A 91,501-nucleotide genomic window follows, 5' to 3' on the forward strand; every position below is an offset into this window, starting at 1 on the left:
TAGAGGCAGGCAATACGGCAGCGCTGTCGCGCCAGCTGGCCCGGAAGCACCCTGCCGATGTGGCCGATTTGCTGGAACAGATCAGCGGCGAGCAGCGCCGGAGACTGCTTGCGATGTGGTCGGGGGAGATTGACGGCGACATCCTGTCGGAGATTTCGGATTCGATCCGCGAAGAGGTGATCGAATCCTTGCCGGCTTCGGTGGTGGCCGAGGCGATGCGCGATCTGGATACCGACGATATGGTCGATATCCTTGAGGATCTGGAAGAGCCCGCGCAAGAGGCCATTCTTTCTACGCTGGACAAGGCCGACAGGCTGGCGGTGGAACAGGCGCTGGCCTACCCGGAATATTCCGCGGGCCGTCTGATGCAGCGCGAGGTGGTGACCGCGCCCGAGCACTGGACGGTGGGCGAGGCCATCGATTTCCTGCGCGCCGAGGAGTGGCTGCCCGACCAGTTCTACCATGTGGTGCTGGTCGATCCGCGCCAGCATCCGGTCGGCTATGTGACGCTTGGCAAGCTTCTCTCCTCGCGCCGCGACGTGGCCCTGCGCGGGTTGGCCGAGGAAAGCTTCCGCACCTTCAGCGTGTTTCAGGAGGAGGGCGAGGTCGCCTATGCCTTCAACCAGTATCACCTGATCTCGGCCCCGGTGGTGGACGAGGATGACCGGCTGGTCGGCGTCATCACCATCGACGACGCGATGAACGTGCTGGATGAGGAGCATGAGGAAGACGTGCTGCGCCTTGCGGGCGTGGGTGAGGAAAGCTCGATCTCCGACGGCGTGATCGAGACGGTGAAGCAGCGCACCCCCTGGCTGCTGGTGAACCTGCTGACCGCGAACCTTGCCGCGCTGGTGATCTCGCAGTTCTCGGGCACGATCGAGGCGATCGTGGCACTGGCGGCGCTGATGCCCATTGTCGCCTCGATGGGCGGCAATGCAGGCACCCAGTCGCTGGCGGTGGCGGTGCGGGCGCTGGCGACCAAGAACCTCACCAGCTCCAATGCCGGCCGGGTGGTTCGGCGCGAGGCGATGGTGGGCGCGATCAACGGGGTGCTGTTCGCGGTGATCATGGCGGGGGTCGGGTATTTCTTCTTCGGATCCTTGCTGCTGGGGGCGGTGATCGGCATGTCGATGGTGATCAACCTGATCGTGGCAGCGCTGGCGGGGGTGCTGGTGCCACTGGCGCTGGACCGCTACGATCTGGACCCGGCGCTGGCCTCTGGCACCTTCGTCACCACGATGACCGATGTGGTGGGCTTCTTCAGTTTCCTCGGTTTGGCGACGGTGATTTTACTATGAATGCTTTGATGGACCAGAAGACGGCGGCGCGGGCAGAGGCGCTTGCGGATCGCAAGGCGGCCTTTGCGGGCGGGCAGGGCAGCGCGGCGGACCGTCTGGCTGCCGTGCTGGCACCCTGCCGCGGGCAGGTGCTGGCCGGCTACATGCCGATGCGGACCGAGATCGACCCGTTGGCGGCGATGGCCGCGCATCTGGCGGCGGGGGAGGGCGGTCGGGTATGCGTGCCTGTTATCGCCGGGCCGGGCCAGCCGCTGCGCTTCCGCGAGTGGACGCCCGAGGCAGCGATGGAGCCGGGAGAGTTCGGCGCCTTGGTGCCGGCGGCGGGCGCGTGGCTGGTGCCCTCGGTGCTGATCGTTCCGCTGCTGGCCTTCGATTGGCGCGGCTACCGGCTTGGTTATGGCGGCGGCTTCTATGACCGGACGCTGGAGGCATTGCGCGCCGCGGGGCCGGTGATCGCCGTCGGCTTCGGCTTCGCCGCGCAGGAGGTGGAGGAGGTTCCGGTGGAGCCGACCGACCAGAAGCTGGACCTGATCGTCACCGAATGCGGGGTGATCCGGCCGGGGACGTGAGGAACTCTTATCGTCCGCGCGGGTTCGGCGGGCAGGACTGGAGGGGCGATGAAGGCAACGGCGATCCTCGAGACGGTGATCTATGCCGCCGATCCGCAGGCGGCGGCTGAGTTCTATATTCAGGTATTCGGGCTGGAGCCTGTGCAATCCGTGCCCGGTCGCTTCACCTTCCTGCGCTGCGGCGGGCAGATGCTGCTGATCTTCAACCCCGAGGCGACCCGCGATCCCGCCCACCAGAACGGCATCCCCGCACATGGCGCGACGGGGCCGGGGCATCTGTGCTTTCGTGCCGAGACTGCCGAGGAACTGGAGGCTTGGCGCAGCCGGTTAGCCGACCTTGGCATCGCTCTCGAGCATGACCAAGTCTGGAAGACAGGCGCCCGCTCGATCTACCTGCGCGACCCGGCCGGCAATTCGGTCGAGATCGCCGAGGCGGCGATCTGGGGGCTGTGAAGGGCTAACATTCGCAAGCTGACAAGACCGCGGGGGGCTTTCTGCCCCCCACACCCCCTGAGGATATTTTTACAAGGCAAAGGAGAAGAGGGGGTCAGTTCTCGATCTGCACCGTTTGGCGCAGGGTGCCGGAGGCGGCGTCGAAGATCAGGATCTCGTCCTGATCTGTGACCACCGCATACCAGCCGGGGCCGACGGTCACCGCACGGCCGGTGGTGCCAGCTGGCAGGGTGATCTCGGCGGGCAGCACCGGGCCGGCGGGTTCTTGCGAGAAGCGGATGACAAGGATCGCAAGGATCGCTAGAAGCCCGACGATCATCACCCCGGCAAGCGCCGTCACCAGTGCCTTCAGGAAACGCAGTTCCGGCAGCGCCGGGGCCGCCTCGCCCCCGTTCGGAGTATCTTCCTTGTCAGGCATCGCCCCCCGCCTTCTGCATGTCGTCATCGGGCCGGACCCGCCCGAGCGCCTTGATAAGGCGCTGGCGCGCGAGGTTCCAGAGGAATGGGCGCTGTCCCGGTCAAGGCTGACCAAGATGATCGCCGAGGGCGCGGTCAGCCGCGGCGGCGTGGTGCTGACCGACCAGAAGGCGCGGGTGGCCGAGGGCGACCGGATCGACCTCGCGCTCGGCGCGCCAGAGCCGGTGGAGACCGAGGCCGAGGACATCCCGCTGTCGGTGGTCTGGGAGGATGACGACCTGATCGTCATCGACAAGCCCGCCGGGCTGGTGGTGCATCCGGCGCCGGGCACGCCCTCGGGCACGCTGGTCAATGCGCTGCTGCATCACTGCGGCGAGAGCCTGCACGGCATCGGCGGCGAGCGGCGGCCGGGGATCGTGCACCGGATCGACAAGGACACGACCGGGCTGCTGGTTGCGGCCAAGACTGACCGCGCGCATCACGGGCTTGCCGCGCAGTTCGAGGCGCATACGGTGGATCGGCATTATCTGGCGCTGGTCTATGGCGTGCCCGACAAGGCCGATCCGCGGTTGCGCGGGATCAAGGGCGTCAGCTTCGAGGCGGGCGGGATCTTGAAAGTGGCAACGCAGCTGGCGCGGCACAAGACCGACCGGCAGCGGCAGGCAGTGGTGGAACATGGCGGGCGCCATGCCGTCACGCGGGCGCGGCTGGACCGGGTGTTCGGCACGCCGCCGACCCTGGCGCTGGTGGATTGCTGGCTGGAAACCGGGCGCACCCATCAGATCCGGGTGCATATGGGCCATGTCGGGCATGGGCTGGTCGGCGATCCGACCTATGGCGGGCGGCGCAAGCCCGCGGCCCGAAGCCTTGGCGAGGCGGCGGCCGAGGCGGTAGCGGCCTTCCCGCGGCAGGCACTGCACGCGGCCACACTGGGGTTCGAGCATCCGGTGACCGGCGAGGCGCTGTCCTTCTCGGCCCCGCTGCCGCCAGATATGGCTGACCTGCTGGCGCTGCTGCCCAAGGCATAGGCGCACATAGGTATCCTTCCCCCTGAGATCACCCTGCGCCCGCGCACAGCCACATAAGCGTGATAGCGCTGACATGGGGCTGGCGCGGCGACGGGAGGAACTGCATCCTGCGTTGAACCGTTCGGTACACTAACAGCGGCCCCTTGAAAGCGGGCCGCGCACTTCCCAACTTCACCGGTCCCGATCCGCCCCTTGGCGGCAGGGGAACAGGGGATCAGACAGATGAGCACCTATACCAACCTACCCGCACCCAGCCCCGAACAGGGGATGAACCGCTACCTTCAGGAGATCCGCAAGTTCCCGCTGCTGGAGCCTGAAGAGGAATACATGCTGGCCAAACGCTGGGTGGATCACGAGGACAGCTCGGCCGCGCACCGGCTGGTCACCTCCCACCTGCGGCTCGCGGCCAAGATCGCGATGGGCTATCGCGGGTACGGGCTGCCGCAGGCGGAAGTGATTTCCGAGGCGAATGTCGGCCTGATGCAGGCGGTCAAGCGCTTCGACCCCGAGCGCGGGTTCCGGCTGGCGACCTATGCGATGTGGTGGATCCGCGCCAGCATCCAGGAATATATCCTGCGCTCCTGGAGCCTGGTGAAGCTGGGCACGACCTCTGCTCAGAAAAAGCTGTTCTTCAACCTGCGCAAGGCCAAATCCAAGATCGGCGCGCTGGAAGAGGGCGACCTGCGCCCCGAGAATGTTGCGCAGATCGCCAAGGATCTGAACGTGACCGAGGCCGAGGTCGTGTCCATGAACCGGCGGCTGTCGGGCGGCGATGCCTCGCTGAACGCGATGGTCGGGTCGGATGGCGACAGCGCGACGCAATGGCAGGACTGGCTCGAGGATGAGGATGCCGATCAGGCCGGCGACTATGAGGCGCGGGACGAGCTGGAAGCCCGCCGCGCCCTGCTGGTGCAGGCGATGGATGTGCTGAACGAGCGCGAGAAGGACATCTTGATGCAGCGCCGGCTGGAAGACAGCCCGGCCACGCTGGAAGACTTGTCGGCGCAATACGAGGTCAGCCGCGAGCGGATCCGCCAGATCGAGGTGCGGGCCTTCGAGAAGCTGCAAAAGCGGATGCAGGAGCTGGCCCGCGACCGCGGGATGCTTGTCACCGCCTGAGCCTGAAAGCCCGCCCACTCGGCGGGCCTTCTTACGCTTGCGCGAAGGTCAGCCGCTTCGGGCAGGTGCAGGTTGCGCTTTGCTGCGGTGCAGCTAAGTTGCGCCTGGGGATGAGGCGGCAGGCCCCCGGTGGCCGCTCTGACAGGACAAGGCGAAATGAACGCGAACGTAATCCGGCAACGCCTGATCGGGGCGGTTTTGTGCCTGTCCTTGCTGGCCCTTGTCGCCGGCACCGTGCCCGTGACCCTGGCGCTGCTGTCCCCGCTTGGCACGATGGCGCGGGTTCTGGACAGCGTCGCGCCGCAGATGCTGGGTCTGGCGCTGGCGCTGGCCCTGCTGGCTGCCCTCCTGGGGGCCTGGCGGGCTGGGGGCGTGGTGGCCGTTCTGGCGTTGGCGCTGGTTGGCTGGTTCGGGCTACAGCACGCGCAACGCTCGCTGCCGCTAGCTGCCGACCTGCAGCCGAACGTGCGGATCCTGTTCTTCAATGTTCTGTTTGATAACACCGCCAATGCCGAGCGGATCGCCCAGGCTGCGCGCGAGTCCGGGGCCGATGTGCTCGCATTCGCCGAAAGCAGCGCGCTGTCGGCGGTTCTGCCAAGCTTGCGGGCGGACTATCCCTACATGGCCGGTTGCGAGAGGCAATGCCAGACGGTGGTCTTGTCCAAGGTGCCGCTGGAACCCACCGTTCCTGAGGCGGGTGCGATGGCCTGGGGGGAACATCTTGCCAGCGTGACGGTGACGCCGCCGGGCGCCGCGCCCTTCACCCTCGTCGTGGCCCACAAGCTCAAGCCCTGGTTCGCGGGCCAGGTGGAGTTTCAGGATAAGCAACTGCGATCCCGCTTGAACGACGTCGCCGGCCCGTTGGTGCTGGTGGGGGATTTCAACGCCGCCCCGTGGAGCGCGCCCTCGCGCGCGCTGATCGACGCGACCGGCCTGCGCGCGCCGCGCCTGCCGGTGCCGACATGGCCGGCCGAGGCCGGGCGCTTCGGGGTGCCGATCGACAATATCTTTGTGCGCGGCGGCGCGCGGCTCACGGACCTTGCGCCCTTCGGCGATGATCTTGGCTCCAACCATCGTGGTCTGCTGGCCGAGGTGGCGATCGGCGGCTAAAGCCTCCGACCGCCACCCCAAAGCACGATCAGTCCTCCATCGCCTCCAGCTCGTCGATCATGCCCGCGATCATGCCAAGCCCCTTGTCCCAGAAGGCTGGGTCGCTGGCATCGAGCCCGAAGGGCGCCAGCAACTCCTTGTGGTGCTTGGACCCGCCGGCGCGGAGCATGTCGAAATACTTCTCCTCGAAGCCCGGCAGCCCTTCCTCGTAGGCGGCGTAAAGCGCGTTAACCAGCCCGTCGCCGAAGGCATAGGCATAGACGTAGAAGGGCGAATGCACGAAGTGGGGGATGTAGGACCAGAAGGTCTCATACCCCTCCATGAAATCGAAGACCGGGCCGAGGCTTTCGGCCTGGATGCTCATCCACAGCGCGTTGATGTCTTCGGGGGTCAGCTCGCCCTCGCGCCGGGCGGCGTGCAGCTTGCATTCGAAGTCATAGAAGGCGATCTGCCGGACGACGGTGTTGATCATGTCCTCGACCTTGCCGGCCAGCAGGATCTTGCGCTCGGCGGGCGTCTTTGCCGCCTCCAGCAGCTTGCGGAAGGTCAGCATCTCGCCGAACACGCTGGCGGTTTCGGCCAGCGTCAGCGGGGTGGAGGCGAGCATCTCGCCCTGGCCCGCTGCCAGCACCTGATGCACCCCGTGGCCAAGTTCATGCGCCAGCGTCATCACGTCGCGCGGTTTGCCAAGGTAGTTGAGCATCACATAGGGATGCACCTCGGTGACCGTCGGGTGGGCAAAGGCGCCGGGGGCCTTGCCCGGCTTCACGCCCGCATCGATCCAGCCCTTGTCGAAGAAGGGCTCGGCCAGCGTTGCCATTTCCGGCGCGAAGGCGGCATAGGCATCCATCACCATCGCCCGGGCGGTGGGCCAATCCACCACCTTCACATCCTCGGTCGGCAGGGGGGCATTGCGGTCCCAGATCTGCAGCCGGTCCAGCCCCAGCCATTTGGCCTTCAGCGCATAGTAGCGATGGCTGAGGCGCGGATAGGCCGCAACCACCGCATCGCGCAGCGCCTGCACCACCTCGGGCTCCACATGGTTCGACAGGTGGCGGCCATATTGCGGGGTCGGCATCTTGCGCCAGCGGTCCTCGATGTCCTTTTCCTTGGCCAGCGTGTTGTGGACGCGGGCAAACAGCTTCACGTTCCGCGCAAACACCGCCGCCAGCGCCCGTGCCCCCGCCTCGCGCTTGGCGCGGACCGGGTCCGACAGCAGGTTCAGCGTCGCCTCAAGGTTCAGCGGCTCGGCCTCGCCCTCCACGTCGAACATCAGGCCGGCCATCGTCTCATCGAACAGCCGGTTCCAGGCGGCGGCGCCGACGGTGGACTGGTCGTGCAGGAACTTCTCCATCTCGTCCGACAGCTGGTGCGGGCGCATCGCGCGCATCCGGTCGAACACCGGGGTATAGCGGGCCAGATCGGCGCTTTCTTCCAGCAACGCGGCCAGATGCTCATCGGGCAGGCGGTTGAACTCCAGGCTGAAGAACACCAGCGGCGTGGTGAAATTCGTCACCTTGTCCTGTGCATCGGCCATGAACTTCGCGCGGGTGGCATCGAGCGTGTTCTGGTAATAGCGCAGGCCCGCATAGGACATGATCCGCCCCGCCACCGTCTCGATCCGCTCATAGCGGTGCACGCAGGCCAGCATGGCATCTGCGTCGAGATCCGCCAGCCGCCCCTCGAAATCATCGGCGAAATCGCGGCAGGCCTGCTCCAGCCAGACTATGTCATTGGCGAATTCGGGCGCATCCGGCGCAGGGTAAAGGTCGGTCAGGTCCCATTCGGGCAGATCGCCAAAGCCGCCGCCGGCGGCCGGGTTTGCATCATGCAGCGGGCGGGGAAGGCGGATCGGCATCGGGAAACCTCATCTTTGTGCAGCCCCAGACATAGGGGCGCAGGGGCGCGGGGTGCAAGGGTGGCTTACCGCCCCGCGGCCCGCAGATTGCGCGGCTAGCGCCGCGCATTGAGCAGATCGCGCGCCGTCTCCAGCGTATCCGCCTCCGCCGCGGGCTTGTCGCGCCGCCAGCGCAGCATTCGCGGAAAGCGCAGGGCGATGCCAGACTTGTGGCGCGGGCTTTCCTGAATGCCCTCGAAGGCGATCTCGAACACCAGTGCCGGCGTCACCCGCCGCACCGGGCCAAAGCGCTCCAGCGTGTTCTTGCGCACCCAGGCGGTGATCTCGCCGAACTCGGCATCGGTCAGGCCGGAATAGGCCTTCGTCACCGGCACCAGCTCCTCCCCCTGCCACAGCGCGAAGGTGAAATCGGTATAAAGGTTTGCGCGGCGGCCATGCCCGGCCTGCGCATAGACCATCACCGCGTCGAAGGTCATCGGGTCGAGCTTCCACTTCCACCAATCCCCCCGCTTGCGCCCCACATGATAGGGCGAAGCGAGGCGTTTGATCATCACCCCCTCCGCGCCTGCCGCTGCCGCATCCGCCCGCAGGGCGGCCAGCGCAGGCCAATTCGCGAAGGGCAGGGGCGGCGACAGCCGGAAAGGCGCACTGGCGGGCACATTCTTCGCCAACCGCCGCAGCGCCGCCTGCCGCGCCGCCAAAGGCTCCGCCCGGATGTCGCGGCCCTCATCCTCCAGCAGGTCATAGGCCATCAGGATCACCGGCGTGTCGGCCAGCAGCTTCTTCGAAACCGTCTTGCGCCCGATCCGCTTTTGCAGGGCGGCAAAGGGTAGCGGCGCGCCATCCCCCTCCGCCGAGAACGCCAGGATCTCGCCATCGATCACCGTGCCATTGGGCAGCCGGTCCGCCAACTCGGTCAGCTCGGGGAAGCGGTCCGTCACCAGCTCCTCCCCCCGCGACCACAGCGTGAACCGCCCGCCGCGCAGCACTGCCTGCCCGCGGATGCCGTCCCATTTCCAGTCCGCCGCCCAGTCCTCGGGCGGCCCGAGCGCCTCTGGCTCCTGCTCCAGCGCATGGGCGAGGCAGAACGGATAGGGCCGCGCCAGGTTGGCGCCGGGGTCATTGGTCAGCACCAAAGCGGCAAAGGTGGTCGTGTCCGGCGTCCAGTCCCCCATCAGCCGCAGCGCGATGTCCGGCTCGGCAATCCCCGTCGCCTGCGCCAGCGCGCGGGTCATCAGCCCCTGCGCCACGCCCATCCGAAAGCCGCCGGTGATCAGCTTGTTGAACAGGAATCGCTCGGTCCCCTCCAGCGCCGTCCAGGCCTCCAGCACCGCCTCGCGCCGCTCGGGCTCTGGCAGGGCGGCAAGGCCGCGGATGCGGGTGATCCAGTCGGTCAGCGTCGCCGCCTCGGGCAGCGCCGGGGGCGGCAGGATCAGCGCAATGGTCTCGGCCAGATCGCCGGTCACCGCATAACTTTCCTCGAACAGCCACCCCGGCAGCCCCGCCACCTCCGCCGCCCACTCCGCCAGCCGCGTGGCATTCACCGCCCGCTTCGGCCGCCGCCCCGACAGCAGCGCGATGGTCCACAGCCGGTCCTGATCCGGCGCCTCGCGGAAATAGGCCGCCAGCGCCGCGGTCTTCTCCGACGTCCGCGTGGTCGTATCCAGCGCAGCGAACAGTGCAGCAAACCGCTTCATCGCGCCGCCCCCAAACCAGACACCCCTTGCCCTTCGTTTTGGCCCAAATATCCCGGGGGGAGTCTCCGCAGGAGACGGGGGGCAGCGCCCCCCTTCTGCTCTCCTTTGCGGGCAGCGCCTCCCTCCGCAGCCAGCCGCGCACTCATTCGGTAACCTCCGCAGCCGCCTCGGCCTCGTCCCCCTGCCAGTCCGTCGCCACGATCCCCGCATCATAGCCCTGATCCGCCAGCCAGCGCCGGAACACGGTCGTATAACCATGGGTCACGAATACCCGGCTGGCCCCCGTCTCGCGGATCGCGGTGTTCAGCCCGTCCCAATCGGCATGGTCGGAAATCACGAAGCCCCGGTCCACCGACCGCCGCCGCCGGATGCCGCGCAGGCGCATCCAGCCTGACGCGAAGCCTTCCGAGGCCGGCCCGAACCGCCGCGCCCAGGGCGTGCCAAGCGCGGCGGGCGGTGCCAGCACCAGCGCGCCCGGATGCGACTTGGCATCCACCCCCGGCACCACGCGGATCGTCTCGGGCAGCATCAACCCTTGCAAACGCAGGATCGCAGTCATCTCCTCCACCGCGCCATGGGTCAGGATCGGGCCGATGCCGGGATCGAGCCCCGCCAGCAGCCGTTGCGCCTTGCCAAGACTGTAGGCCCCCAGCACCGAGGCGCGGCCGTCGGCGGCATTCCCGGCCCACCAGCGGTTCACCTCGGCGCGGATCTCGGCCTCGGGGCGCCAGCGGAACACCGGCAGGCCAAAGGTGCATTCGCTGATGAAGGCATCACAGCGCACCGGCTCGAACGGCTCCGACAGGCCATCGGGAGCGATCTTGTAATCCCCCGACACCACCCAGACCTCGCCCGCCACCTCCACCCGCACCTGTGCCGATCCCGGCACATGCCCGGCCGGGTGCAGGCTGACGGTCGCCCCGCCGATCCGCAGCGGCACCCCGAACTCCAGCGCCTGCGCGGTGATCGGGCCGAGCCTGTGGCGCATCGCGGCAAGGCTGCGCGGGGTGGCGAGGTAATGGCCCATGCCGGACCGGGCATGGTCGGAATGGGCATGGGTCACGATCGCCCGGTCCACGGGGCGCCAGGGGTCGATGTAGAAATCCCCCGCCGGGCAGTGGATGCCCCGGTCGGTGAAGGTAAGAACCGGTTCGCGTGCCATTCCCTGAACTTAGGCTGCGCGCCGGCAAAGGGAAGCCGCTCAGGCGGCCATGCGCCTCGGCCTGCGCAGCCGCAGGCCCGCGCGCATGTTCAGCCCCAGCAGCGCAAGGTTGACCAGCCCGGCCAGCATCTCCAGCCGTTGCAGCCAGAAGAACCGCTCCTCGACCATGCCCTTGCTGGCGAGCCACCACAGCGCGATGGCCAAGGGCAGCAACACCAGCAGGCCGTTGGCGGCGATGACCCGCATCCGCCGGGCCTTGGCGGCGATCTCGGGGCGCTTCCAGCCGCGGCCCATCACGGCCCCGCTGATCCCGGCGCCGGCCATCGCCGGGACCAGCACCAGACCGACACCCCAGAGGATGGCGACCCGCGCGGCGAGGATGTCTTCGGGGTAGCCGCTCGCCTCGGCCCGCCACAGCAGGGCCTGGAAGGCGAGAATCGTCAGCATGGCAGTACCACCGGCGGCGGCGTGGAGTTTGGCTTTGACGGGACGGGACAGCATGGCGAGTCGCTCCAAGTAAATAGGATGCTATCCATATAGGGGTTGCATAGCGTGCTATGCAAGTGACAGATGGCCGCATGGATTTCGACAAGACACGCTCTGCCGGCTACCTCGCGAACCACCTTGCGCGGCTCTTCGCGCAGCATCTGGCCGCCGGGATCGCCCCCGTCGGCCTCGCCCCCGCGCAGTTCATGACGCTGCTGGAGCTGTGGCGCGAGGATGGGCTGACCCAAGCCGAACTTTGCGCGCGGCTGGATGTCGAGCAGGCAACGATGGCCGGCACCCTCGGCCGCATGGCCCGCGACGGGCTGATCGAGCGGCGGGCGCATCCGGTGGACCGCCGGGCGCAGACGGTGCATCTGACGAGCCGGGCCCGCGCGCTGGAGGGGCCCGCGACCGCCGCGGCGCAGGCGGTGAACGCACAGGCGCTGAGCGCGCTGCCCGAGGCGGATCGGGAGCCCTTCGTGGCCTCCCTGTCCCGGATCGTCGCGGAAATGCGGCGCCGCAAGCCGTGATCGTGCTCGAAATTGCACAAATATCGGGCATCTGCCCGAATTATGGCAACACTTTGGCGGGCATCGGCGTTAACATCATGCAGCGCCTTCCCCTGTCCGGCGCTGCTGCCTAACACTTGGGGAAACGCCCCTGAATCGTCGGGGGACAACAGGGCGGGACATCGGCACGAGTGATGGCGACCGAGTATTTCAACGAAATGTATGAGGGGGGCGCTGTTCGGGCGCCCTATGCGCGGCTTGAGGACTGGATGCAATCCATGCCTGCAGAGCTGCGGCAGATGAAACAGGCCGAGGCGGAGGATCTGTTCCGGCGCATCGGCATCACCTTCGCCGTCTATGGCGAGGGCGGCGATCCGGATCGGCTGATCCCTTTCGACATGTTCCCGCGGGTCTTTGCGCAGGACGAATGGCGCAAGCTGGAACGCGGCATCAAGCAACGGGCGCGGGCGCTTAACGCCTTCCTCGTCGATGTCTATGGCCGGGGCGAGATCGTGAAGGCGGGCAAGATCCCCTCGCGCCTTGTCTACCGCAACGAGGCGTATGAGAAGGCCGTGTCGGGCTTCGTGCCTCCGCGGGGCGTGTTCAGCCATATCGTAGGCATCGATATCGTGCGCACCGGGCCGGGCGATTTCTTCGTGCTGGAAGACAATTGCCGCACGCCAAGCGGCGTCAGCTACATGCTGGAAAACCGCGAGATCATGATGCGGATGTTCCCGGCGCTGTTCCAGAACAACCGGATCGAGCCGGTGGACAACTACTCCGACCTCTTGCGCCGCACGCTGGCCAGCGTCGCCCCCGCGAAATGCGACCGCGATCCGACCATCGTGATCCTGACCCCCGGGCACTTCAACAGCGCCTATTACGAGCACAGCTTCCTCGCCGACCTTATGGGCGTGGAACTGGTCGAGGGCGCGGACCTGTTCGTGGAAAACGGCTTCGTCTGGATGCGCACGACCGAGGGGCCCAAGAAGGTGGACGTGATCTACCGCCGCATCGATGACAGCTATCTTGACCCGCTGTGCTTCCGCCCGGATTCGATGCTGGGTGTGCCGGGGCTGATGGATGTCTATCGCTCGGGTGGCGTTACCATCTGTTCGGCGCCGGGGGCCGGCGTTGCGGATGACAAGGCGGTCTATACCTTCGTGCCCGACATGGTGCGCTTCTATCTGGGCGAGGAGCCGATCCTGAAGAACGTGCCGACCTGGCAATGCGGCAAGGAGGACGATCTGAAATATGTGCAGGCCAACCTCAAGGAGCTGGTGGTGAAAGAGGTCCATGGCTCTGGCGGCTACGGGATGCTGGTCGGGCCGAAATCCACGCCTGAGCAGATTGCCTATTTCGCCGATCGCATCGCCAAAGACCCAGACAATTACATCGCACAGCCGACGCTGGCGCTGTCCACAGTGCCGACCTTCGTGGAAGAGGGCGTCGCGCCCCGCCATGTCGATCTGCGGCCCTATTGCCTTGTGGGCGAGCGGATCGAGCTGGTGCCGGGCGGCCTCACAAGGGTCGCGCTGAAGGATGGCAGTCTGGTCGTGAACTCGTCGCAGGGCGGCGGGGTCAAGGACACCTGGGTACTGGCGGAGTAGAGATCATGCTGAGCCGGACCGCCGACAACCTGTTCTGGATTGCGCGTTATATGGAGCGCGCCGAAACCATGGCCCGCCTGCTGGAAGTGGGGGCGCGCATCGCGCTGCTGCCCTCGGCCGGGCACGGATACCGCAGCGAGTGGGACAGCCTGCTGCAAGCCTCGGGCACCGCCGCGGGCTTTGCCAAGAAATATGGCGATCCGGTGCAGCGCAACATCGAGAGCTATCTGTTCTTCGACCACGACAACTCCTCCTCGGTCGCTTACTGCATTAGCCGCGCCCGTGAAAACGCCCGCATCGTGCGCACCGCGCTGACGACGCAGGTGTGGGACGCGCTCAACACCGCCTTTCAGGAAATGCGCCAGCTGGAACGCACCCCGCGCTCGCAGCTGGAACTGTCGCGGCTGACGGAATGGACCATGCGCCATGCCGCCATGGTGCGCGGCGCCATCGACGCAACCTTGCTGCGCAACGATGGCTGGGATTTCCTTGGCCTTGGCTACAAGCTGGAGCGGGCCGACAACACCTCGCGGCTGATGGACGTGAAATACTACGTGCTGCTGCCGCGCGCCGATTACGTGGGCTCGGGTCTCGACAACTACCAATGGACCACGCTGCTGCGTGCGATGTCCTCGCACCGGGCGTTCCACTGGGCCTATGGCGGCGACATCACCGCCGGCAAGATCGCGCATTTCCTGATCCTGAACCCGCAATGCCCGCGCTCTCTGATCACCTCGATCGAGGGCGCGACCGGGCATCTGGACCGGCTGGCCAAGGCCTATCACACCACGACCGAGGCGCAGAGCCGGTCCCGCGCGCTGCTGGGGGAGCTGTCGGAGATGACGGTGGACGACATATTCGAGGAAGGCCTGCACGAATACCTCAGCCGGTTCATCGGCGATGTCGGCGAGGTCTCGCAGCTTGTCGGCGACATTTACCTCAGCGGGATAGCACGATGATCCTCACCGTCTCTCATACCAGCATCTACAGCTATGACGCCCCCGTGCGCGGCGCGGTGCAAAGCCTGCGGATGACGCCATCGGTCTGCGACGGACAGCGCGCGATCCGCTGGAATATCGAGGTTGTCGGCGGCACCCGCGGTGCCAGCTTCCGCGATGGCGCCGGGGATTGGGTCGAAGGCTGGTCGCTGCGCGGCCCGGTCAGCGAAATCACCGTGAAGGTCACGGGCGAGGTCGCTACCACCGACATGGCCGGCGTGCTGCGCGGCCATCGCGAGACGGTGCCGCCCGAATCCTACCTGCGTGAGACGGGCCCGACCCGGGCCGATTCCGGGCTGATGACGCTGGCGCAAGAGGCCGTCGCCGGCGCCACCGACGCGCTGGACCGCGCGCACCGTATCGCCGCCGCGATCAACGAGGCCATCGCCTACCGTCCCGGATCGACCGACGCCCATGGCACCGCCGCCGAGGCGCTGGCCCTGGGCGAGGGCGTCTGCCAGGACCACACCCACGCCATCATCGCCTGCGCCCGTTTCCTCGACATGCCGGCGCGCTACGTCTCGGGCTACCTGCATGCCGGGCAGGAGGGCACGCCGAACGAGGCCTCACACGCCTGGGCCGAGGTCTGGATCGACCGGCTGGGCTGGGTCGGCTTCGATGCCTCCAACGCCAACTGTCCCGATGCGCGCTACATCCGCCTCGGTTCGGGCTTCGATGCCGGCGATGCGGCGCCGATCCGGGGTGTGGCGCATGGACGCGTCGCCGAATCGCTGGATGTGACGGTTGCGGTCGAGGCCGTGCAGCAATAGGGTCGCAGCGGGGCGGAGCAGACCGGGATACTCCCGGAGACGGATTTTCGAGGCATTGAGATGACCTATTGTGTGGGCCTTCTGTTGAACGAAGGCATGGTGCTTCTGTCCGACACCCGGACCAATGCCGGGCTCGACAACATCGCGACCTACCGGAAGATGTTCATCTTCGAGGAGCCCGGCGAACGGGTGATCGCGATCCTGACAGCCGGCAGCCTGTCCGTGACCCAAACCACCATCGCCAGGCTGCGCGAGGCAATTGACGAACCCGATGCCGATGCCGGCCATTCGATCATGCTGGCGCCGACGATGCTGAAGGTGGCCGAGATCATCGGCAACACCCTCGCCTCGGTCCGGCAGGACATCGACGAGAAGATGACCGCCGCCAAGGTCAGCACCTCGGCCAGCATGATCGTGGCCGGTCAGCGGGCGGGCGGCGCGATGCGGATGTTCCTGATCTACCCGGAGGGCAATTTCATCGAGGCGACCGATGACACGCCCTTCCTGCAGATCGGCGAGCACAAATATGGCAAGCCGATTCTCGACCGGGTGGTGAAACCCGCCACCTCGATCTCCGAGGCGCAGAAGGCGGTGCTGCTGTCGATGGATTCGACGCTACGCTCAAACCTGTCGGTCGGGATGCCGCTGGATCTTGCCGTGATCGAGAAGGACGCCTGCCGGGTGACCGCCCGCCGCCGGATCGAAGCGGGCGACCCGCAGTTCAAGGAAATGAGCGAGGCCTGGTCGGTCGCGTTGCGCGAGAGCTTCACCCAGATCACGATCTGAGGGCGTTCAGCCCCCGGCCGCAAACAGCGTGGCGGCGCCGTTGTAGAAGCGGCGGCGCGCGGCTGGCGTTTCCATCATCATCTCATGTTCGGCACCGGGGATCACCTCCAGCCGTCCGCCCGGCCAGCGCGCTATGATGCTGCGGATGCGGCCCGTGTCGACCACCCGTTCATTGCCGCCCATGATACACAGGCAGGGCAGGGCGGGCGGCGGCATCGCCGCCAGCGCCCGCGTCTCGCGCAGCGCCTCCAGCAGCCAGTGCAGCGTCGGCCCACCAAGCGCGAGCTCGGGATGCGCGCGAAGCTGGCGCTGCATGAAGGCATACATCGCAGGATCGGTGGTCAGCACATTGCCGGGTGCCTCGGTTGCCAGCACATAGGTCACCGGGCCGGTGGTTGGCGCATAGACATGCCCGCGCCGCGCCATCCGCGCGCCGGTGCCGACTGCCCAGGCCAAGGGCCGCGCCGCCGCATGGATCTTGATCCCCCACATCGGGGCCGAGAACACGGCAGAGCGGACAGGCAGCCCTTCATGCAGGGCGCGCAGGCCGATGCTGCCGCCCATCGAATGCGCGATCAGATGGAACGGTTCGGGCAGGCCCGCCTCACGCGCGGCCGCGACCAGTTCGGGCACGTCGAGCTGATACTCACCAAACCGCCCGACATGCCCGCGGGCCGGGTCGGCCAGCGGTCGGTCGGCCAGCCCTTGTCCGCGCCAGTCGATGCAGGCCATCGCATAGCCGCGCGCGGCCAGCTCGCCCGCAGCGGGGCCGTATTTCTCGACATATTCCGTACGGCCGGGAAACAGCAGCACCGTCCCCTTCGCGCCGTCAAGCGGCCACAACGCCACCCGCACCCGCACGCCATCTGCGCAGGTCCGCCACAGCGCGATGCCCCCGGCGGGGGCATCGGCAATGTCTTCATGCAGCGGGGCGGGCTGGCCTGCGTCCATCAGGACAGCAGCGCGCCCAGTTGCATCGCCATGCCCATATTGCCATCGACGGCCAGCTTGCCGGTCATGAAGGCAGCTGTGGGGTTGGTGTCGCCGCTGAGGATGCCCTGAAACGTCTCGGCAGACGCGGTCAGCGTCACATCGGCATCGTCGTCGCCGGCGCGGGCGCCGTTGCCGTCGATCATGATGGCGCCTTCGCCCTCGATCACGAACTTGGCAATTCCGGCAAAGCCGTCCGACAGCCGGTCATTCAGTGCGGCCACGGCCGAGGTGATGATCTCGCTCATTCGCATCCTCCAAAAGTGATGGCCGGGCTCTCGCATTCCCCGGCGCATGCGTTACACTTGTCCATGTTATGCGTATTTTGACAGCCTTGCACAAATATGCCGTGACGGCAGGACTGGCCCTGCTTCTGGCGGGCCCGGTGGCTGCGCAAGTGGCAGACACCGAAGAGTTGCTGCGCGAACTTGCCGATCCCGCCACCGAGGATTGGCAGCGTGTCGAATCCGATCTGTTGCGCGAATGGTCGAAATCCGGCTCCCCCTCGATGGATCTGCTGCTGCAACGCGGGCAAGAGGCGCTGGAGGCGGGCGATCCGCTGGCGGCGCTGGAGCATCTGACGGCCCTGACCGACCATGCGCCGGATTTCGCCGAAGGCTGGAACCTGCGCGCGACGGCCTTCTTCGTCGCCGGCCAGTTCGGCCCGGCGCTGGAGGATATCCGCCAGACCCTCGCCCTGAATCCGCAGCACTATGGCGCGCTCGCGGGGCTTGGCATGATTCTCGAACAACTCGAACGCGAGGAGGACGCAGCGGCGGCCTATCGCGCGGCCCTTGCGGTCAACCCCCACCAGCCCGATCTGAACGAGGCGCTTACCCGGCTTGACCAGGCCACCGGGGGCACGGAACTCTAGGAGCCTTCGGATCATGGCGAGCGAGACGAGGATCACGGCGGTCCTCGGGCCGACCAACACTGGCAAGACCCATTATGCCATCGAGCGGATGCTGGCGCACCGCACGGGGGTGATCGGCTTGCCGCTGCGCCTGCTGGCGCGCGAGGTCTATGACCGCGTGGTGGAAAAGCGTGGCCCTTCGGTGGTAGCGCTGATCACCGGCGAAGAGCGGATCGTGCCCGAGCGCACCCAGTACTGGGTGTGTACGGTGGAGGCGATGCCCGAAGGAATCGGCGCCGATTTCGTGGCCATCGACGAGATCCAGCTGTGTGCGGACCCGGAGCGCGGGCATGTCTTCACCGACCGCCTGCTGCGCTCGCGCGGGCTGCTGGAGACGATGTTCCTGGGCAGCCACACCATGCGTGGGGCGATTGCGGCGCTGGTGCCGCGGGTGCAGTTCGTGGGGCGCGAGCGGTTTTCGACGCTGACCTATAATGGTTCGAAAAAGATAAGCCGGATGCCCCCACGCAGCGCCATAGTCGGGTTTTCGGTTGAAAATGTCTATGCCATCGCCGAACTGATCCGCCGCCAGAAGGGCGGCTGCGCGGTGGTCATGGGTGCGCTCAGCCCCCGCACCCGCAACGCGCAGGTGGCGCTCTATCAGAACGGCGACGTGGACTTCCTCGTCGCCACCGACGCCATAGGCATGGGCCTGAACCTCGACATCGGCCATGTCGCCTTCTCCGCCACCGCCAAGTTCGACGGCCGACGGATGCGGCACCTCTTCCCGCATGAGCTTGGCCAGATCGCAGGCCGCGCCGGCCGCCACACCCAGGCCGGCACCTTCGGCGTGACGGGCGAGGCGAGCGCGTTCGACGAAGACCTTGTGGACGCGCTGGAAAACCACCGTTTCGCCCCGATCAAGCGGCTCAGCTGGCGCAATTCGGCGCTGGAATTCGGCACCGTCGAAAAGCTCATCGCCTCGCTGGAAGCATCCACCAATGACGAATGGCTGACCCGCGCCCGCGAATCCGATGACGTGCTGGCGCTGAAAAGCCTGATCGAGGCCGGGGAGGTCCGCGGCCGAGTCACCGGCCCCAAAGACGTGAAGCTCCTGTGGGACGTTTGCCGCATCCCCGACTTCCGCGGCATCTCGGGCGCCGAACATGCCACCCTGCTGACGCGCATCTTCGGCTTCCTGCGCGACGATGGCCATGTGTCCGACGATTGGCTGGCAACGCAGATCAAACGCATCGACCGGACCGAGGGCGATATAGACGCATTGTCCAAACGATTGGCGTTTATCCGCACATGGACCTACATCGCGCAGCGCAAAGGCTGGGTTTCCGACGAAAGCCATTGGCGCGGCGAGACGCGCGGGGTAGAAGACCGCCTGTCGGATGCGCTGCACGGTGCCCTGACCCAGCGTTTCGTGGACCGGCGCACCAGCGTATTGCTGCGGCGGCTCAAGCAGAAGGAGAGCCTTGTGGCCGAGGTTAACGACAAGGGCGAAGTGACGGTCGAGGGCGAGTTCGCCGGCCGTCTCGAAGGTTTCCGCTTCCAGCAGGACGCAAGCTCGTCCCCCGATGCGGCGCGCACGCTGCGGCAGGCGGCCTATGAATCGCTGCGCCCCGAGTTCAGCCTGCGGGCCGACCGCTTCTACAACGCGCCCGATACGGAGCTGGATTTCACCGAACAGGGCGGCCTGATGTGGGGCAGCACCGCGGTGGGCAAACTGGTCAAGGGCGCCGATGTGCTCAAGCCCGGTGTCGAGGCGTTTGTGGATGAAGAGGCTGGCACCGACGTGACCGAGAAGGTCAAGCGGCGGCTCCAGCACTTCATCGACCGCAAGACCAGCACCCTGTTCGAGCCGCTGCTGGCGATGAGCCGGGATGAGACGCTGACCGGGCTGGCCCGCGGCTTTGCCTTCCGGCTGGTGGAATCGTTGGGAGTGATCCCGCGCGAGACCGTGTCCGGCGAGGTGAAGGAGCTGGATCAGGAAGCCCGCTCCGCCCTGCGCAAGCATGGCGTGCGCTTTGGCCAGTACACGATTTTCCAGCAGGCACTGCTGAAACCGGCCCCGACTCGGCTGCGGCTGGTGCTGTGGAGCCTTGCCAACAACCTTGACGAGTTTCCGCAAAGCCCGCCCCCCGGGCTGGTGACGATCCCGAACATTCAGGACGTGCCGAAGACCTATTACACCCTGTCGGGCTACCACCCCGCAGGCACCCGCGCGATCCGCATCGACATGCTCGAACGGCTCGCGGACCTGCTGCGCGCCAAGGACAGCCGCGCCGGCTTCGAGGCGACGGCCGACATGCTGTCGATCACCGGCATGACACTGGAGCAGTTCGCCGACCTGATGGGCGGCCTCGGCTACAAGGGCGAGAAGGCCGAGCGCGCGAAGGGGAAACCCGAGGTGAAGGCGGAGGCCAAGGTGGAGGCGAAGGCGGAGGCTCCGGCCGCTGCGGAGCCTGTGGCCGAAGCTGCGCCCGAGGCCGCTCCGGCCGAGGCGCCTGAGCCCGGCACCCAGTCCGGTGCCGAGGCTGCGGCAGAGACCTCTCCCGAGGCTGTCGAGGCCGCGGCGGAGGAGCTGGGAGCGGAGCCTGTTGCTGAACCGGTTGCAGAGCCTGTCGCCGAGCCGGAAGCGGCTGCCGAACCCACCGCCAACCCGATTCCCGAGGGCGAATCGGCCGCTCCGGCGGCGGAGCTGGAAAGTTACTACACGTTCACTTGGGCCCCGCGTCCGCGCGGCAACCGCGGCGAGCCGCGGGGCGAGCGTGGTCCGCGCCGCGAGGGTGCTGCCCCGCAAGGCCAGCGCCGCGAGGCTGCCGCTCCGGGTGCTGCACCGACTGGCGATCGTGCGCCGCGCGAAAAGCGCGAGCCGCGGCCTCAAGGTGATCGTCCGCAAGGGGATCGGCCTCAGGGAGATCGTCCCCAAGGCGACCGTCCTCAGGGCGACCGCCCCCGCGGCGAGGGCAAGCCGCGCGAGGACCGCCACGGCGGCAAGCCCGCGGGCAAGTATGGCGACAAGGGCGGCAAGCCCCGCAGCCGCGAGGAAGACCGTCCCCGCAGCTATGAGGCGCGCCCGCCCAAAGAGCAGAAGATCGACCCGGACAACCCCTTCGCCATTCTGGCAGCCTTGCGCGACCGGAAGTAACCCTTGCCAGAGGCGCGGCTGACGCTTCGTCTCGACAAATGGCTGGTCTTCGCCCGGTTGGCGCGGACCCGGGGCACGGCGGCTGCGCTGATCGAAGCGGGGCACTTGCGGGTCAATGGCCAGCGGGTGCTGCGCCCGGCGCATCAGGTGGGGAAGGGGGACACCCTGACCCTGCCGCTGGGGCCCCGGGTGCGACTGCTGCGGATCCTCGCTTGCGGCACCCGCCGCGGCCCGGCCGCCGAGGCGGCCGCGCTCTACCTGGACCTTGACGCGCCTCAGGAAACGCCTGTGCCGCGCCAGCCCGAAGGCCCGGAACACGCGTCCTGATCCGTGCCCGAACGCCGCAGCGCCCGTCTTTCCTGCGCAGCCGCGCTTGATCCCTGCCGCGGCGCCGGATAACACCCCTGAAAAGCCAGAGCTTCGTGAAGGCCCGCCATGACCTATGTCGTCACCGACAACTGCATCGCCTGCAAATACACCGACTGTGTTGAGGTCTGTCCGGTGGACTGCTTCTACGAAGGTGAGAACACGCTGGTGATCCACCCCGACGAATGCATCGATTGCGGGGTCTGCGAGCCGGAATGCCCCGCCGATGCCATCCGCCCCGATACCGAGCCGGACATGGACAAGTGGGTGGAATTCAACCGGAAATACTCCGAGATGTGGCCGGTCATCACGCAGAAGCGCGATCCCTTGCCCGAGGCGGCCGAGCGCGATGGCGAGAGCGGCAAGCTGGAGAAATACTTCAGCGAAGCACCGGGCCAGGGCGACTGAGTCGCAACGATTCGGGCCGAGTCGCGGGGGCCGGTACGGGTTTGGGCTTGGCGCGCTGTTGCACAGCACCCTGCAGGGGCTTGAGATTCCACGCACTCCTGCCGCCGCTTGGGCGCGTGTAAACTCATTTTCCGCGCCGCTTTGAAATCGCGGAATTTTCTGCTATATTTCCTTCACAATGGACCTGGATACCTGACACCATCCGCGGCGCTGCTCGCCCGTGAGGTGGTTTCTCAGCGCCAAAATGAAGTTGATTGCGGGGGCCATCGCGCCGCCGCGGTGGGATTTCTTGGCTTTGAGGCATGGTGCCGTGCAAGGAAACGACTGAATGACCAAGACCAAGAAATCCGATTTCCGCCCCAACGACTTCGTCGTCTACCCGGCGCATGGCGTCGGCAAGATCATGTCGATCGAAGAGCAGGAGATCGCCGGCCTGAAGCTGGAACTGTTCGTCATCTCGTTCGAAAAGGACAAGATGACCCTGCGCGTGCCGACCCACAAGGCGACCGAGATCGGGATGCGCTCGCTCTCGACCCCCGACGTGGTGACCCGCGCGCTGGAGACGCTGAAGGGCAAGGCCAAGGTCAAGCGGGCGATGTGGTCGCGCCGGGCGCAGGAATATGAACAGAAGATCAACTCCGGCGACCTGATGGCGATTGCCGAGGTGGTCCGCGACCTGCACCGCACCGACGACCAGCGCGAGCAGTCCTATTCCGAGCGCCAGCTGTATGAAGCGGCGCTGGAACGTCTGACCCGCGAAGTCGCCGCCGTGTCGGGCGTGGACGAGGCCGGCGCCGCGAAGAAGGTCGATGACGTGCTGGTTTCGCGCGCCGCCTGAGGGTTGCGGACTAGAGATAAGAGGGCCGCGGGGCGATCCGCGGCCCTTTCTGTTTCTCGGCTTCGCATCGGTCGGTGTGGGCGGGAACAGGCGAGGCATTGCCTCGCCCCGCTCGCGCGAGACCTGTCCACCAGAGCCGCTGGCATCAGAGACCGACTGAGGCCAGCCAGACCTGGCGGGCGAGAAGCGCCCGCCAGGTCGGGGCGGGCGCTGGCCGGGCCCTTTGGGGCCTGTGCAGGTTGAAAGGTCGCGGCGTGGCGAAGGCGATGGCCTTTGCCAAGGAGAGCAGGGCAGGGAGAAACCAAGTGGCGCCAGCGGCACCGCCCCGGCACTCCCTCTCACCCCGCCTTCTTCTGCCCCTCCTGCGCCGCGAAATGTTCCGTCAGCGCCGCTTCCAGATCGCGGCTCAGCTCCTGGCTGCGGGCGAGGTATTCGGCATTCTCCTCAACCGGGATCCCCGGCTTCCAGACCTGCGCCAGATCTCGCACGGCCGCCCGGTCGAGCTTGAAGAAGATCCGCTCGGCCTCGGCGGCCTCGAAATCCGACAGGCCCGAGTTTTCCAGCACATAGCGCGCCGCCCGCAGGCTGCTGTCGAACAACTCGCGCACGATGTCATTGGCCCCGGCCTTGTAGAGCTCGAACACATGCACCCGGTCGCGGGCGCGGGCGATGATGTGCAGGTCGGGCCGCATCCGCCGCGCATAGCTGACCAGCCGGATCGCCGCCTCTTTGTTATCAAGGCACACCACCAGGATCCGCGCCTTCTCCAGCCCCGCCGCTTTCAGCAGTTCGGGCCGGGTCGGATCGCCGAAATAGCCCTTGAAGCCGAATTTCCGCATCAGCCGGATGGTGGCAAGGTCATGGTCCAGCACCGTGGTCTTGAAGCCAGACATGGTGACCATCCGGTTCACCACCTGCCCAAAGCGGCCGATGCCGGCGATGATGATCGGCTCTGGCGCGTCGATGTCATCGGCCTTGACGGGCTCGGCGCTGTCGGTCAGGCGGCGGGCAAGGTAGTCGTGCAAGATGAAGAACAGCGGCGTCAGCAGCATCGACAGCGCCACCACCATCATCAGCACCTGCGCCGTGCCGCTTGGCAAGATCCGCTGGCCGAGCGCGAAGGAGATCAGCACGAAGCCGAATTCCCCCGCCTGCGCCAGCCCCAGCGTGAACAGCCAGCGGTCGCGCCCGTGGATCCCGAAGATCCGCGCCAGCACGTATAGCACCGCGCCCTTGGCCCCCATCAGTGCCAGCGTCAGTCCGATCAGCTGCGCAGGCGCGCTGAACAGCAGGCCCGTATCGATCCCGGCGCCAACGGTGATGAAGAACAGCCCCAGCAGCAGCCCCTTGAAGGGCGCAATGTCCGACTCCAGCTCGTGCCGGAACTCCGAGTTCGCCAGCACCACCCCTGCCAGGAAGGTGCCAAGCGCCGGTGACAGGCCCACCAGCGTCATCAGCGAGGCGATGCCCACGACAATCGCCAGCGCCAGGGCGGTATTGATCTCGCGCAGCCGCGCGGCATGGACCCAGTGGAAGGCCGGGCGGATCAGGTAATGCCCCGCCAGCACCACCGCCGCCACCGCGCCAAGCGTCACCAGCGTGACGCCCCAGCCGGGCAGGCTCTGGATCATGCTGACCGCAGCATGTTCCCCATGCGCGGCATCGGCCTGCGCCAGCGCCCGTGCGCCGGGCAGCGCCAGCAGCGGCAGCAGCGCCAGCATCGGGATCACAGCAATATCCTGCGTCAGCAGCACCGCAAAGGTGGACCGCCCGCCCGCCGTCTGCATCAGCCGCTTTTCATCCAGCGTCTGCAGCACGATAGCGGTCGAGGACAGCGCAAGGATCGCCCCCACCGCCAACGCCACCCGCCACTCCTGCCCGAAGGCCAGCAGCAGGGCGGCGACCAGCAGCATGGTGCCCACCACCTGCAGCCCGCCAAGCCCGACCAGCTTGTCGCGCATTGCCCAGAGCGCCCGCGGCTCCAGCTCCAGCCCGATCAGGAACAGCATCATCACCACGCCGAATTCGGCAAAATGCTGAAGGTCGGCCATTTCCGATCCGACCAACCCCAGCACCGGGCCGATCACCACGCCCGCCAGCAGATATCCCAGCACCGAGCCGAGCCCGAGCCGCGAGGCAATCGGCACGGCGATCACCATCGCGATCAGGTAGAGCGTGGCCTGGAAAAGGAAGGCGTCCATGTCGGTCCGGTCAATGAATTTGCAAGGCCCGGGGCGGGATGCCGGTACAGCTTAGGCGGGGTGCCGTTTGATTGCCAGCCGCCAACAGGCGCGGCGGCGGGCTAGTTTCGCATCATTTGACGGGGTGCGCCGGTGAGATCAACTTTGCTGGAGCATCCGCAGCACATGGGTGCGCCCGCCCTTGACGTAGGTCAGCTGCCCCTCGCCGATGGCGGTGACCTGCCCGCCATCGATCCGGTCGCCGATCTTCACGCGCAACATCCGCCCGTTGGATAGCCGCACAAGTGCCCGGCGGCTGGAGGACGCCCCATAGACCCCGATCAGGTTGATCTCGCGCAGCGAGATCGCGCCCGAGATGGTGGCCTGCTTGGCGACAGAGGCGGTGGTCGGGATGCTGGGCGCCGCCGCGATGGGTTCGGGCTCGTCCATCTCCTCGGGTTCGGGCGCCGGGGCCACCGCCGCCTGCCGCGTTGGCGCGGCGGCGGGGGCGACCGGGGCGGGTGCGGCCTGCGGGGGCGGGGCCGCAGCGGCAACCACTGGCGCCGTGGTGGCGGCCATTGCCAGCGCCGCCTCGATCCCCTGCGAGAAGTCCTGCGGCCGGCTCAGCGGCTTGCGAGAGCTGGTGACGGCACTGGGGGTGGCGCTGGCAAGCTCTGCCTGCAGCGCCGCCATCTCGGCCGCGCGCGCCTCTTCGGCGCTGCGGGCGGCCGCGGCGGCGGCAACGGCGACGGTGCTGGCCGCGCGCGGCTTGAACGGGGCCAGCGCCGGATCAGCGGCCAGCGGAACGCTCAGCGCTGCGCCGTCGCCGGGGTCCGCCGCCGGGGTGGCTTCGGGTGCGGCCTCGGCGGGCACTTCGAGCGTGGCAGGGCGCGGCAGCGGCTTTCTGCCCTCCAAAGCAGGATCGGGGACAGAGCCTTCGGGTTCCGCCGCAGCCTCTTGCGGTGCGTCAGCCTCTGCCGCAGCCTCAACGACTGCAGCCGGTCGCGTGGGCGGCACCCGTGCCGGGGCGCCCTCGACCACAGTCACGCCTTCGGGGGTCAGCGCGCCATCCGGGGTGGCGACGATCAGGCCGTTCTCGCCGAACTGGAAGCCCGTGCCATAGGGCAGGGGCGGTTGCGGCGGGGCGGGCAGGGCGTCTGCTGTCAGCGTAGCGGTCTCGGGCAGGCCCTCGGCGCTGCGCGTCGTCACAGCGGGGTCGGCGGGGCGGGGCGGCAGGCCTTCTTCGGCATCCGGCACCGGGCCACCAGCCACCGCGGCCGGTACGTCTGGCGCGGCGGTGGCGATGTCTGCGGCGGCGAGCCCATTGGCCAGATCGCCAGCCGCACCAACGCCGGCCGCGGCAATCGCGGCGGCAGCGGCGGCATCGGGCGCGGCGGCGTTGCCGGACACCGGCGCCTCCTCGGGGGTGGCCGCCAGATCCTCGGCCAGTTGCTCAGCCAGAGTGTTCGCAGCCAAACCGTCCTCTGCCGGACCGTCTGCCAATTCGGGCGGCACATCCTCTGGAAGATCGACCGGCAGGTCCGTCGGCGCCTCGGCCATGTCGTCCGCGGTGCCTTCCGGCATCTCCATCGCCTCGAGCCCGCCATCGGCGGCAATCTCGGCCTCGGTCATCGCATCGGCCTCGATGGCATCGACGGTCGGCACATCTTCGAAGGCCGGTGTTTCGGCCAGCGCTTCGACGGCGGTGGTGCGGATCGGCGCGGCGGCCAAGGGCTCGGAAGCCGGCGCCTCGGCCGTGGGGGTGCCGTCCAGCAGGCTGGACCACAGCGCAACGGCCAGCATGAGGAACACCAGCACCGCCGTCAGGATCAGGCCCATATAGCGAGGCTTGCCACGCACCGGCGCCGCGCGGCGCGCGCCAAAGACCGTCAACGCCTCGGCTTCGGACCCGGTGCGGACTCGTGGCGCGGCGGGGCCCGGCGTCACATCGACGCGGCGGCTGGTCCCGCGGGCGGTCTTGGCGGCCTTGGCCATCTTCCCGGCGGCGATCACCGCCTTGCCAAGGCCCGAGGCGCGGGCGCGCGTCCGGCTGGCGGGGTCCGGCTTCGGCTCGGGCCGCGGGTCAGCGGCAATGCCAAGCCGCGGCGAGATGACCGAGCCTGCGCCACCGGCCAGTGGCTTGGCCGGACTGGCGCGCCCCGGTTCGGCCGCCGCCGCGCCAAGGCGCAGGCGTGGGCCGGGCATTGCGGGTGACAGCGTTGCCGCTGCGGCAAAGGGGGTCAGCACGCCATCGGCGTCGATCTCGGGGCGGGGCGGGGCGGGCTCGCCCGCGTCCTCTGCCTCATCCTCGACCGCAAGGAAGGGGGCCTCGTCGGATTCGTCCGCCGCCGCCGGGTCATTTGCGATGTCAGCCTCGGGCTCGTCTTGAACCGGCGCCTCGACCTCGGCCTCTTGCTCTGCAAGGGGCGCCTCGACCGAGGTCTCATCCGCTCCGCCGAAGTCCCCCTCGGCAGAGGGCGCGTTCTCTGTTGCGAGCGCTTCAGGCTCGTCCGGCGCGCTTGCGACAAACCCGAAGCTGGCCTGCCGCGCAAGGGCTGCAGCGGCATCCGCCTCGGCCTGGGCTGCCGCCTCGCGGTCGCGCCGTTCTGCGCGGGCCCGGCGCCGTTCGGCGCGCGCGTCGGTCCCTGCTCCGGGCGCTTCCGGCGCGGTGTCGGATGCCTCGGACGGTGTCTCGAGCGCTTCGGGCGCAAGCGGCAGTTCGGGCATCGCGTCTGCGGAAGGCTCCCCGGCCGGTTCGGCCAGAGGCGCTTCGACCACCGATTCTTCGCCCAGGTCGGTCGCATCGGCCGGCAGTGCCTCGGATGCGTCAGCGGTGCTGTCTTCGGCCGGCTCTGCAAAAGCAGGCCCGGCGCTTCCGGCGTCCGTTTCCTCTGCCGCGGCATCCACGGCCACCTCGGCCGCGTCGTCTCCCGGCATCTCTGGCGCAGCGAGGGCCGTCGTGACGATATCCTCGTCGCCCGCCTGCGCAACCTCCGCGGCCAACACGGCGTCTTGCGCGGTTTCCCCCACAGCCTCGGCCACCTCGTCAGCCATCACCTCCGCCACGCTGGCAGCGACAAGGCGGGACAGGTCGGCATCGCCGGCAATCCGCACCGGATCCTGATCGCGCACCAGCCGCTCGCCCTCGGGGATATAGCTGCGGGCCTTCGCGGTCTGGCCAAAGAACGGCTCGCCGGCAAAGCTGCCATCCTCGGGCATCGCCACGAAGGAGACCGGGTTGAACCGATGCTCCTGCGCGAAGGCCTCGGCCTCCTCCAGCGTTTCGCGCGCGACGACGGCCACGTTCACCCGCCCGCCAGTACCCGACCAGTCGAAGACCAGATCCTCGGCGGCATAGGGGGTGCGCCCTTCCAGCGCGCGGGCGATCTGCCGGCGGCGGTTGGCGGCGTCCGGCCCCGGCGCCTCGACCGCCGTATACAATATCTGCGAGGCGGGCAGGATCAGCTTGGTCGCAAAGCCCCGTGGCGCAAGGCCAAGCGCGGTCTTGCGCAGGTAGCCAAGGGCAGCCGGCACATCGGGATCGTCCAGCGCCACGGCCCCGACCAGCAGCCAGCCGCGGGAGGTGCGGTGCAGCAGGCTGATACCGTCGGGCGAAAGGTTCAGGGCAAAAGCTGGTTTCATTCCATGGCTCTGGCTGGGGGCGAGGCCCGGGAAAGGCGGTGCCGCAGGCGTCCCCTGTCCTACAGCAGGTTTTCGCACATGTGAAGGAAAACGGCCCCATGGCGGCTTGCGATGCGCAGCAACACGCCCAATGTGATGCCAGTCAAACCGGAGGACAGAATGCGCATTTTCAACGTGGTTGCGATGGCCCTGGCACTCGGCGCGGGGGCCGGTGCCCCGGCGCTGGCACAGGCCGATGAGGGTCACATCACCGTGACCGGCAATGGCAGCGCCGAGGCGGCGCCGGACATGGCATCCGTCAGCCTCGGCGTGGTGACCGAGGCGGCAACGGCAGCCGAGGCGATGGCGGCAAACTCTGCCGCGCTGGCCGAGGTGATGGCCACCCTGACCGGCGCGGGCATCGAGGCGCGCGACATCCAGACGAGCGGCCTGAGCCTGAACCCGGCCTATGAGGACAACTATCAGGGCGGCCCCGAGGGCCCGAAGGTGCGCGGCTTCATCGCGCAGAACAACGTGACCGTTCGGGTGCGGGCGCTGGACAGCCTTGGCGGGGTGCTCGACGCTGCCGTGGGGCAGGGCGCGAACAACCTCTATGGCCTGAGCTTCGGCCTGCAGGAACCGGAGCCGAAGATGGACGACGCCCGCCGCGATGCCATCGCCGATGCCCGCCGCAAGGCAGAGCTTTACGCTCTGGCCGCAGGGGTGACGCTGGGGGAGGTCGTCTCGATCTCGGAGCAGGTCAACTATGGCGGCCCGATGCCCGAGATGCGGGCGGCGAGCTTTGCCAAGGATTCCGGCGTGCCGGTGGCCGAGGGCGAGCTGAGCCTGACCGCCTCTGTCACAGTGGTCTATGACCTGAACGACGACTGACGGAATGGCCCGCCCCTGTCATGGGGGCGGGCCAACCTCTCAGGCGGTTGCGGCCGCCAGCGCCTGATCCAGATCGGCGATCAGGTCTTCGACATTCTCGATGCCGATCGACAGCCGCACCACGTTGGGCGCCGCACCCGCGGCCTGCTGCTGCTCTGGCGTCAGCTGACGGTGGGTGGTCGAGGCGGAGTGGATCACCAGGCTGCGGGTGTCGCCCAGGTTCGCCACATGGCTGAACAGCTGCAGCGCATCGACCAGCTTGACGCAAGCCTCGTACCCGCCCTTCACCGCGAAGGTGAACAGCGCGCCGGCGCCCTTCGGGCAGATCTTCTCGACCCGGCCATTCCACGGCGAGGAGGCAAGGCCGGCATAGGTGACGAAGTCCACCCGTGGATCGTTCTCCAGCCACTCCGCCACCACCTTGGCATTGGCGACATGCTTCTCCATCCGCAGGCTCAGCGTCTCGATCCCCATCAGCGTGTAATGCGCCGCTTGCGGGTTCATGGTCATGCCCAGATCGCGCAGGCCAATGGCGATGGAGTGGAAGGTGAAGGCCATCCCGCCAAGCGCCTCGTGGAACTTCAGCCCGTGATAGGCCGGTTCCGGCGCCGAGAGTGACGGGAACTTGCCCGAGGCCGACCAGTCGAAGGTGCCCGCATCGACAATCGCGCCGCCGGTGACGGTGCCATTCCCGGTCAGGTATTTCGTGGTCGAATGCACCACCAGCGTCGCGCCATGCTCGATGGGGCGGCACAGGTACGGGCTGGCAAGGGTGTTGTCCACGATCAGCGGGATGCCGGCCTTGTCCGCAATCTTGGCGATAGCCGGCAGGTCGGTGACATAGCCGCCGGGGTTGGAGATCGATTCGCAGAACACCGCGCGGGTATCATCGTCGATGGCGGCGGCGACCGCGGCCTCGTCATCGAAATCGACGAAGCGCGCCGACCAGCCGAAGCGTTTGAAGGTCTGGCTGAACTGGGTGATGGTGCCGCCGTAAAGCCTGGTCGAGGCGACGATGTTCAGCCCCGGCCCCATCAGCGGGAACAGCGCCATGATCTGCGCCGCGTGGCCCGAGGAGCAGCAGACCGCCCCGACCCCGCCCTCCAGCGCCGCAATCCGGTTCGCCAGCGCGGACACGGTCGGGTTGGTCAGGCGCGAGTAGATATAGCCCACCTCCTGCAACCCGAACAGGGCCGCGGCGTGATCCGCATCGCGGAACACATAGGCCGTGGTCTGGTAGATCGGCACCTGCCGGGCGCCGGTGGCCGGATCGGGCGCCGTGCCCGCGTGAACCTGAAGTGTGTCAAAGCCTTGGGTCATGCCGTCTCTCCTCCCGTCATCCGCACCGCGGACCATTTCGGCGGCAGGCTAGGGGAAGCCGGGGCAGCGCGCAACGGCGGGGAGGGGAACGGAAGCCGGGGGCGGGGCACGCCAGCGGAACGGGCGTTCGGCGGCGAAAGCGGCTCTCCGAACCAAGCGCCGCCCGCGCCGTGGCAGTGCGGACGGGCGGTCTTTTATTGCCGGGTCCGTTCAAACCTCCGGCGCGCGTTCCAGCGGCGAGGCGCGGCCGAACAGTCGGGGGATCTCCATCTTCGGGCAGCGGTCCTCGACCACGGCCAGCCCGGCGGCGCGGGCCGTCTCGGCCGCCTCGGCATGGGCCACGCCAAGCTGCATCCAGATCGTGCGCAGATGCGGCAGCGCGGCCATCGCTTCTTCCACCACCCCGGGCACTGCGTCGGATCGGCGGAAGATGTCCACCATATCCACCGGCACGTCGGCCGGGATGTCCGCCAGCCGCGCCACCACCGTCTCGCCGAGGAACGTCTTCCCGGCCTGCCCCGGATTGACCGGAATCACCCGGTAGCCCTGCGTGCGCAGGAACTCGGCGACGTAATGCGAGGGGCGGGAGGGATCGGGCGAAAAGCCCACCACCGCGATCACCCGGGTGGATTGCAGCGTATCGCGCAGGAATGTGTCGGTCGTTGTCATGTTGGCTCCGGCTGAATGCCCGCCAAGAAAAAAGCGCCCGGACGGTAAGCCCGGGCGCCAGTGGCGGAACGAGGGACAGTGAAGAGAAACACGACAGTTCCGGTGTCGCCTTCCAAGACTAGATGTAGGAGAGCAAATGTGACGTTAAAGACACCATCGCGGAGTCGTGATCTTTTTCCGTCTTGCGCGCGGTTGCGCCTGCGGACGCGGGGTGCCGTCACCGGTCGCGCAGCTTCTTCCACGCGGCATCGGCCTGCGCGATCAGGCCGGGGTCCTGCACGATCCGCGCCATCGCCTCACGGCTTTTGGCCAGATAGAGCTTGCCCTCGCGGATCACGAACAGGTCGGGATTGCCGGGGCGCGGATCGCCCGCAATCACCGATTCCGGGCAATGGCCTCCGTAACGGGGCGCATAGGCCGAGGGGTTCATCTCGAAGGTGGACAGGTTGTTGCCGGTCGCAAAGAACCACACTGCCCCCCGCCATTTCAGCGCGTGATCGGCAGAGCCGGCGACGGCGCGGCCATCGGCGAAATAGGCCACCGCATCCCGCCCCGCCAGCGCCACGCCAGAGGCTGTGGCAATGGTGCGCTGATCGGCCAGCGCAGGCATGGCAGCGCCGCTCAGCAGCGCCACAAGCAGCAAGCTTCCGGGGCGAAACCGGGCGAGGAAGGGGCGACGCGGCAGCATGGCAGATCTTCCGTTCGGGTGTTCAGGGGTGGGCATCAAGGCAGCGCTCGGCGCGTCAGCTGTCGGCGCCGGACAGCCGAGACAATGCCAGCCTGCCCCGGCCGGGGAAAGCCCACGAAAGCACACCTTAGCGTGTGGCCGCCGCATAAAGCGCAATCGCCGCGGCATTGGACACGTTCAGCGACCCAAAGCCCCCCGCATAGGGGATCTGCGCCAGCCGGTCACAGGTCGCCCGCGTCTTCTCGCGCAGGCCCGGCCCCTCGGCCCCCAGCACGAGGCCCACCGGACGGCTGCCGACCTCGGCCAGCGCTTCGGCCAGCGTCACATCCGCCTCGGCGGCAAGGCCGATCAGGATGTAGCCCGCCGCCTTCAGCTCTTCCATCGCATCGGCCAGATTGACGACGCGCAGATAGGGCTGGCGTTCCAGCGCGCCGCTGGCGGTCTTGGCCAGCGCGCCGGTCTCGGGCGCGGCATGGCGGGCGGGGGCGATCACGGCCCGGGCGCCGAACACCTCGGCCGAGCGCAGCACGGCCCCCACATTATGCGGATCGGTCACCTGATCGAGAAGCACCACCAGCGGATTGCCGGGCCCGTCGATGCAGACCTCGGACACGGGGCCCCAGCGCAGCGGCTTCACCTCCAGCGCGGCGCCCTGGTGAACGCTGTCAGGTTGCAGCGGCACCTCGACATCGAACTTGCGGGCATCGACGATCTCGGGCTCGATGCCAGCGGCGGTCACCGCCTCGGCCAGCTTGTCATAGGCGTTCTTGGTCAGCACCAGTCGGATGCGCTCGCGCTCCGGGTTGGACAGCGCATCGCGCACCGCGTGCAGCCCGAACAGCCACACGGTTTCCGCCGCGGCCGCCCGGCGGGCGCGTTCCTTGTCAATCACCCAGGTGGGTTTCTTCATGGCGCAAGCCCCCGTTCCTACCGGCGTTCCGACAGCAGCGGACAATGGCCCGTGCAGCCGCCGCTGGCAAGGCCGAGGCAAGCAGAGCCCCGGAAATCCGCGCGAAAATGCTGCTTGACGCCCCCCGGGCTGTTCGGTATCCCCCCGCCAGCGTCGGGCGACGTGCTGCAAGGTGCGGCAGCGGACTGTAACTCCGCCGGGGAGACCCACGCCTGGTTCGATTCCAGGGTCGCCCACCATTTTCCCGGTTCCGACGCATCCAAGCCCTCACTCGCATCCGTCAAGAAACCCGCGCTGAAGGCTCGTGACCGCCTTCCCGTTGCGGCATGTTGCGCCTATACTGCACTGCGGCAGCGCTTCCGCTGCGCGAGTTCAGCCGCTGATCGGGACCCCAAGAATGGCCGCACGCAAGCCCAAACCGCGCGCCTTCAACGTTCTCGCTGTCGTCCAGCAGGGGCGACTGGAATATGAGGCCGTGGTGCTCGCCGCCAGCTTCCGCGCGCAGAATCCGGACTTCGCCGGCCGCCTGATCCTGGCAGAGCCGCAGCCGGGGGCACGCTGGAAATCCGATCCGCGGATCTCGGATCCGGTGCGCAAGCTGTTGATTTCGCTGGGGGCAGAGATTCTACCCTTCGAGAACCGGCAGTTCGGCCAGAGCTATCCCTATGGCAACAAGATCGAGGCACTGGCGGCTTTGCCCGCCGATGTGCCCTTCGTGTTCTTCGATACCGACACGCTCTTTACCGGGCCGCTGGCCGACGTGGCTTTCGACTTCGACCGTCCCTCTGCCTCGATGCGGCGCGAGGGGACATGGCCCGAGGTGCCGCTGTACGGGCCGGGCTACAATGGCATCTGGAAGTCGCTCTATGACCGGTTCGGTCTCGATTTCGCCAGCTCGCTGGACCTGAGCCAGCCGGACGAATACTGGGCCCGCTACCTCTATTTCAATGCCGGCTGGTTCTTCTACCGCGATCCGGCGGCCTTCGGGCAGCGGTTCCTTGACTATGCCGTGGCGATCCGGAATGAGCCGACCGACGCGCTGGCCTCGCAATCGCTGGACCCCTGGCTCGATCAGGTGGCGCTGCCGCTGGTGATCCATGGACTTGGCGGCGGGCGTCCGGGGCCGGGTCTGGCGGGGCTGGATGGTGACGTGAGCTGCCATTACCGAACCTTCCCAATGCTTTATGCGCGGGAGAGCGACCTTGTGGTCGAGGTGCTGGAAGAGGTGACGGCGCCCAATGCGGTGAAGAAGGTGCTGAAGGACTGGGAGCCGATCAAGAAGATCGTCTATCAGGGCAAGGGCGCGAAGGTGCGGGCGATGTTCGACCGGGATGACCTGCCGCGGCGCGAGGCGATGATCCGCAACCGGATCAAGGCCGAGGGGTTGTGGTTCCGCTGAGGTCGGAAAGCGCTGGGTTATCAGGGCGTTGCGGGCGGTTCTTCATGCAGGGGCGCTGATGTCGCTTTTGTCAGGAAGCGACGATTTGTCATAGTTTGCAGAGACTTAAGCGCCGTTCTTCACCCACGCGCGGCCTTCTCGGCAATCCCCGAAACGCCCTCGCGGCGTTCCAGCTCCGCCATGACCTCCGCCAGCGTCACGTCGCGGGCGGCGAGCATGACCAGCAGGTGATAGAGCACGTCGGCGGCCTCGGCGGTCAGCTTGGCGCGGTCGCCCTTCACCGCCTCGATAATCGCCTCCACCGCTTCCTCACCGAACTTCTCGGCGCATTTTTCCGGGCCTTTATTCAACAGCTTGGCGGTCCAGGAGCTGTCCGGATCGGCGCCCTTGCGGGACTCGATGGTGGCGGCGAGGCGGGTGAGGGCGGTCATGGCAGCCTCATCGGGATGCCGGCGGCGGCCATGTGGGCCTTGGCCTGCCGGATGGTGAAATCGCCGAAATGGAAGATCGAGGCGGCGAGGACGGCGGAGGCGTGGCCTTCGGTGACGCCTTCGACGAGGTGATCCAATGTGCCGACGCCGCCAGAGGCGATGACGGGGATCGAGACCGCATCGGCGATGGCGCGGGTGAGGGGGAGGTTGAAGCCGGCGCGGGTGCCGTCGCGGTCCATGCTGGTGAGCAGGATTTCACCGGCGCCCTTGGCGGCGACGGTTTGCGCGAACTCTACGGCGTTGATTCCGGTGGGTTTTCTGCCGCCATGGGTGAAGATTTCCCAGACGCCGGGGGCGACGGTCTTGGCGTCGATGGCGACGACGATGCATTGGCTGCCGAAATGGTCGGCGGAGCGAGCGACGACGTCGGGATCGGCGACGGCGGCGGAGTTGAAGCTGACCTTGTCGGCCCCCGCCAGCAGCAGGGCGCGGACATCCTGCGGGGTGCGCACGCCGCCGCCGACCGTCAGCGGCATGAAGCACTGCTCGGCGGTGCGGGTGACAAGGTCATACATTGTCCCGCGATTCTCGTGGGTTGCGTGGATATCGAGGAAGCACAGCTCATCCGCGCCAGCGGCGTCATAGGCCTTGGCCGCCTCCACCGGGTCGCCGGCGTCGCGCAGGTCGACGAAATTCACGCCTTTGACCACGCGGCCATCGGCGACATCGAGACAGGGGATGATGCGGGTTTTCAGCATGGCTCGGCTCCGGGGGATTGCCTGTTCATAGGAGGCCGGGCGGGGCGATGCAAATGGCATGTGGGAACCATGCAGACCCTATGCAGATGCCATGCATACGAATTGCCGTATCGCCCAAGGCGGGGGCGCTGCCCCCCGGCGGCCGCTGGCCGCTCCCCCCGGGATATTTTGGCCAGCAAGAAGCGGGAAGGGGGGAGAGGTTTTCAGGCGCGGAGTTCGGCGAGGGCCTTCGGCAGGTCGATGGCGCCGTCATAGAGGGCGCGGCCCGAGATGGCGCCGTTGAGGGCGGCGCCGCAGTCGCGCAGGGCGATGAGGTCGGCGAGCGAGGAGACCCCGCCCGAGGCAATGACCGGGATATGGACGGCATGGGCGAGGGCCGCCGTCGCGTCGATGTTGGGGCCGCCCATGGCGCCGTCGCGGTCAATGTCGGTGTAGATGATGGCGGCGACGCCGGCATCCTCGAAGCTGCGGGCAAGGTCCGTCACCGTGACATCGGTTTCCTCGGCCCAGCCTTTGGTGGCGACGCGCCCGCCGCGGGCGTCGATGCCTACGGCGATCTTGCCGGGGAAGGCGGTGGCCGCCTCGCGCACCAGCGCCGGGTTCTCGACCGCCACGGTGCCGAGGATGACCCGCGAGAGGCCCTTGGTCAGCCATGCCTCGATCGTGGCCATGTCGCGGATGCCGCCGCCGAGCTGGCAGGGCACTGACACCCGCGCCAGGATCGCCTCGACCGCGGCGGCGTTGATGGGCTGGCCGGCGAAGGCGCCGTTCAGGTCCACGAGATGCAGCCATTCGCAGCCTGCAGCCTCGAAAGCGGCGGCCTGGGCGGCGGGGTCGTCGGAGAAGACCGTGGCCTTGTCCATCTCTCCCTTCAGAAGCCGGACGCATTGACCGTCTTTGAGGTCGATGGCGGGATAGAGGATCATGGCCGGTTCCTTTGGACGGGGTCTGTGCGCGCCTCTTGCCACAGGCGGGGGCCGATTGCAAAGCCGGGCAGGGGCGGCGCGTGGCCGCGGGGGGCGGGGCGGCGGAAAGTCACCAATTGGGGAGAACGCCACGTCATGCTTGCCGGAACGGGGCAGCGGGGATGATGATCGCGGCAAGGATGAGGACATCCGCGTTTCAGGGAGGAGACGTCATGAAAATTCTGGCTATTGCCGCGGCTTTTGCGCTGTGTGCCACTGCTGCCCTTGCCGATCCGGTGGAAGGCATGTGGAAGACCGAGGTGGATGATGGTGCCTATGCGCATGTCGCCATCGCGCCCTGCGGGGCGAAACTGTGCGGCACCATTGCGCGCACGTTCAATGCGTCGGGCGAATATGCCTCGCCCAATATCGGCAAGCCGATCGTCTGGGACATGGTGGCCAAGGGCGAGGGCGCCTATGGCGATGGCAAGATCTGGCAGCCTTCGACCGACAAGATCTATCGCTCGAAAATGGCGCTGTCGGGCAACAGCCTGAAGGTCTCGGGCTGTGTCGGGCCGATCTGCAAGGGGCAGACCTGGAGCCGGGCGAACTGAGGCTCGTCTTCAGTCCGGGATCAGGTCGGCATAGACGAAGCCGTCGCGCTGGACGGTTTCGCCAAGGGTAACGGGGATCGGGGCCGAGAACATCGGCCCCGCCACCACGGCGGTGTGGAACTCGCCGCGCTCGCCGCAGGGATCGACGGTTTCGGGCAGGTCGGCCAGCAGGCTTTCGTCGAAGCGGCGGCCGGCGAAGCTGGGGTCCAGATGCCGCGGGTCGACGGTGACGAGGCGGGCGTCGATGCCGGCGGCGATCATGTCGCGCGCGAGGGTGTAGGTCGGGCGACCCCAGAGCGGGAAGATCGCCTCGACGCCAAGCGGGCGCAGCTTTTCCTCGCGATAGGCGCGGACGTCTTCGAGGAAGAGATCGCCGAAGACCATGTGGCGGACGCCCAGGGCGGCGACTTTTTGCATCGCGGCGGCCATCCGGGATTCGTAGTCTTCATTCGAGCAGGGCCAGGGCAGCGGCACCTCGATCAGCGGCAGGCCGAGGGCTTCGGCTTGCCGGGCCAGCAGCGCGGCGCGGGTGCCGTGCATGGCGACGCGGTTGAACGCCTCATTGGTGGTGGTCAGCACGGCGACGACATCGGCGAGACCGAGTCGGCGCGCTTCGACCAAGGCAAAGGCGCAGTCCTTGCCCGAGGACCAGCTGAGGACGGCGCGAGGAGGTGCGGGGGCGGCCGCGCTCATGGCCGCCAGGTCAGGAAGTTGGCGATCAGGCGCAGGCCGGTGGCCTGGCTCTTCTCGGGGTGGAACTGGGTGCCGACGATATTGGCGCGCCCGACAATGGCGGTGATCGGGCCGGCATAGTCGACATGGGCCAGCAGGTCCGCCGGGTGGGCGGTGCGGAAGTGGTAGGAGTGGACGAAATAGGCGTGATCGCCGGTTTCGATGCCGGCCAGAACCGGGTGGGGCGTGTCGATCACCAGATCGTTCCAGCCCATATGCGGCACCTTCAGGGCGGGATCGGCGGGGGCGATGCGAACCACTTCTCCATCGATCCAGCCGAAGCCGGTGGTGTCATGGTATTCGCGGCCCGTGGTCGCCAGCATCTGCATGCCGACGCAGATGCCAAGGAAGGGGCGGGCGCGCTGCGTCACCGCCTCGTCTATGGCCTCGAAGAGGCCGGTATGGTCGTTCAGCGCCTGACGGCAGGCCGGAAAGGCACCGTCGCCGGGCAGGACGATGCGGTCAGCCTTGGCCACCATGTCCGGGTCGGAGGTGACGATGACGTGGCCGCCGCCGGTTTCCGCCGCCATGCGCTGGAAGGCTTTCTCGGCGGAGTGCAGGTTGCCGGAGTCGTAGTCGACGAGGACGGTGAGCATGTGCGGCTCCTTTGCCTTAGAGCGCGCCCTTGGTCGAGGGCAGGGCCCCCGCCATCCGCGGATCGGGCTCCACCGCTTCGCGCAGGGCGCGGGCGACGGATTTGAAGGCGGCCTCGGCGATGTGGTGGCTGTTTAGCCCATGCAGGCGGTCCACATGCAGGGTGATGCCGGCATGGGTGGAGAAGCCCTGGAAGAACTCGCGCACCAGTTCGGTATCGAAGCGGCCGACGGTGGCGGTGGGGAAATCGACGCTCCACACCAGATAGGCGCGGCCCGAGAGGTCGAGCGCGGTGCGGATCTGGGTGTCGTCCATCGCCAGCAGGAAGGAGCCGTAGCGGCGGATGCCGCGCTTGTCGCCAAGGGCGGCGGCGAGGGCCTGGCCGAGGGTGATGCCGACATCCTCCACCGTGTGATGGTCGTCGATATGCAGATCGCCCTTGGCGGCGATGGTCATGTCGATCAGCGAGTGGCGCGAGAGCTGGTCCAGCATATGGTCGAAGAAACCGATGCCGGTTTCGTTGTTGTAGGCGCCGGTGCCGTCGAGGTTCACGGTGACCGTGACCTCGGTTTCCGCCGTCTTGCGGGTGATCGTTGCCGTCCGCATCGCTGCCTCCATGCCTTGGTTGCCGCCTTATAGGCTGCGGGTGCGGCGCTTGGGAAGGGCATGTGGCAGAAATGCAAATGGCCCCGAAGGGCCATGTCACATCCGGCATGGGGTTGCCGGATCACTGGAGCGGGCGAGGCGATTCGAACGCCCGACCCTAACCTTGGCAAGGTTATGCTCTACCCCTGAGCTACGCCCGCACTCCGTGGCGCGTCTGATAGCGCTGCGGCGGGCGGGGTGCAACAGGAATTTTGCCGAGGGCGTGTCGGCTCAGAGGCGGTCCATGAGGGCGCGGGCGGCGGAGGGGTTGCGGGCCTTGGCGCCGCTGATGACGTAGAGATAGACGTCGCGGGTGTTGGCCCAGTCCTTCGCCTGCGCGGCCCAGGCGTCCAGCGCCTTGGGGGCGTAGCCGAGGAGGTGGGTGTCCTCGGTGCCCATGATCCGGGCGTAGACGAAATCGGCCGTCGGTTCCGCGATCCGGGGGTAGGGGGAGTCGCCGGCGATGACGATTGCCACGTTGTGGGCCTTGGCGAGGGCGGCGGCCTCGGCGGCGACGCTTTTGTCGTGGAACGCCTCGTGGCGGAGTTCGAGGGCGTGGCGGAGGGGGAGGCCGTCGATGGTGCTGGGGAGTAGCGCGAGGAAGGCGGCGAGATCCTCGGGGTCGAAGCGCTTGTTCGGCGCGAACTGCCAGTTGATCGGCCCGAGTTTGGATTGCAGGCGGGTGAGGCCGCTCGTGAGGAAGCGACGGGTGCTCTCGCCGGCCTCGGCCAGCACCTTGCGGCTGGTGGTGTAGCGGGGGGCCTTGAGGGCGAAGACGAAATCGTCCGGCGTCTGGTCGTGCCAGTTCTGGAAGGTCTCGGGCGTCTGGGTGCGGTAGAAGGTGCCGTTGACCTCGAGGGAAGTGAGCTGGCGGCTGGCATAGTCCAGTTCCGACTTTTGCGGCAGGCCTTCGGGGTAGAAGTTGCTGCGCCAAGGCGCGAAGACCCAGCCGCCGATGCCAATGCGGATCTTGCCGGTGGAGGGGGATTTGCGCTGCGTCATGGCTGGCAACGTGCTGCCGAGGGCGGGGTTCCGGGCGCGGCGGCCCAAAACGAAAAACGGCCCCCCGAAGGAGCCGCGTTTTCACTATCGGAACTGGAGCGGGCGAGGCGATTCGAACGCCCGACCCTAACCTTGGCAAGGTTATGCTCTACCCCTGAGCTACGCCCGCACCGGTTCCGGTGACGGCGGATTTAAGGGCTGACGCGCGGGGCTGCAAGCGGAAAATGTGGGGGCGCGCCAGGATTGGGATAGGTCACGCCGCTGGAGACGCCGGGGGGCCGTCTGCCCCGCAAGCAGCAAGAGAAGCGGGGGGCCGTCTGCCCCCCGCGCCCCCCGAGGATATTTGGACCAAAACGAAGAGGGAGGGGCGTGAGGGGCGCGGGAGGCGCGATTGGTTGGCCTGTGGGGCTGTGGCCGGCCAAGGCGGGGGGCTGTCTGCCCCCTCGGCCTTCGGCCTCCCCCCGAGGATACTTGGGCCAGCAAGAAGCTGGGGTGCGGGTTTGCCGGATGAGGACGGGCGCGAGCAGCTTGGCTGCGCGGCCAGAGCCCGCTCCTGGTCTCTCTTCTTTGTCCAAATATCCTCGGGGGGTGCGGGGGGCAGACGGCCCCCCGCCGCTTTTAGTTGGGCGCTACGCCTCGCCCAGTTCCACCAGCAGATCCTTGGCGTCGATCTGGGCGCCGGGGACCACATGCACCGCCTTGACGGTGGCGGCGCGGTCGGCGTGGATGCCGGTTTCCATCTTCATCGCCTCGATGGTGAGGAGCAGATCGCCGGCGTTGACCTTCTGCCCCACCGTCACCGCTACGCTCGCGACCGAGCCGGGCATCGGCGCGCCGATATGGGCCGGGTTGCCCTCGGCGGCCTTGGGGCGGGCGGCGGTCTTGGCCTTGACCATGCGGTTGGGCACCTTGATGACGCGGGGCTGGCCGTTCAGTTCGAAGAACACCTTGGCCTCGCCCTCATCCGTGGTTTCCCCCAGCGTCTGCAGGCGGATTTCCAGCGTCTTGCCGGGGTCGATCTCGACCGAGATTTCCTCGCCCGGGGTCATCCCGTAAAGGTAGGCATGGGTCGGCAGGGTCCGCACCGGGCCATAGGCGATGTGGCGTTTCATGTAATCCATGAACACCTTGGGATACATGAGGTAGCCGTTCAGATCCTCATCATCGATGGGGAGGCCGCCGAGATCGGCAGAGACCTTGGCGCGCACCGCCTCCAGATCGACCGGGGGCAGGTGCTTGCCGGGGCGCTCGGTGGAGGGCGTCTCGCCCTTCAGCACCTTCCGCGCGATGCCGGCGGGCCAGCCGCCGGGGGGCTGGCCGAGATTGCCGCGCATCATGTCCACCACCGAGTCGGGGAAGGCGACGTCGGTGGCCGGATCCTCGACCTGCGCGCGGCTGAGGTTCTGGGCGACCATCATCAGGGCCATGTCCCCCACGACCTTGGAGGAGGGCGTGACTTTCACGATATCGCCGAACATCTGGTTCACGTCGGCATAGGTTTGCGCGACCTCGTGCCAGCGGTCTTCGAGCCCCAAGGAACGCGCCTGCGCCTTGAGGTTGGTGAACTGGCCGCCAGGCATTTCGTGCAGCCAGACCTCGGAGGCGGGCGCCTCCAGCCCGGATTCGAAGGCGCGGTACTGGTGGCGGACGGCTTCCCAGTAGTTCGACATCTCGCGGATGGCGCCGATATCGAGGCCGGTGTCGCGGTCGGTGTTGCGCAGCGCCTCGACAATCGAGCCAAGGCAGGGCTGCGAGGTGCCGCCCGAGAAGGCGTCCATCGCCGCATCGACGGCGTCCACGCCAGCCTCTGCCGCGGCGAGGATGGTGGCGCCGGCAATGCCGCTGGTGTCATGGGTGTGGAAGTGGATCGGCAGGCCGACCTCTTCCTTCAGCGCCTTGATGAGGATGCGGGCGGCGGCGGGTTTCAAGAGGCCCGCCATGTCCTTGAGCCCCAGCACATGGGCGCCGGCATCTTGCAGCTCTCGCGCCATCGCCACGTAGTACTTGAGGTCATACTTGGCGCGGGCGGGGTCCAGCAGGTCGCCGGTGTAGCAGATCGAGGCCTCGCAGACCTTCTCCGCCTCGATCACCGCATCCATCGCGACGCGCATGTTCTCGACCCAGTTCAGGCTGTCGAAGACGCGGAAGACGTCGACGCCGGTTTTCGCCGCCTGCGCCACGAAGGATTGCACCACATTGTCGGGGTAGTTGGTATAGCCGACGCCGTTGGAGGCGCGCAGCAGCATCTGGGTCATCACATTCGGCATGCGCGCGCGCAGGTCGCGCAGGCGCTGCCAGGGGCATTCCTGCAAGAAGCGGTAGGCGACGTCGAAGGTGGCGCCGCCCCAGCATTCGACGCTGAAGAGCTGTGGCAGGTTGGCGGCATAGGCCGGGGCGACGCGGATCATGTCGATGGAGCGCATGCGGGTCGCCAGCAAAGACTGGTGCCCGTCGCGCATGGTGGTGTCGGTGATGAGGAGCTGCGGCTGCGCCGACATCCAGTCGGCGACGGCCTTGGGGCCCTTCGCCTCGAGCAGGGTGCGGGTGCCGGGGGCAGGCTCGGCGCGCAGCTTCGGCACCCGGGGCTTGCGCGCCTCGGCGGGGGGCTTGGGGCGGCCGGCGGTTTCGGGATGCCCGTTGACGGTGATGTCGGCGATATAGGTCAGGATCTTGGTGGCACGGTCGGCTCGGGCGCGGAAATCAAAGAGCTCTGGCGTCGTGTCGATGAATTTGGTGGTGTAGGTGTCGTTCAGGAAGGTCGGGTGCTTGAGCAGGTTGATGACGAAGTCGATATTGGTGCTGACACCGCGGATACGGAACTCGCGCAGGGCGCGGTCCATGCGGGCGATGGCCTGTTCGGGCGTCTGCGCCCAGGCGGTGACCTTGACCAGCAGCGAATCGTAATAGCGGGTGATGACGCCCCCGGCATAGGCCGTGCCGCCGTCGAGCCGGATGCCCATGCCGGTGGCCGAGCGATAGGCGGTGATGCGGCCATAGTCGGGGATGAAGTTGTTCTGCGGGTCTTCGGTGGTGACGCGGCATTGCAGGGCATGGCCCTGCAGGCGCACCTCGGCCTGGCTGGGAACCCCGGTCGCCTCGGCCAGCGTCTTGCCCTCGGCGATCTTGATCTGGGCCTGCACGATGTCGATGCCGGTCACTTCCTCGGTGACGGTATGTTCGACCTGCACCCGCGGGTTCACCTCGATGAAGTAGAACTGCTGGCTGTCCATATCCATCAGGAACTCGACCGTGCCGGCGCATTCATAGCCGACATGGGCGCAGATGCGGCGGCCAAGGTCGCAGACTTCGGCGCGTTGGGCATCGGTCAGGTAGGGGGCGGGGGCGCGTTCGACGACCTTCTGGTTGCGGCGCTGGACGGTGCAGTCACGTTCATAGAGGTGGTAGATCTCGCCATGGCTGTCGCCAAGGATCTGCACCTCGACATGGCGGGCGCGCAGGATCATCTTTTCGAGATAGCCTTCGCCATTGCCAAAGGCGGCCTCGGCCTCGCGCCGGCCCTCGCGGACCTTCTCGATCAGCTCATCGGGGCCATTGACCGGGCGCATCCCGCGCCCGCCGCCGCCCCAGCTGGCCTTGAGCATCAGCGGGTAACCGACCGCCGCCGCCTCGGCCTTGATCGCGTCGAAATCCTCACCCAGAACTTCCGTGGCCGGGATCACCGGCACGCCGGCCTCGATCGCCACGCGGCGGGCGCTGGCCTTGTCGCCGAGGGCGCGCATGGTCTCGGCCTTCGGCCCGATGAAGGTGATGCCGGCGGCCACGCAGGCCTCGACGAAATCGGGGTTCTCGGACAGAAGGCCATAGCCGGGATGGATGGCGTCGGCGCCGGATTCTTTCGCCACCCGGATGATCTCGGGGATCGAGAGATAGGCGGCGACCGGGCCCATGCCTTCGCCGATCCGGTAGGCCTCATCCGCCTTGAAGCGGTGCAGGCTCAGCTTGTCTTCCTCGGCGTAGACGGCGACCGTCTTCTTGCCAAGCTCATTGGCGGCGCGCAGCACCCGGATGGCGATCTCGCCGCGGTTGGCGATCAGGATCTTCTTGAACTCTGGCATGGTGTCCCCCGGTGCTGCGAAAATAGGCACGGCCTTTCGCAAACCATCCGAGATGCCGCGGCGCAGCGCAAGAGCCGCTACGAGGCGCTTTGCAAGATTTGCATGAGTTTCAGGGGGGATGTGCAAAGCAGGTCGGTGATTATCCTGCGGTTGCAAGATGTTGGGGGGCGCGAGCGACGGTGGTCGGCCTGCGCGAACATTCCAAGAACTTGACTTTTCCCCGGCCGCGAAGGGCGCTAGAGTGCGCGCATGAGCCGATTTGATGAAGATGATGCCTTCGAAGGCGCCGCCGCCGCTGTTCCGCAGAGCCTGTCGCAACGGGCGATGGCGGGGGCTGCGGGCGTTCGCGGCACGGCCTATCTGGATGACCTGAACCCCGCACAGCGCGAGGCGGCCGAGGCACTGGATGGCCCGCTGCTGATGCTGGCCGGCGCAGGCACCGGCAAGACCAAGACGCTGATGGCCCGGATCGCGAATCTGGTGGCGACGAACCGTGCGCGGCCGAACGAGATTCTGGCGGTGACCTTCACCAACAAGGCCGCGCGCGAGATGCGCGACCGGCTGGCGAATGCGCCGTTCGGGGTGCTGGAGCCGCTGCGCTGGATGGGCACGTTCCACTCAATCAGCGTGAAGATCCTTCGCCGCCATGCCGAACTGGCGGGGCTGAAGTCGAGCTTCACGATTCTGGATACTGATGACCAGATCCGGCTGATGAAGCAGGTCATCAACGCCGCCAATATCGACGAAAAGCGCTGGCCGGCGCGGCAGTTGGCCGGGATCATCGACGGCTGGAAGAACCGGGCGCTGACGCCGGGCAATGTGCCCAATGCCGAGGCCGCCGCGTTCGGTAATCGCGGGACGGAGCTTTACACCGCCTATCAGGACCGCCTGCGCAGCCTGAACGCCGTCGATTTCGGCGACCTGCTGCTGCATGTGGTGACGATCTTTCAGGCCCATCCGGACGTGCTGGCCCAGTATCAGCGCTGGTTCCGCTACATCCTTGTCGACGAGTATCAGGATACCAACGTCGCCCAATACCTGTGGCTGCGGCTGCTGGCGCAGGGGCACAAGAACATCTGCTGCGTGGGCGATGATGACCAGTCGATCTATGGCTGGCGCGGGGCCGAGGTGGGGAACATCCTGCGGTTCGAGAAGGATTTTCCGGGCGCCAAGGTGATCCGGCTGGAGCAGAATTACCGCTCGACCCCGCATATCCTCGCCGCCGCCTCCTCGGTGATCGCGCAGAATGCCGGGCGGCTTGGCAAGAGGCTGTGGACCGAGGAACAGGCCGGCGAGAAGGTGCGGCTGATCGGCCATTGGGATGGCGAGGAAGAGGCGCGCTGGATCGGCGAAGAGGCCGAGGCGCTGCAGCGGGGCTCGCGCCGGATGGGGCCGGTGTCGCTGAACGGGCAGGCGATTCTCGTGCGCGGAAGCAGCCAGATGCGGGCCTTCGAGGACCGCTTCCTGACCATCGGCCTGCCCTACCGCGTTGTCGGCGGCCCGCGATTCTATGAGCGGGCCGAGATCCGCGATGCGATGGCCTATTTCCGGCTGGCGGTCAGCCCCGAGGATGATCTGGCGTTTGAGCGGATCGTGAACACCCCCAAGCGCGGGCTGGGGGACAAGGCGCAGCAGGTGATCCAGATGACCGCCCGCGCCGATGGCACCAGCCTGCTGGAGGGCGCGCGCTATGCGGTCGCCGCTGGCAAGCTTGGCGGCAAGGGCGCGGCCGAACTGCGGCGGTTCGTGGAGAATGTGGACCGCTGGCACAAGGCGATTGCCGCGGCGAGCCCGGCAACGGCGCGCAGCCCGGCGGATGATGATGACGAGCTGATCGAGCTGGAGGACGCCTCGGTTCCGCCCGCGCATGACCATTCCCATGTGCGGCTGGCCGAGGAGATTCTGGAGGATTCGGGCTACATCGCCATGTGGCAGAACGACAAGACGCCCGAGGCGGCGGGGCGGCTGGAGAACCTCAAGGAGCTGGTCAAGGCGCTGGAGCAGTTCGACAATCTGCAAGGCTTCCTCGAGCATGTGGCGCTGATCCTCGACAATTCCTCGGAGGAGGAATCGGAGAAGATCACCATCATGACCCTGCACGCCGCCAAGGGGCTGGAGTTTCCGGTGGTGTTCCTGCCGGGCTGGGAGGACGGGTTGTTCCCCAGCCAGCGGTCGATGGATGAAAGCGGGCAGAAAGGGCTCGAGGAGGAGCGGCGGCTGGCCTATGTCGGCATCACCCGCGCCGAGGAGCTGTGCACGATTTCCTTTGCCGGCAACCGGCAGGTCTATGGCCGCTGGCAAAGCCAGATGCCCTCGCGCTTCATCGACGAATTGCCCGAGGCGGATGTCGAGGTGCTGACGCCGCCGGGGCTTTATGGCGGCGGCTATGGCGCGGCGGCGGGGTTTGGTAGCAGCGCGGGCGGGTCATCGGGCGGCTCTTCGGTCGAGGCGCGGGCGGCGAAGGCCGATGTCTACAACTCGCCGGGTTGGCGGCGGCTGCAGGACCGGGCGGGGAGCCGGCCCGTGAGCCAGCCGCGCGAATCGCGGCATACGGTGATCGATCTGGATGCGGTTTCGGCCTTCGACATCGGCGACCGGGTGTTCCACCAGAAGTTCGGCTATGGCGTGGTGCAAGAGATCGAAGGCGACAAGCTGGCGGTGGCGTTCGGGACCGGGGTCAAGAAGATCGTCGCAGGATTCGTGGTGGCGGCTGCCGATGCGGATGACGTGCCGTTCTGAGGAACTCTTGCCCGGGCGCGCGGGTTTCTTCCGTTGAAACGGAAGGAGACCGCGATGACATCCAAGACAACGCGTGACCATGACACGATTCGCAACTGGGCCGAGGCGCGGGGCGGCCGGCCCTCCCGCGTAGAGGGCGACGGCAATGGCGGGCTGCTGCGACTGGATTTCGGCGAGCCCGAAGAGGCGCTGGAAGAGATCAGCTGGGAGGAGTTCTTTGCGATCTTCGATGATCGGGAACTCGAGTTCATCTATGAGGACCATCTTGCCTCGGGCGAGGAAAGCCAAGTCAACAGGTTCATCCGTACGGACTGAAGTCGATTCGGCTGAAAGCGGCGGCGCGGGTTACACCGGCCGCCGCTTTGCCTTGTCCAGCGCATGGACGACCAGCCCGGCGATCAGCCCCCAGAAGGCCGCGCCGATGCCGAAGACGGCAACCCCGGACGCGGTGACGATCAGCGTGGTGCCGGCGGCGAAGCGGGTGTCCATCGCGGCAAAGGCGGCGCTGGCCGCGCCAAGGAAGGGCGCGATCAGCGCGAGGCCGGCGATGGTGGCGACGAGGGCGGCGGGCATGGCGCCGATCAAGGCCAGGATCACCGGGCCGAACAGGCCAAGCGCCACCCAGATCCCGGCATAGACCAGCCCCACCTTCCAGCGCTGCGTCCGGTCGGGATGGACGTCGTCGCCGAGGCAGATCGCTGCGGTGATTGCGGCCATGCTGATGGTATGGGCGCCGAAGAAGGCGGTGAGCGCCGAGAGCCCGCCTGTCACCGTCAGCGCCTGCCGCACCGGGGGCGTGTAGCCGGCGGCGCGCAGAACGGCGAATCCGGGCAGGTTCTGCGAAGCCATCGTGACAAGGTAGAGCGGCAGGCCGAGGCCGATCAGCGCGCCGATGTCGAAATCGGGCGCGATGAAGGTCAGGCGCGGCAGGGTGAAGGTGAGATCGGGCAGCGCCGCGGCGCCGGGCAGGGCGAAGCTGAGGATCAGCCCGGTCGCCAATGCTGCCAGCACCGCTTGGGCCGGGCTGAACAGGCGCACGCCGAGGAAGACTGCGACCACCGGCAGGATCAGCGCGGGTGCGGCGGCGGCATGGCCGGGGACGGCGAGGCAGAAGGGCAGCAGCACGCCGGCCAGCATTGCGGCGGCCACGGCATCGGGCAGCGCGGCGATCATCCGGCCGAGCGGGCGGAGGCCTCCGGTCAGCGCGATCAGCAGGCCGGCGAAGACGAAGGCGGCAACGGCCTCGGCCATACTCAGCCCCTGCGAGGCGGCGACGAGCGCGGCGCCGGGGGTGGACCAGGCCAGCACGATGGGTATCCGTGCCCTGAGGCTTAGAAAAGCTGAGCCTGCGGCCTTGGCAAGGCAGATGGCGAAAATCCAGGAGCCGGTTTGTTCGGGGGTTGCGCCCACGGCCTGCGCGGCGGCGAGCAGCAGGGCGATGGTGCTGCCATAGCCGACAAGCGCCGCGACCAGCGCCGCCGAAAAGAGGGAAATCCGCATGGTGATCCGTGCCTGCCGCGAGTTGCGGCGGACTATGCGGCGGGGGGAATGCGGCGGCAAGGGGTGGGGGCTGGGTTGGAGGGGGAAGGGAGGAACTGCCGCTTGGCGTCCCGTTTGCATCGCTCTCCTTGGCGAAGGCCATCGCCTTCGCCACGCGGTGCCATGTCCAATTGCACCGGACGGGCCCCCAAAGGGCCCGGCCAGCGCCCGCCCCGCCCCTGGCGGGCGCTTCTCGCCCGCCAGGTCGGGCGCTGGCCTCATTCGGTTTCGCGTTGCCATCGGCTCCGGGCGATGCGCCGCGCACGGGCGGGGGCGAGGCAGTGCCTCGCCTTGTCCCGCCCGAATACAGCGTTCCGAGGTTGATAGGCGCCCGTGGGACAACCTGCGGCATGAGCGCCGCCAGATATTTCGGTGAAATCGGCAATCCTCAAAAACGAACGGCGGTGCCCAGGGAGGAGGAGGGGCACCGCCGTTCTTAACGCCGACCCCAGGGAGGAGGAGGGGGCCTTCGTATGCTTGGTGAAGGGAGCAGTGGCGCCTCAGGGAGGAGGAGGAGGCGCCACTGTCCTTCACAACGTCCAGCCCAGGGAGGAGGAGGGGCCGGCCGTATCTTCTTGTGAAGGGGAGCGGTGGCGCCTCAGGGAGGAGGAGGAAGCGCCACCGTCCTTCACAACGTCCGGCCCAGGGAGGAGGAGGGGCCGTTCGTATTCAGGTAGGCCCGAAGGCCCGAATTTCGTGGGCCCCTGCGGGCCCGTTCAGCTTTTGGGCCCTGCGGGCCCGGGGTTCCGGTTTCGAAGAGCGGCGGCCCCAGGGAGGAGGAGGGGGCCGCCGCCTTCATAACGAGGCCCTCAGGGAGGAGGAGGAGAGCCATCGTATGCCGGGTGAACCTTCCGGTCCGTTAACATCGGACCTTGCGGTCCTTGGTATCTGGTGCGGCGACCCCAGGGAGGAGGAGGGGGTCGCCGCAGATTTCCGAGGCTCAGGGAGGAGGAGGAGCCTCAGGAAAGCGAATTACTTCTCGGTGCCGTAGGCAGCTTCGGCTGCCACGCGGGTGATCATCGAGCGGTTGATGCCGAGATCGGCCAGCTCGCGGCCCGAGAGGGCCTGCAGTTCCGACAGGGTCTGACGGAACACCTTGCGGCGCTGCCGTGCGTCCTGCACGTTCTTGAAGAAAGCAGCGATGCGGTCGGCGAAGCCGTGCTCGATGCTGCGGATGTCATTTGCGAAAGCCATTTGCTCTGCCTCGGTTAGTATTCAGGTCAGCGCCGTGTTGCGCCGTTGAGATGAAAATGGACCCTATGCTGCAGCTGCACAATCCCCCACGCCCTCAATGCCGCCATGCGGAAAATGCATATCGCATGCTGACCTAATATTTAGCGCAAACATGGCATCTGCCGCATTTCACAGCGCTTTGAGGAGGCATTAGGGTGGTTTGGCTTGCCCTTGCTGGCAGGGATGCCACAGTGCCCGCCGAAACGTCCCGGAGGCCGTAAAATGACCGTTACCAAAGACACCGTCCTTGCCGCGCTTGCCCGCATCCGCCTGCCCTCGGGCCGCGATCTTGTGGCCGAGGATATGGTGCGCGCGTTGCAGATCGAGGGCGACTCGCGGGGGGACTCGGTGAGATTCGTGCTTGAGGCGCCCTCGCCCGAGGCTGCGCGCGGTATGGAATCGGTGCGGGCCGCGGCGGAAGCGGCGGTGCGGGCGATCCCGGGGGTGGCTCAGGTGTCGGTCGTGCTGACGGCGCATGGGCCGGCAGCGAAGGCGCCCCCTCCAAGCCTGAAGATTGGCGGCCACCCCACGCCGCAGGCGCCCGGCCAGACCGGGCCGCAGCGGGTGGCGGGGATCGACCGGATCCTGGCCATCGCCTCGGGCAAGGGCGGGGTCGGCAAATCGACCGTCTCCTCGAACCTCGCGGTGGCGCTGGCGCGGGCGGGGCGGCGGGTCGGGCTGCTGGATGCCGATATATACGGTCCCTCGCAGCCGCGGATGATGGGCGTTTCCGGCCGCCCGGAATCGCCCGATGGCAAGACGATGATCCCCCTGCACGCGCATGGGGTGACGGTGATGTCGATCGGGCTGCTGCTGAAAGAGGGTGAGGCGGTGGTCTGGCGCGGGCCGATGCTGATGGGCGCGTTGCAGCAGTTGCTGGGGCAGGTGGCCTGGGGCGAGCTCGACGTGCTGATCGTCGATCTGCCGCCTGGCACCGGCGATGTGCAGCTGACGCTGTGCCAGCGCACGCATCTGACCGGGGCGGTGGTGGTGTCGACCCCGCAGGACGTGGCGCTGCTGGATGCGCGGCGGGCCATCGACATGTTCGCCAAGCTCAAGACCCCGGTGCTGGGGCTGATCGAGAACATGTCCTCTTATATCTGTCCGAACTGCGGGCATGAGGCGCATATCTTCGGCCATGGCGGGGTGCGGGCCGAGGCGGCGAAGCTGGGCCTGCCGTTCCTGGGGGAGATTCCCCTCAGCCTCGACGTGCGGCTGGCCGGCGATGCCGGCACACCCATTGCCGCGGGCGAGGGGCCGATTGCCGAGGCCTATGCCACGCTGGCGCAGCGGTTGATCGACGGCGGGATGGCCTGAACCGGGCCTGAAAGGCGCGCCTGCCGGGATTGCATGGGCGGGGCGACGGCAGTTTAACGGGATTATGGGAAATCATGGGCGGCGGTCGGGATTCGGCCGCCGTTTCGAATCACCGGCGCGTGAATCGCTGTGATATTGGCGGAACATTTCGTGATCATTAGCGGTGGCACGGAAGCTGGTCGGCCGGTCGGGTTCCGGAGCGCATTTTTTTCGGGAATTGGTGGAGCAGGGCGGGACGTCAAGCCTGGCGCCGGAATGTCCATATCTGGTGTGTATGTTCCAGAAAATGTCTATATGGGCTTCGATCCCGAGGCGGGCCTTGCCCTTCTCCGGGGCTCGTCCCTGTATCCACTCCATCCGGTCCCAGAATTACCTGTTGATTACCATGAAGTCCCATGTCATCCCTGTTCACAAGATGAACACGAGTAAGAGGCACCAAGACCTCAAATCGGCGAAAAGAAGTGCAGGTTTCATACAGGCGCTCGAGTTTATCGAAGACCAAAGAGATCCGGCGCGCGGGCGAGCAGACATCCCCCCAGGTGGCGCGCGTAGCCGGACATACCCAGTGATGGGACGAGGGGCGGCGGACCGGGCAGTGGCAGCAGCCCGGTCCGCCGTTGTCTTTCCGGGGGCAGGGGTCGGGCGGGGGCCTGATCGCGCCGCGGAAAGCAGAAACACGGGCGGTGAAGGAAACCTAAGGTGACGGGGTCGTTCCGGGGCGAATTCAGCCAGAAAGTTGACGGAAAGGGCAGGGTGTCCATTCCGGCAGCATTTCGGCGTCACCTCGAAGAGGGCGACCCGGAGTTCCGCGCCCGGCGCGAGGCGCTGCGCGAGGATGACAAGCTCAAGGGCGGCGCCCGCTTTGTCATCGTCTACGGCGATGCCCGACGCGAATTTCTGGAATGCTATACGGTTGACGGCATGGCCGCGCTTGAAGCGCGCATCCTTGCCATCCCGCGCGGCACCCCGCGGCGCCGTGCGCTGGAGCGGGTGTTCATCACCCTGTCCACCGTGGCCGAGATTGATGGCGATGGCCGCATCGTTCTGCCGCAGAAGCTGCGCGAGAAGCTGACGCTTGGCGAGGAAGCCGTCTTTGCCGGCACCGCCGACACCTTCCAGATCTGGCAGCCCGAAGCCTATGACCGCGACGTGGCCGAGAAGGCCGAGGAAGAGATCGAGGGCCTTGCCCCCGGTGTCGATGTCGCGGCGCTGCTGGATGGAGATGTCTGAGCCATGACCGCCAAATCCGGCACTGGCGAACCCGGCACAGGCCCAGAGACCGCAGCCCCCCATGTTCCGGTTCTGCTGCGCCCGCTGCTGGCGGCGGTGGCGCCGGTGACGGGACTCTGGCTCGACGGCACCTTTGGCGCTGGCGGCTATGCGCGCGGGCTGCTGGAGGCGGGGGCTACCCGCGTGATCGGCGTGGACCGTGACCCTTCGGTGTTCGCGATGGCGGCGGAGTGGGCGGGCGACTTCGGGGACCGGCTGCGGCTGGTCGAGGGCACCTTTTCCGACATGGACAGCCTTGCCAGCGAGTTGCTCGACGGGGTGGTCCTCGATCTGGGCGTGTCGTCCATGCAACTCGATCAGGCCGAGCGCGGGTTTTCCTTCATGAAGGACGGCCCGCTCGACATGCGGATGAGCAGCACCGGCACCAGCGCCGCCGACATCGTCAATGAGGCCGAAGAGGCGCATCTGGCCGACATCATCTATCACTATGGCGAGGACCGCGCCGCGCGGCGCATTGCCAAGGCCATCGTGCGGGCACGCGAGGCGGCGCCGATCACCACCACCCGCGCGCTGGTCGCCGTGGTCGAATCCTGCCTGCCGCGCCCCAAGCCGGGGCAGAGCCATCCCGCCACCCGCACCTTCCAGGCGATCCGCATCGCGGTGAATGACGAGTTCGGCCAGCTGATCGAGGGGCTGGAGGCGGCGGAACGTGCGCTGAAGCCCGGCGGGCGGCTGGCGGTGGTGACCTTCCATTCGCTCGAAGACCGGGTGGTGAAGCGGTTCTTGCTCGCCCGTTCCGGCGGCGAGGCGCAGGGTAGCCGCTATGCGCCCGAACGGGTGGACGCGGCCCCGGCCTTCAAGCTGCTGACCCGCCGCGCCGTGGCGCCCGACGATACCGAGCTTGCCGAGAACCCCCGCGCCCGGTCGGCCAAGCTGCGTGTCGCGCAGCGCACCGATGCGCCCGCGGGGCGGCCGGATCGCTCCTCGCTCGGCCTGCCGCAACCCGTGCTGGACCCCGCCCCCCGCAGGAAAGGCCACTGACATGCGCAGCCTGTTCTACGTTCTCACCGCGCTGGCCGTCATGGGCCTCGCCTTCTGGGCCTACCGCGAGAATTACCGCACCCAGGCCCGCCTGACCGAGATCGACCGCCTGCAATCCGAGATCGGCCATCTGCGCGAGAGCATGAATGTGCTGAAAGCGGAATGGGCCTACCTGAACCGCCCCGACCGGCTGCGCGAGCTGGCCGAGATCAACTTCGACCGGCTTGGACTGCTGCCGCTGCGCGCCGCGCAATTCGGCACCGCCGCACAGGTCGGCTATCCGGAAAAACCGCTGCCGCCTGTCACCGATCCGGTGGAAACCTTCGGGGCCCTGCCCGAAACAGAGGAGACGACGCCGTGATCCGCACCCCGCTGCGCCCGCTGGCCCGCATCCTGTCCGCCCGCGACCGCGGCGAGAATCCCGACGCCATCGAGCGCGAGAACTTGCGCCTGCGGCATGAGGCGATGCGCGACAAGTCCCGCCAGCGCGCCGAGGGGCGGCTGCTGGTGATGGGCCTGCTGTTCTTTTCCGCCTTCACCGTGGTCGGCGCCCGCATGGGCCTGCTGGCCGCAACCGACCCGGTAGAGCCGCGGGCCGCGGCCTCCGGCGCCTCGATTCTTGCGCAGCGCGCCGATATCGTGGACCGCGAGGGGCGGATCCTCGCCACCAACCTCGTGACCCACTCGCTCTATGCGCAGCCGCAAAGCATGGTGGAGCCGGAACGCGCCGCCGTTGAACTCGCCGCGATCTTCCCCGACCTCGATGCCGAACGGCTGAAGGACGATTTCACCGGCAGCCGCAAATTCCTGTGGATTAAGAAGAAGATCAGCCCCGAGCAGATGCAGGCGGTGCATGACATCGGCGATCCGGGCCTGCTGTTCGGCCCGCGCGAGATGCGGATCTATCCCAACGGCGCGCTCGCCTCGCATGTTCTGGGCGGGGCCAGCTTTGGCCGCGAAGGCGTGCATTCGGCCGAGGTGATCGGCACCGCGGGGGTGGAGAAGACCTTTGACGGCTGGCTGCGCGACCCGGGCAATGGTGGGCAGCCGCTGCAACTGTCCATCGATCTTGGCATTCAGGCCACCATCGAGGAAGTGCTGGCCGGCGGCATGAAGCTGATGAACGCCAAGGGCGCGACGGCGATCTTGATGGATATCCATTCGGGCGAGGTGGTGGCGATGGCCTCGCTGCCCGATTTCGACCCCAACACACGGCCGCAGCCGGCGCTGAAGGGCGATCCGTCCGACAGCCCGCTGTTCAACCGGGCGGTGCAGGGGGTGTATGAACTGGGCTCCACCTTCAAGGTCTTCGCCATTGCGCAGGCGATGGACCTTGGCCTTGTGAACCCCGAGACCAAGATCGCCACCAAATCGCCGATGACCTGGGGCAAGCACCGCATCCGTGATTTCCACGATTATGGCGCCGAGCTTTCGGTGACCGACATCATCGTCAAATCCTCGAACATCGGCACGGCGCGGGTGGCGCTGATGATCGGTGGCGAGCGGCAGAAGGCCTTCCTTGGCACGCTGGGTCTGCTGGAGCCGACGGCCATCGAGATGGTCGAGGCGCCGACCGGCAAGCCGATCCTGCCGCGCAACTGGCCGGAGATCACCACGATGACCGTGTCTTACGGCCACGGATTGTCGGCCAGCCCGCTGCATCTGGCGGCGGCCTATGCCTCTGTCCTCAACGGCGGCACCAAGGTGGTGCCGACGATCCTGAAATCGCCAATGCCGGCGCCGGGGCCGCGCGTGGTGTCGGAAGAAACCTCCAGCATCATGCGCACCATGCTGCGCGCCGTGGTGACCCGCGGCACCGCCAGCTTTGGCGAGGTGCCGGGCTATGCGGTGGGCGGCAAGACCGGCTCTGCCGACAAGGCCAAGCCGACGGGCGGCTATTACAAGGATCGGCTGATCGCCACCTTTGCGTCCGTCTTCCCGGCGCATGACCCCGAATATGTGATGATCGTCACGCTGGACGAGCCGTCCGAGAACTCTGGCAGCGTGCCGCGCCGTACCGCGGGCTGGACTGCGGTGCCGGTTGGCGCCGAGATCATCCGGCGCGTGGCACCGATGCTGGGTCTGCGGCCCGAGGTTGAACCCCCGGTCCAGCATGGGATAACACTCGTCCGCAACTGACGGGGCGCAAGACGGCGCCGAACCAAAGAGGCTCCGATGGCGCATTCCACCAAGACGCTGGCCGAACTGGGCCTGACCGCGCAGGGCGGCGCCGATGCGGCCGTCACCGGCCTGTCGGTGGACAGCCGGCAAACGAAGCCGGGGCACCTGTTTGCCGCGCTGCCGGGCAGCCGCGTGCATGGCGCCGAGTTCATCCAATATGCGCTGCGCATGGGCGCGGGCGCGGTGCTGACCGACCGCGCGGGCGCCGCGATTGCCCGCGATGTGCTGGACGCCAGCCCCGCCGCGCTGATCGTGGCCGAGGATCCGCGCGCCGCGCTGGCCGGGGCCGCCGCCCTGTGGTTCGGCGCGCAGCCAGCCACCGTGGTGGCGATCACCGGCACCAGCGGCAAGACCAGCGTTGCCACCTTCACCCGGCAGATCTGGCAGGCGATGGGCTTGCCGTCGATCAATATCGGCACGATGGGGGTGTTGGGCGATTTTCACGCTCCCCTGCAGCATACCACGCCCGAGCCGATCACCCTGCACCGGCTGCTGGCCGAGGCGGCGGCGGCCGGCATCACCCATGCGGCGATGGAGGCATCCTCGCACGGGCTCGACCAGCGGCGGCTGGATGGCGTACGGCTGAAGGCGGCGGGCTTCACCAATTTCAGCCAGGACCACCTCGACTATCACGCGGGTTTTGCGGAATATTTCGCCGCCAAGGGCGGGCTCTTCAGCCGCATCCTGCCCGCGGGTGCCAGCGCCGTGGTCAACACCGCCGACCAGAGTGGGCTGCAGATGATCGCCGAACATATCGAGGGGCGCGGCCACCGGCTGATGCTGACCGGGCCGACGCAAGCCGCCGACCTGCGCATCATCGCGCAGCGCTTTGACGCCACGGGTCAGGATGTGCGCGTCGGCTGGCTGGGCGAGGACCGGCAGCTGCGGCTGAACCTGATCGGCGGCTTTCAGGCGGAGAACGTGCTGCTGGCCGCTGGCCTCTGCATCGGCTCGGGCAGCCCGGCCGAGGAGGTGTTCCGCGCGCTGGCGGGCCTCTCCACCGTTCCCGGCCGGATGCAGCATGTCGCCACGCGCGAGAATGGCGCGACGGTGTTCGTGGATTACTCGCACAAGCCCGGCGCTTTGGCCTCGGCTTTGCAATCCCTGCGCCCGCATGTGATGGGCCGGATCGTCTGCGTCTTCGGCGCGGGCGGCGACCGGGACAAGGTGAAACGCCCGCTGATGGGCGAGGCGGCGGCGCGCCATGCCGATCTGGTCTATGTCACCGATGACAACCCGCGCAGCGAAGACCCGGCAGTGATCCGCGCCGAGGTGATGGCGGGCTGCCCGAACGCGACAGAGGTCGCCGACCGCGCCGAGGCGATCCTGCGCGGGGTGGATGCGCTCGGGCCGGGGGACGCGCTGCTGATCGCCGGCAAGGGCCATGAGACGGGGCAGATCGTCGGCGATACCGTCTACCCATTCGACGATGCCGAACAGGCCAGCGTCGCCGTCGCCGCGCTGGAGGGCCGGATATGACATCCTTGAACTCAGGCCCGCTCTGGACCTCTGCCGACGCCGCAACCGCAACCGGCGGGCGCGCCACCCAAGCCTTCGCCGCCACCGGCGTCTCCATCGACACCCGCAGCCTGCAACCGGGCGACCTGTTCGTGGCGCTGACCGACGCGCGCGATGGCCATGACTTCGTCCGCGCCGCGCTGGACAAGGGCGCCGCCGCGGCGCTGGTCAGCCGCATTCCGGACGGCTGCACCGACAAAGACCCGCTGCTGATCGTGCCCGATGTGCTGGAGGGTCTCGCGGCCCTCGGCGCGGCGGGACGAGCGCGGGGGCAGGCCAAGGTCATCGCCATCACCGGATCGGTCGGCAAGACCTCGACCAAGGAGATGCTGCGCGCAATCCTGACGGCGCAGGGCCGCGTCCATGCCGCCGAGGCCAGCTACAACAACCACTGGGGCGTGCCGCTGACGCTGGCGCGGATGCCCGTGGATGCCGATTTCGCGGTGATCGAGATCGGGATGAACCACCCGGGCGAAATCTCGCCGCTCGCCCGCCTCGCCCGCCCGCATGTGGCGATGATCACCACCGTCGCCGCCGCACATCTGGAGGCGTTCGACAGCATCGAGGCAATCGCGCACGAGAAGGCCGCGATCTTTGACGGGCTGGAGCCGGGGGGCACCGCGGTGATTCCGCTCGGCCTGCCGGTCAGCGACATCCTTGCATTGGCCGCCACCCGCGCCGCGAATATCCTGACTTTCGGCCCCATCCCCGGCGCAGATTTCCGGCTGATCGACGCGCAGATGACCCCCGACGCCACCATCGTGCAGGCCGACCATGCCGGGTTGCCGCTGCTGTTCAAGGTTCGCACTCCCGGCCGCCATTTCGCGCAGAACGGCCTTGCCGCGCTGGCGGTGGCCGAGGCGGTGGGCGCCGATATCGCCATCGCTGCGCTGGACCTTGGCCTCTGGGCGCCGCCGCTTGGCCGTGGTACCCGGGAGCGCATCGTGCTCGACATCGTCGATGACCACCTGTCCTTCGAGCTGATCGACGACGCCTTCAACGCCAACCCCGCCTCGATGGCTGCCGCCCTCGACATGCTGGGCGCCGCGCGGCCAACCGATGGCATCGGCCGCAAATCCGAAGGCCGCCGCATTGCCGTCTTGGGCGACATGCTGGAGCTGGGGCCGGATGAGCTGCGGATGCACGCGGACATCGCCCAACATCCGGCAATGGCCGGCATCAAGCTGGTGCATTGCGTCGGCCCGCGGATGAAGACGCTCTACGACCTTCTGCCCCGCGCGCAGCGGGGCGAGTGGCACGAAACCGCCCCGGCGCTTGCCGCCCGCGCGCATCATCTGGCCGATGCCGGCGATGTCGTGCTGGTCAAGGGATCGAAGGGCATCAAAGTCAGCCTCGTGGTTGACGCGCTGCGCAAACTCGGCCAAGCGGTCGCGCACGACAATCGAGGGACCGAGTAAATGCTTTATTGGCTGACGCAGTTTTCGGACGGCGGCGATCTGTTCAACCTGTTTCGCTACATCACCTTCCGGGCTGGTGCGGCCTTTTTCACCGCGCTGATCTTTGGCTTCATCTTTGGCCAACCGCTGATCAACTTCCTGCGCCGCAAGCAAAAGAAGGGCCAGCCGATCCGCGAGGACGGGCCGCAGACGCATTTCGTGAAGGCCGGCACGCCCACCATGGGCGGCCTGCTGATCCTCTCGGCGCTGCTGTTCTCCACGCTCCTATGGGCGCGGCTCGACAACCCCTATGTCTGGATCGTGCTGCTGGTCACCTATGCCTTTGGGCTGATCGGCTTTGCCGATGACTATGCCAAGGTCACCAAGCAGACGACCGCGGGCCTGTCCTCCCGCACCCGTTTCATCATCGGCCTGCTGATCGCGGCGCTGGCCGGGGCTGCGGCGGCATGGTTCCATCCGGCAGAGCTGACGGGCAAGCTGGCGCTGCCCTTCTTGAATGAAACGATGCTGAACCTTGGCATCTTCTTCGTGCCCTTCTCGATGGTGGTGATCGTCGGCGCGGCCAATGCCGTGAACCTGACCGACGGGCTCGACGGGCTGGCGATCATGCCGGTGATGATCGCAGCCGGCACGCTTGGGGTAATCGCCTATACCGTCGGCCGGGTCGACTTCGCGCAATACCTCGGTGTCAACTATGTCGCCGGCACTGGCGAATTGCTGATCTTCGTCGCGGCGCTGATCGGCGGCGGGCTTGGCTTCCTGTGGTACAACGCGCCCCCCGCCGCCGTGTTCATGGGCGATACCGGCAGCCTTGCGCTTGGCGGCGCGCTCGGAGCCATTGCCGTGGTGACCAAGCACGAGATCGTGCTGGCCATCGTCGGCGGCCTCTTCGTGGTCGAGGCGCTGAGCGTCATCATCCAGGTGCTCTACTTCAAGCGCACGGGCCGCCGCGTGTTCCTGATGGCCCCGATCCACCACCATTTCGAGAAAAAGGGGTGGGCCGAGCCGCAGATCGTGATCCGCTTCTGGATCATCTCGCTGATCCTGGCGCTGATCGGCCTCGCCACGCTGAAACTGCGCTAAGAGGGGGCGCACCTTGCGCCCCCCGGCGCCATCCCCCATCTTCCGCGCCAGATCACAGCAAGGGGCACGCCCATGATTCCCGTCCAAGGCCATGCCGGCCAGAAGGTGGCCGTTCTCGGCCTCGGCCGCTCCGGCCTTGCCACCGCGCGGGCGCTGCAGGCGGGGGGCGCCGAGCCGGTCCTGTGGGATGACAGCCCCGAGGCCCGCGCCAAGGCCGAAGCCGAGGGCTTCACCTGCACCGACCTTGGCCGCGATGCGGCCTGGGAGGGCGTAGTGCTGCTGGTGACCTCGCCCGGCATCCCGCACCTCTACCCCGCGCCGAACCGGCATATCGCGAAGGCGATGGCGCTTGGCGTGCCGGTGGACAATGACATCGGCCTCTTCTTCCGCAGTTGGGCGGTTGATGAGTGGGAGGATTTCGACCTCGTCCCCAAGGTCGTCGCTGTCACCGGGTCGAACGGCAAGTCCACCACCACGGCGCTGATCCACCATATCCTTCAGGTCATCGGCCGCCCCACCCAGATGGCCGGCAATATCGGCCGCGGCGTGCTGGACATGGACCCGGCGACCGATGGCGAGGTGGTGGTGCTGGAGCTGTCCAGCTACCAGACCGACCTTGCCCGCGCCCTGACCCCCGATGTCGCGGTCTTCACTAACCTCTCGCCCGATCACCTCGACCGGCATGGCGGCTATGGCGGCTACTTCGCCGCCAAGCGGCGGCTGTTCGCGGAAGGCGGCCCCGACCGCGCGGTGATCGGGGTCGATGAGCCCGAGGGTGTGTATCTTGCGAACCAGATGGCCGAGGGCGCGGCCGATGACCGGGTGATCCGCGTCAGCGCCGGGCAGAAGCTGGAGGGGGAGGGCTGGACGGTCTTCGCCCGAAAGGGCTTCCTCGCCGAATGGCGCAAGGGCAAGCAGGTCGCCGCCATCGACCTGCGCGCCATTCAGGGCCTGCCGGGCGCGCACAATCACCAGAACGCCTGCGCCGCCTATGCCGCCTGCCGCAGCCTCGGCCTGCCGCCGCGGCTGATCGAACAGGCGCTGACCAGCTTTGCCGGCCTGCCGCATCGCAGCCAGACCATCGCCACCCGGGGCGGTGTGCGCTTCGTGAATGACAGCAAGGCCACCAATGTCGACAGCGCCGCCAAGGCGCTGCAGGCCTTCCCCCGCATCCGCTGGATCGCCGGCGGCCTCGGCAAGGATGGCGGCATCGCCGGGCTGGTGCCCTTCCTCGGCTCGGTCAGCAAGGCCTACCTCATCGGCCACTCCGCCCGCGACTTCGCGCTGGAGATCGGCGCCACCCCGCATGAAATCTGCGAGACGATGGAGGCGGCCGTGACCCGCGCCGCCGCCGAGGCGGAGCCGGGCGAGACCGTCCTCCTCGCCCCCGCCGCAGCCAGCTTCGACCAGTATCCCAATTTCGAGAAACGCGGCGACCACTTCGCCGCGCTGGTGGCTGCGCTGCCCGATGCCGCCCCTGCAGATGCCCCCTGATCCCGGCACCCCGGACAGCATCGCCGGCACCTACCGCCGACAAGCCGCCGCCTTCGACACAAGCCGCGACCGGTCACTCTACGAGCGCCCCTGGCTCGACCGCCTGACCGAGGGCCTCGCCCCGGGCGCGCCCGTCCTCGACCTCGGCTGCGGCGCAGGCGAGCCCATCACCGCCCATCTCGCGGCCCAAGGCTTCGCTGTCACTGGCCTCGACGGCTCCGCCCCGATGCTGGCGCTGGCGCGGGCCCGCGTGCCGCAAGCGCGGTTCATCCGAGGCGACATGCGGGGCCTGGCACTGGGCACCACCTTCGCCGCCATCCTCGCCTGGGACAGCTTCTTTCACCTCACCCCCGCGGACCAGTGCGCCCTGATCCCTCGCCTCGCCGCGCATCTGACCCCCGGCGGGCGCCTCCTCTTCACCTGCGGCCCCGACGCTGGCGAGCCCATCGGCACCGTCGGCGGCGAGTCGGTCTACCACGCCAGCCTCACCCCCGCCGAATACGCCGCGGTGCTGGAAGCTGCCGGCCTGCTCCCCCGCCTCTTCATCGCCGAAGACCCCGCCACCCAAGGCCGCTCCCTCTGGCTGGCCGAGCGCCGCGCCTGACCGCACCCCTTTCTTCTTTGCCTAAATATCCTCGGGGGGCGCGGGGGGCAGACGGCCCCCCGCCTTTGCCAGTCAAGTCACGCCGCCAGCCCCCGCCGCGCCGCCGCCCTAACTGCCGCCGTCAGCGGCGCCAGCGGCTCCCCCGCCAGCCGGATCCATTGCCAATGCAGCGCCACGTCCAGCGGCAGGTCCGGCCGCAGCACCACCAGCCGGCCGTCCCTCAGATGCTCCGTCACCAGCGGCTCGGGGTTCAGCCCCCAGCCGATCCCCAGCAGAGCGGCGGTGACGAATCCCTCGCTGGAGCCGATGCGGTGGCCCGGCAGGGCAGGGCGCGCGCCGGTGGCCGCCGCCGCCCAATCCGCCTGCAACCTGTCCTTGGCGTTGAAGATCAGCGCCGGGGCCTGCTCCAGCGCCTCCGCAGTCACACCGCCCGCAAACCAGCGCGCCACGAAGCCCGGGCTCGCGGTGGCAATGTAGCGCAAGGATCCCAGCGGGCGCGCGTCGCAGCCCTGTACCGGGCCGGGATGACCCGTCACCGCCGCCATCACCTCGCCGCGGCGCAGCCAGTCGGCGGAGTGGTCCTGATCGTCGATCACCAGGTCGAACAGCATCCCCTCCACTGCCGCCAGCGCCGGCAGGAACCAGGTCGCCAGGCTGTCGGCATTCACCGCAATCCGCACGCTCGCCGCCGGCCCCGCCGCGCGGCCCAGATCGCGGGCGAGGCCCTGCTCCAGCAGCCGCAGCTCCTCATGATGCCGCGCCAGCCGCGCCCCGGCCGGGGTGGCGCGGGCGGGCTGGGTCCGCTCCACCAGCACCGTGCCCGCCCGCTCCTCCAGCGCGCGGATCCGCTGCGAGACGGCAGGGGGCGTCACGTTCTGCGCCGCAGCGGCGGCCTCGAAACTGCCAAGGCGTAGCACGGCGGCGAGGGTAGCCAGATGGGCAGGATCAAACATAAGAAATCCTAATCTGAAGTTAGCAGGATTACCTTTTCTAATCCCGCCGCGCCCGATAGTCGATCCCTTGCCTCAAAGGGAGATCCCCATGTTCGTCGCCTATTTCGCCGGCCTCCGCCTCGGCCTCGGCCTCATCGTCGCCATCGGCGCGCAGAATGCCTTCGTGCTGCGGCAGGGGCTGCGCCGAGAGCATGTGCTGGCCACCTGCGCCTTCTGCGCGCTGGCCGATGCGGGCCTGATCGCGCTTGGCGTGGGGGGCTTCGCGCTCGCCTCGGACCGGATGCCCTGGCTCGCGCCGGCGCTGCGTTGGGGGGGGGATCGCCTTCCTGCTGTGGTACGGCGCGCGGGCCTTCCTGTCGGCCTGGCGCGGCGGGGCGGCGCTTGAGGCGGCGCGGGCCACGCGCGCGACCCTTGGCGCAACCCTCGGCGCGCTGGCGCTGATTACCTTCGCCAACCCGCATGTCTGGCTGGATACCGTGGTGCTGCTCGGCGGCATCTCGGCGCAGTTCCCGGGGCAGGAGGCAACCTTTGCCGCGGGCGCCATGACCGGATCTGTGCTGTTCTTCTTCTCGCTCGGCTATGGCGCCCGGCTGCTGGCGCCGCTCTTCGCGCGGCCTGTGGCCTGGCGGGTGCTCGATGCCGTGATCGGCTGCGTGATGTGGTCCATCGCCGCCGGACTGGCCTTTGGCTGAGGCTTTGGGCTTGCACCGGCCCGCGGCATTCTGTCAGGTGCCGGAATGACCGCGCCTTCCTCCTCCCGCCCGCTGGCCGGCGTCCTGTGGATGCTCGCCTCGGGCTTCGCCTTCGTCGGCGTCAACGCCACTGTCCGCTACCTTGGCACCGCGCTGCCCGCGGCCGAGAGCGCGTTTCTGCGCTTTGCCTTCGGCCTCTTGTTCCTGATGCCGGTGCTGCTGCCCGCCCTGAAGACCGGGTTCTCGCCGGTCGTCTGGCGCCTGTTCGCGGCCCGCGGTGCGCTGCACACCGTCGCGGTGATCTTGTGGTTTTACGCCATGGCGCGGCTCCCCGTGGCCGAAGTCACCGCCATCGGTTATCTGAACCCGATCGGCGTAACGATTGGCGCTGCGCTGATCTTCGGCGAGAAACTGGCGTTGCGGCGGATCCTCGCGATCTGCGTGGCGATCTTCGGCGCGCTGGTGATCCTGCGCCCAGGGCTGCGCGAGATCGAGCCTGCGCATCTGTCGCAACTCGGCGCTGCGGCCTGTTTCGCGGTCTCCTACCTCTTTGCCAAGCAACTGAGCGGGCTGGTCTCGGCCACGGCCGTGGTGGCGATGATGTCGCTGACCGTGACCATCGGCCTGGCCCCCTTCGCCGCGCTGCACTGGGTGCCGCCGACCGGGTCGCAGCTTGCCCTGCTGGCCACCACCGCCGCCTTCGCCACCGGCGGCCATTACTGCATGACCCGCGCCTTCGAGGCCGCGCCGCTGACCGTGACCCAGCCGGTAACCTTCCTGCAACTGGTCTGGGCCGCGATCCTCGGCATGGCGGTCTTCGGCGAGCCGGTGGACCCGTTCGTGATGCTGGGCGGCGGCCTGATCATCGCTGCCATCAGCTACATGACCTGGCGCGAAGCGGTGCTGAAACGGGCCGCAGTGACGCCGGCGCCGAACGCGGCGAAGGTTTAACCCTACACCGCGATCAGCCGCCCGATCACGCCTTCCCGCGTCACGCGGCCGCCGCCTTCCACCGCCACGGCGGTGTGGCTCCGCAGATGCGCCATCACGTCCCGCACCGGCAGGTCCAGCGCCACCACGGGCGCGCCCGGAGCCTCGCCGGGCTCCAGCACATCCTCGGCGGTCAGCACGCCGAGCGGGTTCATATGCGCCACGAAATCGGCCACATAGTCATCGGCCGGATTGGCGATGATATCGCGGGCGGTGCCGATCTGCACGATGCGCCCGCCCTCCATCAGCGCGATGCGGTTGCCGAGCTTGAAGGCCTCATCAAGGTCATGGCTGACGAAGATGATTGTGCGCTTCAGCTTGGCCTGCAGCTCCAGTAGCTCGTCCTGCAGCCGGGCGCGGATCAGCGGGTCGAGGGCCGAGAACGGCTCGTCCATCAGCAGGATCGGCGCATCGGTGGCAAAGGCGCGGGCGAGGCCGACGCGCTGCTGCATCCCGCCCGACAGCTCGCCGACCCGCCGGTCTGCCCAGTCCGACAGGCTGACCAGCGCCAGCTGTTCATCCACCTTCTTGCGGCGCTCGGCGGGTTTCATCCCCCCCAGCTCCAGCCCCAGCCCGACATTGTCGCGCACGCTGCGCCAGGGCAGCAGGCCGAATTGCTGGAAGACCATCGCCACGCATTCGCGCCGCACCCGCAAAAGGTCGGCCGGCGGCGCCGAGACCACATCGCAGTTCCAGTCGCCATCATGGATGATGACCCGGCCGCGGCAGACCGGATTCAGCCCGTTGACTGCACGCAAGAGGGTGGACTTGCCAGACCCCGACAGCCCCATCAGCACCAGGATCTCGCCCTCGTCGACTGTCAGCGAGCAGTTGTGGACCCCCAGCACCTGACCGCTGGCGCGTTGCACTTCGCTGCGGGTCTGGCCGGCATCCATCAGCGGTAGGGCTACATCAGGTTTGTCTCCGAACACGATGGAAACATTGTCAAATTCCACCGCGACGCTCATGACTTGCGCTCCATCTTCAGCATCCGGTCGAGGATGATCGCCACCACCACGATGATGAACCCCGATTCAAACCCCAGCGAGGTGTTGACCGAGTTCAGCGCCCGCACCACCGGCACGCCAAGCCCGTTGGCCCCGACCATCGCCGCGATCACCACCATCGACAGCGACAGCATGATCGCTTGCGTCAGGCCCGCCATGATCTGCGGCAGGGCATAGGGCAGCTCCACCTTCCACAGCCGCTGGGTGGGGGTGGCGCCAAAGGCGGTCGCCGCTTCCAGCAGGGCGGGCGGGGTCGAGGAGATCCCCAGCTGCGTCAGCCGGATCGGCGCAGGCAGCACGAAGACCACGGTGGCGATCAGCCCCGGCACCATGCCAAGGCCGAAGAACACGATGGCCGGGATCAGGTAGACGAAGGTCGGCAGCGTCTGCATCAGGTCCAGCACCGGCGACATGCTCTGGTAGAGGCGCGGGCGGTGGGCGGCGGCGATGCCGATGGGTACGCCCAGGGTCATGCAGACGAAGCAGGAAAACAGGATCAGCGTCAGGCTCTGCATTGTCTCGTCCCAGTAATCCTGGTTGAGGATGAACAGAAACCCGAGCCCCACCAGAAGGCAGGTCTTCCAGTTGCGTTGCAGCACCCATGTCAGCGCCACGAAGAGCGCGATCAGCACCAAAGGCGGGGTGCCTTGCAGCACGAACAGCATCGCGTCGATCACCGATTCGAGCACCGAGGCGATCAGGTCGAACAGGGGGCCGCCATGGGCATTCAGCCAGTCAAAGACGCTTTTAGCCCAGGCGCCTACGGGAATCTTCTGGGTCAGCCAGTCCATCGGGCGCGCGTCTCCCTTGCGTGCGGGGTGGGGAACCGGGGCCGCAGCCCGCAAAAGGATGCGGCAGGGGATGGTTATGCATGAAGGGCGGCGCCGCCGGAAATTCGGCGCGCGCCGCCCCCGTCATGCAGCGATTAGAGGCCCATCGCGGCCTTGACGGCGGGAAGACCCTCGGCGCCGTCCTTGGTGGTGATGCCGGCCAGCCAGCCATCCAGAACCGCCGGATTGGCCTTGATCCATTCGGCGACGGCGGCGTCAGGCTCTGCGCCCTTATCCAGGATCTCGCCCATGATCTGGTTTTCCATCTCGAGCGAGAAGGTCATGTTCTTCAGCAGTGCGCCAATTGCCGGGCATTCCTCGACATAGCCCTTGCGCGCCACCGTCTGCACGATGCCCGCGCCGCCGAAGAAATCCTCACCGCCCGTCAGGTAGGTCAGGTCGAAATTTGCGTTCATTGGGTGCGGGGCCCAGCCAAGGAACACGACGCCCTCTTGATTCGGGTAATAGCGCGCAACCTGCGCCAGCATCCCCTGTTCCGAGCTTTCGACGATGTCGAATCCCTCGAAAGGGCCGCCGGCTTCGGTCAGGCTGATCAGGTAGGTATTGCCTTCATTGCCCGGCTCGATCCCGTAGATCTTGCCGTCGAGCTCGTCCTTGAAGCTGGCGACGTCGGCATAGGTTTTCAGGCCCTTTTCGGCCAGATAGGTCGGCACGGCCAGCGTGTACTGGGTGCCTTCAAGGTTGGTGCCGACGACTTCGATGGACCCTGAGTCGAGATAGGGTTTGATCGCCCCTTCCTGCGCCGGCATCCAGTTGCCGAGGAACACGTCGATATCGCCCGCTTCCAGCGAGGCGAAGGTGACCGGCACTGCCAGCACTTTCACATCGACGCCATAGCCAAGGGCCGTCAGCACCTGCTTGGCGGCCGAGGTGGTGACGGTGATGTCGGTCCAGCCGACATCCGAGAAGGTGACGGTATCGCAACCTGCCGCCGCGGCCGGGCCGGCGGCTGCGAGGGCGAGGGCCGAAACGGCGAGGGCGGTGGTAACGGTCTTCTTCATCTGGCGCTCCCTGTGCGTCATGGAATTGGGTTCGGGTGTGCCCCGGTTTCTTGATTGACGAGTCAATTAATCCACCCCTAGGATTAGATTGCAACAGTTTTCCGGGGTTTTCATGGCACGCATCGCGGCAGAGCCTCTTCGGCGGGCAGAGATTGTCCAGGCGACCATACAGGAGATCGGCCTTGCGGGAACCCTTGAGGTGACCGTGGCGCAGATCGCCAAGCGCGCCGGCGTGTCGGCGGCGCTGGCGCACCATTATTTCGGCTCCAAGGAGGCGATCTTCCTGGCGGCGATGCGGCATGTGCTGGCAATCTACGGGGCCGAGGTGCGGGGCGCGCTGGCCACCGCGCATCAGCCGCGGGCGCGGATCGAGGCGATCGTGCGGGTGTCGTTTTCCAGCACGAACTTCCGCCGCGAAGTCATTGCGGCATGGCTGAATTTCTACGTTCTGGCCCAGACCATGCCCGAGGCGCGGCGGCTGCTGGAGATCTACCGCCGCCGCCTGCATTCGAACCTGACCCATGACCTGCGCCCGCTGGTCGGCGCGCGGGCCGGGGCGGTGGCCGAGGGGCTGGGGGCGCTGATCGACGGCGTCTATCTGCGCCAGGCGCTGCGCGTGCAGGCACCCGACCGACAGGCTGCGGCGCTGCTGGTGATGAGCAGTTTTGAGGCCGAACTTGCACAAGGAACCCGCCCATGACCCGCCCGAATATCCTGATCCTGATGGTCGATCAGCTGAACGGCACGCTGTTTCCCGATGGCCCGGCGGATTGGCTGCATGCGCCGAATCTGAAGAAGCTGGCGGCGCGCTCGGTGCGATTCGCCAATGCCTATACCGCCTCGCCGCTCTGCGCCCCCGCGCGTGCCTCGTTCATGTCGGGGCAATTGCCCTCGCGCACCGGGGTCTATGACAACGCCGCCGAGTTCCGGTCTGACATCCCCACATACGCCCACCACCTGCGCCGCGCGGGGTACCTGACTACGCTGTCCGGCAAGATGCATTTCGTCGGACCCGACCAGCTGCACGGGTTCGAGGAGCGGCTGACCACCGACATCTACCCCGCCGATTTCGGCTGGACGCCGGATTACCGCAAGCCGGGCGAGCGGATCGACTGGTGGTATCACAACATGGGCTCGGTCACCGGGGCCGGGGTCGCCGAGATCACCAACCAGCTGGAATACGATGATGACGTCGCCCATCAGGCCAGGGCGAAGATCTACGATCTGTCGCGCGGCCTTGATGCGCGGCCCTGGATGCTGACGGTCAGCTTCACCCATCCGCACGATCCCTATGTCGCGCGCAAGAAATACTGGGATCTTTATGAGGGCTGCGAGCATCTGATGCCCGAGGTCGGGCTCATTCCCTATTCCGAACAGGATGCCCATTCGCGGCGCATCTTCGACGCCTCGGACTGGCACAATTACGATCTGACGGACGATATGGTTCAGCGCTCGCGCCGCGCCTATTTCGCCAATATCTCCTATTGCGACGACAAGATCGGCGAGATCCTGCAGGCGCTGGAGGATACGCGGCAAGAGGCCATCGTGGTCTTCGTGTCCGACCACGGCGACATGCTGGGCGAGCGTGGGCTGTGGTTCAAGATGAACTTCTTCGATGGCTCCTCGCGCGTGCCGCTGATGCTGTCGGCGCCGGGGATGGCGGCGGGGCTTATCACCGATCCCGTCTCCACCCTCGACGTCACGCCGACGCTGTGCGATCTGGCGGGGATTTCCATGGACGAAGTGATGCCCTGGACCGATGGGCAGAGCCTGCTGCCGCTGGCAGGCGGTGCGCCGCGGGCCGAAGCGGTGGCGATGGAATATGCCGCCGAGGCCAGCAACGCGCCGCTGGTGTCGCTGCGCAAGGGCCGCTGGAAGCTGAACCTGTGCAAGCTGGACCCGGATCAGCTGTTCGATCTCGAGGCGGACCCCCACGAACTGCGCAACCTCGCCGAGGATCCGGCCCATGCCGCCACGCTGGCGGAGTTGAAGTTCGAGGCCGCGACCCGCTGGGATCTGGAGCGTTTCGACGCCGATGTCCGCGCCAGTCAGGCCCGCCGCTGGGTGGTGTACGAGGCGCTGCGTCAGGGGGGCTATTACCCCTGGGACTATCAGCCGCTGAAGAAGGCGTCCGAGCAGTACATGCGCAATCACATGGACCTCAACATCCTCGAAGAGAGCAAACGCTTTCCCCGCGGCGAGTGATCGCCGCGAGCCTGACTTTCTGTGGCGAGCGATCGCCGCGACCACACATTCACGACTTGCCGGAGAGACCCCATGACCCTGATCGCCCAGCCAGAGGCCAGCCACTTCATCGACGGCGCCTATGTCGAGGACAGCGCCGGAGCGGTCATCGACGTGATCTTCCCCGGCACCGGCGAGGTGATCGCCCGGCTGCATGAGGCGACGCCGGCCGTCATCGAGGCCGCCTTGGCCTCCGCCACCCGTGCGCAAAAGGACTGGGCCGCCCGCAAGCCGGTGGAGCGCGCCCGCATCCTGCACCGCGCCGCCGCCCTGATCCGCGAGCGCAACCCCGAACTGTCGGCGCTGGAAACCCTCGATACCGGCAAGCCGATCCAGGAAACGCTGGTGGCCGATGCCAGCTCTGGCGCCGATGCGCTGGAGTATTTCGCGGGGCTTGCCCCCACGGTGACGGGCGAGACCATCCCGCTTGGGCGCGATTTCGTCTACACGATCCGCGAGCCCCTCGGCGTGTGCGTCGGCATCGGCGCGTGGAACTATCCCACCCAGATAGCCTGCTGGAAATCCGCCCCCGCGCTCGCCTTCGGCAATGCGATGGTGTTCAAGCCGTCGGAAACCACGCCGCTTTGCACGCTGAAACTCGCGGAACTCTACATCGAGGCCGGGCTGCCCGCGGGCCTGTTCAACGTGGTGCAGGGCCGCGGGGCGGTGGGGGCGGGGCTGATCACCGATCCCCGCGTGGCCAAGGTCTCGCTGACCGGATCGGTGCCGACTGGCCGCCGTGTCTACGCCGCCGCCGCCGAGGGGATGCGGCATGTGACGATGGAGCTTGGCGGCAAGTCGCCGCTGATCATCTTCGACGATGCCGATCTGGAAGATGCGGTCGGCGCGGCGATGCTGGGCAACTTCTATTCGGCCGGGCAGGTCTGCTCCAACGGCACGCGGGTGTTTGTGCAGGGCGGCATCAAGGAGCGGTTCCTGGACCGGCTGAAAGCGCGGACCGAGGCGATTATCCTTGGCGATCCGCGCGAGGAGGCGACGCAGATGGGCCCGCTGGTCAGCGCCGCGCAGCTGGAGAAGGTCGCAGGCCACATCGCCGCCGGGCAGGCGGAGGGCGCGCGGCTGGTGACGGGCGGCGCGCGGGTGCCGCTGAACTCCGGCTATTACATCCAGCCGACGGTGTTTGCGGATGTCACCGACAGCATGTCGATTGCGCGCGAGGAGATCTTCGGGCCGGTGATGGCGGTGCTGGACTTTGCCGATGAGGATGAGGTGCTCGCCCGCGCCAATGCCACCGAATTCGGCCTCGCCGCCGGTGTCTTCACCCGCGACATCGCCCGCGGGCACCGGATGGCGGCGGGGCTGGAGGCCGGCACCTGCTGGATCAACGCCTATAACCTGACCCCGGTCGAGGCGCCCTTCGGCGGCGTCAAGCAATCGGGCGTCGGGCGGGAAAACTCCCGCGCGGCCATCGAGCATTATACGCAAGTGAAGTCGGTTTATGTCGGCATGGGGCCGGTGGACGCGCCCTACTGATTTTTCGGATGGGCCGGCACAGCCCGCCAGACACGAACGAAGATTTTGCCGGCGGGGCCGGACACGAGGATGACCAGGATGGAAGCGGATTATGTGATCGTAGGCGCAGGCTCGGCCGGTTCGGCCGTGGCCTACCGGCTGGCGGGCGCTGGCCACAAGGTGCTGGTGATCGAGCATGGCGGGTCGGACGCTGGCCCCTTCATCCAGATGCCGGCGGCGCTGAGCTATCCGATGAACATGGGCATCTATGACTGGGGCCTGCGTAGCGAACCCGAGCCGCACTTGGGCAATCGCAGCCTTGCCACCCCGCGCGGCAAGGTGGTGGGCGGGTCGTCCTCGATCAACGGCATGGTCTATGTCCGCGGCAATGCCCGCGATTTCGACACCTGGGCCGAGATGGGCGCGCAGGGCTGGGGCTATGCGGACGTGCTGCCCTATTTCAAGCGGATGGAGACCTGGCACGGCGGCAAGGATGGCGGCGATCCCACTTGGCGCGGCGACAGCGGCCCGCTGCACATCACCCGCGGCCCGCGGTCGAACCCGCTGTTCTCCGCCTTCATCGAGGCCGGCAAGCAGGCGGGCTATGAGTTGACCCACGACTATAACGGCGAGAAGCAGGAGGGCTTCGGCCCGATGGAGGCGACGATCTGGAAGGGCCGGCGCTGGTCTGCGGCGAACGCCTATCTGCGCCCGGCGCTGAAGACCGGCAACTGCACGCTGATCCGCGCGCTGGCCCGGCGGGTGGTCATCAAGGACGGCCGCGCGGTGGGGGTAGAGGTGGACCGGGGCGGCAAGACCGAAGTTATCACGGCGCGGGCGGAAGTGATCCTGTCCGCCTCCTCCATCAACACCCCCAAACTGCTGATGCTGTCGGGCATCGGCCCTGCGGCGCATCTGGCGGAGCATGGCATCGACGTCGTGGCAGACCGGCCGGGGGTGGGCGCGAACCTGCAGGACCATCTGGAGGTCTACATGCAGTTCGCCTCCAAACTCCCTGTCACGCTTTACAAATACTGGAACCTGCTCGGCAAGGCGGGCATCGGCGCGCAGTGGCTGTTCACTGGGCGCGGGCTTGGCGCCTCGAACCAGTTCGAAAGCTGCGCCTTCATCCGGTCCGCGCCGGGGGTGGAGTATCCCGACATCCAATACCACTTCCTGCCCATCGCCGTGCGCTATGACGGTAAGGTCGCGGCGGAGGGGCATGGCTTTCAGGTGCATGTCGGCCCGATGCGCTCGCGCTCGCGCGGGTCTGTCACCCTGCGGTCAGCTGATCCGCGCGAGGCGCCGGTGATCCGCTTCAACTACATGAGCCAGCCCGAGGATTGGGAAGAGTTCCGCCGCTGCGTTCGCCTGACCCGCGAGATCTTCGCGCAGGCGGCCTTCGCGCCCTATGTGAAGCACGAGATCCAGCCGGGCGCGGCGGTGGAGAGCGATGATGAGATCGACGGCTTCATCCGCGAACATGCCGAAAGTGCCTATCACCCCTGCGGCACGGCGCGGATCGGGGCGGCGAGCGATCCGATGGCGGTGGTCGATCCCGACTGCCGGGTGATCGGGGTGGAGGGGCTGCGGGTCGCCGACAGCTCGATCTTCCCAAGCATCACCAACGGCAACCTCAACGCCCCCTCGATCATGACCGGCGAGAAGGCGGCGGACCATATCCTTGGCAAGGGGATGCTGGCCCCCTCCAACGCGGCGCCGTGGCAGAGCCCCAATTGGCAGGTTGCGCAGCGTTAGAGGGCCGCCGGGATCAGCCCGCGCAGCGAGTTGCCCATCCACAGCCGGGCGCGGGGGAGGTCGGCGAGGGTCAGCACCGCCTCGCGCGCCGCGCCCGTCTGCAGCATCTCCGCACGCAGGCAGCCGGGCAGCAGGCCGCAACGCTGGGGCGGGGTGCAGAGGCCGCTCCCGAGGTCGAAGAAGAGGGTGGTGATGGTGCCCTCGCAAAGCTCGCCGTACTGGTTGGCGTAGATGTACTCGTCGGTGCCTGACGGTAGCGCGGCGCGGTCCCGGTCATAGAGCTGCCGGCGGGTGGTCTTGATGCCGAGCCAGGGGTCGGCGGCGTCGAGCCGGGTTTGCGCCAGCGCGACACGCCAAAGCGCCGGGTGCGGAGCGAGGGGAGCATGGGTGACCTCTGCGCGGCCGTCCTGCGCCAGCGTCAGCCGCACCCTCAGGGGGGCGGGGCCGGTGATGGTGGCAAGGGCTTTGGCGACGGCTTCGGGGTCATGGTCGAAGCCAAGCCGCGCTGCGCTGCTGGCGAGGCGGTCAAGGTGCCGGTCCAGCCTCACAAGGCGCCGGCCGTCCCACCCAAGCGTCTCGATCAGGCGCAGGTCGGGGGTCAGGTCAGTCGGGCGAAACGGGCTTTCCACAGCGCCTCCTCCCATTCCCCCTCGGCGGTGCTGTCCGCGACCACGCCGCCGCCCACATTGAGCGTGACCGCTCCGCCGGTCTGCAGCGTCAAAGTGCGGATCGCCACGTTGAAGGCCGATGAGCCATCGGGCCCCGCCCAGCCGATCGCCCCGCAATAGGCACCGCGAGGGTGCGGCTCCAGCTCATGGATGATCTGCATCGCCCGGATCTTCGGCGCGCCGGTGATCGACCCGCAGGGAAAGATCGCGCGCAGGATGCCGGCGAGCCCGGTGCCGGGGAGGAGCTGGCCCCGCACCTCGGACACCATCTGGTGGACGGTGGCGAAGCTTTCGACCGCGAACAGCTGCGGCACCTTGACCGAGCCGACCCGGCAGATACGCGACAGGTCATTGCGCATCAGATCCACGATCATCAGGTTCTCGGCGCGGTCCTTCACCGCCGCGCGAAGGCCCTCGGCAAGGGCCGCATCCTGCGCAGGGTCAGGGTGGCGGGGGCGGGTGCCCTTCATCGGCCGCACGGTGATGCCGCCCGCCGCATCGGTGGCGAAGAAGGACTCGGGCGACAGCGAGACCAGCGCGGGCGTGTCCGGCAGTGCCACCACCGCGCCATGCCCGACGGGCTGCACCCGCGACAGCGCGGCGTAGAGGCCGAGGGGGGTGCCCTGCGCCTCGGTGGTCAGCGGGAAGGTCAGGTTGACCTGATAGCAATCGCCGGCGCGGATCAGCTCCAGCGCGCGGGCGATTGCCTCGGCATGGGCGGCGCGGGGAAGGGTGGGAATTGGCGCGGTCAGCCGGGCATCCGCCGCCTCGGCCTCGGCGCGGGCAAACGTTTCGGTCGCATCGCGCGGTGCATCATAGACGCCGAGATGGACCAGCGGGCCGGCCGGACGCTGCAGCCCCGCCAAGGCGGGCTCCAGTGCAAACCCCGCCTCATAGGCTAGCATCCCGGCAACCCAATGCCCCGAGGCCAGCGCCGCCTCGGCTTGCTCCAGCGCCGGCACGACCTCCACCGCGCTGTCGGCGCGGATCAGGGTGCGGGGCGCGTCGAACAGGGCGGGGAGGCCGCCGGGGCCATTCTGGAGCAGGATCATCTGGTGCCTTTAGGGGCGGCGCATCCGGGCGCGGCGGCCCGACCATCCCCGATGCCGGGGGGCTGCGCAAGCGGGTCTTGGCTGCGTTGACCACGCTGGCCGTCGGCGCTTGCCCTGCAGGGACGGGGCTGGCAGAAGGGGGCATGTTAACCATTCGTTCACTCTTTGGTCCCATCGTGCTGGCAGCGTTGCTTGGCGGGCCGGTCGTTGCGCAGACCGTCTCTGGCCCGGCGCGGATTGTCGATGGCGATACGGTGGAGGTGGAGGGCGTCACGGTTCGGCTCTATGGCATCGACGCGCCGGAGATGTCGCAGACCTGCCGGCGCGACGGTCAGGCTTGGGCCTGCGGGGCCTGGTCGCGCGACGTGCTGGCAGGGCTCGCGCGCGGCGGGCTGCGCTGCAAGGGGCGCGAGCAGGACCGCTATGGCCGGCTGGTCGCCACCTGCACCGGGGCGAGGGGCGATGTGGCGGCTGCAATGGTCGCGGGCGGCGCAGCCTTTGCCTACCGGCAGTACTCGCTGGACTATGTCGATGCCGAAAAGCGCGCGGCGGTGGCCGGGATCGGGCTGTGGGATGGCGAGGCGGAGCGGCCGGATACAGTGCGCGCCGCTGGCCGCGCGGCGCCGCAGGCGGCCCCCGGGGATTGCACGATAAAGGGCAACATCTCTTCCCGCGGCCAGATCTACCATGTGCCGGGCAGCCGAAGCTGGGCCGATACCCGCATCGACACCGACGCAGGCGAGCGCTGGTTCTGCACCGAGGCCGAGGCGCGGGCGGCGGGATGGCGCCGGGCGGGCGGATAGCACCGACTTGATACGGGTCAAGGTGGTTGCGGGCACCGCGGGTTAAGCCTAGGGCCGGACAACACAGGAACAAGGGAGAGACCCGTGTCGAACACCCCCCATGATATCTATGAGGATTTTCCCGGCGAAGCCGAGAAGATCCATGCCCTGAAGGCCTCGGATGCGCATTTCGCGCGGATCCTTGAGGAATATCACGAGATCAACCGCGACGTTCACCGCGCCGAGACCAATGTCGAGCCGGTGGAACAGTTGGTCGAGGTCGAGATGCGCAAGAAGCGTGCGGCGCTGAAGGATGATCTGGCGCGGATGCTGGCCAAGGCCTGATCCGCAACGCTTCACGACAAAGGGGCCCCGGAGTGATCCGGGGCCCCTTTGCGTTCAGGCAATCTCATAGGGCAGCAGCCCGCGCCGGTCCGGATCGACGCGCAGGCGGCGCTCCAGCGGCGGGACGGAGCGCTGGTGGCAGTCCTTGCGCTCGCAGATCCGGCAGGAAATGCCGATGGGCTGATAGGCGCGCGGGTTCGACGGGTCGAGATCGTCGGCATAGACCACCTGCGCGGCGTGGCTGACCTCACATCCCAGACCGATGGCATAGCGGCGGATCGGCGCGTGGAACGACCCGCCGGGCTTGGACACATCGCGCGCGAGGCTGAGATAGCGCACCCCGTCGGGCGTTTCGGCCAGCTGGCGCAGGAAGCGGCCTGGGGTTTCGAAGGCCTGATGCACGTTCCACAGCGGGCAGGCGCCGCCGAAGCGTGCAAATTGCAAACGGGTTGCAGAATGGCGCTTGGTGATGGTGCCGGCCTGATCGACACGGACGAAATAGAAGGGGATGCCCTTGGCGCCGGGGCGCTGCAGGGTGGACAGCCGATGCGCCACCTGCTCGATCGAGGCGCCGAACTGGTCGGCCAGCCGCTCCAGATCATGCCGCGCCTCCTGCGCCGCCTCCAGAAACACTCGATATGGCAGCAGCGCGGCGCCGGCGAAATAGTTGGCGAGGCCGATCTTTGCGATGGCGCGGGAAGTTTCGGACTGGAAGCGGCCGAGGTCCAGCGTCGCCTCCAGAAGGTCGTTCTGCGTGGTCAGCGCGACCTGGTGCAGCACCTGAAAGCGTTGCGTCGCGGTGGCAGCGCGGGTGGAGATCAGCAGCCGGTGGCCGGCTTGCGAGCGAAGCGCATCGACATCACAAAATTGCAACTCTATACCCCGGCTGCGGAGCAGTTCGGCCGCGTGAACCATCGGGTCCAAGCGCTTGCCGTCCGGGCAGGAAAACCGTTCGGCGGCCCGGTCCACGGCATCGAGGTAATTATCGCAATAGTGAAAGAAGTCGCGCACTTCTTCCCAAGGGCTGGTCAGCGTCGCCGCATCGTCGCGCCCCAAGGCATCGTCCAGCGAGGCCAGCCGCTCATGAGTCTGCCGGTAAGCCCGGTGCAGCTCCAGAAACGCCCGCGCCAGTGCTGGGGCGTTGGAGGCGGCCAGCCGCAGATCGGCAAGCGGCGGCGCGGCATCGGCGAAGACCGGATCTGCCAGCGCCTCGCGCATGTCGCTGACCAGCCGTTCGGCATCCCCCGTAGACAGCTCGGTCACGTCGAGCCCGAACTCGCCCGCCAGTGCCAGCACCACCCCGGCCGAGACCGGGCGGTGATTGTTTTCCATCTGGTTGAGGTAGGGCAGCGACACCCCCAGCCGTTCCGCAAAGATCTTCTGCGTCAGGCCCAGCCGTCCGCGCGTCTCGCGGAGCTTGAGCCCCGCGTAGAGTTTCTGCGTCGCCATCCCGTGTCCCCCCAGGAGTTTGCGAAACGAGTCATAGCGTTTGCAAACCCGGCTGCGCAAGCTTGCCGTCAGCGGCAATACAGCGCGGGGCGGGATCAGAGCCCCAGCGTCTTCTTGCGCCGCATCACCCAGAGGATCGACGGGATGGAGGCCGCCGAGGAGACCAGCATCAGCATCAGCAGCGGTGTCGCCCCGCTCTCCACGCTCAGCACTGCGCCGGCGAGCGCCGCCAGCGCCGCGCCGCCGCCGATGGTCATGGTGCCTCCAAGGCCCGAGGCGGTGCCGGCAAGTTCGGGGCGCACCGACATCATCCCGGCATTGGCATTGGGCAGCAGCAACCCATTGCCAAGCGCCATGAGGCCCACGAAGGGGAAGAAGGTCAGCGGGTGGCTCATCCCGGCCAGATCCAGCGCCAGCGCCGCCGCTAGCGGCAGGGTCGAGACGAAGGCGCCGGCCAGCACCATCCGCTCTATCCCCAGCCGCACTGAGTAGCGGCCCGACAGGAAATTCCCAAGCGCATAGCCGATGGCGGGCGCGGCGAAGTAATACCCCACAGCCGCCGGGCTGAGACCGAACACCTCGGCCCCGACAAAGGGCGCGCCGCCGATATAGGCGAAGAACGCGCCGGATGAGGTGGTTGCCGCCAGCGCATAGCCCCAGAAGCGGCGCGAGGTCAGCAGCTCGGGGTAATGGCGCGCCTGATCGGCAAAGCTGCCAGTGCCGCGCTGGCCGGTCTCGCCGAGGTCAGCCCAGATCAGTGCCAGCACCAGCAGGCCGGAGACGCCGAGGGTGATGAAGGTCGCGCGCCAGCCGAATACCTCATCCAGCGCGCCCCCCGCAATCGGGCCCAGCATCGGCGCCAGCGACATGCCCATGGTGACATAGCCGATCATCGAGGCGGCTTGCGGCCCCGGCACCATGTCCCGCACCACCGCGCGGCTAAGGACGAGGCCGGTGACGACCGAGGCCTGCATCATCCGGAAGCCGAGGAACACCCCCGCGTTGGGCGCCAGCAGCGTGCCAAGCGTCGCCAGCACGAAGATGGTCAGCGCGCCAAGGATCACCGGGCGGCGGCCATAGCGGTCCGACAGCGGTCCGACCAGCAGCTGCACCACCGCCGACACCGCCAGATAGGCCGAGACCGACAGCTGCATCACGCTGTATTCCACCCCGAAATCGCGGGCCATGCCGGGCAGCGAGGGCAGGAACATGTTCATGTTCAGCGCGCCGAGGCCCGAGAGCAGGACCAGGGTGGCGATATGGGGCGGGGTGGTCCGGTCAAGGAAGCGCGCGCGGGTCATGCGGGTATCGCTATGCCGTTGCGGGGGGCTTGTCCACGGCGTGCGAGCGGCGCTTGCGGGGAATCAGCCGGCGCGCGTAGCGTTGCGGAAACGCAGGGGAGGGCGCAGTGATGGTGCAAGAAGACGTGGTGCAGGCGACGGCGGCCTCGCCGCTGCCCGAGGTGCAGGAGGTGCGGCTGGCCGATATCGGCGCGGTGCTGGCGGCGGGCTGGCGGGATTTCACCCGCGCGCCGCTGTTCGGGCTGTTCTTCTCGGCGGTCTATGTGCTTGGCGGCGTGGTGATGTGGCAGGTCTATACCGCGGCGGGGGCCGATTGGTGGCTGATCCCGGTCTTTGTCGGCTTCCCACTGCTGGCGCCCTTTGCCGCGACCGGGCTTTATGAGGTGAGCCGGCGGCTGGAGGCGGGGCAGGCGCTGGACTGGCCGGGCGTGCTGGGGGTGGTCTTCGCGCAGCGCCAGCGGCAGGTGCCGTCGATGGCGATGCTGATCCTCTTGATGTTCATGTTCTGGGTGTTCGTGGCGCATACGATCTTCGCGCTGTTCATGGGCCTGTCGGCGATGACCAATGTGTCCTCGTCCTTCGAGGTGCTGTGGACGGGCAATGGCCTGATCATGCTGGCGGTGGGCAGCGCTGTCGGCGCGGCCTTCGCGACGGTGCTGTTTTCGGTGACGGCTGGCGGGCTGCCGATGCTGCTGGACCGCGAGGTGGATTTCGTCTCGGCGATGATCCGCAGCGTGCAGGCGGTGACGGCGAATGTGGCGGTGATGGCGGTCTGGGGTGCGGTGATCGCCGGGCTGCTGTTCGCGGCGATGGTGCCGATGTTCCTGGGGCTGTTCGTGGTGCTGCCGGTGCTGGGGCACGCGACATGGCATATGTATCGGCGGCTGCTGGGGGAGTGAGGCCCTACTGCCGGGTTTGAGAGCTGTTTCTGGCGCGATCAGGGGACTTGCCAGTGGCAAGTCACCCGCGCCGGTTGCCCGAAGGCGCAAGCCGCAGGGCAAGGGGGGTGAAGCTTGGTCCGAAGGGTGCCAAATTCTGATGGGACCGCCCAGGTGGGCACGCATGTGCCCGCCCCCGGAGGGCGGGCACATCAGAATTTCGTCGACGGCCGAAATTCTGGAAGACGCCCTTGGCAGGCCGAGCGGCGTTAGGCGGCTTTGTGCAGGGATCAGGTCAGCTCCCGCATCCCGGCCGGCGTTTCGATCAGCGCCCGGTATCGCAGCCTCGGGCCCTGCAAGACCACCGGCGGGCGGTCGATGGCCAAGGCGCGCAGCAGCGCCTCGATGCCTGCCGGGTCCGGGTGCTCCAGCGTGAACGTGGCCAGCCGCGCGCCAAGATCGGGGATGGTGGCGATGTAGCTGGCATCGCCGCGGTGGTCGATGATCGAGGGGGCGGCGCCGTCCAGCGGCAGCGAGCCATCCCTTGGGATGGTGAAGGCGAAGCTTGGATCGTCCGGCGGCAGCGTGACGACCTCGCCAAAAATTGCCCCGTGGCCCGCGACGACGGTCTCCAACCCCTCGGCATTGGCGACCCAGCCGCGCAGGCGGCGGCCTTCCTCCCAGTCGGCGCGCACCTGCCTCTGGTCATCGAGCCCGAACCAGCGGGCCCGGCCCGGCGCCGTGCCCTCGGGGTCGAGCGCGACGATCTCCAGATAGACCGAGGCCCCCAGCTGCAGACGGTGATTGTGGGTGCCCATGTAACCGTGCCGGCTGCCGAACGGCACGTCGAGGCCCAGGCAGGCCCGGACATGCGCCACCCCTTCGGTCAAAGTGGGGGCGATCACGGTGAGGTGGTCGAGCTTCAACATGGCGGGAGCCTCCCAAAGCGTTGAACGCCAAAGGGCGGCGCCCATCGGCACCGCCCTTGATCATTTCGGCCAGGGCCCGAAGGCCCGTCCGATTATTCCTGCGGAACCGGCGGGGCCAGTTTCGGGGTCACGCCATTGGCGAGCGGATCGTCCTGCCGCTGCACCGAGCCTTCGAAATGCGCGCCGCTTTCGATGGCGATGGTCTTGTGGATGATGTCACCCTCGACCCGTGCCGAGGAGGTCAGCCGCACTTTCAGACCGCGCACCCGGCCGACGACACGGCCGTTGACGACGATGTCATCGGCGACGATCTCGCCGCGTATGGTGGCGCTTTCGCCGACCGTCAGCAGGTGGGCGCGGATATCGCCCTCGACCGTGCCTTCGATCTGGATGTCGCCGCTGGTCTTGATATTGCCGGTGATCAAGAGGTCCGATGACAGCACAGAGGCGGCCGGCTTGATCTTGGGCGAACTGGGCGGGGTGTAGTCGGTCGAAGTCCGGGCCAACGCGGTTTCCGGGGCCTTGGGCTTGTCGGTCTCGGTCCCGGCAGTCTTGGGACCGGGTTCGTTGATCCTGCTTTTAGAAAACATCTCTTCCCGCCTTGATGAACGTCATGGGATTGACTGGTGAGCCCCCGGTGCGCACCTCGTAGTGAAGATGGGTGCCGGTGGAGCGTCCGGAATTGCCCATATCACCGATCCTGTCCCCGCGCGAGACCCTATCCCCGACATTCACGCGGATTTGGGCCATATGGCCATAGCGGGTCTCGATGCCGAACTGGTGCTTGATGGTGACCAGTCGGCCGTAACCCGACATCCAGCCGGCATGGCTGACCACCCCGTCGGCGGTGGCGTAGATCGGCGAGCCGTAAGCGCCGGCAAGGTCGATCCCGGCATGGAGCCTGCCCCAGCGGGTGCCGAAGGGTGAGGTGAAGCGGAAGGCCGATTGCAGCGGCATCGCCAGCGGCACGCGCTCGGCCGCGATGCGGTAGACGTTGAGCCGGTCGAACCCTTCCAGCAACCTTGCGGCGCGGGCCTCATCGACGCTGGCGGTGGGGTCGTTCTTGGCCGACATGGCGATCGGCGTCCACGGCCCGCCCTGGCCCGAATAGCCGCGCTGCACCTGGCTGATCAGATCGTCGGGGTTGAGGCCGGCGGATTTGAACACCTTGTCGAGCGGGTCCATCGAGACGGTGATCGCGTCTTCGAGGGCGTTGAATATCTCATCGTTGCGCTCTTCCATCAGCCGTTTTTCATAGGCGATGGTTTCGGTCTCGGCACGGCTGACCTCGGCCTCGGCAATCTTCTGGTCACGCTCGGCCGCGGTCTCGCCCAGGGTATTGGACAGGATGTCGAGCGTCGCCACCAGGTCGCCGGTGCGGGCAAGACCCGTCGCCTCGACCTCGCCGGCCAGCGCGGCACTTGCCACCTTGGCCTCGGTGCGGGCGGTGTCGCGTTCGCCCATGGTGCGGCGCAGGGTGGACTGGATCACGTCGATCCCGGTTTCCAGCTCGCGCCGCCGCTCTTCCGAGTCGAGCAGCGCCGATTGCATGGTCGAGACCTGCTGGAGGGCCACAGCGAAGCGTTCCTGCGCGGCGACGGCTTCCTCGGCGCGGGCATCGCGTTCGCGGGCGATGGTGTCGAGCCGGGTTTCATAGACCGATTGCTTGCGGGCCGCCTGATCGCGGGCAGTGCCCGAGCCGATCGAATCCATCAGCAGAATCGCGGTGGCGATGATCGTCCAGGCGAGCACGAGCCCGCTCGAGGACAGAACCAGTGCCTGGGTCAGCGGCCGCAGCCGGATGAACCTTGTTTCGGTATCGGAACGCAGGAACAGGCGTTGTTCCGGCAGGTGACGCGCGAGCGCCGTGTTGACTCGGTGCAGTATCCGTTTCGGCACGCGCCCTGGTCCTTTATTGCCCTCATCCGAGACGGGGCTTAGCAACCGGGGGGGCGGCAGGGCAATCTTTTTGCGCGGGCGTGGCGGGATTGTCGCAGCTTCCTGCCGGTTTTGGGCGGAATGCCGCCGAAACGGGTGCCCGAACGGGCAGGGGGCGCAAAGGTGGGGGCTGTGTGCCCCGTTGCCAAGGAAGCCGGGGGGCTGTCTGCCCCCCGGAGCCCCCCGAGGATATTTCTAAAAAGCAAAGGGGAAGACCGGCGTTTCTTGCAGGTCAGTCCGCGTCTTCGGTCAGCGGCCAATAGAAGTCGGGCGGCAGGCCGGCCTCGGCGCGCTTTTCCTCGTTGAAGGGCGGCTTGAGGGTGCCGTGGAAGTAGCGGCGCACGAGGCTGTGGAATACCTCCTTGGGATCGCTCCCCTCGCGGCCGCAGAGCCAGTTGAACCATTTGGAGCCATAGGCGACATGGCCGACCTCTTCGGCATAGATCACCTGCAGCGCGGCGACGGTTTCGGCCTCGCCGGCCTTGGTGAAGATGTCGATCATGCCGGGGGTCACGTCGAGCCCGCGCGCTTCGAGCACCATCGGCACCACGGCGAGGCGGCCCTGCAGATCCTCGGCGGTATCCTCGGCGGCTTGCCACATGCCGGCATGGGCGGGCAGGGCGCCGTAGAAGCTGCCCATCGCCTCGAGCCGGTCGCAAAGCAGGTTGAAGTGCTTGGACTCCTCATCCGCCGCCTTCACCCAGTCATCGTAGAAGCCCATCGGCATGGGGGAACCGCCGAAGCGGGCGATGATGTCCCAGTGCAGATCGACCGCGTTCAGCTCGATATGCGCGACGGCGTGGAGGAGGGCGATGCGCCCCTCAAGGCTGCCGGTGCGGCGGCGGGGCACGTCGCGCGGCGGCAGCAGGTCGGGCTTCACCGGCCGCGCGGGGCGCTGCGGCGGGGTCGCGGCGCCGACCGGGATCGGCGTGCCGGCGGCGCGGGCAGCGAGCCAGCGCGCGGCATGGGCGTGGCTGAGCGCCGTCTTGGCGCGGCCATCGGCGGTGGAGAGGACCTCCACCGCCATCGTGGTCAGCGTTGCGGCGCTCACAGTGCCATCCTGCTCATCTTGCGCGTTCACAGCGCGCGGGCCGCGTCCAGCACCTCGGCGGCATGGCCCGGCACCTTCACCTTGCGCCAGATGCGGGCGATATTCCCCGTGCCGTCGATCAGCACGGTGCTGCGCTCGATGCCCATATAGGTCTTGCCGTACATGTTCTTCTCGGCCCAGACGCCGTAGCGCTCGCAGGTATCCGCGGCCTCGTCGGAGACCAGGATCACCCCCAGCCCGTGCTTGGCGCAGAACTTGTCATGCGCCTTCACACTGTCCTTCGAGAGGCCGATGACCACGGTGCCCGCCGCCGCAAATTCCTCTTGCAGGCGCGAGAAATCCAGCGCTTCGGTGGTGCAGCCGGGGGTGTCGTCCTTGGGATAGAAGTAGAGCACCACCTTTTGCGGGCGCAGGGCCGAAAGGGTGACGGTGCCCCCGCCATCGCGGGGCAGGGTGAAATCGGGGGCCGGGGTGCCGGGTTCGATCTGGACAGTGTCGATCATCTCGCCGTGATCCTTTGCGTGTCTGTTCGACTTCGGGTTTTAATGCAGCCGGGGCAAAGATAAAGGGCAAGCGGACCGGGGCGCGGGGTTTGCGCGTTCGGACCCTATGAATGAGGCGGACAAGCGCGGAATGACAGCGGGCGAGGATGAGCTGCGGGACGGGGAGGCGGGCCGGCAGACGGCTGTCCTGCCGCCCGCGCGCCGCCGCAGGGGCCGCCTTGGGCTGTGGCTGCTGCTGAGCCTTGCGCTGATCATGGCCGCCTCGGGCTTCGGGGTGATGGCGCTGACCGGCCGGCCGATTCTGCTGCCCTCCTGGGCGGTGGAGCGGATCGAGGCGCGGATCAACCTTGCCATGTCCTCCCCCGCGGGCTCGCCCGCCGGGACGATGAAGCTTGGTGCGGTCGAGCTGCTGGTGGACGCGCGTTTCGTGCCGCGGGTGCGCCTGCGCGGGGTCGAGATCCGCTCGGGCGGTGCGCCGGTGGCACTGCTGCCGGAACTGCGCGCCAGCTTCTGGCCGAAGCCGCTGCTGCGGGGCCGGCTGGAGCCGCGCAGCCTTCGGATTTCAGGCGCACAGGTGATGCTGCGGCGCACGCCCGACGGGGCACTCGACCTTGCCTTCATGCAGGGCGCCGCGGCGGGCGCGCGTCATATCGGCTCGCTGCCCGAGGGGCTGGAGGCGCTGGAGGAGGTCTTCGCGCTGCCGGTGCTGGCCGGGATTGCGCGGATCGAGGCCGATGACCTTGGCATCGTGCTGGACGACCAGCGCGCAGGCCAGCGCTGGATCGTGTCGAACGGGCGGCTGAGCCTGACGCAGGACATCGCGGATCTGGCCATTGGCCTGTCGTTTGAAGTTGCGGGCGAGGGCGAGGAGCCGGCCTCGGCGCAGCTGTCGCTGACCAGCTCCAAGACCGGGCCCGAGGCGAGTTTCGGCGCCACCGTCACCCGCGTGCCCGCCGCCGATCTGGCCGCGCAGGCGCCAGCGCTGGCCTGGCTGGCGGTGCTGGATGCGCCGATCTCGGGCGCGTTCCGCTCGGGCGTGGATGCGCAGGGGCGGGTCGGCCAGATGGATGGCACGCTGGAGATCGGGACCGGCGCGCTGCGCCCTGTGGAGGGCGTGCGGCCCGTGGCCTTCGAGGGGGCGAAGCTCTATTTCAGCTATGACCCCGCTGCGGCGATGATCGACTTCCGCGAGGTGACGGTGGAAAGCGCCGCCCTGCGCGCCCGCGGCACCGCGCGCGCCTGGCTGCAGGGGATGGAGACCGGCTTCCCGACCGGCCTTGTGGCGCAGGTGGCGCTGTCGGATCTGCTGGCCGATCCGTTGGGGCTGTTCGAGACGCCGATTGCCTTTCAAAGCGGCGCGATGGACCTGAAGCTGACGCTCGATCCGTTCCAGCTGAGCATCGGGCAATTCGTGCTGGTGGATGAGGGAGGGCGCCGTATCGCTGCGGATGGCACCGCCAGTGCCGATGCCGAGGGCTGGGACATGGCGCTGGACGTGACGCTGGACGCGGTGGCCCATGACCGGCTGCTTGCACTGTGGCCGGTGACTCTGGTGCCGGGAACGCGCCGCTGGATCGCCGAGAATGTCACCACGGGCGAGCTCTTTGACGTGCGCGCCGCGGTGCGGCTGAAGCCGGGGACCGAGCCGCGGATGTCGCTGGACTATGCCTTCCGCGGCGCCGAGGTGCGGGTGCTGAAAACCCTGCCGCCGGTGCAAGATGGCAGCGGCTATGCCACCATCGCGGACAACGCGCATACGCTGGTGGTGGATCGCGGCCATGTGGTCGCGCCCAATGGCGAGCCGGTGGATATGGCCGGATCGGTGATGACGGTGCCCGATATCGAGCAAAAGCCGGCGCCGGTGGAGATTGTGCTGCGCACCGCCTCGACCATCAGCGCGGCGCTGTCGCTGCTGGACGAGCCGCCCTTCCGCATCATGCAAAGGGCCGGGCGCGGCATCGACATTGCCGAGGGGCGGGCCGAGGCCGAGGCGAAGCTGAAGCTGACCCTCGCGCCGCGGGTGCGGCCCGAGGATGTGGAGTATGACGTGACTGCGCGGTTGACCGAGGTACGGTCGGACAAGGTGGTGGCGGGGCGCGAGGTGCGGTCGGAGGGGCTCGATCTGCGGGCGAACCGGCAGGGGATGACGCTGTCGGGGCCGGGCACGATTTCCGGCGTGCCGTTCCGCATGGCCTGGCGGCAGGAGTTCGGGCAGGAGCAGCAGGGCCGCTCGCGCCTCGATGGCACGGTGGAACTGTCGCCGCGGTTCCTCAAGGCCTTTGGCATCGGGCTGCCGGAGGGCATGGTGCGGGGCGAGGGCATCGGGGATATCACCATCGATCTGGCGAAAGACTCGCCGCCCGCGTTCCGCCTGCGGTCGGACCTGAACCGCGTGGCGCTGGCGATCCCCGAGATTGGCTGGTCGAAGGGGGCCGCGCAGACGGGCTCGCTGGACGTGTCGGGCCGGCTGGGAAGCCCGCCCTCGGTCGACGCGCTCAAGATCGAGGCGGCGGGGCTGTCGGCCAATGGCTCTGTCGCGTTGCAGGCGGGTGGCGGGCTCGAGGCGGTGCGGCTGCCGCAGGTGCAGGTAGGCGGCTGGTTCAATGGCGGGGTAGAGCTGCGGGGCCGCGGTCAGGGCAGGGCGCCTGCCGTGGTCGTCACCGGCGGCACGGCCGACCTGCGCCGCGCCGAGTTCGGCAGCGGGAGTGGCGGCGGCGGCGGGGACAGCCCGCCAATCCAGATCGCGCTGGACCGGCTGACCGTGTCGGAAACCCTGTCGCTGCAGCGGCTGCGCGGCGAGTTCTCCAGCCAGGGTGGCTTTTCGGGCCGCTTCACGGGGCTGGTCAATGGCGCGGCCGAGGTGTCGGGCACCGTCGCCCCGACCCGCGGCTCTGGCCGCACTGGCGTGCGGCTGCAATCGCAAGACGCGGGCGCGGTGTTCCGCGCCACCGGCATCTTCTCGCGCGCCCGGGGCGGGGTGATGGATCTGGTGCTGACCCCGCGCGGCACCGGCAAGGGCAGCTATGACGGCGCGCTCGCGGTCCGCGACTTGCGCGTGCAGGACGCGCCGGTGCTGGCCGAACTTCTCAGCGCCGTCAGCGTGATCGGGCTTCTGGAGCAGATGGGCGGCGAGGGGTTGCTGTTCAACACGGTGGATGGCCGCTTCACCCTGTCGCCCGACCGGGTGGAGATTGTGGAAAGCGCCGCCATGGGCGCCTCGCTTGGCGTGTCGATGTCGGGGGTTTACGGGCTGAAATCGGGGCGGATGGAGCTGCGGGGGGTGGTGTCGCCGCTCTATATGGTCAATGCCCTCGGCCAGATCGTCTCGCGCCGGGGCGAGGGGCTGTTCGGCTTCAACTATACCATCTCGGGCACTGCCAAGGCGCCGGCGGTCAGTGTCAACCCGCTGTCGATCCTGACGCCGGGGATCTTCCGCGAGATCTTCCGCAGCGATCCGCCCCGGGTCACGCAGTAAGGATACACCTCGTGAAGCTTTCTGATTTCGACTTCCACCTGCCCGAGGCGCTGATCGCCACGCGGCCCGCCAAGCCGCGGTCCTCGGCGCGGTTGCTGCTGGCGGAAGGCAATGGCATCGCCGACCGCAGCGTCGCCGACCTGCCGGACATCCTGCGCCCCGGCGACCGGCTGGTGCTGAACAACACGCGCGTGATCCCGGCCCGGCTGAACGGCACCCGCACGCGGCCCGGCGCGCAGGGTGAGGGCGTCGCGAAGATCGAGGTGACGCTGCTGGAGCCGACGCCGGGCGGCGAATGGTCCGCGCTGGCCAAACCGCTGCGCAAGCTGAAGCCGGGGGAGACCATCCGCTTCTCGGACGCGCTGGCCGCCGAGGTGACCGGCATCGCCGATGGCCGCCTGACGCTGGCCTTCAACTGTGCCGGCCCGGATTTCGACGCCGCGCTGGCCGAGGCGGGCGACATGCCGCTGCCGCCCTATATCGCCGCCCTGCGCGCCCCCGATGCGCAGGACCGCGACGATTACCAGCCGGTCTTCGCGCGCCATTCCGGCGCCGTCGCCGCGCCCACGGCCAGCCTGCATTTCGACGCGCCCTTGCTGCAGGCGCTGCAGGCGCGGGGGGTGGAGTTCACGGAAGTCACCCTGCATGTCGGCGCCGGCACCTTCCTGCCGGTGAAGGTGGATGATGTGGCGACGCACCGGATGCATGCCGAATGGGGCGAGGTCACCCCCGCCGCTGCTGCCGCGATCAACGCCACCCGCGCCGCGGGCGGGCGTGTTATCCCGGTCGGCACCACCGCGCTGCGGCTGATCGAGAGCGCGGCGGGCGCGGACGGCGTGCTGCACCCCTGGCAGGGCAGCACCGACATCTTCATCTATCCGGGCTATCGGTTCCGGGTCACCGATGCGCTGATGACCAACTTCCACCTGCCGAAATCGACGCTGCTGATGCTGGTCTCCGCGCTGATGGGGCAGGACCGCATCCGGCGCATTTACGAGCACGCCACAAACAGCGGTTACCGCTTCTTCTCATATGGCGATGCCTCGCTGCTGATCCCTGATGCGTGGGACAGCCCCGACCTGCCCATTGCCGGCGCGTAATCCGCCGCCGCTGCATTTGCTTTTCACCCCGCCCTCGCGTAGCTCTGGGGGCCTTCTTGCCAGAGGCTGACGATGATCGAGGTTCTGCGAAATTCATGGGCGCTGCTGCTTGGCGTGATGCTGTTCATGCTGGGCAACGGCATGCAGGGCACCTTGCTGGGTATCCGCGGCGGTATCGAGGGATTCTCGACCCTGCAGATGTCGGTGGTGATGTCGGCCTATTTCGCCGGGTTCCTGTTCGGCAGCCGGATGACGCCGGAGTTGATCCGCCGTGTCGGCCATGTCCGGGTGTTCGCGGCGCTTGGATCTTTGATCTCGGCGGTGTTGGTGATGTATGCCGTCGCCCCCGACTGGATCGCCTGGACGCTGATGCGGGTGGTGATCGGGTTCAGCTTCTCGGGCGTCTACATCACCGCGGAAAGCTGGCTGAACAACGCCTCGACCAATGAGAACCGCGGGCAGGCGCTGTCGGCCTACATGATCGTGCAGATGATCGGCATCATCGCCGCGCAGGGGTTGATGGCCTTTGGCGATCCGTCGGGCTTCATCCTGTTCGTGATCCCCTCGGTGCTGGTGTCCTTGGCCTTCACCCCGATCCTGCTTAGCGCTGGGCAGGCCCCGGCTTTCGAATCGACCAAGCCGCTGAGCTTCCGGCGGCTCTATGAAGCCTCGCCCCTTGGCTGCGTCGGCATGTTCCTTGTGGGTGGCATCTTTGCCGCGCTCTGGGGCATGGCGTCGGTCTTCGGCACGCAGGCGGGGATGACGGTTCCGCAGATCTCGCTGTTCATCGCGGCAATCTATCTGGGGGGGCTGGTGCTGCAATATCCCATCGGCTGGGCCTCGGACCGGATGGACCGGCGGCAGCTGATCGTGGCGATGACGCTGGTGGCGGCGGCGGTGATGATGGTGCCGGTGCTGGTCGATGTGCCCTTCAGCGTGCTGCTGGGTGTGGCGATGGTGGCGGGTGGCGTGTCCAACCCGCTCTATTCGCTGCTGGTCGCCTATACGAATGACTTTCTGGACAATTCCGACATGGCTGCCGCGTCGGCGGGGCTGCTGTTCATCAACGGCCTCGGCGCCATCGGCGGCCCGCTGCTGACCGGCTGGATCATGGCGCAGATGGGGCCCTCGGGCTTCTTCCTTTATATCGCGTCGCTGATGCTGCTGCTGGCGGCCTATGCTGGCTACCGGATGACGCGGCGCCCGGCGCTCGCCTCGGACCAGACTGGCGCCTTCGCCGCACTGTCGCCCACCGCCTCGTCGCTGGCGGTGGAGGCTGCGCTTGGCGCCGCGCAAGAGGGCGGCCCGCAGAACCCCGATCCGGGTGGGGAGGCGGAGGCCGAGATCGGCGCGCCCGAGCCCGACCTCACCTCCGATCCCGGCTTCGATCCTGAGCGGCCGACCGGAGAGCCAGAGCGCGGCTGACCGAAGGGGGACCGGCTCTGGCCATCGCCGCCCCGCTCTGTCAGGCTGGACATCCGCGCTGAGGAGGAGACGACCATGGCAAGCACCCAAGACATTCTCGCCTATTGGGCGGGGATCGGCCCGGCGGGCTGGTATGCGGTTGAACCCGCGCAGGACGCGCAGATCCGCGACGCCTTCCTGCCGGACTGGGAGGCGGCACTGGCCGGCGAGCGTGAGCATTGGATCGAGGGTGCCGAGGGCAGCCTTGGCTACATCATCCTGACCGACCAGTTCCCGCGCAACATGTTCCGCGGCGACGCGCGCAGCTTTGCCACCGATGCGCAGGCGCTGGCTGCGGCCCGCGTGGCGACGGATGCCGGCTGGGACAGTGCCGTCGCCGAACCGCTGCGGCAGTTCTTCTACCTGCCCTTCATGCATTCCGAAGCGCTTGCCGATCAGGCCCGCTGCCAGCAGCTTGTGGTGGACCGGATGCCGGAAACCGGTGCCGGCACCCTGCAGCACGCGCGCGCCCATGCGCTGGTGATCCTGCGCTTCGGCCGCTTCCCCTATCGCAATGCGGCCTTGGGGCGCGAGACGACCGAGGCCGAGGCAGCGTTTATTGCCGAAGGCGGCTACGGCGCGGCGCTGCGCGAGGTGCAGGCCGCGGATGGCGCATAGGCCGCATGTGCAGCGGCGTTGAACCGCGCCCAAAAATAGTTTAAGGCCAAACTATCTTCGCAGCAGGAGGAAGACATGGCGGCCCAGACATTCGACATGATCGTGATCGGCGCCGGCCCGGGCGGCTATGTGGCCGCCATCCGCGGCGCGCAGCTGGGGCTCAAGGTCGCCATTGTCGAGCGCGAGACGCTTGGCGGCATCTGCCTCAACTGGGGCTGCATCCCGACCAAGGCGCTGCTGCGCTCGGCCGAGGTGTTCCACCTGATGCACCGCGCCAAGGAATTCGGGCTGAAGGCCGAGGGGATTTCCTTCGACCTCGCCGAGGTGGTGAAACGCTCGCGCGGGGTGGCCAAGCAGCTCTCCTCGGGCATCGCCCACCTGATGAAGAAGAACAAGATCACCGTGTTCATGGGCACCGCGACGATCCCGGCCAAGGGCCAGGTCCGCGTCAAGACTGACAAGGGCACCGAGGATCTGGCGGCGAAATCCATCGTGCTGGCGACCGGCGCGCGCGGGCGCGAGCTGCCGGGGCTGGAGCCCGATGGCGATCTGGTCTGGGGCTACCGCGATGCACTGGTGGCCAAACGGATGCCGAAAAAGCTGCTGGTGATCGGATCCGGCGCCATCGGCATCGAGTTTGCCAGCTTCTTCAACACGCTGGGTGCGGATACCACTGTCGTCGAGGTGATGGACCGGGTGCTGCCCGTCGAGGATGCCGAGATTGCCGCCTTTGCGAAGAAGCAGTTCGTGAAGCAGGGCATGAAGATCCTGGAAAAGACCACGGTCAAGACGCTGGACCGCACCCCCGGCAAGGGCGTCGTCGCGCATCTGGAAAGCGCCGGCAAGACCGAGACGATGGAGTTCGACACGGTGATTTCCGCCGTCGGCATCGTCGGCAATGTCGAGGGGCTCGGGCTGGAAGCGCTTGGCGTGAAGATCGACCGCACCCATGTGATCACCGATGAGTTCTGCCGCACCGGCGTCGACGGGCTCTATGCCATCGGCGACATCGCCGGCGCACCCTGGCTCGCACACAAGGCCAGCCATGAGGGCGTGATGGTGGCCGAACTGATCGGCGGCGGCCATCCCCATCCGATCAAGCCGGGCTCCATCGCCGGCTGCACCTATTGCCACCCGCAGATCGCCAGCGTCGGCATGACCGAGGCGAAGGCGAAAGAGGCGGGGATCGAGATCCGCGTCGGCCGCTTCCCCTTCATCGGCAATGGCAAGGCGATTGCTCTGGGTGAGGCGGAAGGGCTGGTCAAGACCATCTTCGACGCCAAGACCGGCGAGCTTCTTGGCGCGCATATGGTCGGGGCGGAAGTGACCGAGCTGATTCAGGGCTATGTGATCGGCCGCACGCTGGAGACGACCGAGGCCGAGCTGATGCAGACAGTGTTCCCGCATCCGACGCTGAGCGAGATGATGCACGAATCGGTGCTGGACGCTTACGGGCGCGCGATCCACTTCTGAGCGCCGGAAGAAAGGGAGGGAGGGGGCTTTCAGCCCCCTCTTTGCGCTGCGCGCAAATTCACCCCCGAGGATATTTGGGCCAGAACGAATGCAAGTCGCTTAGCGCTTTGCCAGCGGGTGGTGGTCCATGACCAGCGCGGTTAGCCGTTCGTCCAGCACATGGGTGTTGATCTCGGTGGTCGCAAGGTC

Annotated in this window: 80 protein-coding genes, 3 tRNA genes and 1 pseudogene; 46 read left to right on the plus strand and 38 right to left on the minus strand. The window is 67.7% G+C overall.

Annotated features, from left to right (window positions below; all coding sequences use genetic code 11):
• The 3 genes from mgtE to Q8S30_RS10990 all read left to right on the plus strand — a co-directional run.
• On the plus strand, positions 1–1,298 hold a 1,298-nt coding region (gene mgtE, locus Q8S30_RS10980; protein ID WP_371135504.1), incomplete at its 5' end, for a magnesium transporter.
• Between the two features lie 8 nt (positions 1,299–1,306).
• On the plus strand, positions 1,307–1,867 hold the full coding sequence (locus Q8S30_RS10985) for a 5-formyltetrahydrofolate cyclo-ligase (RefSeq protein WP_305666066.1): 561 nt from the start codon (positions 1,307–1,309) through the stop codon (positions 1,865–1,867).
• Positions 1,868–1,915: 48 nt separating this feature from the next.
• Positions 1,916–2,320 (plus strand): VOC family protein, encoded by a 405-nt coding sequence (locus Q8S30_RS10990; protein ID WP_305666067.1) that lies wholly within the window; start codon positions 1,916–1,918, stop codon positions 2,318–2,320.
• Positions 2,321–2,414: 94 nt separating this feature from the next.
• Here Q8S30_RS10990 and Q8S30_RS10995 read toward each other — a convergent pair whose 3' ends face one another.
• Entirely contained in the window at positions 2,415–2,738 is a 324-nt protein-coding gene (locus tag Q8S30_RS10995) for a DUF6476 family protein (RefSeq protein WP_305666068.1), read from the minus strand.
• Between Q8S30_RS10995 and Q8S30_RS11000 the strand changes: the two genes are divergently transcribed.
• From Q8S30_RS11000 to Q8S30_RS11010, 3 genes are all read left to right on the plus strand, one after another.
• Complete coding sequence (locus Q8S30_RS11000) at positions 2,728–3,765, plus strand: RluA family pseudouridine synthase (protein WP_371135505.1); 1,038 nt, start codon at positions 2,728–2,730, stop codon at positions 3,763–3,765. The two genes, Q8S30_RS10995 and Q8S30_RS11000, sit on opposite strands and share 11 nt — an antisense overlap.
• A 222-nt stretch (positions 3,766–3,987) precedes the next feature.
• A complete protein-coding gene (gene rpoH / locus Q8S30_RS11005) occupies positions 3,988–4,884 on the plus strand; it encodes an RNA polymerase sigma factor RpoH (RefSeq protein ID WP_305666069.1) in 897 nt (298 codons plus the stop codon).
• Positions 4,885–5,040: 156 nt separating this feature from the next.
• Positions 5,041–5,994, plus strand: a complete 954-nt coding sequence (locus Q8S30_RS11010; protein WP_305666070.1) for an endonuclease/exonuclease/phosphatase family protein — start codon at positions 5,041–5,043, stop codon at positions 5,992–5,994.
• A 28-nt stretch (positions 5,995–6,022) separates the two neighbouring features.
• On the opposite strand, the gene Q8S30_RS11015 is transcribed toward Q8S30_RS11010, so the two are convergent.
• From Q8S30_RS11015 to Q8S30_RS11030, 4 genes are all read right to left on the minus strand, one after another.
• Positions 6,023–7,852, minus strand: a complete 1,830-nt coding sequence (locus Q8S30_RS11015; RefSeq protein ID WP_305666071.1) for a M3 family oligoendopeptidase — start codon at positions 7,850–7,852, stop codon at positions 6,023–6,025.
• A 95-nt stretch (positions 7,853–7,947) separates the two neighbouring features.
• Positions 7,948–9,549, minus strand: coding sequence for an ATP-dependent DNA ligase (locus Q8S30_RS11020; protein WP_305666072.1), 1,602 nt, complete (start codon positions 9,547–9,549; stop codon positions 7,948–7,950).
• Positions 9,550–9,691: 142 nt separating this feature from the next.
• A complete protein-coding gene (locus Q8S30_RS11025; RefSeq protein WP_305666073.1) occupies positions 9,692–10,711 on the minus strand; it encodes a ligase-associated DNA damage response exonuclease in 1,020 nt (339 codons plus the stop codon).
• A 39-nt stretch (positions 10,712–10,750) separates the two neighbouring features.
• Positions 10,751–11,158 (minus strand): hypothetical protein, encoded by a 408-nt coding sequence (locus Q8S30_RS11030; RefSeq protein WP_305666074.1) that lies wholly within the window; start codon positions 11,156–11,158, stop codon positions 10,751–10,753.
• A 110-nt stretch (positions 11,159–11,268) separates the two neighbouring features.
• Here Q8S30_RS11030 and Q8S30_RS11035 point away from each other — a divergent pair, with 110 nt between their 5' ends.
• The 5 genes from Q8S30_RS11035 (at position 11,269) to Q8S30_RS11055 (ending at position 15,870) form a co-directional block, all read left to right on the plus strand.
• The gene (locus Q8S30_RS11035) at positions 11,269–11,727 is read left to right on the plus strand and encodes a MarR family winged helix-turn-helix transcriptional regulator (RefSeq protein ID WP_305666075.1); all 459 of its coding nucleotides are present in this window, start codon (positions 11,269–11,271) and stop codon (positions 11,725–11,727) included.
• A 173-nt stretch (positions 11,728–11,900) separates the two neighbouring features.
• On the plus strand, positions 11,901–13,316 hold the full coding sequence (locus tag Q8S30_RS11040) for a circularly permuted type 2 ATP-grasp protein (RefSeq protein WP_305666076.1): 1,416 nt from the start codon (positions 11,901–11,903) through the stop codon (positions 13,314–13,316).
• A gap of 5 nt (positions 13,317–13,321) precedes the next feature.
• Entirely contained in the window at positions 13,322–14,275 is a 954-nt protein-coding gene (locus Q8S30_RS11045) for an alpha-E domain-containing protein (protein WP_305666077.1), read from the plus strand.
• The gene (locus Q8S30_RS11050) at positions 14,272–15,084 is read left to right on the plus strand and encodes a transglutaminase family protein (RefSeq protein WP_305666078.1); all 813 of its coding nucleotides are present in this window, start codon (positions 14,272–14,274) and stop codon (positions 15,082–15,084) included. The genes Q8S30_RS11045 and Q8S30_RS11050 overlap by 4 nt, the downstream gene beginning before the upstream one ends.
• Before the next feature lie 60 nt (positions 15,085–15,144).
• The gene (locus Q8S30_RS11055; RefSeq protein WP_305666079.1) at positions 15,145–15,870 is read left to right on the plus strand and encodes a proteasome-type protease; all 726 of its coding nucleotides are present in this window, start codon (positions 15,145–15,147) and stop codon (positions 15,868–15,870) included.
• A 6-nt stretch (positions 15,871–15,876) separates the two neighbouring features.
• Here Q8S30_RS11055 and Q8S30_RS11060 read toward each other — a convergent pair whose 3' ends face one another.
• Positions 15,877–16,821, minus strand: coding sequence for an alpha/beta fold hydrolase (locus Q8S30_RS11060; protein WP_305666080.1), 945 nt, complete (start codon positions 16,819–16,821; stop codon positions 15,877–15,879).
• Positions 16,821–17,108: an SCP2 sterol-binding domain-containing protein gene (locus Q8S30_RS11065; protein ID WP_305666081.1), complete on the minus strand. Its 288-nt coding sequence runs from the start codon at positions 17,106–17,108 to the stop codon at positions 16,821–16,823. Before Q8S30_RS11065 ends, Q8S30_RS11060 begins: the two co-directional genes overlap by 1 nt.
• A gap of 101 nt (positions 17,109–17,209) precedes the next feature.
• Here Q8S30_RS11065 and Q8S30_RS11070 point away from each other — a divergent pair, with 101 nt between their 5' ends.
• The 5 genes from Q8S30_RS11070 (at position 17,210) to Q8S30_RS11090 (ending at position 22,485) form a co-directional block, all read left to right on the plus strand.
• Positions 17,210–17,734: a tetratricopeptide repeat protein gene (locus tag Q8S30_RS11070; protein WP_305666082.1), complete on the plus strand. Its 525-nt coding sequence runs from the start codon at positions 17,210–17,212 to the stop codon at positions 17,732–17,734.
• A 13-nt stretch (positions 17,735–17,747) separates the two neighbouring features.
• On the plus strand, positions 17,748–20,873 hold the full coding sequence (locus Q8S30_RS11075) for a helicase-related protein (protein ID WP_305666083.1): 3,126 nt from the start codon (positions 17,748–17,750) through the stop codon (positions 20,871–20,873).
• A gap of 3 nt (positions 20,874–20,876) precedes the next feature.
• Positions 20,877–21,200: an RNA-binding S4 domain-containing protein gene (locus tag Q8S30_RS11080; RefSeq protein WP_305666084.1), complete on the plus strand. Its 324-nt coding sequence runs from the start codon at positions 20,877–20,879 to the stop codon at positions 21,198–21,200.
• Between the two features lie 108 nt (positions 21,201–21,308).
• Positions 21,309–21,647, plus strand: coding sequence for a ferredoxin FdxA (fdxA, locus tag Q8S30_RS11085; protein ID WP_161346697.1), 339 nt, complete (start codon positions 21,309–21,311; stop codon positions 21,645–21,647).
• A 328-nt stretch (positions 21,648–21,975) separates the two neighbouring features.
• The gene (locus Q8S30_RS11090) at positions 21,976–22,485 is read left to right on the plus strand and encodes a CarD family transcriptional regulator (protein ID WP_066814204.1); all 510 of its coding nucleotides are present in this window, start codon (positions 21,976–21,978) and stop codon (positions 22,483–22,485) included.
• A 338-nt stretch (positions 22,486–22,823) separates the two neighbouring features.
• On the opposite strand, the gene Q8S30_RS11095 is transcribed toward Q8S30_RS11090, so the two are convergent.
• Entirely contained in the window at positions 22,824–24,686 is a 1,863-nt protein-coding gene (locus Q8S30_RS11095; protein ID WP_305666085.1) for a monovalent cation:proton antiporter-2 (CPA2) family protein, read from the minus strand.
• A gap of 138 nt (positions 24,687–24,824) precedes the next feature.
• Positions 24,825–28,307 carry a hypothetical protein gene (locus Q8S30_RS11100; RefSeq protein WP_305666086.1) on the minus strand — a complete coding sequence of 1,161 codons (3,483 nt, stop codon included), beginning with the start codon at positions 28,305–28,307 and terminating at the stop codon, positions 24,825–24,827.
• Positions 28,308–28,466: 159 nt separating this feature from the next.
• Between Q8S30_RS11100 and Q8S30_RS11105 the strand changes: the two genes are divergently transcribed.
• Positions 28,467–29,177 (plus strand): SIMPL domain-containing protein, encoded by a 711-nt coding sequence (locus Q8S30_RS11105; protein WP_305666087.1) that lies wholly within the window; start codon positions 28,467–28,469, stop codon positions 29,175–29,177.
• Between the two features lie 39 nt (positions 29,178–29,216).
• Here Q8S30_RS11105 and Q8S30_RS11110 read toward each other — a convergent pair whose 3' ends face one another.
• The 4 genes from Q8S30_RS11110 to rlmB all read right to left on the minus strand — a co-directional run bounded on the left by Q8S30_RS11110 (position 29,217) and on the right by rlmB (position 32,764).
• Positions 29,217–30,497: an O-acetylhomoserine aminocarboxypropyltransferase/cysteine synthase family protein gene (locus Q8S30_RS11110; protein ID WP_305666088.1), complete on the minus strand. Its 1,281-nt coding sequence runs from the start codon at positions 30,495–30,497 to the stop codon at positions 29,217–29,219.
• A gap of 210 nt (positions 30,498–30,707) precedes the next feature.
• A complete protein-coding gene (locus Q8S30_RS11115) occupies positions 30,708–31,166 on the minus strand; it encodes a CoA-binding protein (protein ID WP_305666089.1) in 459 nt (152 codons plus the stop codon).
• A gap of 217 nt (positions 31,167–31,383) precedes the next feature.
• Entirely contained in the window at positions 31,384–31,854 is a 471-nt protein-coding gene (locus Q8S30_RS11120; RefSeq protein WP_305666090.1) for a YHS domain-containing (seleno)protein, read from the minus strand.
• Between the two features lie 127 nt (positions 31,855–31,981).
• Positions 31,982–32,764: a 23S rRNA (guanosine(2251)-2'-O)-methyltransferase RlmB gene (gene rlmB, locus Q8S30_RS11125; protein WP_305666091.1), complete on the minus strand. Its 783-nt coding sequence runs from the start codon at positions 32,762–32,764 to the stop codon at positions 31,982–31,984.
• A gap of 155 nt (positions 32,765–32,919) precedes the next feature.
• Here rlmB and Q8S30_RS11130 point away from each other — a divergent pair.
• A tRNA-Tyr gene (locus Q8S30_RS11130) sits at positions 32,920–33,003 on the plus strand.
• Between the two features lie 158 nt (positions 33,004–33,161).
• Entirely contained in the window at positions 33,162–34,163 is a 1,002-nt protein-coding gene (locus Q8S30_RS11135; RefSeq protein WP_305666092.1) for a hypothetical protein, read from the plus strand.
• A gap of 119 nt (positions 34,164–34,282) precedes the next feature.
• On the opposite strand, the gene Q8S30_RS11140 is transcribed toward Q8S30_RS11135, so the two are convergent.
• The 3 genes from Q8S30_RS11140 to hisA form a co-directional block, all read right to left on the minus strand.
• Entirely contained in the window at positions 34,283–34,594 is a 312-nt protein-coding gene (locus Q8S30_RS11140) for a phosphoribosyl-ATP diphosphatase (protein ID WP_305666093.1), read from the minus strand.
• A complete protein-coding gene (gene hisF, locus Q8S30_RS11145) occupies positions 34,591–35,352 on the minus strand; it encodes an imidazole glycerol phosphate synthase subunit HisF (protein WP_305666094.1) in 762 nt (253 codons plus the stop codon). The genes Q8S30_RS11140 and hisF overlap by 4 nt, the downstream gene beginning before the upstream one ends.
• A gap of 203 nt (positions 35,353–35,555) precedes the next feature.
• Complete coding sequence (gene hisA / locus Q8S30_RS11150; RefSeq protein ID WP_305666095.1) at positions 35,556–36,278, minus strand: 1-(5-phosphoribosyl)-5-[(5-phosphoribosylamino)methylideneamino]imidazole-4-carboxamide isomerase; 723 nt, start codon at positions 36,276–36,278, stop codon at positions 35,556–35,558.
• 212 nt (positions 36,279–36,490) lie between these two features.
• Here hisA and Q8S30_RS11155 point away from each other — a divergent pair, with 212 nt between their 5' ends.
• Positions 36,491–36,871, plus strand: a complete 381-nt coding sequence (locus tag Q8S30_RS11155) for a DUF2147 domain-containing protein (protein ID WP_305666096.1) — start codon at positions 36,491–36,493, stop codon at positions 36,869–36,871.
• A gap of 9 nt (positions 36,872–36,880) precedes the next feature.
• Here the strand turns inward: Q8S30_RS11155 and Q8S30_RS11160 are convergent, their stop codons facing one another.
• The 7 genes from Q8S30_RS11160 to Q8S30_RS11190 all read right to left on the minus strand — a co-directional run bounded on the left by Q8S30_RS11160 (position 36,881) and on the right by Q8S30_RS11190 (position 43,920).
• Entirely contained in the window at positions 36,881–37,564 is a 684-nt protein-coding gene (locus tag Q8S30_RS11160) for an ATP-binding protein (RefSeq protein WP_305666097.1), read from the minus strand.
• Positions 37,561–38,199 carry an imidazole glycerol phosphate synthase subunit HisH gene (gene hisH / locus Q8S30_RS11165; RefSeq protein ID WP_305666098.1) on the minus strand — a complete coding sequence of 213 codons (639 nt, stop codon included), beginning with the start codon at positions 38,197–38,199 and terminating at the stop codon, positions 37,561–37,563. The genes Q8S30_RS11160 and hisH overlap by 4 nt, the downstream gene beginning before the upstream one ends.
• A 16-nt stretch (positions 38,200–38,215) precedes the next feature.
• Positions 38,216–38,803, minus strand: coding sequence for an imidazoleglycerol-phosphate dehydratase HisB (hisB, locus tag Q8S30_RS11170; RefSeq protein ID WP_305666099.1), 588 nt, complete (start codon positions 38,801–38,803; stop codon positions 38,216–38,218).
• A 125-nt stretch (positions 38,804–38,928) separates the two neighbouring features.
• Positions 38,929–39,003 (minus strand) — tRNA-Gly (locus tag Q8S30_RS11175).
• 70 nt (positions 39,004–39,073) lie between these two features.
• Positions 39,074–39,844, minus strand: coding sequence for a DUF72 domain-containing protein (locus tag Q8S30_RS11180; RefSeq protein ID WP_305666100.1), 771 nt, complete (start codon positions 39,842–39,844; stop codon positions 39,074–39,076).
• Positions 39,845–39,938: 94 nt separating this feature from the next.
• A tRNA-Gly gene (locus Q8S30_RS11185) sits at positions 39,939–40,013 on the minus strand.
• Positions 40,014–40,473: 460 nt separating this feature from the next.
• On the minus strand, positions 40,474–43,920 hold the full coding sequence (locus Q8S30_RS11190; protein ID WP_305666138.1) for a pyruvate carboxylase: 3,447 nt from the start codon (positions 43,918–43,920) through the stop codon (positions 40,474–40,476).
• A gap of 249 nt (positions 43,921–44,169) precedes the next feature.
• Between Q8S30_RS11190 and Q8S30_RS11195 the strand changes: the two genes are divergently transcribed.
• Both Q8S30_RS11195 and Q8S30_RS11200 read left to right on the plus strand, forming a co-directional pair.
• Positions 44,170–46,659 (plus strand): ATP-dependent helicase, encoded by a 2,490-nt coding sequence (locus tag Q8S30_RS11195; RefSeq protein WP_305666101.1) that lies wholly within the window; start codon positions 44,170–44,172, stop codon positions 46,657–46,659.
• Positions 46,660–46,713: 54 nt separating this feature from the next.
• The gene (locus tag Q8S30_RS11200; RefSeq protein ID WP_305666102.1) at positions 46,714–46,974 is read left to right on the plus strand and encodes a hypothetical protein; all 261 of its coding nucleotides are present in this window, start codon (positions 46,714–46,716) and stop codon (positions 46,972–46,974) included.
• Between the two features lie 30 nt (positions 46,975–47,004).
• Here the strand turns inward: Q8S30_RS11200 and Q8S30_RS11205 are convergent, their stop codons facing one another.
• Together Q8S30_RS11205 and Q8S30_RS11210 are read right to left on the minus strand one after the other, a co-directional pair.
• Positions 47,005–48,159: a benzoate/H(+) symporter BenE family transporter gene (locus Q8S30_RS11205; RefSeq protein ID WP_305666103.1), complete on the minus strand. Its 1,155-nt coding sequence runs from the start codon at positions 48,157–48,159 to the stop codon at positions 47,005–47,007.
• 1,011 nt (positions 48,160–49,170) lie between these two features.
• Complete coding sequence (locus Q8S30_RS11210; RefSeq protein WP_161346737.1) at positions 49,171–49,392, minus strand: DUF1127 domain-containing protein; 222 nt, start codon at positions 49,390–49,392, stop codon at positions 49,171–49,173.
• 261 nt (positions 49,393–49,653) lie between these two features.
• Between Q8S30_RS11210 and Q8S30_RS11215 the strand changes: the two genes are divergently transcribed.
• The 10 genes from Q8S30_RS11215 to Q8S30_RS11260 all read left to right on the plus strand — a co-directional run bounded on the left by Q8S30_RS11215 (position 49,654) and on the right by Q8S30_RS11260 (position 61,317).
• Positions 49,654–50,748, plus strand: coding sequence for an Mrp/NBP35 family ATP-binding protein (locus Q8S30_RS11215; RefSeq protein WP_305666104.1), 1,095 nt, complete (start codon positions 49,654–49,656; stop codon positions 50,746–50,748).
• Between the two features lie 699 nt (positions 50,749–51,447).
• Positions 51,448–51,978 (plus strand): division/cell wall cluster transcriptional repressor MraZ, encoded by a 531-nt coding sequence (gene mraZ, locus Q8S30_RS11220; RefSeq protein ID WP_305666105.1) that lies wholly within the window; start codon positions 51,448–51,450, stop codon positions 51,976–51,978.
• A 3-nt stretch (positions 51,979–51,981) separates the two neighbouring features.
• Entirely contained in the window at positions 51,982–53,019 is a 1,038-nt protein-coding gene (rsmH, locus tag Q8S30_RS11225; RefSeq protein WP_305666106.1) for a 16S rRNA (cytosine(1402)-N(4))-methyltransferase RsmH, read from the plus strand.
• Between the two features lies 1 nt (position 53,020).
• On the plus strand, positions 53,021–53,380 hold the full coding sequence (locus Q8S30_RS11230) for a cell division protein FtsL (protein ID WP_305666107.1): 360 nt from the start codon (positions 53,021–53,023) through the stop codon (positions 53,378–53,380).
• Positions 53,377–55,158, plus strand: a complete 1,782-nt coding sequence (locus Q8S30_RS11235) for a penicillin-binding protein 2 (protein ID WP_305666108.1) — start codon at positions 53,377–53,379, stop codon at positions 55,156–55,158. The genes Q8S30_RS11230 and Q8S30_RS11235 overlap by 4 nt, the downstream gene beginning before the upstream one ends.
• Positions 55,159–55,194: 36 nt before the next feature.
• Entirely contained in the window at positions 55,195–56,679 is a 1,485-nt protein-coding gene (locus Q8S30_RS11240) for a UDP-N-acetylmuramoyl-L-alanyl-D-glutamate--2,6-diaminopimelate ligase (RefSeq protein WP_305666109.1), read from the plus strand.
• Positions 56,676–58,136 (plus strand): UDP-N-acetylmuramoyl-tripeptide--D-alanyl-D-alanine ligase, encoded by a 1,461-nt coding sequence (murF, locus tag Q8S30_RS11245; protein WP_305666110.1) that lies wholly within the window; start codon positions 56,676–56,678, stop codon positions 58,134–58,136. The genes Q8S30_RS11240 and murF overlap by 4 nt, the downstream gene beginning before the upstream one ends.
• Positions 58,137–59,219, plus strand: coding sequence for a phospho-N-acetylmuramoyl-pentapeptide-transferase (gene mraY, locus Q8S30_RS11250; protein ID WP_305666111.1), 1,083 nt, complete (start codon positions 58,137–58,139; stop codon positions 59,217–59,219). It abuts the gene before it with no gap.
• Positions 59,220–59,291: 72 nt separating this feature from the next.
• Positions 59,292–60,713, plus strand: a complete 1,422-nt coding sequence (gene murD / locus Q8S30_RS11255; RefSeq protein ID WP_305666112.1) for a UDP-N-acetylmuramoyl-L-alanine--D-glutamate ligase — start codon at positions 59,292–59,294, stop codon at positions 60,711–60,713.
• The gene (locus Q8S30_RS11260) at positions 60,703–61,317 is read left to right on the plus strand and encodes a trans-aconitate 2-methyltransferase (RefSeq protein WP_305666113.1); all 615 of its coding nucleotides are present in this window, start codon (positions 60,703–60,705) and stop codon (positions 61,315–61,317) included. The genes murD and Q8S30_RS11260 overlap by 11 nt, the downstream gene beginning before the upstream one ends.
• A gap of 77 nt (positions 61,318–61,394) precedes the next feature.
• Here the strand turns inward: Q8S30_RS11260 and Q8S30_RS11265 are convergent, their stop codons facing one another.
• The gene (locus tag Q8S30_RS11265) at positions 61,395–62,270 is read right to left on the minus strand and encodes a LysR family transcriptional regulator ArgP (RefSeq protein ID WP_305666114.1); all 876 of its coding nucleotides are present in this window, start codon (positions 62,268–62,270) and stop codon (positions 61,395–61,397) included.
• An 88-nt stretch (positions 62,271–62,358) separates the two neighbouring features.
• Here Q8S30_RS11265 and Q8S30_RS11270 point away from each other — a divergent pair.
• Together Q8S30_RS11270 and Q8S30_RS11275 are read left to right on the plus strand one after the other, a co-directional pair.
• Positions 62,359–62,962 (plus strand): annotated as a pseudogene (locus Q8S30_RS11270) (LysE/ArgO family amino acid transporter).
• Between the two features lie 45 nt (positions 62,963–63,007).
• A complete protein-coding gene (locus Q8S30_RS11275) occupies positions 63,008–63,913 on the plus strand; it encodes a DMT family transporter (RefSeq protein ID WP_305666115.1) in 906 nt (301 codons plus the stop codon).
• A 2-nt stretch (positions 63,914–63,915) separates the two neighbouring features.
• On the opposite strand, the gene choV is transcribed toward Q8S30_RS11275, so the two are convergent.
• The 3 genes from choV to choX all read right to left on the minus strand — a co-directional run bounded on the left by choV (position 63,916) and on the right by choX (position 66,811).
• Complete coding sequence (choV, locus tag Q8S30_RS11280; RefSeq protein WP_305666116.1) at positions 63,916–64,920, minus strand: choline ABC transporter ATP-binding protein; 1,005 nt, start codon at positions 64,918–64,920, stop codon at positions 63,916–63,918.
• The gene (choW, locus tag Q8S30_RS11285; RefSeq protein ID WP_305666117.1) at positions 64,917–65,750 is read right to left on the minus strand and encodes a choline ABC transporter permease subunit; all 834 of its coding nucleotides are present in this window, start codon (positions 65,748–65,750) and stop codon (positions 64,917–64,919) included. Before choW ends, choV begins: the two co-directional genes overlap by 4 nt.
• Before the next feature lie 134 nt (positions 65,751–65,884).
• Entirely contained in the window at positions 65,885–66,811 is a 927-nt protein-coding gene (choX, locus tag Q8S30_RS11290; protein WP_305666118.1) for a choline ABC transporter substrate-binding protein, read from the minus strand.
• A gap of 112 nt (positions 66,812–66,923) precedes the next feature.
• Between choX and betI the strand changes: the two genes are divergently transcribed.
• The 4 genes from betI (at position 66,924) to betA (ending at position 72,286) form a co-directional block, all read left to right on the plus strand.
• Entirely contained in the window at positions 66,924–67,511 is a 588-nt protein-coding gene (gene betI / locus Q8S30_RS11295) for a transcriptional regulator BetI (RefSeq protein ID WP_305666119.1), read from the plus strand.
• A complete protein-coding gene (betC, locus tag Q8S30_RS11300; protein WP_305666120.1) occupies positions 67,508–69,016 on the plus strand; it encodes a choline-sulfatase in 1,509 nt (502 codons plus the stop codon). The genes betI and betC overlap by 4 nt, the downstream gene beginning before the upstream one ends.
• Before the next feature lie 78 nt (positions 69,017–69,094).
• Positions 69,095–70,549: a betaine-aldehyde dehydrogenase gene (betB, locus tag Q8S30_RS11305; RefSeq protein ID WP_305666139.1), complete on the plus strand. Its 1,455-nt coding sequence runs from the start codon at positions 69,095–69,097 to the stop codon at positions 70,547–70,549.
• 78 nt (positions 70,550–70,627) lie between these two features.
• Positions 70,628–72,286: a choline dehydrogenase gene (gene betA / locus Q8S30_RS11310; protein WP_305666140.1), complete on the plus strand. Its 1,659-nt coding sequence runs from the start codon at positions 70,628–70,630 to the stop codon at positions 72,284–72,286.
• Here the strand turns inward: betA and Q8S30_RS11315 are convergent.
• A complete protein-coding gene (locus tag Q8S30_RS11315; protein WP_371135506.1) occupies positions 72,283–72,915 on the minus strand; it encodes an aminotransferase class IV family protein in 633 nt (210 codons plus the stop codon). The two genes, betA and Q8S30_RS11315, sit on opposite strands and share 4 nt — an antisense overlap.
• A complete protein-coding gene (locus Q8S30_RS11320) occupies positions 72,885–74,006 on the minus strand; it encodes an aminodeoxychorismate synthase component I (RefSeq protein WP_305666122.1) in 1,122 nt (373 codons plus the stop codon). The genes Q8S30_RS11315 and Q8S30_RS11320 overlap by 31 nt, the downstream gene beginning before the upstream one ends.
• A 143-nt stretch (positions 74,007–74,149) precedes the next feature.
• Between Q8S30_RS11320 and Q8S30_RS11325 the strand changes: the two genes are divergently transcribed.
• A complete protein-coding gene (locus Q8S30_RS11325; RefSeq protein WP_305666123.1) occupies positions 74,150–74,809 on the plus strand; it encodes a thermonuclease family protein in 660 nt (219 codons plus the stop codon).
• 84 nt (positions 74,810–74,893) lie between these two features.
• A complete protein-coding gene (locus tag Q8S30_RS11330; protein ID WP_305666124.1) occupies positions 74,894–75,133 on the plus strand; it encodes a YdcH family protein in 240 nt (79 codons plus the stop codon).
• A gap of 54 nt (positions 75,134–75,187) precedes the next feature.
• On the opposite strand, the gene Q8S30_RS11335 is transcribed toward Q8S30_RS11330, so the two are convergent.
• Both Q8S30_RS11335 and Q8S30_RS11340 read right to left on the minus strand, forming a co-directional pair.
• On the minus strand, positions 75,188–76,582 hold the full coding sequence (locus Q8S30_RS11335; protein WP_305666125.1) for a short-chain fatty acyl-CoA regulator family protein: 1,395 nt from the start codon (positions 76,580–76,582) through the stop codon (positions 75,188–75,190).
• A gap of 95 nt (positions 76,583–76,677) precedes the next feature.
• The gene (locus Q8S30_RS11340) at positions 76,678–77,883 is read right to left on the minus strand and encodes a multidrug effflux MFS transporter (RefSeq protein WP_305666126.1); all 1,206 of its coding nucleotides are present in this window, start codon (positions 77,881–77,883) and stop codon (positions 76,678–76,680) included.
• Between the two features lie 110 nt (positions 77,884–77,993).
• Here Q8S30_RS11340 and Q8S30_RS11345 point away from each other — a divergent pair, with 110 nt between their 5' ends.
• Positions 77,994–78,782 (plus strand): DUF2189 domain-containing protein, encoded by a 789-nt coding sequence (locus tag Q8S30_RS11345; protein WP_305666141.1) that lies wholly within the window; start codon positions 77,994–77,996, stop codon positions 78,780–78,782.
• A gap of 269 nt (positions 78,783–79,051) precedes the next feature.
• On the opposite strand, the gene Q8S30_RS11350 is transcribed toward Q8S30_RS11345, so the two are convergent.
• The 5 genes from Q8S30_RS11350 to Q8S30_RS11370 all read right to left on the minus strand — a co-directional run bounded on the left by Q8S30_RS11350 (position 79,052) and on the right by Q8S30_RS11370 (position 83,182).
• The gene (locus Q8S30_RS11350) at positions 79,052–79,690 is read right to left on the minus strand and encodes a VOC family protein (protein WP_305666127.1); all 639 of its coding nucleotides are present in this window, start codon (positions 79,688–79,690) and stop codon (positions 79,052–79,054) included.
• Positions 79,691–79,782: 92 nt separating this feature from the next.
• Positions 79,783–80,280, minus strand: coding sequence for a polymer-forming cytoskeletal protein (locus tag Q8S30_RS11355; protein ID WP_305666128.1), 498 nt, complete (start codon positions 80,278–80,280; stop codon positions 79,783–79,785).
• Positions 80,270–81,589 (minus strand): M23 family metallopeptidase, encoded by a 1,320-nt coding sequence (locus Q8S30_RS11360; RefSeq protein WP_305666129.1) that lies wholly within the window; start codon positions 81,587–81,589, stop codon positions 80,270–80,272. Before Q8S30_RS11360 ends, Q8S30_RS11355 begins: the two co-directional genes overlap by 11 nt.
• A 271-nt stretch (positions 81,590–81,860) precedes the next feature.
• Positions 81,861–82,655 carry a ferritin-like domain-containing protein gene (locus tag Q8S30_RS11365; protein ID WP_305666142.1) on the minus strand — a complete coding sequence of 265 codons (795 nt, stop codon included), beginning with the start codon at positions 82,653–82,655 and terminating at the stop codon, positions 81,861–81,863.
• A gap of 50 nt (positions 82,656–82,705) precedes the next feature.
• The gene (locus Q8S30_RS11370) at positions 82,706–83,182 is read right to left on the minus strand and encodes a peroxiredoxin (protein WP_305666130.1); all 477 of its coding nucleotides are present in this window, start codon (positions 83,180–83,182) and stop codon (positions 82,706–82,708) included.
• A 130-nt stretch (positions 83,183–83,312) separates the two neighbouring features.
• On the opposite strand from Q8S30_RS11370, the gene Q8S30_RS11375 reads away from it, so the two are divergent.
• From Q8S30_RS11375 to lpdA, 5 genes are all read left to right on the plus strand, one after another.
• Complete coding sequence (locus Q8S30_RS11375) at positions 83,313–86,657, plus strand: AsmA-like C-terminal region-containing protein (RefSeq protein ID WP_305666131.1); 3,345 nt, start codon at positions 83,313–83,315, stop codon at positions 86,655–86,657.
• An 11-nt stretch (positions 86,658–86,668) separates the two neighbouring features.
• On the plus strand, positions 86,669–87,757 hold the full coding sequence (queA, locus tag Q8S30_RS11380; RefSeq protein WP_305666132.1) for a tRNA preQ1(34) S-adenosylmethionine ribosyltransferase-isomerase QueA: 1,089 nt from the start codon (positions 86,669–86,671) through the stop codon (positions 87,755–87,757).
• 72 nt (positions 87,758–87,829) lie between these two features.
• Positions 87,830–89,182 carry an MFS transporter gene (locus tag Q8S30_RS11385; protein ID WP_305666133.1) on the plus strand — a complete coding sequence of 451 codons (1,353 nt, stop codon included), beginning with the start codon at positions 87,830–87,832 and terminating at the stop codon, positions 89,180–89,182.
• A gap of 75 nt (positions 89,183–89,257) precedes the next feature.
• Positions 89,258–89,839, plus strand: a complete 582-nt coding sequence (locus tag Q8S30_RS11390) for a DUF924 family protein (protein WP_305666134.1) — start codon at positions 89,258–89,260, stop codon at positions 89,837–89,839.
• A 75-nt stretch (positions 89,840–89,914) separates the two neighbouring features.
• The gene (lpdA, locus tag Q8S30_RS11395; RefSeq protein WP_305666135.1) at positions 89,915–91,312 is read left to right on the plus strand and encodes a dihydrolipoyl dehydrogenase; all 1,398 of its coding nucleotides are present in this window, start codon (positions 89,915–89,917) and stop codon (positions 91,310–91,312) included.
• Positions 91,313–91,501 lie beyond the last annotated feature (189 nt).

Origin of the sequence: Frigidibacter sp. (assembly GCF_030695035.1) — a bacterium.
In the GTDB taxonomy this organism is placed as follows: Bacteria; Pseudomonadota; Alphaproteobacteria; order Rhodobacterales; family Rhodobacteraceae; genus Frigidibacter.

What these genes read in the sequence shown, in the direction of transcription:
- Q8S30_RS11035 (WP_305666075.1), top strand. Translation starts at nt 11,269, where the DNA reads ATGCAAGTGACAGATGGCCGCATGGATTTCGACAAGACACGCTCTGCC.
- Q8S30_RS11040 (WP_305666076.1), top strand. Translation starts at nt 11,901, where the DNA reads ATGGCGACCGAGTATTTCAACGAAATGTATGAGGGGGGCGCTGTTCGG.
- Q8S30_RS11155 (WP_305666096.1), top strand. Translation starts at nt 36,491, where the DNA reads ATGAAAATTCTGGCTATTGCCGCGGCTTTTGCGCTGTGTGCCACTGCT.
- Q8S30_RS11110 (WP_305666088.1), bottom strand. Translation starts at nt 30,497, where the DNA reads ATGACCCAAGGCTTTGACACACTTCAGGTTCACGCGGGCACGGCGCCC.
- Q8S30_RS11230 (WP_305666107.1), top strand. Translation starts at nt 53,021, where the DNA reads ATGCGCAGCCTGTTCTACGTTCTCACCGCGCTGGCCGTCATGGGCCTC.
- Q8S30_RS11370 (WP_305666130.1), bottom strand. Translation starts at nt 83,182, where the DNA reads ATGATCGACACTGTCCAGATCGAACCCGGCACCCCGGCCCCCGATTTC.
- Q8S30_RS11200 (WP_305666102.1), top strand. Translation starts at nt 46,714, where the DNA reads ATGACATCCAAGACAACGCGTGACCATGACACGATTCGCAACTGGGCC.
- murF (WP_305666110.1), top strand. Translation starts at nt 56,676, where the DNA reads ATGACATCCTTGAACTCAGGCCCGCTCTGGACCTCTGCCGACGCCGCA.
- Q8S30_RS11210 (WP_161346737.1), bottom strand. Translation starts at nt 49,392, where the DNA reads ATGGCTTTCGCAAATGACATCCGCAGCATCGAGCACGGCTTCGCCGAC.
- hisA (WP_305666095.1), bottom strand. Translation starts at nt 36,278, where the DNA reads ATGATCCTCTATCCCGCCATCGACCTCAAAGACGGTCAATGCGTCCGG.
- Q8S30_RS11100 (WP_305666086.1), bottom strand. Translation starts at nt 28,307, where the DNA reads ATGAAACCAGCTTTTGCCCTGAACCTTTCGCCCGACGGTATCAGCCTG.
- Q8S30_RS11325 (WP_305666123.1), top strand. Translation starts at nt 74,150, where the DNA reads ATGTTAACCATTCGTTCACTCTTTGGTCCCATCGTGCTGGCAGCGTTG.
- Q8S30_RS11345 (WP_305666141.1), top strand. Translation starts at nt 77,994, where the DNA reads ATGGTGCAAGAAGACGTGGTGCAGGCGACGGCGGCCTCGCCGCTGCCC.
- Q8S30_RS10985 (WP_305666066.1), top strand. Translation starts at nt 1,307, where the DNA reads ATGGACCAGAAGACGGCGGCGCGGGCAGAGGCGCTTGCGGATCGCAAG.
- hisF (WP_305666094.1), bottom strand. Translation starts at nt 35,352, where the DNA reads ATGCTGAAAACCCGCATCATCCCCTGTCTCGATGTCGCCGATGGCCGC.
- Q8S30_RS11215 (WP_305666104.1), top strand. Translation starts at nt 49,654, where the DNA reads ATGACCGTTACCAAAGACACCGTCCTTGCCGCGCTTGCCCGCATCCGC.
- rpoH (WP_305666069.1), top strand. Translation starts at nt 3,988, where the DNA reads ATGAGCACCTATACCAACCTACCCGCACCCAGCCCCGAACAGGGGATG.
- betC (WP_305666120.1), top strand. Translation starts at nt 67,508, where the DNA reads ATGACCCGCCCGAATATCCTGATCCTGATGGTCGATCAGCTGAACGGC.
- Q8S30_RS11135 (WP_305666092.1), top strand. Translation starts at nt 33,162, where the DNA reads ATGGCCGCACGCAAGCCCAAACCGCGCGCCTTCAACGTTCTCGCTGTC.
- Q8S30_RS11025 (WP_305666073.1), bottom strand. Translation starts at nt 10,711, where the DNA reads ATGGCACGCGAACCGGTTCTTACCTTCACCGACCGGGGCATCCACTGC.
- Q8S30_RS11355 (WP_305666128.1), bottom strand. Translation starts at nt 80,280, where the DNA reads ATGTTTTCTAAAAGCAGGATCAACGAACCCGGTCCCAAGACTGCCGGG.
- Q8S30_RS11190 (WP_305666138.1), bottom strand. Translation starts at nt 43,920, where the DNA reads ATGCCAGAGTTCAAGAAGATCCTGATCGCCAACCGCGGCGAGATCGCC.
- murD (WP_305666112.1), top strand. Translation starts at nt 59,292, where the DNA reads ATGATTCCCGTCCAAGGCCATGCCGGCCAGAAGGTGGCCGTTCTCGGC.
- Q8S30_RS11385 (WP_305666133.1), top strand. Translation starts at nt 87,830, where the DNA reads ATGATCGAGGTTCTGCGAAATTCATGGGCGCTGCTGCTTGGCGTGATG.
- Q8S30_RS11390 (WP_305666134.1), top strand. Translation starts at nt 89,258, where the DNA reads ATGGCAAGCACCCAAGACATTCTCGCCTATTGGGCGGGGATCGGCCCG.
- fdxA (WP_161346697.1), top strand. Translation starts at nt 21,309, where the DNA reads ATGACCTATGTCGTCACCGACAACTGCATCGCCTGCAAATACACCGAC.
- Q8S30_RS11195 (WP_305666101.1), top strand. Translation starts at nt 44,170, where the DNA reads ATGAGCCGATTTGATGAAGATGATGCCTTCGAAGGCGCCGCCGCCGCT.
- Q8S30_RS11120 (WP_305666090.1), bottom strand. Translation starts at nt 31,854, where the DNA reads ATGCTGCCGCGTCGCCCCTTCCTCGCCCGGTTTCGCCCCGGAAGCTTG.
- Q8S30_RS11115 (WP_305666089.1), bottom strand. Translation starts at nt 31,166, where the DNA reads ATGACAACGACCGACACATTCCTGCGCGATACGCTGCAATCCACCCGG.
- Q8S30_RS11160 (WP_305666097.1), bottom strand. Translation starts at nt 37,564, where the DNA reads ATGAGCGCGGCCGCCCCCGCACCTCCTCGCGCCGTCCTCAGCTGGTCC.
- mraY (WP_305666111.1), top strand. Translation starts at nt 58,137, where the DNA reads ATGCTTTATTGGCTGACGCAGTTTTCGGACGGCGGCGATCTGTTCAAC.
- Q8S30_RS11260 (WP_305666113.1), top strand. Translation starts at nt 60,703, where the DNA reads ATGCCCCCTGATCCCGGCACCCCGGACAGCATCGCCGGCACCTACCGC.
- Q8S30_RS11265 (WP_305666114.1), bottom strand. Translation starts at nt 62,270, where the DNA reads ATGTTTGATCCTGCCCATCTGGCTACCCTCGCCGCCGTGCTACGCCTT.
- Q8S30_RS10995 (WP_305666068.1), bottom strand. Translation starts at nt 2,738, where the DNA reads ATGCCTGACAAGGAAGATACTCCGAACGGGGGCGAGGCGGCCCCGGCG.
- rsmH (WP_305666106.1), top strand. Translation starts at nt 51,982, where the DNA reads ATGACCGCCAAATCCGGCACTGGCGAACCCGGCACAGGCCCAGAGACC.
- choV (WP_305666116.1), bottom strand. Translation starts at nt 64,920, where the DNA reads ATGAGCGTCGCGGTGGAATTTGACAATGTTTCCATCGTGTTCGGAGAC.
- lpdA (WP_305666135.1), top strand. Translation starts at nt 89,915, where the DNA reads ATGGCGGCCCAGACATTCGACATGATCGTGATCGGCGCCGGCCCGGGC.
- Q8S30_RS11075 (WP_305666083.1), top strand. Translation starts at nt 17,748, where the DNA reads ATGGCGAGCGAGACGAGGATCACGGCGGTCCTCGGGCCGACCAACACT.
- Q8S30_RS11105 (WP_305666087.1), top strand. Translation starts at nt 28,467, where the DNA reads ATGCGCATTTTCAACGTGGTTGCGATGGCCCTGGCACTCGGCGCGGGG.
- Q8S30_RS11320 (WP_305666122.1), bottom strand. Translation starts at nt 74,006, where the DNA reads ATGATCCTGCTCCAGAATGGCCCCGGCGGCCTCCCCGCCCTGTTCGAC.
- Q8S30_RS11095 (WP_305666085.1), bottom strand. Translation starts at nt 24,686, where the DNA reads ATGGACGCCTTCCTTTTCCAGGCCACGCTCTACCTGATCGCGATGGTG.
- Q8S30_RS10990 (WP_305666067.1), top strand. Translation starts at nt 1,916, where the DNA reads ATGAAGGCAACGGCGATCCTCGAGACGGTGATCTATGCCGCCGATCCG.
- choW (WP_305666117.1), bottom strand. Translation starts at nt 65,750, where the DNA reads ATGGACTGGCTGACCCAGAAGATTCCCGTAGGCGCCTGGGCTAAAAGC.
- betA (WP_305666140.1), top strand. Translation starts at nt 70,628, where the DNA reads ATGGAAGCGGATTATGTGATCGTAGGCGCAGGCTCGGCCGGTTCGGCC.
- Q8S30_RS11065 (WP_305666081.1), bottom strand. Translation starts at nt 17,108, where the DNA reads ATGAGCGAGATCATCACCTCGGCCGTGGCCGCACTGAATGACCGGCTG.
- Q8S30_RS11350 (WP_305666127.1), bottom strand. Translation starts at nt 79,690, where the DNA reads ATGTTGAAGCTCGACCACCTCACCGTGATCGCCCCCACTTTGACCGAA.
- hisH (WP_305666098.1), bottom strand. Translation starts at nt 38,199, where the DNA reads ATGCTCACCGTCCTCGTCGACTACGACTCCGGCAACCTGCACTCCGCC.
- Q8S30_RS11180 (WP_305666100.1), bottom strand. Translation starts at nt 39,844, where the DNA reads ATGACGCAGCGCAAATCCCCCTCCACCGGCAAGATCCGCATTGGCATC.
- hisB (WP_305666099.1), bottom strand. Translation starts at nt 38,803, where the DNA reads ATGCGGACGGCAACGATCACCCGCAAGACGGCGGAAACCGAGGTCACG.
- Q8S30_RS11090 (WP_066814204.1), top strand. Translation starts at nt 21,976, where the DNA reads ATGACCAAGACCAAGAAATCCGATTTCCGCCCCAACGACTTCGTCGTC.
- Q8S30_RS11045 (WP_305666077.1), top strand. Translation starts at nt 13,322, where the DNA reads ATGCTGAGCCGGACCGCCGACAACCTGTTCTGGATTGCGCGTTATATG.
- Q8S30_RS11015 (WP_305666071.1), bottom strand. Translation starts at nt 7,852, where the DNA reads ATGCCGATCCGCCTTCCCCGCCCGCTGCATGATGCAAACCCGGCCGCC.
- Q8S30_RS11365 (WP_305666142.1), bottom strand. Translation starts at nt 82,655, where the DNA reads ATGGCGGTGGAGGTCCTCTCCACCGCCGATGGCCGCGCCAAGACGGCG.
- Q8S30_RS11205 (WP_305666103.1), bottom strand. Translation starts at nt 48,159, where the DNA reads ATGCGGATTTCCCTCTTTTCGGCGGCGCTGGTCGCGGCGCTTGTCGGC.
- Q8S30_RS11020 (WP_305666072.1), bottom strand. Translation starts at nt 9,549, where the DNA reads ATGAAGCGGTTTGCTGCACTGTTCGCTGCGCTGGATACGACCACGCGG.
- Q8S30_RS11030 (WP_305666074.1), bottom strand. Translation starts at nt 11,158, where the DNA reads ATGCTGACGATTCTCGCCTTCCAGGCCCTGCTGTGGCGGGCCGAGGCG.
- Q8S30_RS11340 (WP_305666126.1), bottom strand. Translation starts at nt 77,883, where the DNA reads ATGACCCGCGCGCGCTTCCTTGACCGGACCACCCCGCCCCATATCGCC.
- Q8S30_RS11055 (WP_305666079.1), top strand. Translation starts at nt 15,145, where the DNA reads ATGACCTATTGTGTGGGCCTTCTGTTGAACGAAGGCATGGTGCTTCTG.
- Q8S30_RS11010 (WP_305666070.1), top strand. Translation starts at nt 5,041, where the DNA reads ATGAACGCGAACGTAATCCGGCAACGCCTGATCGGGGCGGTTTTGTGC.
- rlmB (WP_305666091.1), bottom strand. Translation starts at nt 32,764, where the DNA reads ATGAAGAAACCCACCTGGGTGATTGACAAGGAACGCGCCCGCCGGGCG.
- Q8S30_RS11275 (WP_305666115.1), top strand. Translation starts at nt 63,008, where the DNA reads ATGACCGCGCCTTCCTCCTCCCGCCCGCTGGCCGGCGTCCTGTGGATG.
- Q8S30_RS11335 (WP_305666125.1), bottom strand. Translation starts at nt 76,582, where the DNA reads ATGGCGACGCAGAAACTCTACGCGGGGCTCAAGCTCCGCGAGACGCGC.
- Q8S30_RS11050 (WP_305666078.1), top strand. Translation starts at nt 14,272, where the DNA reads ATGATCCTCACCGTCTCTCATACCAGCATCTACAGCTATGACGCCCCC.
- betI (WP_305666119.1), top strand. Translation starts at nt 66,924, where the DNA reads ATGGCACGCATCGCGGCAGAGCCTCTTCGGCGGGCAGAGATTGTCCAG.
- Q8S30_RS11240 (WP_305666109.1), top strand. Translation starts at nt 55,195, where the DNA reads ATGGCGCATTCCACCAAGACGCTGGCCGAACTGGGCCTGACCGCGCAG.
- Q8S30_RS11140 (WP_305666093.1), bottom strand. Translation starts at nt 34,594, where the DNA reads ATGACCGCCCTCACCCGCCTCGCCGCCACCATCGAGTCCCGCAAGGGC.
- Q8S30_RS11060 (WP_305666080.1), bottom strand. Translation starts at nt 16,821, where the DNA reads ATGGACGCAGGCCAGCCCGCCCCGCTGCATGAAGACATTGCCGATGCC.
- Q8S30_RS11375 (WP_305666131.1), top strand. Translation starts at nt 83,313, where the DNA reads ATGACAGCGGGCGAGGATGAGCTGCGGGACGGGGAGGCGGGCCGGCAG.
- choX (WP_305666118.1), bottom strand. Translation starts at nt 66,811, where the DNA reads ATGAAGAAGACCGTTACCACCGCCCTCGCCGTTTCGGCCCTCGCCCTC.